The 115,343-nt window shown below is 44.7% G+C and carries 110 protein-coding genes, 12 tRNA genes and 1 pseudogene (2 of these 123 cut by a window edge); 58 read left to right on the top strand and 65 right to left on the bottom strand.

Annotation, left to right across the window (positions count from 1 at the left end):
• Window positions 1–758 carry the 5' portion of a TAXI family TRAP transporter solute-binding subunit gene (locus tag ABXT60_RS03560; protein WP_443631387.1) on the bottom strand. The gene continues 247 nt to the left of window position 1, outside the view, so 758 of the gene's 1,005 nt are visible here — the first part of the coding sequence; the start codon lies at window positions 756–758; the stop codon falls past the left edge of the window.
• 355 nt (window positions 759–1,113) lie between these two features.
• On the opposite strand from ABXT60_RS03560, the gene ABXT60_RS03555 reads away from it, so the two are divergent.
• The gene (locus ABXT60_RS03555) at window positions 1,114–1,251 is read left to right on the top strand and encodes a hypothetical protein (RefSeq protein WP_443631386.1); all 138 of its coding nucleotides are present in this window, start codon (window positions 1,114–1,116) and stop codon (window positions 1,249–1,251) included.
• Between the two features lie 500 nt (window positions 1,252–1,751).
• Here the strand turns inward: ABXT60_RS03555 and ABXT60_RS03550 are convergent, their stop codons facing one another.
• Entirely contained in the window at window positions 1,752–2,234 is a 483-nt protein-coding gene (locus ABXT60_RS03550; protein WP_443631385.1) for a hypothetical protein, read from the bottom strand.
• Between the two features lie 802 nt (window positions 2,235–3,036).
• Here ABXT60_RS03550 and ABXT60_RS03545 point away from each other — a divergent pair.
• The 9 genes from ABXT60_RS03545 (at window position 3,037) to ABXT60_RS03505 (ending at window position 12,800) form a co-directional block, all read left to right on the top strand.
• On the top strand, window positions 3,037–4,257 hold the full coding sequence (locus ABXT60_RS03545; RefSeq protein WP_443631384.1) for a tyrosine-type recombinase/integrase: 1,221 nt from the start codon (window positions 3,037–3,039) through the stop codon (window positions 4,255–4,257).
• Window positions 4,238–5,143: a hypothetical protein gene (locus ABXT60_RS03540; protein WP_443631383.1), complete on the top strand. Its 906-nt coding sequence runs from the start codon at window positions 4,238–4,240 to the stop codon at window positions 5,141–5,143. Before ABXT60_RS03545 ends, ABXT60_RS03540 begins: the two co-directional genes overlap by 20 nt.
• 126 nt (window positions 5,144–5,269) lie before the next feature.
• Window positions 5,270–5,479, top strand: a complete 210-nt coding sequence (locus ABXT60_RS03535; protein WP_443631382.1) for a helix-turn-helix transcriptional regulator — start codon at window positions 5,270–5,272, stop codon at window positions 5,477–5,479.
• 8 nt (window positions 5,480–5,487) lie between these two features.
• Window positions 5,488–6,042 carry a hypothetical protein gene (locus tag ABXT60_RS03530; RefSeq protein ID WP_443631381.1) on the top strand — a complete coding sequence of 185 codons (555 nt, stop codon included), beginning with the start codon at window positions 5,488–5,490 and terminating at the stop codon, window positions 6,040–6,042.
• 134 nt (window positions 6,043–6,176) lie between these two features.
• Window positions 6,177–8,006: a rolling circle replication-associated protein gene (locus ABXT60_RS03525; RefSeq protein ID WP_443631380.1), complete on the top strand. Its 1,830-nt coding sequence runs from the start codon at window positions 6,177–6,179 to the stop codon at window positions 8,004–8,006.
• Between the two features lie 496 nt (window positions 8,007–8,502).
• Window positions 8,503–9,741, top strand: coding sequence for an AAA family ATPase (locus ABXT60_RS03520; protein ID WP_443631379.1), 1,239 nt, complete (start codon window positions 8,503–8,505; stop codon window positions 9,739–9,741).
• Window positions 9,742–9,804: 63 nt separating this feature from the next.
• Window positions 9,805–10,614: a hypothetical protein gene (locus ABXT60_RS03515; RefSeq protein WP_443631378.1), complete on the top strand. Its 810-nt coding sequence runs from the start codon at window positions 9,805–9,807 to the stop codon at window positions 10,612–10,614.
• 75 nt (window positions 10,615–10,689) lie between these two features.
• The gene (locus tag ABXT60_RS03510) at window positions 10,690–11,622 is read left to right on the top strand and encodes an HNH endonuclease (protein WP_443631377.1); all 933 of its coding nucleotides are present in this window, start codon (window positions 10,690–10,692) and stop codon (window positions 11,620–11,622) included.
• Window positions 11,622–12,800, top strand: a complete 1,179-nt coding sequence (locus ABXT60_RS03505; RefSeq protein WP_443631376.1) for a hypothetical protein — start codon at window positions 11,622–11,624, stop codon at window positions 12,798–12,800. Before ABXT60_RS03510 ends, ABXT60_RS03505 begins: the two co-directional genes overlap by 1 nt.
• Before the next feature lie 112 nt (window positions 12,801–12,912).
• On the opposite strand, the gene ABXT60_RS03500 is transcribed toward ABXT60_RS03505, so the two are convergent.
• The 5 genes from ABXT60_RS03500 to ABXT60_RS03480 all read right to left on the bottom strand — a co-directional run bounded on the left by ABXT60_RS03500 (window position 12,913) and on the right by ABXT60_RS03480 (window position 17,939).
• Window positions 12,913–12,998 (bottom strand) — tRNA-Leu (locus ABXT60_RS03500).
• 301 nt (window positions 12,999–13,299) lie between these two features.
• Window positions 13,300–14,859, bottom strand: coding sequence for a class I adenylate-forming enzyme family protein (locus tag ABXT60_RS03495; RefSeq protein ID WP_443631375.1), 1,560 nt, complete (start codon window positions 14,857–14,859; stop codon window positions 13,300–13,302).
• Window positions 14,859–16,109, bottom strand: coding sequence for an acyl-CoA dehydrogenase family protein (locus ABXT60_RS03490; RefSeq protein ID WP_443631374.1), 1,251 nt, complete (start codon window positions 16,107–16,109; stop codon window positions 14,859–14,861). Before ABXT60_RS03490 ends, ABXT60_RS03495 begins: the two co-directional genes overlap by 1 nt.
• Before the next feature lies 1 nt (window position 16,110).
• Window positions 16,111–16,896 (bottom strand): alpha/beta fold hydrolase, encoded by a 786-nt coding sequence (locus tag ABXT60_RS03485; protein ID WP_443631373.1) that lies wholly within the window; start codon window positions 16,894–16,896, stop codon window positions 16,111–16,113.
• On the bottom strand, window positions 16,893–17,939 hold the full coding sequence (locus ABXT60_RS03480; protein ID WP_443631372.1) for a hypothetical protein: 1,047 nt from the start codon (window positions 17,937–17,939) through the stop codon (window positions 16,893–16,895). The genes ABXT60_RS03485 and ABXT60_RS03480 overlap by 4 nt, the downstream gene beginning before the upstream one ends.
• 114 nt (window positions 17,940–18,053) lie before the next feature.
• On the opposite strand from ABXT60_RS03480, the gene ABXT60_RS03475 reads away from it, so the two are divergent.
• Together ABXT60_RS03475 and ABXT60_RS03470 are read left to right on the top strand one after the other, a co-directional pair.
• Window positions 18,054–18,491 (top strand): MarR family winged helix-turn-helix transcriptional regulator, encoded by a 438-nt coding sequence (locus tag ABXT60_RS03475; RefSeq protein ID WP_443631371.1) that lies wholly within the window; start codon window positions 18,054–18,056, stop codon window positions 18,489–18,491.
• Between the two features lie 206 nt (window positions 18,492–18,697).
• Window positions 18,698–19,921 carry an aminotransferase class V-fold PLP-dependent enzyme gene (locus ABXT60_RS03470; protein WP_443631370.1) on the top strand — a complete coding sequence of 408 codons (1,224 nt, stop codon included), beginning with the start codon at window positions 18,698–18,700 and terminating at the stop codon, window positions 19,919–19,921.
• Window positions 19,922–20,257: 336 nt separating this feature from the next.
• Here the strand turns inward: ABXT60_RS03470 and ABXT60_RS03465 are convergent, their stop codons facing one another.
• The 5 genes from ABXT60_RS03465 to ABXT60_RS03445 all read right to left on the bottom strand — a co-directional run bounded on the left by ABXT60_RS03465 (window position 20,258) and on the right by ABXT60_RS03445 (window position 22,583).
• Complete coding sequence (locus ABXT60_RS03465; protein WP_443631369.1) at window positions 20,258–21,091, bottom strand: DUF2182 domain-containing protein; 834 nt, start codon at window positions 21,089–21,091, stop codon at window positions 20,258–20,260.
• Entirely contained in the window at window positions 21,092–21,721 is a 630-nt protein-coding gene (locus ABXT60_RS03460) for a DUF1326 domain-containing protein (protein WP_443631368.1), read from the bottom strand.
• A 104-nt stretch (window positions 21,722–21,825) separates the two neighbouring features.
• Entirely contained in the window at window positions 21,826–21,951 is a 126-nt protein-coding gene (locus tag ABXT60_RS03455; RefSeq protein WP_443631367.1) for a hypothetical protein, read from the bottom strand.
• Window positions 21,952–21,970: 19 nt separating this feature from the next.
• Window positions 21,971–22,162, bottom strand: coding sequence for a hypothetical protein (locus tag ABXT60_RS03450; RefSeq protein WP_443631366.1), 192 nt, complete (start codon window positions 22,160–22,162; stop codon window positions 21,971–21,973).
• A 118-nt stretch (window positions 22,163–22,280) separates the two neighbouring features.
• Window positions 22,281–22,583, bottom strand: a complete 303-nt coding sequence (locus tag ABXT60_RS03445) for a YdhR family protein (RefSeq protein WP_443631365.1) — start codon at window positions 22,581–22,583, stop codon at window positions 22,281–22,283.
• A gap of 203 nt (window positions 22,584–22,786) precedes the next feature.
• On the opposite strand from ABXT60_RS03445, the gene ABXT60_RS03440 reads away from it, so the two are divergent.
• Window positions 22,787–24,676 carry a winged helix-turn-helix domain-containing protein gene (locus ABXT60_RS03440; RefSeq protein WP_443631364.1) on the top strand — a complete coding sequence of 630 codons (1,890 nt, stop codon included), beginning with the start codon at window positions 22,787–22,789 and terminating at the stop codon, window positions 24,674–24,676.
• A 117-nt stretch (window positions 24,677–24,793) separates the two neighbouring features.
• Here ABXT60_RS03440 and ABXT60_RS03435 read toward each other — a convergent pair whose 3' ends face one another.
• Complete coding sequence (locus ABXT60_RS03435) at window positions 24,794–25,375, bottom strand: hypothetical protein (protein ID WP_443631363.1); 582 nt, start codon at window positions 25,373–25,375, stop codon at window positions 24,794–24,796.
• A 67-nt stretch (window positions 25,376–25,442) separates the two neighbouring features.
• Between ABXT60_RS03435 and ABXT60_RS03430 the strand changes: the two genes are divergently transcribed.
• The 4 genes and pseudogenes from ABXT60_RS03430 (at window position 25,443) to ABXT60_RS03415 (ending at window position 26,538) form a co-directional block, all read left to right on the top strand.
• A complete protein-coding gene (locus ABXT60_RS03430; RefSeq protein WP_443631362.1) occupies window positions 25,443–25,631 on the top strand; it encodes a hypothetical protein in 189 nt (62 codons plus the stop codon).
• Between the two features lies 1 nt (window position 25,632).
• Window positions 25,633–26,013 carry a hypothetical protein gene (locus tag ABXT60_RS03425; protein ID WP_443631361.1) on the top strand — a complete coding sequence of 127 codons (381 nt, stop codon included), beginning with the start codon at window positions 25,633–25,635 and terminating at the stop codon, window positions 26,011–26,013.
• Window positions 25,971–26,177, top strand: a pseudogene (locus tag ABXT60_RS03420) (phage integrase central domain-containing protein); the annotation flags it as partial. The gene ABXT60_RS03425 and the pseudogene ABXT60_RS03420, both read left to right, overlap by 43 nt.
• 133 nt (window positions 26,178–26,310) lie before the next feature.
• Window positions 26,311–26,538: a hypothetical protein gene (locus tag ABXT60_RS03415; protein WP_443631360.1), complete on the top strand. Its 228-nt coding sequence runs from the start codon at window positions 26,311–26,313 to the stop codon at window positions 26,536–26,538.
• A 97-nt stretch (window positions 26,539–26,635) separates the two neighbouring features.
• On the opposite strand, the gene ABXT60_RS03410 is transcribed toward ABXT60_RS03415, so the two are convergent.
• The 5 genes from ABXT60_RS03410 to ABXT60_RS03390 form a co-directional block, all read right to left on the bottom strand.
• Window positions 26,636–26,709 (bottom strand) — tRNA-Cys (locus ABXT60_RS03410).
• 5 nt (window positions 26,710–26,714) lie between these two features.
• Window positions 26,715–26,790 (bottom strand) — tRNA-Gly (locus ABXT60_RS03405).
• 77 nt (window positions 26,791–26,867) lie between these two features.
• Window positions 26,868–26,943 (bottom strand) — tRNA-Glu (locus tag ABXT60_RS03400).
• A 273-nt stretch (window positions 26,944–27,216) separates the two neighbouring features.
• A tRNA-Gly gene (locus ABXT60_RS03395) sits at window positions 27,217–27,292 on the bottom strand.
• A 111-nt stretch (window positions 27,293–27,403) separates the two neighbouring features.
• Window positions 27,404–27,479: transfer RNA gene (locus ABXT60_RS03390), tRNA-Glu, on the bottom strand.
• A gap of 213 nt (window positions 27,480–27,692) precedes the next feature.
• Between ABXT60_RS03390 and ABXT60_RS03385 the strand changes: the two genes are divergently transcribed.
• Both ABXT60_RS03385 and ABXT60_RS03380 read left to right on the top strand, forming a co-directional pair.
• Entirely contained in the window at window positions 27,693–28,367 is a 675-nt protein-coding gene (locus tag ABXT60_RS03385) for a glutathione S-transferase family protein (protein WP_443631359.1), read from the top strand.
• The gene (locus ABXT60_RS03380) at window positions 28,364–29,629 is read left to right on the top strand and encodes a hypothetical protein (protein WP_443631358.1); all 1,266 of its coding nucleotides are present in this window, start codon (window positions 28,364–28,366) and stop codon (window positions 29,627–29,629) included. The genes ABXT60_RS03385 and ABXT60_RS03380 overlap by 4 nt, the downstream gene beginning before the upstream one ends.
• 36 nt (window positions 29,630–29,665) lie before the next feature.
• On the opposite strand, the gene ABXT60_RS03375 is transcribed toward ABXT60_RS03380, so the two are convergent.
• The 7 genes from ABXT60_RS03375 to ABXT60_RS03345 all read right to left on the bottom strand — a co-directional run bounded on the left by ABXT60_RS03375 (window position 29,666) and on the right by ABXT60_RS03345 (window position 38,252).
• On the bottom strand, window positions 29,666–30,898 hold the full coding sequence (locus tag ABXT60_RS03375) for a phenylacetate--CoA ligase family protein (RefSeq protein ID WP_443631357.1): 1,233 nt from the start codon (window positions 30,896–30,898) through the stop codon (window positions 29,666–29,668).
• Between the two features lie 175 nt (window positions 30,899–31,073).
• Window positions 31,074–31,889: an ABC transporter ATP-binding protein gene (locus ABXT60_RS03370; RefSeq protein ID WP_443631356.1), complete on the bottom strand. Its 816-nt coding sequence runs from the start codon at window positions 31,887–31,889 to the stop codon at window positions 31,074–31,076.
• A 104-nt stretch (window positions 31,890–31,993) separates the two neighbouring features.
• The gene (locus tag ABXT60_RS03365) at window positions 31,994–33,277 is read right to left on the bottom strand and encodes an ABC transporter substrate-binding protein (protein WP_443631355.1); all 1,284 of its coding nucleotides are present in this window, start codon (window positions 33,275–33,277) and stop codon (window positions 31,994–31,996) included.
• A gap of 101 nt (window positions 33,278–33,378) precedes the next feature.
• Complete coding sequence (locus ABXT60_RS03360) at window positions 33,379–34,455, bottom strand: branched-chain amino acid ABC transporter permease (RefSeq protein ID WP_443631354.1); 1,077 nt, start codon at window positions 34,453–34,455, stop codon at window positions 33,379–33,381.
• A 3-nt stretch (window positions 34,456–34,458) separates the two neighbouring features.
• Complete coding sequence (locus tag ABXT60_RS03355) at window positions 34,459–35,460, bottom strand: branched-chain amino acid ABC transporter permease (protein ID WP_443631353.1); 1,002 nt, start codon at window positions 35,458–35,460, stop codon at window positions 34,459–34,461.
• Between the two features lie 11 nt (window positions 35,461–35,471).
• A complete protein-coding gene (locus ABXT60_RS03350; protein ID WP_046485778.1) occupies window positions 35,472–36,269 on the bottom strand; it encodes an ABC transporter ATP-binding protein in 798 nt (265 codons plus the stop codon).
• Between the two features lie 3 nt (window positions 36,270–36,272).
• Complete coding sequence (locus ABXT60_RS03345) at window positions 36,273–38,252, bottom strand: AMP-binding protein (RefSeq protein WP_443631352.1); 1,980 nt, start codon at window positions 38,250–38,252, stop codon at window positions 36,273–36,275.
• Window positions 38,253–38,463: 211 nt separating this feature from the next.
• Here ABXT60_RS03345 and ABXT60_RS03340 point away from each other — a divergent pair, with 211 nt between their 5' ends.
• Entirely contained in the window at window positions 38,464–42,009 is a 3,546-nt protein-coding gene (locus tag ABXT60_RS03340) for a hybrid sensor histidine kinase/response regulator (protein WP_443631351.1), read from the top strand.
• A gap of 50 nt (window positions 42,010–42,059) precedes the next feature.
• Here the strand turns inward: ABXT60_RS03340 and ABXT60_RS03335 are convergent, their stop codons facing one another.
• Window positions 42,060–42,707 (bottom strand): response regulator transcription factor, encoded by a 648-nt coding sequence (locus tag ABXT60_RS03335; protein ID WP_443631350.1) that lies wholly within the window; start codon window positions 42,705–42,707, stop codon window positions 42,060–42,062.
• A gap of 35 nt (window positions 42,708–42,742) precedes the next feature.
• On the bottom strand, window positions 42,743–43,099 hold the full coding sequence (locus ABXT60_RS03330; protein ID WP_443631349.1) for a hypothetical protein: 357 nt from the start codon (window positions 43,097–43,099) through the stop codon (window positions 42,743–42,745).
• A 175-nt stretch (window positions 43,100–43,274) separates the two neighbouring features.
• On the opposite strand from ABXT60_RS03330, the gene ABXT60_RS03325 reads away from it, so the two are divergent.
• Window positions 43,275–44,255, top strand: coding sequence for a threonine ammonia-lyase (locus ABXT60_RS03325; RefSeq protein WP_443631348.1), 981 nt, complete (start codon window positions 43,275–43,277; stop codon window positions 44,253–44,255).
• A 3-nt stretch (window positions 44,256–44,258) separates the two neighbouring features.
• On the opposite strand, the gene ABXT60_RS03320 is transcribed toward ABXT60_RS03325, so the two are convergent.
• The 15 genes from ABXT60_RS03320 to soxC form a co-directional block, all read right to left on the bottom strand.
• Window positions 44,259–44,825, bottom strand: a complete 567-nt coding sequence (locus ABXT60_RS03320; protein ID WP_443631347.1) for a hypothetical protein — start codon at window positions 44,823–44,825, stop codon at window positions 44,259–44,261.
• 95 nt (window positions 44,826–44,920) lie between these two features.
• Window positions 44,921–46,159: a glycolate oxidase subunit GlcF gene (gene glcF / locus ABXT60_RS03315; RefSeq protein WP_443631346.1), complete on the bottom strand. Its 1,239-nt coding sequence runs from the start codon at window positions 46,157–46,159 to the stop codon at window positions 44,921–44,923.
• Between the two features lie 3 nt (window positions 46,160–46,162).
• Window positions 46,163–47,203, bottom strand: a complete 1,041-nt coding sequence (gene glcE / locus ABXT60_RS03310) for a glycolate oxidase subunit GlcE (RefSeq protein ID WP_443631345.1) — start codon at window positions 47,201–47,203, stop codon at window positions 46,163–46,165.
• Entirely contained in the window at window positions 47,196–48,668 is a 1,473-nt protein-coding gene (locus ABXT60_RS03305; protein ID WP_443631344.1) for an FAD-linked oxidase C-terminal domain-containing protein, read from the bottom strand. The genes glcE and ABXT60_RS03305 overlap by 8 nt, the downstream gene beginning before the upstream one ends.
• A gap of 300 nt (window positions 48,669–48,968) precedes the next feature.
• Window positions 48,969–49,676, bottom strand: a complete 708-nt coding sequence (locus ABXT60_RS03300; protein WP_443631343.1) for a rhodanese-like domain-containing protein — start codon at window positions 49,674–49,676, stop codon at window positions 48,969–48,971.
• 12 nt (window positions 49,677–49,688) lie between these two features.
• Window positions 49,689–50,171 (bottom strand): hypothetical protein, encoded by a 483-nt coding sequence (locus ABXT60_RS03295; RefSeq protein ID WP_443631342.1) that lies wholly within the window; start codon window positions 50,169–50,171, stop codon window positions 49,689–49,691.
• Window positions 50,172–51,092 (bottom strand): alpha/beta hydrolase, encoded by a 921-nt coding sequence (locus ABXT60_RS03290; RefSeq protein WP_443631341.1) that lies wholly within the window; start codon window positions 51,090–51,092, stop codon window positions 50,172–50,174.
• 10 nt (window positions 51,093–51,102) lie between these two features.
• On the bottom strand, window positions 51,103–52,863 hold the full coding sequence (gene soxB / locus ABXT60_RS03285) for a thiosulfohydrolase SoxB (protein ID WP_443631340.1): 1,761 nt from the start codon (window positions 52,861–52,863) through the stop codon (window positions 51,103–51,105).
• A 97-nt stretch (window positions 52,864–52,960) separates the two neighbouring features.
• Complete coding sequence (locus tag ABXT60_RS03280; protein WP_443631339.1) at window positions 52,961–53,383, bottom strand: hypothetical protein; 423 nt, start codon at window positions 53,381–53,383, stop codon at window positions 52,961–52,963.
• Window positions 53,384–53,401: 18 nt separating this feature from the next.
• A complete protein-coding gene (gene soxA, locus ABXT60_RS03275) occupies window positions 53,402–54,262 on the bottom strand; it encodes a sulfur oxidation c-type cytochrome SoxA (RefSeq protein WP_443631338.1) in 861 nt (286 codons plus the stop codon).
• 36 nt (window positions 54,263–54,298) lie between these two features.
• Window positions 54,299–54,613 (bottom strand): thiosulfate oxidation carrier complex protein SoxZ, encoded by a 315-nt coding sequence (gene soxZ / locus ABXT60_RS03270; RefSeq protein ID WP_443631337.1) that lies wholly within the window; start codon window positions 54,611–54,613, stop codon window positions 54,299–54,301.
• A gap of 22 nt (window positions 54,614–54,635) precedes the next feature.
• The gene (soxY, locus tag ABXT60_RS03265) at window positions 54,636–55,091 is read right to left on the bottom strand and encodes a thiosulfate oxidation carrier protein SoxY (RefSeq protein ID WP_443631336.1); all 456 of its coding nucleotides are present in this window, start codon (window positions 55,089–55,091) and stop codon (window positions 54,636–54,638) included.
• 47 nt (window positions 55,092–55,138) lie between these two features.
• Window positions 55,139–55,495 (bottom strand): sulfur oxidation c-type cytochrome SoxX, encoded by a 357-nt coding sequence (soxX, locus tag ABXT60_RS03260; RefSeq protein ID WP_443631335.1) that lies wholly within the window; start codon window positions 55,493–55,495, stop codon window positions 55,139–55,141.
• Window positions 55,496–55,533: 38 nt separating this feature from the next.
• Window positions 55,534–56,556 (bottom strand): c-type cytochrome, encoded by a 1,023-nt coding sequence (locus ABXT60_RS03255; protein ID WP_443631334.1) that lies wholly within the window; start codon window positions 56,554–56,556, stop codon window positions 55,534–55,536.
• Entirely contained in the window at window positions 56,540–57,859 is a 1,320-nt protein-coding gene (gene soxC, locus ABXT60_RS03250; RefSeq protein ID WP_443631333.1) for a sulfite dehydrogenase, read from the bottom strand. The genes ABXT60_RS03255 and soxC overlap by 17 nt, the downstream gene beginning before the upstream one ends.
• Before the next feature lie 195 nt (window positions 57,860–58,054).
• On the opposite strand from soxC, the gene ABXT60_RS03245 reads away from it, so the two are divergent.
• The 4 genes from ABXT60_RS03245 (at window position 58,055) to ABXT60_RS03230 (ending at window position 61,374) form a co-directional block, all read left to right on the top strand.
• Window positions 58,055–58,489 (top strand): DsrE family protein, encoded by a 435-nt coding sequence (locus tag ABXT60_RS03245; RefSeq protein ID WP_443631332.1) that lies wholly within the window; start codon window positions 58,055–58,057, stop codon window positions 58,487–58,489.
• 84 nt (window positions 58,490–58,573) lie between these two features.
• Window positions 58,574–59,608: a YeeE/YedE family protein gene (locus tag ABXT60_RS03240; protein ID WP_443631331.1), complete on the top strand. Its 1,035-nt coding sequence runs from the start codon at window positions 58,574–58,576 to the stop codon at window positions 59,606–59,608.
• A 37-nt stretch (window positions 59,609–59,645) separates the two neighbouring features.
• The gene (locus tag ABXT60_RS03235; protein WP_443631330.1) at window positions 59,646–60,437 is read left to right on the top strand and encodes an ion transporter; all 792 of its coding nucleotides are present in this window, start codon (window positions 59,646–59,648) and stop codon (window positions 60,435–60,437) included.
• Window position 60,438: 1 nt separating this feature from the next.
• Window positions 60,439–61,374: an HAD-IIA family hydrolase gene (locus ABXT60_RS03230; RefSeq protein ID WP_443631329.1), complete on the top strand. Its 936-nt coding sequence runs from the start codon at window positions 60,439–60,441 to the stop codon at window positions 61,372–61,374.
• Between the two features lie 12 nt (window positions 61,375–61,386).
• Here the strand turns inward: ABXT60_RS03230 and ABXT60_RS03225 are convergent, their stop codons facing one another.
• Window positions 61,387–61,866: an Lrp/AsnC family transcriptional regulator gene (locus ABXT60_RS03225; protein WP_046482650.1), complete on the bottom strand. Its 480-nt coding sequence runs from the start codon at window positions 61,864–61,866 to the stop codon at window positions 61,387–61,389.
• A 157-nt stretch (window positions 61,867–62,023) separates the two neighbouring features.
• On the opposite strand from ABXT60_RS03225, the gene ABXT60_RS03220 reads away from it, so the two are divergent.
• From ABXT60_RS03220 to ABXT60_RS03195, 6 genes are all read left to right on the top strand, one after another.
• Window positions 62,024–65,494 carry an indolepyruvate ferredoxin oxidoreductase family protein gene (locus ABXT60_RS03220; protein WP_443631328.1) on the top strand — a complete coding sequence of 1,157 codons (3,471 nt, stop codon included), beginning with the start codon at window positions 62,024–62,026 and terminating at the stop codon, window positions 65,492–65,494.
• A 162-nt stretch (window positions 65,495–65,656) separates the two neighbouring features.
• Entirely contained in the window at window positions 65,657–66,775 is a 1,119-nt protein-coding gene (locus tag ABXT60_RS03215; protein WP_443631327.1) for a dimethylsulfoniopropionate demethylase, read from the top strand.
• A gap of 129 nt (window positions 66,776–66,904) precedes the next feature.
• Entirely contained in the window at window positions 66,905–68,062 is a 1,158-nt protein-coding gene (locus tag ABXT60_RS03210; RefSeq protein ID WP_443631326.1) for a dimethylsulfoniopropionate demethylase, read from the top strand.
• An 18-nt stretch (window positions 68,063–68,080) separates the two neighbouring features.
• Window positions 68,081–69,388, top strand: coding sequence for an O-acetylhomoserine aminocarboxypropyltransferase/cysteine synthase family protein (locus ABXT60_RS03205; RefSeq protein ID WP_443631325.1), 1,308 nt, complete (start codon window positions 68,081–68,083; stop codon window positions 69,386–69,388).
• 2 nt (window positions 69,389–69,390) lie between these two features.
• Complete coding sequence (locus ABXT60_RS03200) at window positions 69,391–70,191, top strand: alpha/beta fold hydrolase (RefSeq protein WP_443631324.1); 801 nt, start codon at window positions 69,391–69,393, stop codon at window positions 70,189–70,191.
• Between the two features lie 2 nt (window positions 70,192–70,193).
• Complete coding sequence (locus ABXT60_RS03195) at window positions 70,194–72,524, top strand: 3-hydroxyacyl-CoA dehydrogenase NAD-binding domain-containing protein (RefSeq protein WP_443631323.1); 2,331 nt, start codon at window positions 70,194–70,196, stop codon at window positions 72,522–72,524.
• Between the two features lie 75 nt (window positions 72,525–72,599).
• On the opposite strand, the gene ABXT60_RS03190 is transcribed toward ABXT60_RS03195, so the two are convergent.
• The 6 genes from ABXT60_RS03190 to ABXT60_RS03165 form a co-directional block, all read right to left on the bottom strand.
• On the bottom strand, window positions 72,600–73,478 hold the full coding sequence (locus tag ABXT60_RS03190; RefSeq protein ID WP_443631322.1) for a carbon-nitrogen hydrolase family protein: 879 nt from the start codon (window positions 73,476–73,478) through the stop codon (window positions 72,600–72,602).
• Window positions 73,459–77,463: a YhdP family phospholipid transporter gene (locus tag ABXT60_RS03185; protein ID WP_443631321.1), complete on the bottom strand. Its 4,005-nt coding sequence runs from the start codon at window positions 77,461–77,463 to the stop codon at window positions 73,459–73,461. Before ABXT60_RS03185 ends, ABXT60_RS03190 begins: the two co-directional genes overlap by 20 nt.
• Window positions 77,463–78,944, bottom strand: a complete 1,482-nt coding sequence (gene rng / locus ABXT60_RS03180; RefSeq protein WP_443631320.1) for a ribonuclease G — start codon at window positions 78,942–78,944, stop codon at window positions 77,463–77,465. Before rng ends, ABXT60_RS03185 begins: the two co-directional genes overlap by 1 nt.
• A gap of 20 nt (window positions 78,945–78,964) precedes the next feature.
• Window positions 78,965–79,453, bottom strand: coding sequence for a rod shape-determining protein MreD (mreD, locus tag ABXT60_RS03175; protein ID WP_046482633.1), 489 nt, complete (start codon window positions 79,451–79,453; stop codon window positions 78,965–78,967).
• Window positions 79,453–80,337 (bottom strand): rod shape-determining protein MreC, encoded by an 885-nt coding sequence (gene mreC / locus ABXT60_RS03170; protein ID WP_443631319.1) that lies wholly within the window; start codon window positions 80,335–80,337, stop codon window positions 79,453–79,455. The genes mreD and mreC overlap by 1 nt, the downstream gene beginning before the upstream one ends.
• A 66-nt stretch (window positions 80,338–80,403) precedes the next feature.
• Complete coding sequence (locus ABXT60_RS03165; RefSeq protein ID WP_046482631.1) at window positions 80,404–81,441, bottom strand: rod shape-determining protein; 1,038 nt, start codon at window positions 81,439–81,441, stop codon at window positions 80,404–80,406.
• Between the two features lie 288 nt (window positions 81,442–81,729).
• Here ABXT60_RS03165 and gatC point away from each other — a divergent pair, with 288 nt between their 5' ends.
• From gatC to gatB, 3 genes are read left to right on the top strand one after another with little or no spacing between them, the layout of a single operon-like run.
• The gene (gene gatC / locus ABXT60_RS03160; protein WP_443631318.1) at window positions 81,730–82,017 is read left to right on the top strand and encodes an Asp-tRNA(Asn)/Glu-tRNA(Gln) amidotransferase subunit GatC; all 288 of its coding nucleotides are present in this window, start codon (window positions 81,730–81,732) and stop codon (window positions 82,015–82,017) included.
• A gap of 31 nt (window positions 82,018–82,048) precedes the next feature.
• Window positions 82,049–83,533: an Asp-tRNA(Asn)/Glu-tRNA(Gln) amidotransferase subunit GatA gene (gene gatA / locus ABXT60_RS03155; protein ID WP_443631317.1), complete on the top strand. Its 1,485-nt coding sequence runs from the start codon at window positions 82,049–82,051 to the stop codon at window positions 83,531–83,533.
• Between the two features lie 2 nt (window positions 83,534–83,535).
• Window positions 83,536–84,987 carry an Asp-tRNA(Asn)/Glu-tRNA(Gln) amidotransferase subunit GatB gene (gene gatB, locus ABXT60_RS03150; RefSeq protein WP_443632063.1) on the top strand — a complete coding sequence of 484 codons (1,452 nt, stop codon included), beginning with the start codon at window positions 83,536–83,538 and terminating at the stop codon, window positions 84,985–84,987.
• 55 nt (window positions 84,988–85,042) lie between these two features.
• Here the strand turns inward: gatB and ABXT60_RS03145 are convergent, their stop codons facing one another.
• Window positions 85,043–85,567, bottom strand: coding sequence for a glycine cleavage system protein R (locus ABXT60_RS03145; protein WP_046482623.1), 525 nt, complete (start codon window positions 85,565–85,567; stop codon window positions 85,043–85,045).
• 20 nt (window positions 85,568–85,587) lie between these two features.
• Window positions 85,588–86,196 carry a uridine kinase gene (gene udk, locus ABXT60_RS03140; RefSeq protein WP_443631316.1) on the bottom strand — a complete coding sequence of 203 codons (609 nt, stop codon included), beginning with the start codon at window positions 86,194–86,196 and terminating at the stop codon, window positions 85,588–85,590.
• An 85-nt stretch (window positions 86,197–86,281) separates the two neighbouring features.
• Here udk and ABXT60_RS03135 point away from each other — a divergent pair, with 85 nt between their 5' ends.
• A complete protein-coding gene (locus ABXT60_RS03135) occupies window positions 86,282–86,959 on the top strand; it encodes a 16S rRNA (uracil(1498)-N(3))-methyltransferase (protein WP_443631315.1) in 678 nt (225 codons plus the stop codon).
• Window positions 86,956–87,486, top strand: a complete 531-nt coding sequence (gene greB, locus ABXT60_RS03130; RefSeq protein WP_443631314.1) for a transcription elongation factor GreB — start codon at window positions 86,956–86,958, stop codon at window positions 87,484–87,486. Before ABXT60_RS03135 ends, greB begins: the two co-directional genes overlap by 4 nt.
• Here the strand turns inward: greB and ABXT60_RS03125 are convergent.
• Window positions 87,483–88,892, bottom strand: a complete 1,410-nt coding sequence (locus ABXT60_RS03125) for an MFS transporter (RefSeq protein ID WP_443631313.1) — start codon at window positions 88,890–88,892, stop codon at window positions 87,483–87,485. The genes greB and ABXT60_RS03125 overlap by 4 nt on opposite strands.
• A gap of 38 nt (window positions 88,893–88,930) precedes the next feature.
• On the opposite strand from ABXT60_RS03125, the gene ABXT60_RS03120 reads away from it, so the two are divergent.
• On the top strand, window positions 88,931–89,848 hold the full coding sequence (locus tag ABXT60_RS03120) for a DUF1853 family protein (protein ID WP_443631312.1): 918 nt from the start codon (window positions 88,931–88,933) through the stop codon (window positions 89,846–89,848).
• Window positions 89,849–89,867: 19 nt separating this feature from the next.
• Here ABXT60_RS03120 and ABXT60_RS03115 read toward each other — a convergent pair.
• The 7 genes from ABXT60_RS03115 to hemA form a co-directional block, all read right to left on the bottom strand.
• A tRNA-Lys gene (locus ABXT60_RS03115) sits at window positions 89,868–89,943 on the bottom strand.
• A 123-nt stretch (window positions 89,944–90,066) separates the two neighbouring features.
• A tRNA-Lys gene (locus ABXT60_RS03110) sits at window positions 90,067–90,142 on the bottom strand.
• A gap of 107 nt (window positions 90,143–90,249) precedes the next feature.
• A tRNA-Ser gene (locus tag ABXT60_RS03105) sits at window positions 90,250–90,340 on the bottom strand.
• A gap of 101 nt (window positions 90,341–90,441) precedes the next feature.
• The gene (locus ABXT60_RS03100; protein ID WP_443631311.1) at window positions 90,442–91,188 is read right to left on the bottom strand and encodes a HesA/MoeB/ThiF family protein; all 747 of its coding nucleotides are present in this window, start codon (window positions 91,186–91,188) and stop codon (window positions 90,442–90,444) included.
• Window positions 91,189–91,203: 15 nt separating this feature from the next.
• Complete coding sequence (gene prmC / locus ABXT60_RS03095; RefSeq protein ID WP_443631310.1) at window positions 91,204–92,133, bottom strand: peptide chain release factor N(5)-glutamine methyltransferase; 930 nt, start codon at window positions 92,131–92,133, stop codon at window positions 91,204–91,206.
• Window positions 92,123–93,214, bottom strand: coding sequence for a peptide chain release factor 1 (gene prfA, locus ABXT60_RS03090; RefSeq protein ID WP_046482609.1), 1,092 nt, complete (start codon window positions 93,212–93,214; stop codon window positions 92,123–92,125). Before prfA ends, prmC begins: the two co-directional genes overlap by 11 nt.
• A complete protein-coding gene (gene hemA, locus ABXT60_RS03085; protein ID WP_443631308.1) occupies window positions 93,211–94,488 on the bottom strand; it encodes a glutamyl-tRNA reductase in 1,278 nt (425 codons plus the stop codon). Before hemA ends, prfA begins: the two co-directional genes overlap by 4 nt.
• Window positions 94,489–94,714: 226 nt before the next feature.
• Between hemA and ABXT60_RS03080 the strand changes: the two genes are divergently transcribed.
• The 10 genes from ABXT60_RS03080 to ABXT60_RS03035 all read left to right on the top strand — a co-directional run bounded on the left by ABXT60_RS03080 (window position 94,715) and on the right by ABXT60_RS03035 (window position 102,513).
• Window positions 94,715–96,454, top strand: a complete 1,740-nt coding sequence (locus tag ABXT60_RS03080; protein ID WP_443631307.1) for a tetratricopeptide repeat protein — start codon at window positions 94,715–94,717, stop codon at window positions 96,452–96,454.
• Window positions 96,435–97,121, top strand: a complete 687-nt coding sequence (lolB, locus tag ABXT60_RS03075; RefSeq protein ID WP_443631306.1) for a lipoprotein insertase outer membrane protein LolB — start codon at window positions 96,435–96,437, stop codon at window positions 97,119–97,121. The genes ABXT60_RS03080 and lolB overlap by 20 nt, the downstream gene beginning before the upstream one ends.
• 59 nt (window positions 97,122–97,180) lie before the next feature.
• Window positions 97,181–97,255 (top strand) — tRNA-Gln (locus tag ABXT60_RS03070).
• A gap of 63 nt (window positions 97,256–97,318) precedes the next feature.
• Window positions 97,319–98,263, top strand: coding sequence for a ribose-phosphate pyrophosphokinase (locus ABXT60_RS03065; RefSeq protein ID WP_443631305.1), 945 nt, complete (start codon window positions 97,319–97,321; stop codon window positions 98,261–98,263).
• A 108-nt stretch (window positions 98,264–98,371) separates the two neighbouring features.
• On the top strand, window positions 98,372–98,962 hold the full coding sequence (locus ABXT60_RS03060) for a 50S ribosomal protein L25/general stress protein Ctc (protein ID WP_443631304.1): 591 nt from the start codon (window positions 98,372–98,374) through the stop codon (window positions 98,960–98,962).
• Window positions 98,963–99,045: 83 nt separating this feature from the next.
• Complete coding sequence (gene pth / locus ABXT60_RS03055) at window positions 99,046–99,642, top strand: aminoacyl-tRNA hydrolase (RefSeq protein ID WP_443631303.1); 597 nt, start codon at window positions 99,046–99,048, stop codon at window positions 99,640–99,642.
• A 35-nt stretch (window positions 99,643–99,677) separates the two neighbouring features.
• Complete coding sequence (ychF, locus tag ABXT60_RS03050) at window positions 99,678–100,769, top strand: redox-regulated ATPase YchF (RefSeq protein ID WP_046482599.1); 1,092 nt, start codon at window positions 99,678–99,680, stop codon at window positions 100,767–100,769.
• A gap of 91 nt (window positions 100,770–100,860) precedes the next feature.
• Window positions 100,861–100,937 (top strand) — tRNA-Met (locus tag ABXT60_RS03045).
• A gap of 25 nt (window positions 100,938–100,962) precedes the next feature.
• Window positions 100,963–101,037: transfer RNA gene (locus ABXT60_RS03040), tRNA-Gln, on the top strand.
• A gap of 342 nt (window positions 101,038–101,379) precedes the next feature.
• Window positions 101,380–102,513, top strand: a complete 1,134-nt coding sequence (locus ABXT60_RS03035; protein WP_443631302.1) for a M14 family metallopeptidase — start codon at window positions 101,380–101,382, stop codon at window positions 102,511–102,513.
• A gap of 25 nt (window positions 102,514–102,538) precedes the next feature.
• Here ABXT60_RS03035 and ABXT60_RS03030 read toward each other — a convergent pair whose 3' ends face one another.
• The 5 genes from ABXT60_RS03030 to ABXT60_RS03010 all read right to left on the bottom strand — a co-directional run bounded on the left by ABXT60_RS03030 (window position 102,539) and on the right by ABXT60_RS03010 (window position 105,501).
• A complete protein-coding gene (locus ABXT60_RS03030) occupies window positions 102,539–102,946 on the bottom strand; it encodes a PaaI family thioesterase (protein WP_443631301.1) in 408 nt (135 codons plus the stop codon).
• A gap of 24 nt (window positions 102,947–102,970) precedes the next feature.
• Complete coding sequence (locus tag ABXT60_RS03025) at window positions 102,971–103,132, bottom strand: DUF2986 domain-containing protein (RefSeq protein ID WP_443631300.1); 162 nt, start codon at window positions 103,130–103,132, stop codon at window positions 102,971–102,973.
• Window positions 103,133–103,275: 143 nt separating this feature from the next.
• A complete protein-coding gene (locus ABXT60_RS03020; RefSeq protein ID WP_443631299.1) occupies window positions 103,276–103,647 on the bottom strand; it encodes a sirohydrochlorin chelatase in 372 nt (123 codons plus the stop codon).
• A 36-nt stretch (window positions 103,648–103,683) separates the two neighbouring features.
• Window positions 103,684–104,595, bottom strand: coding sequence for a TIGR01777 family oxidoreductase (locus ABXT60_RS03015; protein ID WP_443631298.1), 912 nt, complete (start codon window positions 104,593–104,595; stop codon window positions 103,684–103,686).
• 3 nt (window positions 104,596–104,598) lie between these two features.
• On the bottom strand, window positions 104,599–105,501 hold the full coding sequence (locus ABXT60_RS03010) for a MerR family transcriptional regulator (protein ID WP_443631297.1): 903 nt from the start codon (window positions 105,499–105,501) through the stop codon (window positions 104,599–104,601).
• Window positions 105,502–105,618: 117 nt separating this feature from the next.
• Here ABXT60_RS03010 and ABXT60_RS03005 point away from each other — a divergent pair, with 117 nt between their 5' ends.
• The 11 genes from ABXT60_RS03005 (at window position 105,619) to ABXT60_RS02955 (ending at window position 115,248) form a co-directional block, all read left to right on the top strand.
• On the top strand, window positions 105,619–106,647 hold the full coding sequence (locus ABXT60_RS03005; protein WP_443631296.1) for an NAD(P)/FAD-dependent oxidoreductase: 1,029 nt from the start codon (window positions 105,619–105,621) through the stop codon (window positions 106,645–106,647).
• Window positions 106,648–106,671: 24 nt separating this feature from the next.
• A complete protein-coding gene (locus tag ABXT60_RS03000) occupies window positions 106,672–107,670 on the top strand; it encodes a YbgA family protein (protein WP_443631295.1) in 999 nt (332 codons plus the stop codon).
• Between the two features lie 28 nt (window positions 107,671–107,698).
• Window positions 107,699–108,121 carry a nuclear transport factor 2 family protein gene (locus tag ABXT60_RS02995; RefSeq protein ID WP_443631294.1) on the top strand — a complete coding sequence of 141 codons (423 nt, stop codon included), beginning with the start codon at window positions 107,699–107,701 and terminating at the stop codon, window positions 108,119–108,121.
• On the top strand, window positions 108,118–108,852 hold the full coding sequence (locus ABXT60_RS02990) for an SDR family NAD(P)-dependent oxidoreductase (RefSeq protein ID WP_443631293.1): 735 nt from the start codon (window positions 108,118–108,120) through the stop codon (window positions 108,850–108,852). Before ABXT60_RS02995 ends, ABXT60_RS02990 begins: the two co-directional genes overlap by 4 nt.
• The gene (locus tag ABXT60_RS02985; RefSeq protein ID WP_443631292.1) at window positions 108,849–110,156 is read left to right on the top strand and encodes an NAD(P)/FAD-dependent oxidoreductase; all 1,308 of its coding nucleotides are present in this window, start codon (window positions 108,849–108,851) and stop codon (window positions 110,154–110,156) included. The genes ABXT60_RS02990 and ABXT60_RS02985 overlap by 4 nt, the downstream gene beginning before the upstream one ends.
• Window positions 110,149–111,012 (top strand): DUF1365 domain-containing protein, encoded by an 864-nt coding sequence (locus ABXT60_RS02980; protein ID WP_443631291.1) that lies wholly within the window; start codon window positions 110,149–110,151, stop codon window positions 111,010–111,012. Before ABXT60_RS02985 ends, ABXT60_RS02980 begins: the two co-directional genes overlap by 8 nt.
• Window positions 111,009–112,226, top strand: coding sequence for a class I SAM-dependent methyltransferase (locus tag ABXT60_RS02975; RefSeq protein WP_443631290.1), 1,218 nt, complete (start codon window positions 111,009–111,011; stop codon window positions 112,224–112,226). Before ABXT60_RS02980 ends, ABXT60_RS02975 begins: the two co-directional genes overlap by 4 nt.
• Before the next feature lie 10 nt (window positions 112,227–112,236).
• Window positions 112,237–112,728, top strand: a complete 492-nt coding sequence (locus ABXT60_RS02970) for a DUF2878 domain-containing protein (protein ID WP_443631289.1) — start codon at window positions 112,237–112,239, stop codon at window positions 112,726–112,728.
• 106 nt (window positions 112,729–112,834) lie between these two features.
• The gene (locus ABXT60_RS02965; protein WP_443631288.1) at window positions 112,835–113,275 is read left to right on the top strand and encodes a hypothetical protein; all 441 of its coding nucleotides are present in this window, start codon (window positions 112,835–112,837) and stop codon (window positions 113,273–113,275) included.
• A complete protein-coding gene (locus ABXT60_RS02960) occupies window positions 113,272–113,826 on the top strand; it encodes a DUF3833 domain-containing protein (protein ID WP_443631287.1) in 555 nt (184 codons plus the stop codon). Before ABXT60_RS02965 ends, ABXT60_RS02960 begins: the two co-directional genes overlap by 4 nt.
• Before the next feature lie 6 nt (window positions 113,827–113,832).
• Window positions 113,833–115,248: a cryptochrome/photolyase family protein gene (locus ABXT60_RS02955; protein WP_443631286.1), complete on the top strand. Its 1,416-nt coding sequence runs from the start codon at window positions 113,833–113,835 to the stop codon at window positions 115,246–115,248.
• Here ABXT60_RS02955 and ABXT60_RS02950 read toward each other — a convergent pair.
• A protein-coding gene (locus ABXT60_RS02950; RefSeq protein WP_443631285.1) for a Fis family transcriptional regulator crosses the window boundary here: on the bottom strand, window positions 115,245–115,343 show its end. The gene runs 261 nt beyond the window's last position; the window shows 99 of its 360 coding nt (coding positions 262–360); its start codon lies off the right edge, out of view; the stop codon is at window positions 115,245–115,247. The two genes, ABXT60_RS02955 and ABXT60_RS02950, sit on opposite strands and share 4 nt — an antisense overlap.

The raw sequence follows: 115,343 nt of genomic DNA, 5'->3' as shown, positions 1-115,343 counted from the left end.
GTGCCTTTAGGAATATCTGACGACGCGAAGAACCCGTATTTTTCAGTCAAAGCATTTGCACCTGCACCATCGATAGGTACCAGTTTGATGTCTGCAGCAGACGCAAGTTCAACCAGAGATCCAGTTGGGTAACCAGCAACCACAAAGAATGCGTCAATCTTGCCATTACGCAAGGCTTCAGCCGCCGCACCACCTTTAAGAGCCTCTGCAGTTACATCATCAGAAGACAAGCCGTTAGACTCTAGGATTAGATTAGCGTCAACATAGGTACCAGAACCTGGTTCGTCTAAAGACACACGCTTTCCAGCTAAATCAGCAACTGAGTTGATACCACTGTCAGCTAAAGCGACTAGGTGAATATGCTCTTCAAACAAGGCAGCAATGGTGCGCAGATCCTTAGCTGGCTCGCTACCTTCCATAGTGCCTGTGCCAGTATATGCCCAATAAGCAACATCAGACTGGGCAAATCCGGAACTACGTAAGCCAGAAATTATAGCGTTCACATTGTCGACCGAACCCCGCGACGACACTGCAGATGCAATTAGCCCGTCAACACCACAGGAGCCACCTTTGCCACACTCGCGTGAGCCTGGTGGCTTGGAGATTGCGTTGGCAATTACACCGCCAACTGGATAGTAGGTATAGGCTGTGCCACCTGTTCCAATGGTAAAAAAGTTTATCTCTTGGGCCGACGTATTGCCGGCAAGGCCAAGCGCTAACACGGCGCCTAAGGCCGCTGTTTTGAGTGTTTTGATCATCGTTTTTTCCTTTATTGGTCATTAGTATTTTAAATGCTTTACTATTCTTAGCGGCTTCAGCTTACGTGAGTAAAACAATGAAACAAAGGTTTTTTTGTGTTTTTGTTTAATTTTTGATACTTCATACACTATTTTAGTACCATTTTTTAATACTTGGAAAGATCTTCTGAAAAGGGTTCCTAAGTTGGATTGCTAAGCTAATGGCAAGCATTAACTCGTATTGATGACTAAAAAAATGAACACAACCAAGATAAAGCTTTGACGTTTTTACATGAACTATGCAAATCTGGGCTCAGTGGGCCGCCATGTTTAAAATTTAACTCCAGTTATAAGAACTTCATCGGGAGTAAATAGATTGCTCCTGTTGAAGGATAGCTACTTTACCTACATTGCCCACATTAGAGCAGAAGCTATTCGTGAAATTCCACGCTCAAGTACTGCCAACATTGAACTTGCTTTAAATGAAACTACAGCAATTACGTCAGGCGCCTAATAGGTGTTCTGTATCGGTGGATGTCAGTGATATAGATAGGATATTTTAGGGTGTTAGTATTTCTAGTAGCTTATTATTTGCCACAGAGTGACTCTGTTTTGGCAAAAAAGCTAAGGTTCTATAGGAATGCTATATGACCCTTAGCTTTTTCAAGAAGGGCCATTTAGGTAGACTTTTTATCTACTTTTAGAAAACAGAACTGCCAGTTTGGGATACGTCGAACTCAGTAGTCACATGGCTGCCACTAACACCTTTAACGGCATCTTTTAAAAAGTATCGGCCGAAAGTATTTTGAAGCAAAGTTTAGTTTGCAAAGCGAAAATTCTGTTCGGTTCAATGGGACCACTTTAACAACAGGTTGGAGAAAATATTAGTGCAACTTGATACCCAAAGTGCTTAGCCAATATCTAGTCAAAAATAGGCCTCTAGTGCTGATATCGTAGCCCACGCCAACTAAACTGAAAACGTCAGCCAGACTGACATTGATCAGGTCTGAGTTTTTATTCATTCCGAGTATCTAGATAATTGAGCAAGAGCAAAGCCCCTACCGATAATCTAATAAAAATCATAACAAGAGAACCGTAAGTTAACTTGCTAAATGATTCGAGCAAAATCAAGGCTTCAAAATCGCTCCAAATTAGCCCACTAAAAACAAATAGCGCAGCCACGTTAGCGGACCTAAAGTAGAGATTCTTATAAAAGGAGTATAAATAAACGCTGCTGCATACGAAAGTGATAGCTAATCTTAGTTGATTCAGCGTGTCTATCGACTCAGTGCCTGGCAAGCGTTGATCATAAATGGTGCACAGATGATATTGCGGGTAGTAAGTGATTACAAAAGCCCTGACCACAAATATGGCAGCCATGATAAGACATCGGATCAATAACTTTGAGCGAATTAACTCCAAATGAGAATCATCAACCGTCTCATTGGGCAACAACCAAGCCAGCTCTTCCTTGGTGACGCGGATGTTATGTTTCATATAACGCTTTTTCCTTTATTAGCATGCCCGCTAAATATTGACATGGGCTCCTAATACCCAGCGGATTCTTTCCTATCCAGAGAGTACATATTTACGATCAAAATCATAAATTCGTTAAAAATGAAGCTAAATAGAAAGTAAAATCAACTGGTTGTTGGCACTAATCTCAAAGATATCGGCTTTTTTCCCTAAACCTTTAGGCTAAATAGAAGATAAAATAGTTTTAACTGGTTATTGCGCTCATATAACAAAGTAATCAGATTTTGATGGGCAAGTTTCTGCATCCATCGAACTCGACATTTTGGGTGACGGAGTTTATCGCTCTGAAATTTATCATTTATACGGGCTGGTAGATGGAAAGATATGGGGTGATTCTGCTTGAGAGGGCTTCTTTAGGGTTTAAATGTTACTCCTAAAAAATAACATTACCTCAACCATCAAAGAGATTTTTGTTTACATAAGCCACTGATAACTGCGCTATCAATTAACAAAGTTTGGGTATGAGTTACCAATCAATTGGTGATTACTGCTGAGAATTACAACTGGAAGCACGAGATGAGATGACATTTCCTAGTGTGGTGCCTTGGGCGGGACTTGAACCCGCATAGCCATAAGCCGACAGATTTTAAGTTAAGTGATTCTTTCTTTGAATAAATTTGTTTTTCTTTTAAATTCATCTATTTAACAATGATTTAACCCACATACTGTTTTAAGCTACTTGCACTATATTGCCCTTATTTGACACAATGCGTCTACTATACGTCTACTTTTAGACACATGTAACTATTTCAGGACGCAATTAATGCCACGCATAAAAATTTCGAAACGAACGGTTGATGGCATCATTCCGCCACCTGCCGGAGCCAACGATAAGGCGACTCAAGAATTTTACCGCGACACTGAGCTAACCGGCTTTGGGCTAAAGGTAACCAATAAGGGCACCAAAACTTATATAGTTGAAGCCAGAGTTCAAGGTAAAGCTAAGCGTATTACCTTAGGTAAGCACGGGCCGCTCACTCCAGAGCAAGCTAGAAAGCAAGCACAAATTACTTTGGGGCAAATTGCCACCGGCAATGACCCAGTAGCAGACAAAAAAGATCAACAAATTAAGGGCGTTACACTTGCCGACGCATACCGCGACTACCTGCTAGCCAGGCACAACCTAAAGCCTAGCACATTGGGCGAATATCAACGATGCATTAAAGGTGCACTTAGCGATTGGCTTAACAAACCTATGACTGATATAACCAAAGATATGATTGAAACACGGCATCGTAAGCTGGGGGAAACTAGCGTTGCTGGAGCCAATGGAACCATGCGTGTGTTAAGAGCCATATTCAACTTTGCTATAGAACAATATGAAGATCAAAAGGGCCAGCCCATTATTCAGGTCAACCCAACAAAGCGACTGAGCAAAACTAGATCGTGGTACGAAGTGAAGCCAAGACAAACCCTATTAACGCCAACTCAATTGAAACCTTGGTTTGACGCAACGCTTAAGCTTAACCAAGAAACTACAAGAGACTACCTTCACTTTTTGCTATTCACTGGATTACGAAAATCCGAAGCCAGTAAAATGACTTGGGGCAATGTGAACTTTAACGAACGATCTTTCTTGATTCCCGACACCAAAAACAAAGATCCTCACCGCCTACCCATGTCCGACCATTTGGAAGCGTTGCTAAAGCAACGACACTTTCAATCTGAAAGCCCATGGGTGTTCCCCTCCCCTATTACGGACGGGCCATTAAAAGAGCCTAGAACCTCCATAAAGAGAGTTATAGAACTATCCGACATCAAGTTCACATTACACGATCTACGCCGCACGTTTGCCACTACAGCGGAAAATTTGGACATCCCTCACTACGCGCTAAAAAGATTACTTAACCATAGGGCTGCAAATGATGTAACAGGAGGTTATATTGTTCCAAATGCAGAGCGGTTACGCGAACCAATGCAAAAAATTACAAACTATATACTTGGTCAAATCGAAGGAACAGATAATGACGTCAGCAGCAAATAATATAGAAAAGATCATTCCGGCAAAAGACTACCTAAGCCTTTGGGACATTGCTCACCGACTTGCTAACCTCGAACAAAGCACATCCGATCCTGAAGCCCCTCCTTCGGCGGTTATAGATGTATTGCAAGCCATGTTATTTTCTCAACTACGTAGTGAACTTGCGGTTGTCACTAACCACGGCATTGAGCTAAAAGATGATCGATATCTTCCTTCTGTAGTTTATTTCAACTCTGATGATACAGAGACATGGTGTAATGGTTACCAGAACGCAGTAGATCTTTACTTAGATTTTATCAACCAAAAAACAGATCGATTGCATCAATACATTAGCCATCACAATAAAATATTAAAAGCGTCAGCCCCATATTCCAAAACCTATCTGAATAAAATATATACCACCAGCAGCGACCTAGCAGAATGGGCTATTAGAAAAGAGCTGCCTTTCCCTTATTTTTGGTTTGATGATGACGAAGTAGAAAACATTCAACTAACTTTAAAGATAAAAATTTTAGTTGATGAAAAATGCCAACAGTTTGAACGCTCTAAGGCCTGCCCCCTAAGGGACCTCATCGAAAAAGACATATTAGCTGAACATACAGTTGATGAGGCCACAGAGCCTCTGCCAAACACATATAAACGAGACGCAATAGATACATTTTGGGGCACTCTAACCCATAAACAACGATCTAGAATCCTATGCAGGGAGATAGCATCAACGCTCTGGAAATACAATCCCACCATGTCAATTGAAGATATAAGGCGCAATGAGGTTTTCCTAAAATATGGCGGGGCAGCCCATTTTTCAAGCAAGAACACCACCCGTGATTGGATCAAAGACTTAGACACAAGGCCCGCATCAGAAAGAGCTGGGAGGCCTCGCCTCTAAAACACGTTTCTAGCACAAACCTCCCAGCTAGTAACTAAAAACTCCCAGCTAGCTCTGCTGGGAGTTTTTCATACTCACATTAGCGTGCAACATTACCTCAATGTTTTTTACTTCGAGGGGCACCACATGCAATCAGCTTTACTAAATACCAAACAAGCCGCCACTTACCTAAACGTAAGCGCAGCATTTTTAGAACGTGACCGGTGGGCAGGCGCTCGCATCCCCTTTCGTCGCATTGGCACCCGTGCTGTACGGTATTTGCTGAGCGACCTAGAAGCTTACATTGATAAGCAAATCAGTTACTCCACCTCTGACCATTCAGCATCTTCGAAATAGTGGCTGCCATGATCAAGTACTTCATGCCCCTATGTATTGCTGGCTTAACCTTTACTTTAGCTCACATACTGTTGCCCACAACGGCCGACCCCAGACCTAAAGGTCAAATGGCCATAGTCGCTAGACCTTTAGGTCTAGATACCGATTTAGGCGGCTTAATTAACCTCTCAAAAACCCACTCCAATATGGTCTGTAAACCGCACGTCCTACGATCTATAGGGTTCGCTATAGCAAACCCAAGTTGCTATAGCAAAATATACCGCACACTCGCAGCGGAGAAACACTCCGCAGAGGAAACACAGGCGCGGTTAAAGGGTTTTATTTATGATGAGCCAGGCACAAATAAATTTGAAGCCAAACTGGGCAATACCCCCGTATTCGAGCTGGAAGCCGCACCCAAAAAGGCTTTAGCAGCGCCGCCTAATAAAGATAATACTCCCTTAAACCCCTGTATTAATACCACCCTTAAAACCCCTACTAAACCTCGCAAATGCTGGCTTTCAACGGGTCTTTTTTCGTTGGTTGACACATTTACCGCTATGGAACGAGGAAAATATGGGTGAACTGAAACAAGAAAAAAGAACCCAGAGGCGAGCCTTTCATGGTTGTACCCATTGTTAATACTATTAGTCACATGACCCCGAAAGGTAATTGATACCCACACAAGTGGCGACCACACCAACCAGAGGAACATACAATGAACGAAACAATAGATCAGCAAATTCAAAAAGGCTTAGCGGGCATGTTCCCTTTTAAGTATGAACACAACTTCGAACCAGACTCCCTTCTCCATCGTACGCAACGGGCTATAGATCAAGCCCGTTTTTTTGTGCCTGAAAAACAGGAATGTGCTTTTGTTAGTATTGGCGCGTATGCGCTTGTTAGTAATTCACAGCGCCAAGCTGTGGATGCTTTTAAAGCTCGCGTAAGCGGGCGCGGTTTGGCGATTAGCGGAGCTGAGCGCAATAGGCTAGTCAGGGCATCCAAATGTCCGACACGCGAAAAACAAGCAGCCGAAGCACGAAAAAACTTCGAGACCGGAGCAAAGACCAAAACAACACAGGGCCACGAACCAAAGGGTGAGTTCAGCCCAACTTTTAGCCAAATCGATCAGCTAACCGGGGAACTCTTAGAACCTGTATTCGTGAACGGATTTGACGACCAGCGAACGGCACCGGCGGCGCATCAAATCGAAATTGATGGTAGTAAGTATGATCTAGCGTCATATGTAGCAGATCGAGATAACCCTTGCCCCGTTATCCACACACCTGTTCATGGAGCAGGCCGATTTACCGTCGTTACTCACCGAGAATGGTCGGGTGATATCCGAATAAGAACCCAAGTTGATTTGCCAGCCTCACAACCCCCAGCACAGTCTGGGCCTAGAATCACAAGCGAACTGAGTTTGAGCGGCGCTGTAGCCATTTCGGACTCCTGCCAATACTTGGCCCTGAAGCATGGTGGCTATAAAACGTTCCTAACACTTACCTTAGATGATGACGCTAGAAACCGTATTGCCTCAGGCAGTTCAACCATCCAAAAGGAAACTAGTCGTTTCTTTGATGGCCTTCAAAAAATGTACCAGCGGGGTTGGATTGCTAACGGCCCTCTAGGGCAAGTAAAAGTGCCAGGTCACGACCATAAACTAAAATACTGTTGGGTTGCCGAAAACCCCAAAAACAACGCTGGAGAGGACAACCCACATCTCCATGTACTTATGTCATGGAAAGTGCCTTTTGCGTTATTTGAGTCATGGGCAGAGCGGATAGAAGGCATCTGGGGGCAAGGCTTCGCCCACTTAGAGAAAATTAAAGATCCAATAAACGCCGGTGCATATATGGCCAAAGCCGCTGGGTACATAACTAAATCAAGTGGTCAGTCAGATCAAGGGGAAATTAGAGGTAACCGCTATGGCATCAGCACCGACGCCAGAGCTCCTGCATGGGCATGTATAGGTAAGTATGAACTAGGAATCATGGGGAGCTTGATTGCAGACGTTCATGACTTTATGAGTTTTAAATATGGTCATATTTTTCATGAAAGAAAAGAGCTCAATGGCGCTTTAGACTCAATGAAGGCTCAACACAAAGCAGCCAAAGCCAGCGGTGTAAAAATAGCCCCTGACTCGTCCAAACGTCGAGCTCAAATAGGTCAAAAGCTCCAACAAATCAGAGCCAAAATAAATGATCTTCCAATAGTGGCCAGCAAGTATCAGTTATTAATCAAAGGCAAAGAGAACTTTGAAAAAATATGGGAGTGGGCAACCACTGGTAACCGCAGTGGCGCAGAACACTGGCTTCCAATCATCGACCAAACCGAAACTTGGAATCCAGACCACAAGCCTGATGGACTTTGGTATGGTGAGTTTTTACATCAGACACAGTACAGACGGAATAGACAGTGGGAAAAGACCCCTGGGTGGTGGGAAAGTCTGTGTAGCACATACGACCAACACTCGTTGCAAGAGCCCTGTGATCAAAGCAACGAATATGACGAATGGACTCAATACGCTTGCCACTCAGAGTGACAAAATTAATAATTCGAATCTACCCTAAACTTGCGAAATTATTAAGCCACTGCGTATGTACTCAACATTAGGTATTTTCGTTCTACAAATGATCTCCAACAAAGGTGTCATAATTACATATTTATGGGCTGAGTCAACCTAGAATATAGTTGCCCTATTGAGCGCTAGAAAAACTCCTAAAGTAACTGGAAAAAAGCGCTTTTTAGGTATTGAATTAGTGCCTCATGACTCACTTTAAGGCATGGTGTTTCAAAAGTTAATTGACGTCTTATACCTTTAGCCGGTTATCCATACAATATAGCCCTGTTTTAGAAATAAAGAGCCGAAACCGCTCTTTTTTGTAACTGGGCAAGCAATAGGAAAAAAAACGACTATACTTTCAATATGTTGTGAGCCAATATTTTTATAAAAAAAGTAATAGAGCGGCTCGTTAATAATTATTATGAGTGCTGGAAGCCTCATAAATGTAGTGTCATATCACCCAAAAGGAGATCGAGTGAGTAAAATTAATCCCTTCAAACCAACTAGCCCAGTTCCTACTGCAATGTTTGCTGGACGTCTCAATGAAATCGAAGCCATAGAGAACGGCTTGCATCAAACTAAAAGCGGCCAACAAAAGAATTTTCTTATTACAGGGGAAAGAGGGATCGGGAAATCGTCATTGATGATGCTTGCAAAACATATGGCCGCTGGTGACTTTGTAAGTAACAACTATGATCGATTTAACTTTGTGACAATAAATACAATAATATCTAACAGAATGTCACTAGCTACGTTTATCAAATTAATAGAAAGGAACATAAAAAGAGAGATCGGCAAGTGCGAATCAATACGGAGCTTTCTCGGAGAAGCCTGGTCTTTTGTGCAAAGAATAAAAATTATGGACTCTGGAATTGACCAAGAAGCCCAGAGCGAAGACGTTGATCTTATAATTGACGATCTGGCTTATTCCCTATCTCAAACATGTATTAGAATTTCTAACCCAGAAAAAGGCGAAGAAGCAAAAGATGGGATAGTTTTCTTTATAGACGAAGCGGATAACTCTTGTGAAAATCTGCATATCGGCTATTTTTTCAAGGTTTTAACAGAGCTATTACAGCAGCAAGGATGTAATAATATTATGTTTGTAGTTGCAGGGCTACCCGACGTAATAGAGAAACTGTCCTCTTCTCATGAATCTTCAATTAGAATATTTAACCAAATGGTTGTTAAAGAGCTGGCTAGAGACGATAGAATTTTTGTTGTCGAGCGCGGCCTCGAAGAGGGAAACAAACTAAATAAAGAACCAACTACCATATCTGAAAAAGCTAAAGTGAGTATATCCGCTCTATCAGAGGGGTATCCTCACTTTATACAACAGTTTGCTTATTCTGCATTTGAGTTCAATACGGATGGTGAAATATCTCACGACGATGTAATGGAAGGCGCGTTCAATGATGGTGGGGCAATAGATGCCATAGGCAGCCAGTATTATTCGAGTGATTTTAACTCAAAGATTAAATCGGACGAATACCGTGAGGTATTAACCATAATGGCCGAAAACTATAACTTATGGATAAAGAAAGGTGAGATTAGAAAAAAGTTTAGTGGTAATGACCAAACCCTCACTGATGCGCTAAGAACGCTTACTACTAAAAAAATAATTTTGAAAAATAAATCAAAAATGGGTGAATATAGGCTGCAGCAGAGAGGATTTGCAATCTGGATTAAGCTCTTTGGTTCGCGAAAAAAATGATATAACAAGGCACGCAACACGGACGGTTTCACCGCCGGTTCGTTTGGCGTTAGCTGACTAATTATGACTAGAATTCTCACTAGGGGCTCAAAAAATGGGACTTGCAACATTTGCGGCGAAGATGGAAAACTGACCGAGGATCACACCCCTCCAAAAGGCAGTGTTCGTATCACGCAAGTTGAAATGAACCATATAGTAGAAATACTTGCGGCAGAGCCCCCTGGTAATAGAGGAAGAGTTTCACAAAATGGGGTTAAGTATAGGACTCTCTGCCATCGCTGTAACAATGACCTTCTTGGTCTTAATTATGACCCCGAATTTAATAGCTTCGTTAATCAGTTGGCAACTTTAGTACAGTCTAGTATGTCCCTCCCTACAGTGATCAACATCACGGGGAAGCCCCAGAAAATTGCCAAATCTCTCATAGGGCACCTTATGGCGCAGAGAGTAAACGGATATAAAAAGGGGGCGCACACAGAACCGCTTAGAGACTGGTTTTTAGATATTAATGCACCTATGCCAGAATACATGCAAATTGTGTATTGGGCTTATCCATATAAAACTCAAGTTCTCGCTAGAGATGCTTTCATGCGAGAACTTACATCAGAAGACACAGCCTATTTTTGGATCATGAAGTTTTTCCCAATCGCCTTTATGGTATTGTGGGATAACCCGCTGGGCTATACCTTCTCTCAAAGAACCTTTGATCGTTACAGGGATATTGGTTCAGATGAAGAGGTTGAAATACCGATTAACATAACAAACCTTCCACACGAACGCTGGCCAGAGGCCCCTGATGATAATCGAATTTGTTTTTTTGGAAGTGGTGCAATAGGTGTTATGGAAAAGAAATCGCGGAGAAAACACAGCTAACAAGTTAAGCAATCGGGCCTGCCTAACCGGCAGCCCCTTCTTAAGGCGTTAAGATATCAAACAAATAAGGTTATTATGAAATACTGGTGGGTAAACCAAAATAAAACTTACAAAAGCGAAGTACCTGGCGGCTTTTTATGGTCACCGAAAACAAAATCAAACGGCCATAGAAACAAATTCTACGACTTTATGATGGAAGTTCAGGAGGGCGATTTAGTCTTCTCTTTTTGTAGTACCAGAATTAAAGCCGTCGGTATTGCAGTCGGATCAGCCCAGTCGGCTCCTAAACCAAACTTCGGATCAGTTGGTGATCAATGGGCCAACGAAGGCTGGCTTGTACCTGTAGAGTTTCAAGAGCTTGGTAATCCGGTCCGCCCTAAAGACCATATGTTTGTGCTCGCGCCTCACCTGCCTTCAAAGTACTCTCCTCTAACGAAATCTGGTGACGGTTTACAAAGCGTTTATCTTGCAAGTTTACCGGTGGAACTTGCTCATGGCCTTATTAATTTATTTGACCTCAAAGATCAGCTTTCAATTACACAAATAACAAGCCTATTTGAACCATCTTATGACGAAAGTGCAGAAGACAGCATTGTTTTTGAAAGAAAAGATATTGGGCCAACAACCAAAGAACAGCTTGTTAAATCTAGGCGCGGTCAGGGGGTATTTAAATCTAATCTAAGATTAGTTGAAAAATCCTGTCGCATAACAGGAACAAATAATATAAAGCACTTAATTGCTAGCCACATCAAACCATGGAAAGATAGCAATGATATAGAAAAGCTTGATGGTAATAATGGATTATTGCTAGCTCCACACATAGATCACTTGTTTGATAAAGGCTACATAACTTTTAAAGATAGTGGTGAGGTTCTTTATTCAGAACTAATCGATAGTAATTTGATACCTCAATGGGACCTAATGCAACCAACCAAGCCTAAGCCGCTCAACTCATCCCAGGCAACCTATATGAGCTTCCATAGATCACACATTTTCAAAAAGCCGTAATGTCGAAACGCGTAACAACAGCAGATTTCATTGCCAAGGCCAGGATGATCCACGGGAGTAAATATAACTATCCCGAAGTTATCTATATCGCTGCTAAAGAAAAGGTAACAATAACCTGCCCAATCCATGGTAATTTTCACCAAACTCCAGCAAATCATTGTTCCGGAAGAGGCTGTCGCGCATGCAGCGGAAACAAACCATTAGAATTAAAAAACTTCCTAAAGCGAGCTAGAAAAGCGCATAACAATAAGTATGACTACAGTGGTGTTAAATTTGCTAACGTTGAAAGTAAAATAGATATCATATGCCCAGAACACGGCCCATATAAACAGAGATTATTTTCCCATCTAAGAGGTTTCGGTTGCCCAAAATGCGGGTGGGCGCAAGCAACAGAGGCAAGAAGCCACGACAATGATCGTTTTGTCAACGACGCCACAAAAGCTCACGGCACTAAGTACGATTATTCCAGGGTCGAATATATCAACGCTCTGACTCCAGTCACTATAGTTTGTCCTAGCCATGGTCCTTTTAAGCAAAACCCTGCATCTCACATAAGAGAGGTTGGGTGCCCAAAATGCGGCACCGAAAGAACGGCAAGTAAAAAAACCAGATCTACTGAAGACTTTATTAACGAAGCCAAAGAAGTGCACGGAGACAAATATGACTACTCGAAGTCGGTGTACACTAGGTCACACGACAAACTAGAAATAACTTGCCCTACCCATGGACCCTTTTGGCAGTCTGCAGTTAACCATACCAGAGGCAATAAATCTGGATGTCCAGGTTGTGCTATTTCTGGATTCGATCAAACCAAACCCGGCATGATGTATTACCTTGCAGTAAAGGCTGATGATGAACAAATACTATACAAAATTGGGATCACTAATTATTCAGTAGAAAAAAGATTTCCAGCTCTCGATTTATCAAGAATACGAATTGTCAAAATCTGGGAGTATTCCGAGGGCAAGGAAGCTGCATATAGAGAAAATACGATTTTGCATCAATTTTCTCACTTCAAATATAACGGACCAGATGTACTTATAGGCTCTGGTAACACAGAGCTATTTACGCGAGACGTATTAAATCTAGATATTAAAGGCGAACCAAGCAAACATTCGATGATAGACGGTCAAGGTAATTTGTCTTTTTTACCTACTCAAATTGATTTGGACATTTAGAACAAAGCAGTCCCCTGTCTACTATACGTCTACTTTTTAAAAATAAAGACGGACGAAATGCAGGAAGTTAAAGGATTCTGATCCTAAGTAATTGTTTTATAAAAACAAAAAGTGGTGCCTTGGGCGGGACTTGAACCCGCATAGCCATAAGCCGACAGATTTTAAGTCTGTTGTGTATACCAATTCCACCACCAAGGCATTTAGGGTGAACGTCTCCCGAAGAAGAGGCGTGATTATACATTATGACTCTAAAACTGCAACAGCATGGCTAAGGTTTTTAGGAGTTAAATGTGCATACCTTAACGTCATTTCAGTTGGTTTGTGTCTCTTCCACTTTGCAACGGTTGCAAGGCTAATGCCGTGTTAGGCTAAACCTCTGCTAGAGTGGGCCTAAAGCTACGCAGAACCGAACCACCATGTCTGTAACCCTAAACCATCCTGCACAATGATTAGGGACGATTTAAGCCTTCACAGAGACTGGCTAGGCTTTAATTTAGATTCATTTTGTAACTTCGGTAAAGATCGTCTCACCTAGTAAAAATTTTTGTACCTTACCCATTACGTTTCGTGGCAGTTTGGCCATAAAAAAAACCTTGCTGGGGTGTTTATAGCGGGCTAATTGCCCATCGAAACTTTTTAGTATTGTGTCTTTATCAAGCATGCTGCCTGGCACTAGCACTACAATGGCTATGGGCGTTTCACCCCATTTTAGGTCTGCTTGGCCTACCACCGCAGCTTCAAGCACACCGTCTAAACGGTTTAGGTGCGCCTCTAATTCGGCTGGGTAAATATTTTCTCCACCAGACACAATCATATCTTTAGCGCGATCATCTACAATTAAATGCCCATCGTGGTCTAAATGGCCTAGATCACCGGTATCAAACCATCCGTTATCTAGTGCTTTAGCAGTGGCCTCAGGGTTACCCCAGTATTCAGATAAAACGTTAGGCCCCTTAATAAGGATATGCCCCACCTCTCCATCAGCAAGAGATACGCCACCTTGCCCTGTGATTCTCATTTGGCAATGTAAAGCTGGCAACCCTGTGCTATGAAACCGTGTTATTGCTTGTTCTGCTGTTTGGTACACAGCAATCGGTGATGTTTCTGTAAGGCCATACACTTGTTGCACTGGTATGCCACGGCTGGCCGCGGCTTCAATAAGGTGCTTAGGCACTAATGATGAACCACTAGTAATGCTGCGCAAGCTAGACAAGTTAGTGGTGTGCCACTGAGGTAGCGCCAGTAAGGCAGATAAAGTTGCCGGTACTAATACCGTTAGGCTAGGTTTTTGATGATGAATGTCGGTAAGTGTTTGCACTGGGTCAAAGCGCGCATGCAATATAATGGTGGCACCTACATAAAGCGCTGGCAGAGTTTGTATATTAAGCCCACCTACGTGAAACATAGGCAACACTGTTAGTATGGTGTCAGTTTTGCCCATGTCATGCATATGTTGGCTGTTAAGTGCGTTGTAAAACAACGCCTTTTGATCCAATACCGCGCCTTTTGGGTACCCTGTGGTGCCAGAGGTGTACACAATTAATACCGGAGCGTTTAAGTGTACATATGCATTATAGTCGCTGTTATTAATGTCGCAAGATTGCTTTAGGGCACTATAAGAGTGCCAGTTGGCATTTAATTTGGGTTTATCTAACCCGGTATATTGTGCATCTTGTAGCACAAACCAGCAGTCTGCATGGGCACCCTTCAGACCATCAACCTGGTGTTTAAAATCTGGGGTAACAATTAACGCTTTGGGGCTAGCATCCATTAAAATGTAGTTATATTCTGGCGTTTCTAAACGCCAATTAAGTGGTACAAAAATAGCACCCAAGCGCGCACAGGCAAACATTAAGCTAATAAATTCAACGCCATTAAAGCCCAAATATGCTACACGATCTCCTCGCCCAACACGTAATGTGTGTTTTAACATACGTGCATTAGTGCTTATGGCATCTGCTAAGTTGGCATAGGTGTACTGGTGCTGCTGGTCGATAACAGCAAGCTTATTAGGAGTGAAGCGCGCGTGTGCATCAATCCAATTAGATATATTAGACATTAACCGTCTGTCTCTCCAGGTTCATAGACACAGCCTTTACCAAGCATGTCTAGGCATAGTTCTGCAGTCCAAGGAAGCATCAGCGAACCGCAGCGGCTATCACGATACAGGCGTTCTAATGGTAAAGCCTTCAACATAGACTGACCACCACAGGTGCGAATGGCAAGCTGGGCAATTTCATTGGCGTTTTCCATAGTGGTGTACTGGGCCACCCAGGCGCGAAGCAGCTGATCTTTACTGGGGTTGGCGCACGCTTCACTCATCGCTTGGAACCACAGGGTTTTTGTTTGTTCTAACATAATGCGCATTTGCGCTACAGCAATTTGTTTAGTGGCAAACTGACGTCGTTTTACCGGGCCAGTACCATCAACTTCTCCCCTTAGGTATTTTACAGTAAAGTCATAGGCTGCCTGAGCAATACCCATATAACTTGGCGTGAGTGTCATAAACATGTGGGGCCAGCGCTTAGCCGCTTGGAAGTATATGCCTGCAGGCATTAGGGTGGCATTTTCTGGCACAAATACATCTTTAAAAATAAGTGTGCGCGATACAGTGCCCCGCATACCTACGGGGTCCCACTGGCCTTCTACAGTGACACCCTGAGATAGTGCTGGAATAGCCAAATAGATTGTATTACGGCGGCTTAGCTCAACAGTTTCATGACTGGTTTCTGTGCATAAAACGCCATAATAATTCGCATGACCAGCCAAAGAAGCAAAAATCTTTTTACCATTAATCCGCCAGCCTCCATCAACCTTATGGGCTACCGTTGCAAATGCCTTTGCCCCAGCCGCCGCCGCACCACCCTCTGAAAAAGGTTGGGAGTAGATCGCCCGTTCGGTGAGTATACGCTGGTAATGTACCCCACGATTTTTCTTGTGCAGTAGTCGTGTTGGTCTATCCATTTCCAAATCATCTGTCAGCAGGCCACTCCAAAGAGTGGAACACACGTGCATATTCCATGTCAGTGCCGTAGCGCCGCAATAGCGCCCAATTTCAGCTGCAGTTAAGGCGTATGTTAGGAAATCGGCACCTTCGCCACCGTCCTCTTTGGGAATGCAAATACCCATTAAATTGGCGTCAAACATATCTTCATAGTTTTCAGTAGGAAATGCTGCACGCACATCATAATCGGCAGCCCTTCCAGCAAATTTATACTGCCCAATATGCCTAGCCCTAGCCGTTAAGTTTTGTTGCTGGGTAGTAAGCTGCCATGCTTTGGCGTCAAACATAGGTTGGTCGAGTTGCATTTTAAGCTCCTTGCCTGTGGTCGTGTTGGGTCATGAAATCACTCACCCGTTGGTTAAACGGGGTGGCCTGCTCTAAGTTTGCTAGGTGGCCTGCATTGGCTAATACACCTAATTGAGCATTTTTAATTTTACTGGCTAACCTTTCCATCATTGGCACACTGGCCATGGTGTCTTCAGAGCCTGCTAGTAATAGTGTGGGAAGATTCAACAGGGGTAAATTGCTACGGCAGTCAAACTCACTAATGCACTTAATGGCCTGCCTGTAGGTTTTATTGGGCACTTGTGCCATGCAGTGAATAGCAGTATGCCTAACTGATGGTAGGCTGGGCTGCGCCAACAAAGGGTCTATCAAAACTGCGGCTAATTGAGCCATAGTTGCCCCTTCATTCAGCGGCTTTAGCCTTGATTCAATAAACTGTTGTTGAAATACACCGTCACTAGAACCAAATGCTGCACTTGTAGAATAGAGTATTAAACTTGCCAGGTAGTCTGGATATTGGACAGCAAATGCCTGTGCTAGCATGCCACCAAAGGAATGCCCTAAAAGATGTACTTTATGCAGGTGATGCTGGTCTAAGAATTGTTTTAAGCCTGCTACTAGGCAATCCCAGTCCATTACTGATAATGGCGCAGAATCACCGTACCCTGGCAAATCTAAGCTCCATACCTGCGCGTTATTGCTTAATCCACTGAGTTGGGGCGCAAACGCACTAGCATTACCACCCACCCCGTGCAAACACACCAACACCGGGCCTAAAGCACCGCAGCGGATATAGCTCCAACTCACGCAAGATCGCCTTGTAGTTGGCCGCCTTGAATAACACACTGTTCATCTAGGTAAATAGTACAGTTTCGCACGGGTAAGTCAAAATGACCGTCTGTATAGCGCCCAGCAAACTCATTTGCACCGGTGGAAAACAAAAAATTGCCAGCAAAAGCACGTAGTTCTGTGCCATTGGTATCTATTTTATCGTACATAGTGAGTGCTTCATATCTGGCTTTAGGGTTCATACCAAAACCTACATGAGAGACAGCATAGGCGTTTTTATCATTCCATGCGGCCCAATAGCGCTTCATTAGCTCAGCGTCAGTGCCTTGCCCATCTATTTTAGTAACAAAGTCGTTTTCTATGGTCAGGGTAACTGGTTGTTCTAAGTATCGTTTGAAAGTCAGGTTAATATCACCTGCATCTAGCACTAGAGTGCCGTTGACTGTGCCCTGCTTAGGGAAACACACCACCACACCTGCAGGCCAATGGGCTAAGGTGCCGGGGCGTTCGGTATAACCCCACACTCCAGCAGTTGGGGCATCTTCAATATCAATGGTAAGGTCGGTGCCAGCCGCCGAGGTCACTCGCATTTTACTGGCTTGTTTACACAGCTTTGCAGCAGCTTTTACCTTAGGGGTTAACGCTGGGTCGGGTGCTAAACGAGTCAGTATTTCAGGATGTTCGTTACTCACCATGAGCACCCTTGCACCACCTTTTAAGAGTTGTGGTAATTCGGCTGCATGTAATAAACCCTCCACAGTACAATCTAACACTAGGGTACTAGCTGCCAGCGCGCTCAAGGCCGGGCCTGCATGCTGTAGAATTTTAGAGGCCCCTGTGGATCTAACTGGCACAGGCGCGTGCGATGTGGGTGTTGGTATGCGAACGTGAAATGCATGGCAACCTATGCGCACGAGAGCTAGTTCTGCCAACTGCAGTAGTATGTCTCTTGATTGGGTCTCTGACAGTATGGCCACTGAATCACCGGCCACCAAACCACATAACCCAAGGGTTTGCTCAAACGCTGCAAGCCAGGGTGCTTCAATGCGATCATTTAACATGTTTTGCATACTCTATTAACATTATTATTTTTTCCAGCATAGCACACACATTTTTATATGAAAATGAATACAACTACTCTAATATGTAATAAAAAAGGAACTGTAATTATTAATATGAGCAAATCTTTTAGTTTTATAGACGACTACCTAGCTTATCTTTTGGCACGCTCAAGTCACCTGGTAAGTGAGCAGTTTCACCGCCAGATTCAAGATCAAGGCTGGTCTACTAATTATTGGCGCATACTGGCTAGCTTATCAGACGAAGACGGCCTGACCTTAACTCAGCTGAATCAAAGGGTGTTATTTAAACAACCGACGTTATCTAAGCTAGTGGTTAAAATGGAATCAGAAAAACTGTTAAAACGACACCAAGATGATGCTGATAAAAGAGCTGTAAAAATAACAATTTCGCCCAAGGGACGAACCCTAATTGCAGATCTATTAGCCCAAGCCAAGGCCCATGAAAAGAAGGTATTAGCCGATTATAGCGAAGAACAGCAACAACTGTTAAAAGCCATGTTACGGCGCTTAGTAGTGCATTTGCAGGACTAATTCAGGTCTGTTCCATTAGTAGATTGAAGGCCAAATACCAAATACTAATTGCCAATGACGACTAATAAAAATCAGCACTCTTCCTATATCAATAACCCATTTTTAAAAGTAATATTTAGTTTTCTTGTTGCAAGGCCGATCATATACCAACACACATTTAACAAAATGAAGTGAGGGCCTTAAGCATAGTATGGAGTTGACTAAGTATGAAACTTGATATCGATTATATTCGAAAGCAATTCCCTGCCTTTGAGCAGAGTTCTCTAAAAGGCCACGCATTTTTTGAAAATGCTGGTGGGTCCTATACCTGCAAACCTGTAATAGACCGTTTAACAAGGTACTACAATGAGCGCAAAGTTCAGCCTTATGCGCCTTATGAGGCATCCACCTTGGCTGGTGCAGAAATGGATGAAGCCCGTGAGCGTCTGGCAGAAATTTTAGGTGTTGATACCGATGAAGTGAGTTTTGGGCCCTCAACCACACAAAACACTTATGTATTAGCTCAAGCGTTTGGCCAACACTTAAGTACTGGCGATGCCATCGTTGTTACCAATCAAGACCATGAGGCAAATACGGGGCCTTGGAGACGATTGTCTGAATGTGGTTTAGAGATCCGAGAGTGGCAAATTGATAGCAGGACTGGGCATCTAAACCTCCAAGACTTAACGAACCTATTGGATGAAAAGGTAAAACTGGTTTGTTTCCCACATTGCTCCAATGTTGTTGGTGAGATCAACGATGTAAAGGCAATCTGTGAAGTGATTCATACCGCTGGCGCATACAGTTGTGTGGATGGCGTAAGCTATGCTCCGCACGGCATTCCAAATGTTGGAGCGTTGGGAGCGGACATTTACCTATTTTCAGCTTACAAAACGTTTGGCCCGCATCAAGGAATTATGACCATTAACCGCGAACTGGGTATGGAACTGCCTAATCAAGGGCATTATTTTAATGCCAATGAGCTCTACAAACGCTTTACTCCAGCAGGGCCAGACCATGCACAAATTGCTGCTAGTGCAGGCATAGCAGACTATATAGACAATGTTTATAGCCACCATACTTCACAAGTATCCAATGCTAATGGCCGCGGCATGTTTGTGCATGACTTATTTCGGGCTCATGAAACTGAGTTGCTGCAACCATTGTTGGATTATTTAAGTGCAAAAGACTCTGTGCGCCTTTTAGGGCCCTGTGATGCGGCTAAAAAAGCGGCAACTGTTGCCATTGCTTTAAAAGCAAACCCACTGGCTGTGGCCGCTGAATTAGCACAGCATGGCATCATGGCAGGCGGTGGAAACTTTTACGCGGTGAGGTGTTTGCAGGCTCAAGGAATTGATCCAAATCATGGGGTTTTGCGGCTAAGCTTTGTACACTACACCCACAAATTTGAGGTTGATAAATTAATAACTGCTTTGCAACAGGTTTTATAGTCCACATTTAAATCGTTGGCTTACATAGCTGTAAACGCTGTGTCACAAGGCTCAGCTGCTAAAGATTTATGTAACTACGCCACATTATATTAAGTGGCGTTGGGGAGGGGTAGTAGGCGCTAACGCTACTACCCTTGAGAATGTGGAGGCGAACCCGCACACACATAGTCGTCTAAAAGCTATAGATATATGGAAATTATAAATAGAAAAATAAGTTATACCCCCACTTATACCCCCAATAAGTAACTAAAAGTAGTTTAATTATCAACTAACTCTTTATACTAATACTCAATAAACACCCCGTCGGTCTGATAAAATCGTGGTTCAAACTTACCGTTAAGCCGAACCCATTAGATATACGCCTGCAACAATGAGCCCGCTACCAGCCAATCGTGCAATATATTTACCTTGCGGCAAGCCTTTTTCTAACAATACATACAAGGTTAAACCGGCAATCCAATATAGGTTCATCACGCCGCCCACAAACAATAGTGCCATTAAAGCCCAACAGCAACCGAGGCAATATGCACCATGATGCATTCCCAACCTGAGGGCGCCTTTGCTGCCGGGACTATGGTGTTGAGCAATGAACTGAGCGGGGGCACGACAGCGTGATAAGCAGGCATTTTTAATGGCAGTGAATTGATAGATGCCTACCAACACCATCAAAACGCCAGCCACCGTTTGCGACTTGATGACCATCATTGGCCCGCTAAACACACCCACCTCCTGCAGCCCCCTCTGCAAAATGGTTGCAACAGCACTAAACAAGGCCCACGCCAGAAGGTACCCCAATAACAGAAACCCCGTATAGCCTGCGGCTCGGTGCCCGTCTTGCCCTTGGCGCTTAACGACAGTGAAGAGCATGAGCAACGGCACTGCGCTCGGGGTCATCATAGCCACCATCATAATCCACCACATCAAGAACAGCAGAACCCAATTAGCGGGTTGCCCCTGGGCGGTCATCACCATAGGTTTAGCCATGGAATTTGCCATTGATGTCATGTCAATGGCGCTCATGTTCATACCTACGCCCAGCACTGTGTAGGCCCCGGCAACAGCAACCAGCAATGTAACGGCTACGGCCACAATCACTCGATCGTGGCGCAATAGCCGTTCTATAACACTGATTGGCTGTTGCTCGCCCTGCATTTGCGGGTGATTATCCATCTAGACTACGCCTTGGCCCGTTAAATTGAGCTTGGCAATGTGGGCATGGGTGGCCTCAAACGATAGATCGATAACGCCGCCCTTGGTATTGGAGGTACCAGATGCCATCTCGGCCTGCCTAAATTCAAAGCTATCGGTGAGTTGAATGGAGATTCGGTGTGGTTCTCCGCTCACAATGTTGGGGATAGGCGCTACAGCAATATCGAAAATACCCCCAACTTTGGCGCTTCCAACGCGACTATCAATGTCCCAATCTAGCTCAATAGGTGCACTAAGCGTAGGGTGCTGGGTTGGGCTTGTAGCATTAAATACGTACCACATGGTGGCCATTTCTTCCGTATCCTTGCCAGACATAATGGCTTCTAAAGCCGCCTTTTGCTCAATACTTGCAGAGTCACCAATAATCAACTGATATTGCCCGTTGCCTTCGTGGATAGCTCCAGGCCAGTAATACACCCCGGCCGCTCGCAGGCCATCTAACGATACATCACCGTAGTGACCTTTGGTGATGTTAAATACAGCTACCGCTTGGCAGCTTCCGCCCGTTGGTAATACGCCAAATTGGCAAGGGCAGCCAAAATTACAATTACAGTTGGCCATTTCTTGGCCGTCAATATTCCAATCAATCATTAGCTTCCTCTCCTTATAAACCCGTTGGCTCAGTCTTTCGACCACCAACATATAAGCCCAACTAGCCGTATGCTCCTCAGGCCTTCGTTAACAATATCCACCCACTAAGCATCAGTCATGCTGCTGTTACTTTGATGACGTACAAAAATGAAATCATCGTCATACAAATCATTCAACTTATCAGCGTCTTTGGCATCAGTAGCCGCCGCCATTGCATTATAAATCGACATATCTCTCCTTTGTAGCTGATTAATTAATATGATTTAGTGTAACTGTGCCGATAATAGACTCCAATGAGACAATGTCGGGGTTTGCAATGCGCTTATCTCTTGCCGCATCGGCTTTGTCCATAGCTTCTTGGCTTTCATAAATTGAGACTGCAATGGTTTTATTGCCGTCTGCTAGAATACCAAATAAGCTGTTCAGCAGACGGGAATTCATTAGGGGCTTTTGCTTCGTAGCTCAATACTGAAGCATCTGCCACTGCTTCAGAACATAAAGTAACTGTGGTTATTCGTACAATTGACATATGGCTGGCCTATAAAAACTTACGGGGTTGTTACATTCCTCGAGTAACTCGAGTCGGGCCTTCCAAAATACTAAATGGTTTGGCCGTGGCATTGACCAACGCTGGATTGCCACCAACACCTGCAAACAGCTCAGACGCCAGAAAACCATCTAGGGCTGCTTGGTCTTGAAATAAATAAATGCCGCCATAGGTGTTATTCGCTTCGTCGGCTAACCAATGTTTTGAGATTAATCCTGGTGCTGCGGCAAAGGCCGGTGCTAATTCGTTACATACACCCTCGTAGTCACTGCGGGTGATTCCATCAAGGTTAAAGTTGATTATAAGTGCTTGCATTGCTAACTCCTTGAACATAATTCCTATTTTTATAGCCCAGTCACAGTGACTAATCTCTTTAGAAATTAACAGAGCGCGGCATAGGTTTCTACGAATGTTGATGAGAATCTCATGAGAATTTAGTTGAGTCATGCTAGTCATCGTATAGAAATGGGTTAGTATGAGTTAAGCGTCATTAACCAAGCAAAGGCTGTTACTCCGTAATGCTTACTAGACGAATCACCCGCAAGGCAGAATTAGAACTACTTGAGCCATTGTTAGCCAGTGGCAGCACACGAGTGCTGTATATCCATGGCATTTCTGGCATTGGCAAAACCACCTTATTGCAACAGCTAGGGCAGATCGCTCCCATTTTGCATTTAGACTGTGCTCAAATAGAGCCTACTGATACGGGCCTTTTACAGGCTTTGGATGGCGCTATCGGCGCACCAGGAGAGCCCTTAGAATTAGATTCCTTAGCCCAACTAAGATTATCACCTACTCTTATTGCTCTTGATCATTACGAATCCCTAAAACTGTTAGACATGTGGATAAGACAATTTTTATCCCCGCAACTGCCTCCCCAAATCACCCTAGTTCTGTGCTCGCGGCAACCTCCCCACAATGATTGGCTTATTAATGATAATGGGTACGGCCAATTTAAAACCTTAGAATTAGGGCCGCTCGGTGCCGATCAATCACATCAACTATTACAGCACTATGGCGTAGAAGAAGGCCGAGTAGAACCTTTGTTAAAGATGGCTCAAGGCCATCCTTTAGCTCTATATTTGGCGGCTTGTAGCCAACACAGGTTGCAATTACCTGATACACCAAACACCAATTTTGAATGGGCACTTACGCATTTAACAGACGCCTTTTTAGCGCAGGTAGAAAACCCAAGATTACGCAAAGCCATAGAGGCCAGTAGCGTTACCCGTAGGTTAACCAAACCCTTATTGCGGGCACTGCTTAAACAAGACGATATAGATGCCGAATACCAAGGTATAGAAGAGCTCGACTTTGTGAGCAGCAATAGTGACGGCCTACACATTCATGACCTAGTGCGTAATTTGGTGGCTCGATGTTATAAAGCGAGTGATCCAGAAGCCTATCGCCAGCACCAGCAAAACTGCTGGTGGTGGCTACAACAAGACTTAGATAAAGCCGCCGGCCATGATTATTGGCGACATACTGCAGACCTGTTGTACCTGATAGAAAACCCTCACGTAAGGGAGGCCTTTTTTCCATGCGGTAGCCAAATCGTAGCCGTAGAACCAGCCCTTGCAACAGACTATGAGAACATCATGGCCATGGTTAACCAGCACGATGGCCCACAAGCCAAAGCCATCATGGCCGACTTATGGAACCTATGCCCTAGTGGCTTTGGTGTGGTACGTGAAGATCAACACACATTACAAGGTTTTGCCTGTGTATTTGAAGTCAGCCAAGTGGCTCACAGCAAAGACCCAGTGATCCAGTCTATACTCACACACCTAGAGGCCTACCCTGTCCCTCAAGGCCAAACGGTATTGATTACAAGGCGATGGCTAAGTCGAAAAGAAGGCGAGCTCCCCTCTGCGGCACAGGGTGCGTTTTGGTTAGATTGCAAACGTCTCTATATGGCTTTTAAACCCTCTATGCGCCGAATTTACCTAGTGATAAAACAGCCGCCTGCCTACCAAGAAGTCATGCAGGTGCTTGGCTTTAAGGAGGCCACCAACACCTACTTAGAAGTCGAGGGCACTGGCTACCATTGCATGGCCAACGACATGGGCCCGGGGTCTGTGGATGGCTGGCTTACGGGCTTAGCCGAACGTGAACTTGGTGTTATGCAACGGTTTCGTTTACAGGTAGAAGGACGACAATTATTGGTCGATGATCAACTACTAGATCTTACACCACTCGAGTTTGGCGTAGCTCAATGTTTATTAGCTCGGCCAGGGCGCACAGTAAGCCGTGAACACCTACTACAACAGGTGTGGCACACTGATTACCAAGGGGGGAGCAATGTTGTGGATGCCGTGGTGCGTACTCTGCGTAAGAAGCTAGCCGCCCATGCCAGTGCCATTGCCACAGTGACGGGTGTAGGTTATCGGCTTAATTTAGAAACCTGATATTACGTGACTAATTTCACTATCATTAATTAGCCAGTCTAGATAACACTCTACTAAAACCTCACTTTCACTAAATGTTATAGTGTTCGTCATATTTTATTATGATGTCTACTCAGACTAAGACTCTATAAAACTCCCATCGGCCTTATAGAACTTAGACTCAACCATACCATGAAGTCGGACGTTATCAGCCTTCTCATAAAACGTACCGCCACAACCTGGATGCTCAAAGTCAGTGTTGCGTTCCCCATGATACATAAAGCCACGAACGTCTAGATCTCCCCCTTCCTTGGCAGGCTTGTAGGGAACAACAACATAACTACTGCACTTCAAACATCGCTCTTGGCCAGCCCTTGCTTTAGCTAGCTCAATGTATTTCGCGTAACTATTAATGGTCTCAATAGTCGAATCTATCCACTCTCGGCGTGATTTGAATAACACATTGAGGATATTCGCAAAAACCGTACCCGTATCACGGCGAATAGAATATAAGTTAGACCTGATCTCACCAGCCGCCTTAGACGTATCGCTAAAATCTTCAATGGCAGTAATGCTTTGACAGCCATTGCACCAGCCTAGTTGCCTTTCAAGGTTAAACTGACCTTCGTCATCTTTGTAGTAATATTGGCCATTGGTGGCGTTACTCGACGATCTGTAATCACATTGGGTACACAGTATGGAATACGAAGGGACTGACATTAATCGATCCTTGATTGTATGAATTACATATATTGCAAATGTAACGCATTTGTATAATACTTGTCGAATGATAGCTAAAAAAACTACTACACTTAATTTGCGAGTCGACCCTTTAGTTAAGGACGCCGTTCGCTATGCCGCTAACCAAGAACACAGGAGCGTTGCCAATATGGTAGAGATGATGATTCGACAATACTGTCGCGACGCTGGGTATCCTGTACTAGAACAAACCCCTTTGTTTGACAATGAACAATAAGATGCTCAAAGGCCTCGTTGAGGCTGGTGCGGTTAAGGCGGTTAGCATTATAGCTAGTGGCTCTGTTGTACATGCTGAGATCTTAACCCTCAGTGGTGATAAGAAGGTCATCACTACCCAAGCTGGCGCCATTAAAACATGGCGTACCATTGACTCGGCGGCTAAGTGGCTGAAGAAGATTGGCCTAGGCACAATGAAACTTGAAGTTGGCAAGTGGATGCCTAATCAGAAGGGCTTGCTTAGCATGAAGAACCCACTGGGGCTTTTGCTGAACGGGTACGTGGCTATTTCGCTGGCACAAGCTACAAAGCCCTTCAAACGCGTACAAAGAAAGATTATGCCGCGTATGGTGAGAAAGTCTGCCTTGTGTTTGGTAAAGTAAATCGACACCGCATAAAGCCTCACCATATACGCAAATACATGGATGCCCGTAACAAGACTGCGTTAGTCCAGGCTAACAGAGAACATTCATTTATGAGTGCTGTCTTCTCTTGGGCGCATGAGAATGGGAGAGTGAATGTTAACCCCTGCGTTGGCGTTCGTTAGTTCAAACAAGAGCCTAGAGATCGCTACATCGAAGATTGGGAGTACGAGGCAGTTATGGCAGAGGCCCGTAAAAACGCCCCATTAATGGCGGCTGCTATGGAGCTTAGCTATTGTTGTGCAGCAAGGCAGGGTGATGTTTGGGGTTTACGCAGAGATCAATTGCGTGAAACTGGCATTTTCATTAGGCAAGGCAAAAGATAATCACAGCGGTGAATCGTTAGCGAATTTCACATTCCATGACATTAAAGCAAAATCAATTTCTGACTACGATGGAAACCTGCAAGATTTGTCAGGTCATAAAACCGAAGCTCAGGCTCAGAGTTATAGCCGCAAGGTAAAGGTCACTCCGACTCTAAAATAAAGCCCGAACTGGATGGATAACCACCACTGTATATTAGGCGAAATATTAGGCGGTGTTAGGCGAATAGTGGTTACTATCGCCACAACCCGCATGAATGTGGAGGCCGAACCCGGAATCGAACCGGGGTTAGCGGATTTGCAATCCGGTGCATAACCACTCTGCCATTCGGCCAAATTTGGAGCGGGAAACCGGATTCGAACCGGCGACCCCGACCTTGGCAAGGTCGTGCTCTACCAACTGAGCTATTCCCGCTACACATCACTGTTTTAAGGCAAGCAATAAACCGTCACTATTATGAGCCTAAACGCTCATTTTACAAAGTACTTTGTTGGCATCCCGTAGGGGGTTCGAACCCCTGTCGCCGCCGTGAAAGGGCAGTGTCCTAGGCCACTAGACGAACGGGACGCTATAGCTCTGTAAAGAGTGGAGCGCATATTATTGATTTTGCTGGATTATGTCAACTGAAAATTGAGATATGCGGGGTAATCTTTAGTATTTTATAATTATTGCACAGCCAATGCTGAAATATTGCCTATAAAAAGCTGACTACTAGCAGGCATAAGGGTTTTAGAATCAATACGTTAAATCGTTTTTTTTGCAGATAACACCGAATACAGCTAGGTGGCTCTGCTGTTTTAGCAATAAGCCACATAATAGGCGTGTTATTTTTAGAAAAAATGGAGCGGGAAACCGGATTCGAACCGGCGACCCCGACCTTGGCAAGGTCGTGCTCTACCAACTGAGCTATTCCCGCTACATATCACTTGTTGAAGGCGTGTGATTAGCCTTTACTATTTAGGCTTGCAGTTTTGCGCCAGCCATTTCAGTTGAACGACTTGCTACTAACCGCATTCCAAAAAAATAGTGGTATCCCGTAGGGGGTTCGAACCCCTGTTACCGCCGTGAAAGGGCAGTGTCCTAGACCACTAGACGAACGGGACACATTCGCGGTTGATACTGCTTCTTAGCTGTACCAAACTGGAGTGCGCATATTAGTGATTGAGCCGTTTTCTGTCAAGCACTAATGTGAAAAATATTGGGTTTATTTCAACCACTTAGTTATTTATTGCACCAGCCCTTTAAATTACTAAATTATTTGAGTTTGCGCCAACCCTCAGCGACAATAGACCCACTAATTTTTTTGGATTACTAACATGGCCTTTACCCTTCATGGCGCACCTCTTTCGCCTTTTGTTCGCAAAGTGATGTATCTTTTAAGCCTCTCTAAAACTAAATATGCTCTCAAAATAGTGGCGCCCGGATTTATGCCAGATAATTTCGTTAACATTAGCCCCTTGAAAAAGATTCCTGTGCTTCAAGAAAATGATTGGCACCAGGCTGATTCAAGCATCATTTGCAATTACCTTATTGAAACCTTAAATCATGAGGCCTTAACACCGCTTATCCCCACCGATGCCAAGTCACGGGCACAAGTGCGCTGGTTAGAAAAATTTGCTGATTACGAACTAGCACCATTACTCGCTTTTGCAGTATTTCAACAACGCATTATACGACCTTCTGGTAAACCACCCAATGAAGACCACATCCAAGTTGTGATAACACAACAGATCCCTCCATTACTAGACTACCTTGCTAGCCAACTAGGAACTCAGGACTATTTTGTCGATAACTGCTTTTCTTTAGCAGACATCGCCATTACCAGTCAGATGATTAGTTTTATGCACGGTGGTGAACGCCCAGATCATCAACGTTGGCCTACCCTGTCAGCCTACTTTGAACGTATGCTAGCCCAACCTATATGGCAAGCCTTAATAAAGCGGGAGCAGGTGACTCTCAGTAAAATTCATGGTTCTAGAGCTTCCCTTTGATTCACCAAATTCGAGGTTACAGCCTAGCAATAGGCGCGCTCTTAAGTGCGCTAGCACTGCCCTTTCCAATGCTTTATCCCATTGCTGGCATACTTTTGTGGGGCTTTGCAATCTCATCTTTTCGGTTACTTGCACACCGCTCTTTGATTCAATCAATGGCGCTAATCGGTGTTGGGCTAGCCAGCCTTGGCTTCAGCCTGCTTGAGGGCGCCGCTGTGCCGCTTTACCCGCTTATTAATAGCAATACTCAACTGCTGGCAATGCTGGCTGCAGTGAGCTTTTTAAGCCTTATTGCCACGCCTTCTAAGCGAAGTAAAAAAAGAGTCCTGCCGGTAGGTAAAAAAGGGCTCATAAGCACGTTAGCTTCGGGGCATTTTTTTAGTGCAATTATTAACGTATCGGCGTTATTAATTATTGCAGAAAAGCTCAACGAGAGCCGAAAGATAGATACTCGCGCAGCCAGCATGCTGACCATTAATTTTGCAATGTGCGCTCTTTGGTCACCCTTTTTTGCCGCAATGGCCTACACTTTAAGCCTGGTACCAAACATGCAAATGTTAGCAGTAATGAGTGTTGGCGCGCCTATGGGTTTGATCAGTTTAGCCATGCTGTATTGGCTACATCGAGCCCCTGAGTCAAAGCTTACCGGGTACCCATTAAAGGGGCGGAATTTAGTTCTTCCTGCGCTTTTAGCAGTTACAGTGATTATTGCCCACGAGGTGTGGCCAACTATTGCCATTACCCAAATTATTGCTATTTGCGCACCCTTGTTGGTCATTATAGTGTTGCTATACGAAGGACGTACAAACCAACTTCATTGCCACATTACTAACCGCTTGCCCAACATGCATAACGAGATTACGTTATTTTTAGCTGCAGGGGTGTTTGCTATTGGGTTAAGCGCGTTGTTTAAGGTAATGCCGCCGTGGCTACCTTTTACCCATTACGGCCCTTTAGAAGCGTGTTTAACGTTAGGTTGTTGCTTGGTGGCAGCTCGTTTAGGCGTGCATGTCATCATGATTATGGCAGTGACTGCACCATTACTGCTAACGCTAGAGCCTAACCCAAATCTGTTAGCGATGACTTTTTTAGCCGCTTGGGGCTTAGGCAGTGCTATCAACCCAGTTTCAGGTACCTTATTGGTTATGCAGGGTAATTATCACATTAATGGTAGCCAAATCGCCCGCGCAAACACCTTACCTATCACTGCACTGTATGCCATAAACTGTGTTGCTTTGTTTATTTATTCAGCGTTTGATTGAGTGTTAAATATGTCTTTAACCTCATTAACTAAAGCACTAATGCTCGCGTTGGTCATGAATAACAATACCATCGTTAGGCAGGCTTCCCACTTCTTGCAACACTACCTCTGCGCGCAGATGCAACACACTGCGTGCGCTATCACTTATTGCCGCCGTAAGTTCAGGGGAAATTACTGTGGCCTCACACAATACTTGCATGCTGTCTTGACCATTCACCTGAGTCACACGCAGGCGAGCCTTGACCAAAGATTCATTTTTGGCCACTAAGTCTGCCACTTGTTCTGGCCGAACAAACATACCTCTCACCTTGGTGGCTTGATCAGCACGCCCCATCCAGCCTTTAATGCGTTTGTTGGTGCGCCCACAGGGGCTTTGACCTGCCATAATGGCAGACATATCTCCCGTAGCAAAACGGATAAGTGGGTAGTGTGGGTTGAAGTTAGTCACTACCACCTCACCCACTTCACCATCTGCTACAAGGTCTCCTGTGCCTGGCCGTACAATTTCTACATACACATCTTCATCAATAACCATGCCTTCTTGGGCTGGTGTTTCATAAGCAATACTGCCTAAGTCCGCCGTAGCATAACCTTGCAATACGTTTAGCCCACGGGCTTTAAAGAAGGCTTGTTGGGCTGGAAAAAATGGCTCCCCACCCACCACTGCATGGGTTAAGGAGCTAATGTCTAGTGCTAAGGTATCAGCCTTTTCTAGCACTATTTTCAAAAATGAGGGGGTGCCTACATAGGCTTTAGGCTTTAAGGCTGCAATGCTTTGAGCCTGCATGTCACTATTACCAGTGCCTGCAGCTATTACCGGGCAGCCTAAAGCCTTTAATGCGCTATCAAACATCACCCCTGCTGGGGTAAAGTGATAGGAAAAGGTATTGTGCACCAAGTCGCCTTTGCGCAAACCACCCGCATATAGTGCTCTAGCAAAGTGCCAGTGATCTGGCACATCAAAGCCTGGTTCATTGATCGGCCCTGGGGATGTAAAAATATACGCCAGTGGCGCCGCCTCAGAACTAACAAAACCGCCAAAGGGCATGGTGTTTTTTTGTAATTCAATCAGGCTTGATTTACGAGTAACAGGCAAAGCAGCAAGCGCTTGGGCAGAAGTAATATCGGCAGCGCTGACTGCTTTCAGAATATTTGCCCAGGCAGGGCATGTGGCTTGAGCATGAGCAACTTGGTGCGCTATGGCTTTTATTTGTTCAGCTTGACGTTGATCAGGCTCACGGGTTTCTAGGTTGTCATAAAAATCAGTCATGGTGTGTCCTTTATCATGTGGCGTACTTTATGTTGATAAACCTAAAGTTTGTTTGGTGTGTGTGGTTAAATGGCGCCATTGAATAAGCACCATAGGCATGGCCAAAGGGTTGCAGCAATCCCTAGGCGATGTGGTTTTGGTGGGACGGGGATGGATTACGTTGCTAGCACAGTAATTAAGCCAACCAACGCTTACGGCGTCGATACTGCTTCACATCACGGAAGCTTTTCTTTTCCCCATCACTAACACCTAGGTAGAATTCTTTAACGTCTTCATTTTCACGTAGGTCGCTGGCTTTGCCATCCATTACTACTCGGCCATTTTCCATAATGTAACCATAGGTAGCGTAACGCAAGGCAACAGCAGTGTTTTGTTCTGCGAGTAAGAAAGTTACGCCTTGCTCTTCATTGAGCTTTTTAACAATTTCAAAAATCTCTTCCACCAGCTGCGGGGCTAATCCCATAGACGGTTCATCTAACAAAATCATGTGCGGGTTGGCCATTAAGGCACGACCGATTGCACACATTTGTTGTTCGCCACCCGATGTGTATCCTGCTTGGCTTTTACGCCTTTCCCTCAAGCGCGGAAAATAGTTATAAACCATTTCTAGGCTATCTTGTATGGCCCGACGGCCATCTGTGCGGGCATAAGCACCGACTAATAGGTTCTCTTCAATGGTTAAATGCTCAAAACAGTGCCGGCCTTCCATCACCTGCACTACACCCATTTTTACCAGCTCAGCTGGATTACTGGTGTTTATATTTTTACCTTCAAATTCGATGGTGCCTTTAGTGACTACTCCGCGCTCGGAGCCCAACAAATTAGAGATCGCTTTAATGGTGGTAGATTTACCGGCGCCATTAGCGCCGAGTAAGGCCACAATGCCTTTTTCATGCACTTCTAAAGATACGCCTTTTAATACCAATATCACATGATCATAAATGACCTCGATATTATTTATGGCCAGTATCGGTGCTTTTTCTGTGGTCATGATTTTATCCTATCACCAGCAAAACAATCTATTTTAGTAAAACGTAAAAGTAGAGGCACCCACATATTTGGGTGCCTCACTAAGTTAAAGCGTTAACTTAACTTTTAACAGTCACGTGGAGTGATGTTGTTTTCTGCAGCATAAGCTTCAGAGTCAGCTTTAATAAGCGCACTAATCACTTCCATATCTGGCGCTTCAAAATCACCCACTAGCTTCCATTCGCGAGAGTTGCCATCCCACTGCTGAATGCCAACATTACCCGGGCCACCATGGTTAGAACAGCTAACACTAAACTCTGGGCCAAACTTAGGCATACCAGCAGCAGCCATAAATTCATTGGTTACGTTCAATGCTTCTAGACCGTCGCGCATCATGCCAGAAGTAATGTCTTTAACACCGTGAATCTCTTGTGCGTTGGCAGCTCCAGCTGCTGCTAACATGGCAGAATACATACCACGGTTATACAGCACAGTACCCACGTTAGAACCATCACCTGCAGTTAAACCTGCATCAACTACAAACTTTTGGATATCCTTATAGACTGGATAATCACTACCTACGTTGTGAAAAGTAGCTGCTTTGTAGCCATGTGAACCCATACCTTCAAGGGCATCGTTTTCAGTACCAGACCACCAAATGCCAAACATTTGATCCATTGGGTAACGAATATTAGCGGCTTCTTTCAAAGCCACTTGATTCATTACACCCCAACCATAAAGGATTATATTGTCTGGGCGTTCACGACGAATTTGCAACCACTGAGACTTTTGCTCTTGGCCAGGATGATCTACTGGGATCAAGGTCAGGTTAAAGCCATGCTTTGTTGCCAATGCCTCTAGCGTAGGAATAGGCTCTTTGCCATAACCGGAGTTATGGTAAACCAAAGCAATATTCCGGTCGTTAATCGTGCCGCCATTCTCTTCCATAATACGGTTGATAATACGGCTCGCTCCAGACCAGTAGTTGGCTGGGAAGTTAAATACATGAGAGAACACTTTTCCGTTTGCACCAGACGTACGGCCATAGCCCTGCGTCATTAATGGAATGTCATCGGCCATAGTTTTAGGGATCAACTGATAAGTAATGCCCGTAGACAAAGGTTGATACGCTAGCGCACCATCACCCTTCGTTGCTTCATAGCATTCCACACCTTTAGCAGTGTTGTAACCAGTTTCACATTCAGGCACAGCGGTCAAAACTCCACCGATACCACCATCACGCTCGTTCAACAACGTAAAGTAATCTGCATAGCCATCAGCATAAGGTGCACCACCCGCGGCATATGGCCCCGTGCGGTAACTCAATGATGGGAATACTAGATCAGCTACAACAGGCGCTGAAACAGCCAGCGTAGTCAAAGCAACAGTTGCTAGTTTAGTAAATTTCATGTCGTCATCCTCCTAAGGTTTCGACTTATTTTTATTTTGCTCAAATGAGCATGAAACAACACTAAGTGGTTTACACCAAGCCAAAAAGGCTCTGTGTTAGCCTAGTGCGGGAACGGCCAAAGCCGTAATTTCTCTTTTAACACTCTGGCCATTTGTGCCAGCCCATGAGGTTCTATAATAAGGAATATTAAGATAAGACCACCAACAATAATGTACTCAAAGTGGGCTGCTAAATCTGTAGGCCATCCCATGGCACCTACCAACACATTTTTTAGTAACACAGGCATTAGTACCATAAATGCCGCACCAATAAAGCTACCAAAAATAGAGCCAAGGCCACCAATGATGATCATGAATAGCACAGAAAAAGAAACGCTAATACCAAACGCTTCGGTCACTTCGGCTGCACCCAAGTAAACTGAAAAGAATAAAGAGCCAGAAATGCCAACAAAGAACGAAGAAACGGCAAAGGCCGACAACTTAGCCGTTAATGGATTAACACCAATAATTTCTGCTGCAATGTCCATGTCTCTGATCGCCATCCAACTGCGGCCCAAGCGCCCGCGGGTGAGGTTACGTGCTATCCAAGCCAAACCTACGGCAAAGCCCAAACAAAATAAATACCCAGCAACTGGCGTAGCATGAGGGCCCGTAATAATCACTCCAAACATTTCCCTTTGTGGCGCACTAATTTGGCCGGATGCAGAATAGTTATAAAACCAGGGCACTTTATTTAGCAGCCAAACTAAGAAGAATTGGGCTGCCAATGTTGCTACTGCCAAGTAGAAGCCTTTAATACGTAAGCTAGGCAAGCCGAATAATGCTCCTACTGCGGCGGTTATTAACCCCGAAAGCAGGATAACGCTTACCATGTCCATACCTGGAAATGCGGTCATAAGCTTATAGGTGGCATAGGCACCTACCGCCATAAAACCACCAGTACCTAGAGATAACTGCCCTGTATAACCTACCAGAATGTTCAGCCCTAGTGCCGCTATAGCCCATACTAAAAAGGGAATCATTACAGCATTAGCAATGTAGTCTGTGAGGAACATGGGTACAACAACAAATGCGATCAACATCACAAAATAGTAGCGCCAACGGTCAAACTTAATAGGAAAAGTTTGGCTGTCTTTTTGGTAAGTCTTTTTAAAATCACCCGATTCGCGATAAAACATCTGTTACACCCTTTCTATAATTTTTTCGCCAAACAACCCTTGTGGTCTAAACACAAGAAACATAAGGGCCAATACATAAGCAAACCAATTTTCTGTGGCACCGCCAATTAACGGGCCAATGGCATACTCAAATAATTTCTCACCTACACCAATAATCAAACCCCCAATAATGGCCCCTGGGATGGAGGTAAAGCCACCCAACATTAATACTGGCAAAGCTTTTAAAGCTATTAGCGAGAGTGAGAACTGAACACCAGACTTGGCACCCCACATAATACCGGCCACCAAAGCCACAAAACCTGCAATAGACCACACAATTACCCAAATAGTGCGCAAGGAAATACCCACAGACAAGGCTGCTTGGTGATCATCTGCCACCGCCCGCAAGGCCCTGCCAGTAGTGGTGTACTGACTAAATATAGTTAATGAAACCACTAAAACTATGGCGACTAAACTGGCCACCATATCAAGTTTGTCTAGGTACATGCCGTAGTACTGCTCTCCTTCTGCTGCCCAGCCTAACGTGTACTCTTCCAACCAAAGTGAACCACCTGAGGGCAGTCCCACATCTAAGGTTTTAATGTCGCTACCCCACATAATGTCGCCAAAGCCTTCCATAAAGTAGGCTAAACCAATGGTGGCCATAAACAAAATAATAGGTTCTTGGTTAACCAAGTGATGCAATATGTAGCGCTCTACAAGAATCGCAAATACCACCATTACACCTATCGTTAAAGCAATCGCTAATAAGGTAGGCACCTGCCATCCAAAGTGATGAATATTGGTACCAAAGATGGCATTAATAAGGTGGGAAAAAGGTATTTGCCCAGTTTGTATACCCACTAAAGTGAGTGCAGCAAACAACGCCATTACACCTTGTGCGTAGTTGAAAATTCCAGAGGCCTTGAAAATTAGTACAAAGCCAAGGGCAACCAAAGAATACATTACACCAGCCATTAAGCCGTTGAGTATCACTTCGATGGTATATAAAAAATCAGCACTCATACATAGTCCCCTTAATGACTCACGCCAAGATAGGCATCGATTACAGTTTGATCATTACGCACCACGTCTGGAGTGCCGTCACCAATTTTTCGACCATAATCTAATACGACTACCCGGTCTGCTATGTCCATTACTACGCCCATGTCATGTTCGATGAGCACAATAGTGGTGCCAAACGTGTCGTTCACATCTAGAATAAAGCGACACATATCCTCTTTTTCTTCTACGTTCATGCCCGCCATGGGTTCATCAAGCAAAAGCATTTTTGGCTGCGCAGCTAAAGCACGCCCCAACTCAACACGCTTTTGCAAACCATAAGGCAAGCGCCCTACTGGGGTTTTACGAATCGCCTGAATCTCTAAGAAATCAATAATGTGTTCAACAAACTCACGATTTTCAATTTCTTCTTGTTCCGCTGGGCCTTTCCATAAAGCCTGCCACAGCATATTTTTATGCATGTGCGTAAAGCGCCCAGTCATAATATTATCCAGCACACTCATGCCTTTAAACAACGCAATGTTTTGGAAGGTACGAGAAATACCCTGATAAGCAATCTGATAAGGTTTCATGGAGTGACGCTGTTTGCCATCAAACCAAATCTCCCCTTGCTGGGGATGATAAAAGCCGTTAATTACATTGAGCAGGGAGCTTTTACCAGCTCCATTAGGGCCTATAATTGCACGAACCTCACCTTCCAAAACATCAAAGCTAATATTACTGATGGCTTTTACACCGCCAAAAGATAAGTCGATATGTTTCAGCTCTAACAGTTTTGAGGCCGCTTCCATTTTTTGCAATGGTTCACTCATGGATTAGCTCGCTTGGGCAACAGGGTTATAGGTTTTGGCATCATGGATACTGATGTCACCAGAAATTTTACCAACGCGACCATCTTCAAACGCAACTTCGGTTTCAATAAAGCATTGCGTTTTGCCTGCATACAATGCATCGATCAGCACTTTGTAACGTTCGTTTATGAGCTTACGTTTAACCTTTTTCGTGCGGGTTAATTCACCGTCATCAGCATCTAGCTCTTTGTGTAATATAAGAAAGCGGCTAACCTGAGAATGAGCTAACATTTCGTCACCTAATAACGATTCGTTCACCTCAGAAACACTTTCACCCACCATTTTGTTGACTTCAGGGTGCGCTGCTAGCTCTTGATAAGAGGCATAGGCAATGTTGTTTCTTTCGGCCCAATTACCCACCGCACCTAGGTCAATATTGATAAAGGCCATGCATTCATCACGACCGTCACCAAAGGTTACGGCCTCTTGGATATGAGGGAAAAACTTAAGCTTATTTTCAATGTATTTAGGTGCAAACATTTTGCCACTGTTAAATGCACCTACATCTTTAGCCCGGTCAATAATACGTAAGTGGCCACTTTGGGTCATAAAGCCAGCGTCACCGGTGTGAACCCAACCTTCAGACGTTTTAGTAGACGCTGTAGATTCTGGGTTTTTAAAATAACTGTGGAACGCACCTGGGCTGCGGTAGATCACCTCGCCATTATCAGCTATTTTCAGTTCAACACCCGGGCTTGGAGTACCTACTGTGTCTGGAAAAACTTCTCCATCTGGCTGTACCGTAATAAATACAGATGATTCTGTTTGGCCGTAAAGCTGCTTAATGTTGATGCCTAGGGAGCGATAGAAATCAAAAATCTCACCACCAATAGCCTCGCCTGCGGTGTAAGCTAAACGCACACGACCCATCCCCAAAGCATCCTTAAGGGGTGCGTATACCAGCACATTACCCAGAGCATACTTAAACCGGTCAAAAAGGCTAACTGACTTTTTTTCTAATAGTTTAATCCCTGTTGTCTTAGCCACTTGCATAAAATATTTAAACATTTTTCGCTTAAATGGCGCCGCGTCTTCCATGCGTATCTGCACGTTAGTCAATAAGCTTTCAAACACTCTAGGTGGGGCAAAATAATAGGTAGGTCCAATTTCACGCATGTCTGCAGCTATCGTCTCAGAGCTTTCTGCACAATTAACACAAAACCCCATAGCGTAAGATTGGGCGTAAGAAAAAATGTGATCGCCAATCCAAGCCACTGGCAAATACGCTAGTATTTCTTCGTTTTCAGTAAGGCCTTCAAGTAAACCCCCGTAGTATCCTGTTAGTAGGGTGTTATCGTAGGTCAACACCACACCTTTAGGTTGACCCGTAGTGCCGGACGTATAAAGGATAATAGAGACATCCTCTCCCTTTCCCATACTGACAAGCTGTTGATATTGTTTTGGGTTCTTTTTTCGAACTTCTTCACCTTGTGCTTGTATCGTCACAAAATCTTGAATTTTGACTAGTTCTGGGTCGTAACCTTTCATGCCGCGAGGATCATCATAAATAACTAGCTCTACTGCGGGGCACCGGTCTTTTACATCTAGAATTTTGTCCACTTGCTCTTGGTCTTCAGCCACAATGACTCGGGCTTCAGAATGCTCAATCACAAATTGCATTTCACCTGCTACGGAGTCATGGTAAGTCGGCACAGGCACCGCCCCTAAGGATTGCACAGCACACATAGTCCAATAAGTGCGTGGACGGTTACCACCGATAATAAGAACTGCGTCACCAGCTTTAACACCATTAGCCTGCAAGCCTAAGGCAAACCTCTCAACTTCATCTGCTACCTGGCTCCAAGTCCATGACTGCCATATGCCAAATTCTTTTTCACGCATGGCATCTTTATTGGTAAACATACGCGCATTGTGTTGCAAAAGTTTGGGGAAAGTATCTAGTCCCGGTGCCGGATAAGTCGGTTTTTTCGAGCTTTGGGTCATAATAGACTCTGCTTTAAAATATTCTTGTTTTGTCTAAGGTACCCTCAGACAAGATTCACTGGTATTAGATATATGTCGGTTCATAGACTTAGGTCTAAATGCGGGTTAGAGGTCTGCAGTGGGGGTTAGTGAGTTTTGACACCCCCCAATGACCAGCCACCATTGACCGTGGTACCCTACCCACACTTTTATTTAAACCATTTATTTCTCTATGTTCACCAGCGGCTCTGTACTACTTATTTCTCTGACTTACTTTGCCCTTCTGCTAGGTGTGGCGAAGCTTGGAGATAAGCTGCTGTCATATAGGGCCTACGCCAACCAACACCTTCAGGCCATTATTTACAGCCTATCCTTGGCGGTCTTTTTAACTTCTTGGACATTTTATGGCTCTGTAGGCCGTGCGGCTACGTCTGGGTGGGATTTTCTGGGTTCCTACCTTGGGCCAATACTTTTTTTCCTGCTCGGCCATCGCGTCATTTACAAAATCGTTCTTATTGCCAAGCGTGAAAATATTGGTTCTATTTCTGATTTTATCTCCTCACGTTATGGCAAAAGTAGGCGGCTTGCTGTAATTATTAGCCTCATAGCTACCTTGGGTTTACTGCCCTACATTGCCCTACAACTTAAAGCAATAGATCTGAGTTACGCTGTACTCACCGCCCAAGACGGTTTGCGTGACTCTCAGGCAGATATTTCGGTATTGATGATTGCCTTACTAATTGGTATTTTTAGTGTTTTATTTGGGGCCCGCCAAGTCGATACATCAGCCCATAACCCGGGCATGGTTTTAGCCATTGCAGTAGAGTCTTTGGTTAAGCTTGTTGCTTTTGTGACCATTGGACTGTTTGCAACTTATGTCGTTAATGATGGTTTTAGTGATATTTTTAACCAACTAGAAGAACAAAAAGGCAGCAGTAGTCTGGCTGCCTTCGATCCATTTCGCAGCAGCTTCATTATTGAAAGTTTTTTAGGTGTTATTGCTGTTGTTTGCCTGCCACGCCAGTTCCATATGTTAGCGGTAGAAAATACCAATCCACAACATATCAACACTGCAAGATGGTTGTTCCCCCTTTATATGACAAGCATGTGTGTATTTATGATCCCTATTGCTTGGGCCGGCAGCCAAGCTTTGGCTGGAACGTCTACCAATGCAGACCTGTACTCTTTAATGATGCCTATGGCTGAGGGACAAACTGGCCTTGCCATCTTAGCTTATATAGGGGGTATTTCTGCCGCTATGGGCATGGTTGCTGTATCCACCATAGCCATAAGCACCATGCTTACTAATGACATTATCATGCCATTTATATTGCATGTACGTGCAGTTGATGTATCACAAAACAAAAACCTAGGCCACTTGCTGCTTAACCTAAGGCGCTTGAGTATTTTTGCCGTTTTACTGCTGGCTTATGGTTACTATCTGCTCATCGATAGTGGCACTGCACTGGTCTCTATTGGTTTATCAGCATTTGTTGCGGTAGCACAATTTGGCCCATCTTTATTTGGTGGAATTTTTTGGCGAGGTGGCCATGTACGTGGTGCCACAATAGGTTTGTTAGCTGGTTTTTCCGCTTGGGTATATTGCTTATTGTTACCCAACCTTACGGGGTTATTCCTGCTGTCTGGGAACATAATTAGTTACGGCCCTTTTGGTATTGAGTGGCTTAGGCCCACAGCATTGTTTGGTTTGCAGTTGGACCCAATTTCACACGCAACTATTATTAGTTTAGGCCTTAACGTGTTCTTCTATATCATTGTTTCTAAAATGAGTAAGCCAAGACTAATTGATCGCATACAAGCCGACTTGTTCGTAGACACTTTGTCTCAGTCTGCACTTATTGAAAGCCGCCGCCACCATACTGGCCTTTCAGTGGATGACCTATTCACTTTACTGGAGCGATTTTTGGGCTACCGAGCCACCATGGAATCACTAAAACAGTTAGCCATTGAAGAACCCCAATTAGACTTACATAAAGATGCGCCTATTAATGCCCAGCTTATACGTCACTTTGAACGCACTTTAAGTGGCATTATTGGCACTTCCTCGGCACGGGCTGTAGTGGAATCTAGCCTAAACCAAAAAGACGTCCATTTAGGTGATGTGGTTTCTATCGTGGGTGAGGCAGCCAAAGCCGTAAGCTTTAACCGAGGCCTTTTGCAAGCCACGATAGACAATGTAAGCCAAGGCATCACTGTAATCGACAAAGACCTTCATCTAGTGATGTGGAATAAACGTTATTTAGCACTTTTTGACTTCCCAAAGGGTGTCGTGAAAGTAGGCACTCCCATAGAAGAAATTATTCGCCTAAGTGCTTTAAAAGGTGAATACGGTGCCATCGACCCTGCCCGTATTGTTAAACTACGTATGGCAATGATTATTCGTGGAGAACAGCATCGCAGCATTCGTTATCGTGAAGATGGTACTGTGATTGAAGTACGGGGTCACGCTATGCCCGACGGCGGTTATGTTAATACCTATGTAGACATTAGTGAACAACACCACGCCGAATCTGCCCTAAGAGAAAGTGAAAAAAATCTGATTGAAGCCAACGAAAGCCTAGAAAAACGAGTTAATGATCGCACTGAAACTCTGTCTCAGGTAAACCTAGAGTTACACCAAGCAAAAGCACAAGCCGATGCAAGCCATCAAAGCAAAACCCGTTTTTTAGCGGCTGCTAGCCACGATTTAATGCAACCTTTAAACGCGGCAAAACTATTTTCTACGGCCCTAGCCCAGCGTCAGCAAGACTTGCAAAAAGACCCTCAAAGCCAACAACTTGCAGAATATTTAGATGCCTCCTTGGCTAGTGCGGAACAATTGATTAGTGATTTAATAGAAATTTCTAAGCTAGATGGTGGTGGCACAGACCCACAGCTAGAGCATTTTTGCGCCTCCTCACTGATGCAACAGCTGGCTAATGAATTTACCGTACTGTGCCAACAAAAAGAGTTAACCTTTCACTTGCAATGCAGCACAGCAACCCTTTACAGCGACCCAAAGATGTTGCGCCGTGTGTTGCAGAACTTCCTAACCAATGCTGTGCGTTACACCGAAAAAGGCAAGGTGCTTTTAGGCTGCAGACGGTCAGAACATGGCCTAGAAATACAAGTATGGGATACCGGCTTTGGCATACCTAAGAACCACATAGAAGATATATTTATTGAGTTTAAACGCTTAGAGAGTGGCCCACATGCACAAAAAAATGGCATTGGTTTAGGCTTGGCTATTGCCCAACGCACCGCTGGGGCTCTGTGCCACCCATTGCAGGTTGTTTCTCATTATGGCCAAGGCTCTATGTTCTCTATTCGAGTTCCTTGGGGCGATTCTGCACTCACAAAAGCACAAGAGACAAGCACAGAATCACCAACAAACCACTATCAGCTTAATGGTTTTAAGGTATTAGTGCTGGACAATGAAGTGAGCATTCAGCAAGGCATGAAATCTATGTTAGCTTTGTGGGGATGCGATGTTTATTGCATAGCCAGTGCAGATCAGGGGCTAAAGCTCATTGCCTCCATGCCTGCTGAAACTTGGCCACAACTCATACTGGCAGACTATCATTTAGACCAAGGGCTTTTCGGTACTGATGCAGTCACACAAATGAGGTCGGCAATGGCTCAAGACACTCCTGCTATCATTATTACTGCAGACCGCAGCAATGAAATGAAACATATCATTAAAGAGTCAGGCTTTGGGTTAATTCATAAACCACTTAAACCTGCAGTACTGCGCAAACTTATTAACCGTTTGCTTTAATCCGTATCAAGGATACAAGTGAGCTAAAACCCCTCACAAGGTGGCTCGTTTTAGATCGTCTGGTGATGAGGGTCTTCTACTTTTAAGCGATTAAAAAAGATCACCGCTTGGGTGCGGTTGGTAACCCCCAGTTTACGGAAAATCTCAGTCACATGGGCCCTTACAGTGGCATCAGTCACTAGAAGTTCTGAGGCAATTTGCTTATTGTACAAGCCTTCACCAATCATTGTTAACACCCGCAATTGTTGTGGTGTTAACGAGCCTATGCGTTCAGCAGTGTTCTCGCCAACTGGCTCTATTGCAGGTGCTGGCAGATTATCAGGTATCCAAACCTGACCTTGAATAACTGCATCAATAGCTACAGCAATGTCTTCGTTTGAGGCTGACTTAGGTAGGAAACCACTCGCGCCTAAGGCCACAGCTTTATGTATAACACTTGGATTATCATTACCCGACACAATCATAACGGGCATCTCTGGAAAGTGTTCACTAACCTGCACTAATCCAGTAAATCCATGGGCGTCTGGAATATGTAAATCGAGTAAAAGAAGGTCTGCTTCTATGCCTGTTTTTAACAAATTCAATAGCTCAGGCAAGCTACCTACCTCCAAGATTTGCGCACCAGCAAAGCGCTGTTGCAATGTATGGGTCATGGCAGTACGAAATAAAGGATGGTCATCGGCAATAATAAACTGCATAAGTACTATTCCTTAATGAAATACTGACTAAACTATTAAGCCCACACCCAACGCAAAGGTTCGCCAAAATCGTCGTATATCCACTTCTTAGTGGGACGGCGGTTGGTTTTAATGGGCGTAGGAATAGGTTTAGGTAAACGTCTCTCTTCTTTGCGCTTTTCAATGGCATCAACCTGAGAGGACAAAAGCGTACGCGTTTGCACTTGGCTAGCAACTGCTGGGCGTTGCTGATTAAAGCAGCCATTCACTAAAGCCGTTTCACCTTGCTCTACCTGCTCTACACTTCCGCCACGCGCCAGAAAATGAGCTACATCTTGGGCTAACTCTTGTTTAACCTGATGTTTATTAGGGGGTAACCTAAGTCGTGATTTTGGGCGGCTGGTCAATGTCATAGGGTGACGGCAAATAGAAACGCAGTCGACTATGATAACACAGGTTTTATTTTCAGGTATGTTGTAAACTGATGCCAGCCTATAAAGACAGTTTTACGTGCATTGTGTGCCCTAGGTGCTATTATTTGTGGTCTAAAAAATTCTAACAATTCAAACACAAGGTATGGCTAATTTTATGACTACCCTCGCCATCAACTATAAGGACATCATTGTGGCCAGCCAACGTATCAAAGGCCACGCTGTAATAACGCCGTTGCTTGAATCGCCGATACTTAATCAAGAGTTAGGCGGGAGAATATTATTCAAAGCTGAAAATATACAACGCACTGGCTCGTTTAAGTTTCGTGGAGCCTTCAATAAACTCAGCATACTTTCCCAAGCCAACCAACTTTCTGGTGTGGTGGCTTATTCTTCTGGTAACCATGCTCAAGGCGTTGCTGCTGCCGCAGCTTACTTTGGGGTGCCTGCCACCATTATTATGCCAGCTGATGCGCCACAGATTAAAATTACCAATACCAAAACCCTTGGCGCTAGGGTGGTGTTATATGATCGAAATACAGAAGACCGTGAAGCCATCGGCCTTAAACTGGCTCATGAACATAATCTCACACTCGTTCCACCTTATGATGATGCAGACATTATTGCAGGCCAGGGCACTGTTGGCTTAGAAGCTGCCAATCAGTTTGAGGCGCTCGGTTTAGTGCCAGATCAAGCCATTGGGCCGATTGGCGGCGGAGGCTTAATGTCAGGTACTGCCACAGCACTCAAATATCACTTTCCAAACATTAATATTTGGGGCGCAGAACCTGAAGGTCATGACGATGCCGCACGATCAATAGGCGTTGGCCACCGCCTGGCCAACAAAAATGCGCCCTCTTCTATTTGTGATGCTATCGTCACGCCCATGGTTGGAAAGCTTACGTTTCCCATAATTCAGCGTTATTTGGATGGCGCTAAGGCAGTGGACGACCAACAAGTATTAGTCAGTATGGCCAGGTGTATGCAGCTATTAAAGCTTGTAGTGGAGCCTGGAGGCTGTGTTGGGTTAGCTGCTATTTTAAATAACAGCTTAGCGGTAAAAAATAAAACCACTTTAGTGATTTTATCTGGCGGTAATGCAGACCCAGCAATGCTGGGCCTGGCACTGCAGCAGTGAGAGCTATTCAGTAGGCGTTATGTCTACATTAACACTTAAAAATTCACCCGTAGTGTAGGGAATGGTGGTGGTCATTTGCCATATGTTGCCACCAAACTCGATGTAGGTTTTGTAACCCGTCACTTGGCTCACCGAGCGCTGTTGCATTACTACATCACAGACTTCTTGTTGCTTATGACCCACAATAACTTGTTTGCTTTTGCCTTTCTTATTAGCAATGTCTGCACCAGCAATAGCCCCGAGTATGGTTGCAGCATCTTTGCCAGCACCACCGCCAATCTGGTTGCCTAATAAACCACCAAAAATAGCACTCGCAACAACATCGGCAGTAGAGGCCTGTTGCCCTCCAGCTTGGGCGCCGTAGATTGGAATTTTCTCAAACCGACAGGATTTAACGGGTACTTCCTGATAAACCTGAGCAACGATCTCGTCAGAATTCTGTAGCACTTTAACCAGCATTGTTTGGGCCTGAGCACTGCTAGCTAGTACAAGGCTAGAAACGGCTAAAGTCACATTTAAAGCAAGCTGTGTCGTCATTTTCTGGATAGTTTGTGATGTTATTTGTTTCATTTCATTTTCCTTAACATTATCATTCCACTAAGTAGACTCACACAATGGCAATTAATTCCCCCAAATTGCGTCAAACTATGTAAATAGTCACCGTGTCATTGATCAGCTAACAGTTCTAACCAATGTTTAACAGGCACATCTTCCGCGCCCCCTAAATGCAGTTGGCAGCCAATATTGGCGGTGACAATAAGCTGTGGGTTATCTATGGTTAGGTCCTTTAGCTTTTGTGTACGAAGTTCATGGCTCAACTTGGGCTGCAACAGCGAGTAAGTTCCTGCTGAGCCACAACATAAGTGATCATTAGTGGTGAGTGCGGTTTCTATACCTAATCCGTCTAATAATGCCTTTACTTTGTATGGCAGTTTCATGGCATGTTGCTGGGTACACGGGCAGTGCACAGCAACCTTGCCTAAACTTGCAGCTTGACTCAACCGAGCGTTTGTTAAACTTTGTTTTACTGGTGCAAGGTCTTCTGCCCCTAAGATTTCCACAATGTCTTTGGCTGCCTTTGAAACTTGGGCGGCTTTGTTTGCATAAGTGGGGTCATCACGCAGCATATAGCCATACTCCTGAAGTGCAGCACCGCAGCCAGAAGCAGTGATTACTAGCGCCTCAGCCCCTGCCTGTAATTCTGGCCAGATCAAATCAATATTGTGTCTAGCTTGATTAAGGGCTTTTTCGTGAGCGTTTAAATGATGATTAACAGCCCCACAACAGCCACTTTTCTGAAGCACCTTTAAGGTAATATTAAGTTTATTTAACACCTGTGCTGCGGCAATGTCAGTATTAGGTGCAGCACTTGCTTGGGCACAACCTGGCAAACTCAGCATGATGCGTTTGTGGTTACTTTTTACGGCAAGCAGTTTGGGAACCGATAGAGGGATGTGCTGTTTCAGTACCTGAGGTAATACTGGCCGAAACAACTGCCCAAGCTTGAGCATTGGGCCAAATCTAGCGCGATAAGGCAGCACTTGTCTTAAACTCCAGCGAACCAGCTTTTGCGCTATTGGGCGGGGTGCCTTTTGCTCTGCTACCACACGGCCTAGATCTACCAAATGGCCATATTCTACCCCAGAGGGGCAGGTTGTTTCACAGCTTCTACAGGTAAGGCAACGGTCCAAATGATGGCGAGTTTCTTGGGTAACAGGTTCGCCCTCAAACATCGCTTTCATCATATAAATACGCCCACGAGGGCTATCACGCTCATCTCCTAAAAGGAGGTAAGTAGGGCAAGTAGCCGTGCAAAACCCACAGTGCACGCAGGCCTGCAAGATGCCTTTAACAGGTGCAAATTGAGGTTGGTCAGCAAATTCTTTGGCAATGATTGTTTTCATAGTTTACATCCAAGAATATAATCGGCCAGCATTTAAAATCCCATGGGGATCAAAGGCGTATTTTATGCGTTGCTGCAAAGCTTGCTGTGGAGGGCTCACTGCACCAAATACCTGCGCTAGTCGATCTCCCCCTTTGTGCTGTGTCAGGCCTTCTAAAGGTGGGTTTGAGCCCGTTTCAAGTATCCATCGTTCAGCACCAGCCCAGTTAATCAAGGACGTGTTTGACACGGCACTAATCGGGGAGTCACTCGCTCCACTCCAGCGCCATAGTATCTGGTTAGATGTTGGCTGCAATAAGCGGCCTTCTTTTAGCGCTTGCCAGAATTCTTTCGCAGCAACGAAGTTGAGCTGCTCACCACCTAAAAAATTACTTGCCGAGGTAACACCGCTATCGCCACCTTGCAACCGAACGTAAAGCAGGCCTTGAAAGTGGCTCATGCCAGTAATGGGTAGGCTAAGATTAGCCCATCGCAACATAGCCTCTAGAGCAACTTCTGCCGTCATTTCAAACGTTACTGTATGGCCCGCTTTAAATTCTGGCAATAGTTTGATTGAGACATCTGTAATAAGGCCTAAACTGCCCATGGCACCGCACTGCAATCGCGTCACATCAAAGCCTGCTACGTTTTTCATAACTTGGCCACCAAACTGCATTGCTTCACCGTAGCCGTTAATAAGCCCTAAACCTAATAAACTGTCTTTAACACCGCCAAACCATGGCCGTGAGGCACCCGTCTGATTTGCTGCCACAGTGCCACCAATGGTGGCTTCACCGTTGAAGCTCGGTGGGTCAAAGGGTAATCGCTGTTGCTGCTCAGCAAGTAAATCATTGAGTTGAGAAATTTTTGTACCCGCACGCACTCTAATGACCAACTCGGTAGCACTATAACTAACCACACCCGTATGATTAGCCATATCAACTACCTCTCCCGAGGTTTCCCGACCAAGGTGAGCTTTGGTATTGCCAGCCTGTATTTTAAGGGGCGTTTTAGTGACGTACGCATGTTGAACCTGGTCTTCCAACTGCTGGGTTAAATCAACCATGTTGCAAGCTCCGGTATTCTTGGCAATATTTGAGAGTAGGAATCCCCTTACCTGGGTTTAACAACTCTTCACTGTCAAAAGCAGCCTTCAAACGTCTAAACTGCGCCAGCTCTGCATCACCAAATTGGTATGGCATTTGTGGCATTTTTTCTAAACCAACACCATGCTCGCCAGTAATAGTGCCTCCAACGTCAACACACAAGGTAAGAATGTCTCCACCGAGTAACTCCGCACGTTCAAGCTCACCATCAACGCTGGCATCAAATAAAATAAGCGGGTGTAGATTACCATCACCAGCATGAAACACATTGGCTACGCGCAGGCCATAAGTGTTGGACAACTCGCTAATACGGGTCAATACATGGCCTACTTTGCTGCGAGGTATCGTACCGTCCATACAATAGTAATCTGGTGAAATACGCCCTACCGCAGGAAAAGCAGCTTTGCGACCTTGCCAAAGGGCATCGGCTTCTGCTGCATCTTTGGCAACACGGACATTCTTTGCTCCGTGGAGTTTAAAGCACTGGCTTACCACCGCTAGCTGTTCTTCAACTTCGGCATCTGTACCGTCTAGTTCGCAAATAAGGAGTGCTTGAGCATCCGTAGGGTAGCCAACTTTAACAAAATCTTCCGCTGCACTAATGGCTAAATGATCCATCATTTCTAAACCCGCTGGTATAATACCCTGAGCGATGAGAGCCGCCACAGAATCACCGGCTGCAGTAACACTGTCGTAGGCAGCCAAAAGAACTTGTACCCGTGGTGCTCGCGGTAGCAATTTAACCTTGGCCTCTACCACTACACCTAACAGTCCTTCAGAACCAACAAATAAACTCAATAAATCCATACCGGGTTCATCTAAACCGTCACCCCCTAGGGTAATCAATTTGCCCTCTATTGTGACTAGGGTAACTTGCAGCAGATTATTCACTGTGAGTCCGTACTTAAGGCAATGAACTCCACCCGAATTTTCTGCTATGTTGCCACCAATAGTGCAGGCAATCTGTGACGACGGGTCTGGTGCATAATAAAGACCCATAGGTTTGGCTGCGTCTGTTAACGCTAAGTTACGCACACCAGGCTGAACTCTTGCAGTGGCCGTGTGTTGATTAATGTGTAAAATTTTATTCAGCTTAGTCATCACCAATAAGACACCCTCTGCATGGGGCATTGCACCAGCACATAGGCCAGTTCCCGCCCCCCTTGGCACCAGAGGCACTCGATGGGAGTAGCACAAGCGCAGAATTCCTTGCACTTGATCTACTGTTTCTGGGATCACTGTGATTAAAGGCAGTTGCTGGTATACAGCCAAACCGTCACATTCAAAAGGCCTTTGACTTTCTGTTGACATAATAAGGCCAGACGCTGGCAACAATTGTTGCAGGTCACTGATGAGTGCAGCTACATTCCCAGCTTCACCGGCCTGCTTCACAAGGTCGTTAGATGTATTTAATAAGGTATTCATAGATAGGGCTTAAACCATAAGTTATTAAATTGGTAATATTTTATTACCAATGCGTAACCTAGGTTATCATAAGCTGAGTTATACCCCAACTTTTTAGCGTTATAAGTACAGACTTATGATTTAGACAGGCCGCAAAAAGACACTAAAGTGCTTAAAATCTAATTGAGCTTTAGTAACGATGATAAAAAAGGCTTGGCGTGTTGGCACAGGAGCCTATGCAAACTAATAGGTTGCATAGGCTAATTAAGGCCCCGCAGAACTCAAAAGTCTTGGCACCAAAACAGTGATGCCTAGTAATGGCTATTTAACAGTCGTTAAACCCAATACCTGCCATGTTTGCATGCCACCACGAAACCATTTTATTTTCTCGGCAGGATAACCGAAAGAGAGCAAGGTTTTCATCGATGCAGGCGATTGGCCACACCACATACCGTTACAGAACAGCACTAAAGTTTTTGCCTGAGCGTAATTAAATACATCTGCAACTGTGCCGTTAACAATCGCTTCATCAACTTCAAATTCGTCTACATCACCGATTAAAGTGACATCCATCTGATTAAGCATAATGTCCATTATGCCTTCAGTGGTAGCGCCTTTGGCAGGCGTTAAACTAACCCATGAAATGTTGATCGCACCAGGTATTGTGCCCTTTGCTACCCAGTTTGGCGTACGGGAATCTATGACTAGAATTTTTTCATCAGATTGCATGCGGACTAAGTGATCAATAACTTCCAGTTCACCCAAGGTTTCCACTCCAGGAGCAAAAACCATAGGCTGAATGCAAAATGGCGGACAAGGGCGCGACGTTAACGCAAAGTCTTGCGTAATCATATTGGCATTATCTTGCTCCCGCATCAGTTCCACCGCCATACCTTTATGCGTAATGGTCACTGCACTAAGCGCTTTAGTAATCGCCACTGGTTTATTTTCAGCCTGAACCACACTGGTCATTGATAAAGTTGACACCAACACAACAGTGGCTGCCATAAACTTGAGTAATATCATCATTTTCTCCAAGGGCTAAAGCTGCCCAGTTAGTAGTTCATGAGATTGAACTATTTGTTGTTGCAAGTAAAAACCATAAAAATCAGGTGTGACCAACCCAACAATATCTTCCCCAATGCGTTCTCCAGAGCGCGGATTTAGAAAAATTAGGGTTGGTGAAAAGTCAGCAAATAAAACCTGGGCAAGGTCTTGTTGAGAAATTCTTTGTGCTGAAAAATCGGTCAACAGTTGCTGTGAATTCAAGTCTATGCGCCTAACTTGAAACAAGGGTTCCAAGTTAGGGTCCATGGTTAACGGAAATAAGAAATCTTCTTTTACTCGTTTGCAAAAGCTACAATTCTCAACTTCAGCCAGCAATACCAACACCTTGTTTGGCTTTAGTAAACGGCTGTCTTGAAACATTGGAAAAGTATCATCTTGGTTTGCATGCCCATTAGGTACCCAAAGCATTAAAAACACCAGCCAGTGCAATGGCTTTGCACGCCAATCATTGTTCATTTAGCTTTCATCCCCTTTGGTTAAAGACTCGATGCTGTCTAATATCGCTTCCACTATGTCATCAGAATATAAATCTCGGAAGTAATGATCTGCTCCATCTACTAAAATAAATTCAACATTTGAGAATTCCTGAAGCTCTAACTGCTCTGGCAAGTCCTTAACTACCGTGTCTTCACTGCCAGCCAAAATCACAGTGTGAAGGCCACCTTCAACTAATAGATCTGGAGTATTAAGGGTTTGTGGCGGCTGATAATAGGATAAAAAGCTGGCTGCTTTTACTTTAGGTGCATTATTACAGTATATAAAGTCTGTAGGTTCGGGCATCCACCCATTGGTGGCTTGCTGATTCGCCACGTCAATGAGGGTAGGCAAGCGTTTTTGGTAACGATTGTAGTAGGCTGTTGCGACATATTCAGGGTTCCAAGTCCCAGGTGCTATTAGTACTTGACCTAGAATACTCGCATCTGGGTTTTGGCTATAGGCCGCAACCTGACTGCCACCCCTTGAGTGGCCAGCAAGTAGGATTTGATTTACGCCTTGCCCCTTAAGCCACTCAACCCAAGTGCCAATTTCAGTTAAAGCGTCTTCATGGCGGTGCTCATGAGGCGCAGTACAATCGAACGCACCATGACGATTATCGATGCCTAGGCTTAAATTAATAGCAAGGCTGTTCACAGCTTCATCAGCCAATAATGATTGCAAGCTGGCAATAATCTCCATGCCATTGTGAGCAAGAGTACCATGCACCAGCAAAATCAGTGGGCCATTATTAATGGATTCGGCCGCTACGTTTAACACAGCATTTAAACCCAACTCACCTGACTTAATGGTAATTTCTTCTGCACTCACTACAGTGCTTATTAGGCCGAAATGTAGGCTAAAAAAAGATGCAATAAGTACGCCTTGTATGTATTTTTTCATAACCACCTCACTAAGCTTTGTAGCCTGGGTTACCAGCCACATTAACCAAAACAGGCGTATTAAGCTTGCCAATTTTGACTTCTTGCTGGTCACGTAAATGTTGTGCCACTATATCCCAAATGTTATCCCCTTCAGAACGTGACCCTACGGTAGCCCAACCGGCGACACGATAGGTCTTACTGGCTTCAATTACAGTACCGTTGTCTAAGCGCATTTCGTCGATACGAGAGCCCATGGCTGCCAGTGGATCACAACGGTAGTCTAAACCTCCTAAGCGAACCATGTCACCACCAGACTGCAGGTAGGGTTCTGGGTTAAAAATGTTGTCAGCCACATCTTCTAAAATGAGTTTAATGTCTTCCCCCGTCATATCGCGGGCGTAGGTTTCGGGGTAAGTCGTGCAGGTTTGGTCTAATACACGTTCCATAGTAATCGTCTGACCTTGTAATACACTTGTTCCCCAACGGAAACCTGGAGATAAGGAAATTTGTGCGTCATAGTGACTGCGTAAAGCGTCACAAATAACCTGATCGAATGTGCCATTAAAGTTACCACGGCGGTATAACACTTCGTCTGCAACAGCCAGCTCTTCATCCATCCAGCTGCTATAAGGCGCGCGCTCTGCTGCAATAAGTGCTGTCATTTCTGGGTTTGCAGGCAACAATTCAGAGAACACAGGTAACAAACGATATCTGAAACCGTTAACTTTGCCCTTGCCAATATCTAGATCCAATACGCCTAAGAACTTACCATTGGATCCACCATTACACACGAGTGTAGTGTGAGCATTATTTTTCACTTGTGTCGGTGTAGGTACGCCATCATGGGTGTGCCCCCCCAAAATAGCATCAATGCCTGTAACCCTTTGAGCCATAGCTACGTCAACATCCATGCCGTTGTGGGACAACACAACTACCGCGTCAACACCTTGATTTTGGCGCAAGTCATCAACTAACTCTTGCATCATGTCGCCATTGATATCAAAGCTCCAATCTGGCACAAAACGCGCAGGGTTAGCAATTTTCACCCTTGGAAATGCTTGCCCAATAATAGCGACACGTGCACCACCCATCTCACGAATGCTATAAGGCTTAAAAACACGCATTGAATCTTCATCATAAATATACTCATCGGCACCATCAAATAAAGCGTCTTCAGTAATGAGAACATTTTGAGCTAAAAACTCACCATTAAATTGGCTGATGTTATGTAAAATTTCTTGTTGATGATAAGTGAACTCCCAGTGGCCCGTCATTATATCAACACCTAATAAGTTACATGCCCGCACCATGTCCATGCCACGAGATTTAAAGTTAATACCAGAGCCTTGCCAGGTATCGCCGCCATCTAAAAATAACGTATTCTCACTTCCATAGCTTGTGCGAAGCCTATCCACCAAGGTTTTAAGATGGGCAAAACCGCCAACTTTACCGTACTCTTGCGCTGCTTTTTCAAAGTTCAAATAGGTAAAAGCATAGGCTTCCATAGACCCCTGGGCTATATCAAAATGATCAAGAAATTTATTACCTACCATGTGGGGAGCTTTGCCATAGGCTGCACCAATGCCTAAATTGATGCTAGGTTCTCTAAAGTACACGGGGTTAAGCTGGCCATGACAATCAGTCATGTGCAGCAAACGAGCATTACCAAAGTTAGGCACTTCATAAAAGTCTGCAGGTTTTTTCTGTGCGGCATAGCCTTGGCTAGGCAACACCCCCGACACTGCGGCAATTCCCATTAAACGAGCAAAGTCGCGACGGCTAGTAGACATGACAGATTCCTATGATGACTTAATTAAGCTTAAAAATAAGCCCACCGAACTGCCATGACAGCAGAACGTGGGCTTGTGTGTTTTTCAACCATAAACCTTATTCAGGTACAGCCATAATCCATTCAGTTTGGGATTGGTGATACTGCGCAATGCCCATACGTGAATGATATTCAGCTTGGGCCGATATATTCATAGATTTACGGAAGTCACCAGCTTCAAGCGCCTTATTGGAAGACTTAAGTAAATTTTTGGTTAAGGTCCAACCAAAGTCAACTGCCATTACTTCTGCATACTTGGCTTTCGCCGATGCAAGCAACTTAGTTGCATTAGCAGCGTTCGCTTCTGCTGCTGCAGCCACTTCTTCAGGATGATCCGTAATGTAGGTTTGGCCATCCCACGTAAAGCTATGACCTTTGCCATACATGGCGCGTTGCTCATTAAAGGCTTCATTAAAAGGGTGTGCAGCGACAACGCCGGATATCATCATCAACGCCGCCACAAGGGAAATCGTCTTTTTCATGTTGTTCTCCTCGTCTGCTTATTTACGTGCGCCAGGGCCATTAACCACTAACCCATTCGACATATACGTTTGGAAAAACTCTAAGTTACGAAATTTTTCACCCTGAGTTTTCTGTGGCACACCACGTACGTTCTTTTGACAACCACCATAGCGGCGCTGCAATGTACCTAGCTCGCCCCACTTGGAACGGAACACTGGAAAGTGTGTGACGTGCCCTAAGGTAGGTCCTGGCAAGTCTGCACGAATAAGAATATTAGCACCTGCAATGTGGCAGTTAGCACAACTCATATTCAATTGACCACGGCGGGTGTAAAAGCTTTGCTTGCCATCTAAGTAAGCGGCTTTAGCTTCATCATTTGGAATTTGCACATCAAATACATTGTCTCGCGACGTGTAGGCCATATAGGCAGAAATCTGGGCAATTTTACCTTTTTTCCAGCCGAGCTTTTTCTCACCATTAGCTTCACGACACTGATTAATAGCTAACTCTAAGGTGACTATTTTACCTTGGGATTCATCCCAACGAGGAAAATTCTGGCGAATACCAATGCCAGCGTTAGCAAAACAGCCTGCATAAGACTTACCGTTGGCAAAGGCTGTATTGAATAGAATCTCACCTTCTTCAATATCAAATTCATAAGGAGGAAACTCTTCAATTTCTTCCCATTGTTCGCGTGAACCGGCGTCTAGGGAATAAATGCCATTGACATAGTCATCTAACGGCACTTGTGGAAAGCGCTTCTGGAAGAAACTTTGCATTGCTAAGCGGTCTGCTTCTGGATCAACTGATGCCAGAGTATTGCCGCTACTAGCGGCTTGGGTGATACTGGCTACAAGCGCTAAGGATGCGCCGACTAACAGTGATTTTATTATTTTCATATCTGCTGCCTCTTGCTATAGAGTCGCCGTTGCCGGCTACTTAATTTTGGCGGTTTCCGTAGCGCTAGCGCCCGTGTTTTCCGTCCATGTCATTTGCAATTCGTCACCTTTAGCGCCACCAACAAAGGTGAACGCTAAGTATGGGTTCTTAGAAATAGCGGTCCCCATGTTGGTTTCCATAACAGTTTTTCCGTTATAGGCAATACTTAGGGTTTGAATAAACTTAGCCGGAATCTTGTTACCACTCTTATCTTTTCGGTTACCCGTTTCCATAGCGTGCTTAGCCATAATTTTTACTACTGTATTGTCGCCTTTGACTTTTGCTTTGGCGCGTAAAATACCTTTTGCCATGATAATTTCTCCTAGTTCGCCGTTAGCCGCCGCAGCCGCCAATTGTTACTTTCACTTCTTTAGAAGCACTAAATACACCACTAGCTGTCGTAACGACTGCCGTTACGTCAGATGTTTTGCCCATTCGAATACGACAAGACACGTTGGCCAATGTCCCTTCGGGGATAGTGAACTGTGCCGCTAATGGTTGTGGATTATTGGCCACAAATAAAGCAATACTAGTGACGCCAGCTAAACTGCTTTTCACACTAACAGGAACAACAGCACCGTTTTCGGCAATATCTGGTGCTTTAAGTGTAACTTCTGCACTAGCACTGGGATCAGCGCCGTACAAGGCACCCATAGCGGCGTCTTGTGACTTAGCTTCAAATGCTATTTTAGACCATGCTGCCATGGCTACGCGTGGCATGAGTACACCCATACCGGCAACTAAGCCACCGGTAAACACCGCTTTTAAAACACTTCTTCGATTCATCATTGATTTAGTCCTTTGCCACGTTTAGTTAAATGGCACTGAAATATAGTTTAGTACTGATATAAGTAAGCCACGATGGCGTCTATATCGTCTTCAGATAAGATCCAATGCTTACCAAATGGAGGCATTATCGTTGTCGGGTTTTTCACAGTTGGATCCCAAATTTGGGCTCTAAGTACCTTTGGATCAGGAAAGCGTGCTTTCATGGCGACTAAAGGAGGGCCTTGATTTCCAGGCAACTTGGCATCTGGATCAGGAATCATGTGGCAAGCAATACAGTTGCCCGCTTTTTTATTCAGATAAAGTGCTTTACCTTTGGCTATTTGATCGGCAGAGGCCAACGTCATTGTTGACGCTCCGACCAACACCAAACCGAGTAACGCGTGCTTTATTATACTTTTGCGCATTGGGTTTTCCTCGTTTTTTTCTTCATGAAGTCTAAACATTATTGTTGAGATTCCACCATAAATAGGACCGCATTGGTCACTGCTTCGTCTGATAAATCAGCTCTTCCACCTTTGGCTGGCATATACCCTTCGGCACCAGCATACCCCTGTAATGCATGAATAATCAATAAATCAGTTCCTTGCTGAATTCTTTCAGACCACGCATCGGCGTCATCCACTTTAGGTGCACCTGCTAAACCGCTGGTGTGACAAACGCCGCAGGCGGCCTTATACGTCGCTTCGCCCGCCATAGCTTGATCACTCATCGCCGTAGCTTCCTGGGCAACTGGAGCAACTAATTCTTCACCTGTAATAGCTGCCTTACGTTCAGCTTCTTTACTGGCTTCTAATTCATCTTGACCCGAATGGCTTGCCGCAGGTGCATCAGCACCTTCAACAAAATGGCCAATGGGTGTCACCCCTGCTAAAGAACTTTGCATCATCATGCTATCTGGATCTGCACAATTTACCATACAGCGTGGGTTAGCCACGTCTGGGCGATTATCCACATAAAAACCACCTTGATTAGGCATTTCCACGTGTGCCAAATTATCTTGGGACAGTTCAAAGTCTTCTTCGATTATGTCGTTCATGTAAAGCACATAAGCGGTGGTGTCGTAAACCTGCTGATCATTCAAACTCATTGGTGCGTTGAACGGCATCGCACGGCGAATGTAATCAAACAGCGTGCTGGCGTAAGGCCAATAGCTACCTACAGTCTTAACGGGACGATCATCTGCTAACGTCCCTTCACCACCAGTCAAAACGGGCCACCGGCCTTCTCCTTCGCCGAATACACCATGGCATGAAGCACAAAAGGTTTCGTAGGTCTCTTCACCATTTACAGCATTACCGCTGCCCGCTGGCAAACCTTTGCCGTCGGGGCGAATATCAATGTCCCAGCCCGCGATTTCAACTGCAGTTGCCGCCGTGCCAATTTGGTAGCCTTGAGCATAACAGACACCCGGCGCAAGACAGGCAAACAAGACTAGAGCGAATGTAGACTTAGGTGATCTGAACATTTTTCACCTCGCCTGTTGGGCCAACTTGCCAAGTGTGGATAGAGTTTTTGTGATAAATAGAGTTCACACCGCGTTGGTCTCTTAGTTGAGCTAGGGTCGGTTGCACATAGCCCGTCTCGTCATAAGCTCGGCTCTGAATCAACCAAGGCTCACCTTGCCATTGACTGTGCAGGCTAAACCGAGTGAGCGCTTTATCTAACACCAAACCTTTAAGTTGCGCTGGACGCCACGAGATACCACCATCAAAGGATATATCCACCCCTTTGACTTTGCCTCGGCCTGTCCATGCTATACCTTCAATTTCTAGAAACCCTTTACTACGGATGGGATTCTCTGGGCATGGATTGGTAATCACTGAATTACACTCTTGCACAAAGGTAAAGCGGCGCGCCCGACCATCTGCCATTAGATCGGTGTATTTAGACGTTTCCTCACGATGGTGCCAAGGTTGGTCACCCACTTCAATACGGCGCAACCATTTAATGGAGGTGTTACCTTCCCAACCCGGATTAAGTAGACGCAAAGGATAGCCTTGCTCTGGACGCAACATTTCACCATTTTGAGCATAAACAACTAACGTATCATCAAGAATTTTTTCTATGGGAATAGATCGGCTCATATGAGCACCATCTGCACCCTCAGCCAGTATCCACTTGCCTTCAGTCTGAACGCCTGCGGCGTCTAGTAATACTTTCAGTGGCACTCCTGTCCACTCACAACAGCTCAACATACCATGGGTAAACTGTAGCGCTTCCATTTGTGGGCCACGCCATTCCATACCTCCATTAGCTGGGCATTCAATAAATTTAATTTCTGACACTGATGGAAACCGCATAAGGTCTTCCATGGTAAAGATTAATGGGTTGTCGACTAAACCATGAATCATTAAACGGTGTTCGTCTGGGTTAATGTCTGGCACACCGGCGTGGTAGCGCTCAAACACCAAACCATTAGGCGTTATAATGCCTTTGAGGTCTTGAATGGGGCTCATACTAATAGACGAAATGGACTCAGCCGTTAACCAAGGCACCGTTCGTCGAACAACTTGCGCTTCATGGCGGGACGGAAATCCGTAAGGATTTTCCACTACGCCAGTTCCAAGCTGTCTACCCCATTGAGGCTCATTGGGTGGTAAATTACTCGTTAAACCCGAAGCAGAAGTGACACTAACACCGCCTAAAGCGGCTGCTCCAGCAACATAGCTCACCCCACGGCGTAAAAAGTTACGCCGGTCATTGGTAGTAAGGTGTCCACTGGCATCCTGCATAGTTTGCAGCAGTTGTTGGGTGCTAGGTGTGTTCATATGTACAATGACTAGGCTATAAAAGTATAGTTATGATACGGAACATAGAGTATATATTACAAGTAACTAAAGTAGCATATTCCAAAATAACCTAAAGGCATAAGCTTATATAATAAATACACATAAGAAATGGAAAAATGGCCCACTAACTTATGTGTTATCTTAAACAGTAATTATATTAAGGTTGTTATGCCCATGTTTAGTCGTCAGATCTTGTTGTGGTTAGTTATCCCCTGCCTAGCTTCCTTGCCTTCTTGGGCACAAGACTATGAACCTCAAAAAGTAATCTACCATGTTAACTATGGTGAAATAAGCCGCATTAATGCCACCTTTAACAATATAACTAATCACATTGAAGCATTAGGTGAAGAGGCTATTAATCTGAAGGTGATGATACATGGGCCTGCATTAGAGTATTTTATTGCAGCCAGCAACGACCAAGATAAACAAATGGCATTAGACAGTTTACGCTTTCAAAATGTACAATTTTTAATCTGCAAAAACACCTTGCTCAGCTATCAACTCACACGAGAGGATTTGTATGAGGTTGAAAAAGAAGACCTCGTGCAAGCTGGACTACCTGCCATTGTCGCCTTACAACAAGCAGGATATATTTACCTGCGACCATAGCCACCCTTTTATGGCCTAAGTGACGTGATTTTTGGTCTAAGACTCACTATAATTGCTGGCATTCACCTACTAACTTAATCGTCTATGGATTACGAGCAACTGATCACTGAGGTTGGCATTCAGCCTTTACAACTATTTCTTGGCCTAGCGATGGGTTTAGCCTTTGGAATAGGCGCCTCTATTAGCCAATTTTGCCTGCGTAAGTTGGTGTTAGATTTGTCTGTGCTGAAATTAAGCAATGCAAGCTATACTTGGTTGTTTGGCTTGGGGGTAGCCATTATGGCTACTCAACTGCTTTTGCGAGGCGACACTGGGGACATTAGTGAAGCCCCAGTCCTTAATGGCGGAGCTAGCCTAAGTGGCCCCATAATTGGTGGGTTCATGTTTGGTTTTGGCATGATGTTAAGTCGTGGTTGTGCCTCACGGCAAATTATACAGCTTGCTAGTGGCAACCTAAGGTCACTCTTCACCCTTGCTACTTTCGCTGTTGCTGCACAACTCACTTATGGGGGCCAACTTGTGCCATTTAGGCAAACTGTGCAGGATCTATGGCGGCTAAACCAACCTGCCAATCAGCTGCACGAATGGCTGCCTTTGGCTCAATCACATTATTTAATTATTGGCGTAGTTATGACCATTGTATCTGCGCTAATACTTATTAAAGGCCGTGCTTGGCCACAATTAGTGGGGGCAGCCATCGTTGGGTTCGCTATTGCGCTAGGCTGGTACGTAACCAGCTTTATTGCTTATCACAGCTTTAACGCCATATTGCCACAAAGCATCACCTTTAGTGCACCAGCAGCGCAAAGCTTGATCAGCGTTATTTCCCTAGATGCTCCATTTATACGACTGGGTGCCGGCCTACTCATAGGCTGTTTAGTAGGCTCTATCATAGTGACCCTAGGCAGACGAGACTTTAACCTGCAAAGCTTTACCCCACGGCTGCCTATGGGACAATATTTATTAGCAGGAACGCTAATGGGTGTGGGCTCAGTGCTTGCTAGTGGTTGCTCGATCGGTGCTGGATTGTCGGGTACAGCCGTCATGGCAACCAGCTCAGTAGTGACGCTTATTTTCATCTTGTTTGGTGGCCTAATTAGCGCACGCTATAATTCATAACAACCCACTAGCTACCCTAAACACTGAGCCTTAACTCATGCTTGCATCTCGCTTACAAACTCGTTTATTTACCTTACGATCCAACAAACTATTTGAGTTGTTTGTGGTGAGTATCATATTGCTTTCTGCACTAGTAATTGGTGTTAAAACCTACTCTATGCCCCCTGGATTGATTAGTTTTATTGGTTTTTTAGACATTGGCATTACCGTATTTTTCCTCATAGAAATAAGCATTAGGTTTGCTGGTGATCCGTCTAAGAGTAGGTTTTTCTTAAACGGCTGGAACATATTTGACACTATTGTTGTCGTCGTTAGCCTTATTCCTATAGAAGATAGTGAGTTAGCATTAGTTGGCCGACTAATTCGTATTTTTCGGGTTTTGCGAATGGTTTCTGTCGTACCAGAGCTACGCATATTACTTAACTCCCTCATTAAAGCCTTACCTCAACTGGGGTATGTGCTCATGCTAATGTTTATCATTTTTTATATCTACGCTGCGGTTGGAACTACCTTTTTTAGTGACATCAATTCGGTGTTATGGGGCGACATTTCTATTTCGATGCTTACCCTCTTTAGGGTGATGACTTTTGAAGACTGGACTGACGTTATGTACGAAGTAATGGCTGTTTATGGCTATGCCTGGGTGTTCTTCTTAAGCTTTATTTTTCTCACCACATTTGCATTTTTAAACATGGTCATTGGTATTGTTGTCAATGTCATGGAGCATGAGAACGCAGCAGAACGCTTAGCTGACGGAGAGCCGTCCATGACTGACTTGCGCAATGAATTAGCTGAAATAAAAGCGCTCCTGAAACATCAAAACAATTGATATGATTGAAACTTACCCAAACATAGATGAAGTGACGGCAAAATGGGCGTTTGAACGTTACCAAGCCATTAGGCATACGCTGCCCGCCGCAAGTTTTCCTGCGACGAGCACACAGGTTGGCGGATTGACCGATTTAGCCAACCACTTTGATGTTTTCTTATTAGATGCATTTGGCGTACTCAACGTTGGCCAAAGTGCCGTAAAAAATGCCCCTGAAGTAGTGCATGCACTGCAATTGTCTGGCAAAAAGGTAATGGTGTTAACCAATGGTGCCAGCTTACCCGTTAAAGAGGCTCAAATAAAATTCAAAAATCTGGGTTTTAACTTCACTTTAGAGGATATCGTCGCTAGCCGAGATGCCCTTTGCCATGGGCTTACCCATCGTTTTACCCAGAAACAATGCCCTACTCTGTGGGGGGTTATGGCTAGGCCCGACTCACAGATACACACCTTGCCACTAGATGGAGTGGTGTTAGGCGAAGATGCCTCATTGTTTGACAAGGTTAATGGTTTTATATTGCTTGGTGCGTCCTTTTGGACAAAGCATCAACAAAGATTATTAATACAAAGCCTACGTCAGAATCCTCGTCCAGTATGGGTTGGAAACCCAGATCTAGTGGCTCCTAACGAAGATCACTTTAGTTTAGAACCAGGTTATTTTGCCCACCAACTAAGCCACATTGGTGGCGTAACTTTGCACTTTTTTGGTAAGCCCTTTCCAGCTATTTACGAATTAGCCTGTGCACGCTTAAAACATCCCCCTAAGCAGCGTATTTTAATGGTGGGTGACACGTTGCACACAGACATTTTAGGGGGTGCTGCGTATGGTGTAAAAACAGCCCTAGTCACAGGACACGGTTTATTCGCCAACCTGGATGTCACACCCTACATTGCTCAATCTGGTATTATTCCCGACTACATAATGGCTTCACCTTAAGGCTTAGTTTAGCTACTTACCTAAGGTGACTAGCTGCCAAGGCAACAGGTGCTCATTCTTTAGTTCCCGCAAAGCAAAGCTAGAGTTAAGTACCGCAACACCTGGCAATTTAACTAATTTACGTTTAAGAGTTTGCTCATACTGCTCTATAGACTGCACCACCACTCGCAATAAGTAATCCACATCGCCAGACATAATGTAGCACTGCATTACTTCATCCATGGCCACGGCAGCACTTTCAAATTGGGCTAACAGCTGTTCATCATGGTTATTAAGCTTTACCGTTACAAATACCACTACCCCTAGGCCCACTTTTTTAGCATTAACCAAAGCGACATTAGCACTTATCACACCACTTTCTTGCAAGCGCTTAATGCGCCGCCAGCAGGGCGTATGAGACAAACCAACATGGTCAGCAATGGCATGTACGGACTGACTCGCATCTTTTTGTAACTGCTGAAGTATCTTAATATCAAAAGCGTCTAACTTCATAACTCACCAAATTAGGACATACATCCTAAATAATTAACATATACCATAATAATATTTCATATTCTTACGTTTTTCTATAATAAGAAGCAATATTTTTCCAGCCTATTAAAGGCATACTGGGTATCTTATTAATCCCCTATGTATGAGACAGCGCGTCATGAATAAACCACTTGCCCACCAACCCACAGATTTATACGAATGTTACCGCCAACAGTCTGGCCAAGTGTATATGAGTGGTGTGCAGGCCTTAGCACGTATCCCCATGGCTCAAGTGCGCCGCGACCAGGCTGCAGGATTAAATACCGGTGGCTTTATTAGCGGTTATCGTGGCTCTCCCCTTGGGTTATTAGACAAAACCCTGCAACTGGCAAAGCCCTATTTGGATCAACATAACATTCGATTCCAACCCGGGGTTAACGAAGAGTTGGCAGCGACAATGGTATGGGGTTCACAGCAACTTCACCTATCTAAAGAATCCCAATACGATGGCCTTGTAGGGATGTGGTATGGCAAAGGCCCCGGTGTAGATCGTTGCGGAGATGTCTTTAAACATGCCAATGCTGCGGGTTCTGCGCCTTATGGTGGAGTGCTATGTGTGGCTGGAGATGATCATGGTGCGAAATCTTCCACCGTTCCTCATCAATCAGATCACGCGTTTATGTCTTCCACCATGCCCGTACTTTACCCCTCCTCCATTCACGAATACATATGGATGGGTTTGGCAGGCCTGGCTATGTCGCGCTACAGTGGCTGCTGGGTTGGCTTTAAGGTTATTTCTGAAACAGTAGAAACCACTGCAGCTGTAAATTTAACGGATGAAGATGTTGAGTTCATCATCCCTGAAGATTTTGACATGCCACAAGGCGGCCTCAACTTGCGCTGGCCAGACGATCGAATGGTGCAAGATTCTAGATTACAAAACCACAAAGCCTATGCTGCACTGGCCTTTGCTCGCGCCAACAACTTTAACCGCATCACCCTTGCTTCACCAAAGGCCCGTTTTGGTATTGTAGCGTCTGGTAAATCTTATGAAGAATCTCGTCAAGCCATAGCGGAGTTGGGTCTTACTGACGAGCAAGCAGCTCAAATGGGTGTCACTATTTATAAAGTGGGTATGCCATGGCCCCTTGAGCCTCAGGGTATTCGTGAATTTTCCCAAGGCTTAGAAGAAATTCTTATTGTTGAAGAACGCCGTGAAATGATCGAAAATCAAATTAAACAACAATTGTTTAACTCAGCCACGCATAAGCGGCCTCGTATTATAGGCAAATTTGACGAGCAGGACCAAAGCCTATTGCCACTGGATAAAGAACTTGATGTGCCTATGGTTGCCAAGGTAATAGCCCAGCGCTTAATAAAACTTGATATAGGTTCGGATACCAAAGTTCATTTGTTAGCGCAAATAGCACGTATAGACCAGCAGCATGCACTCAGCTCTGAAATTTTCGCACCTGTCACTCGAACCCCATTTTACTGTGCAGGTTGCCCCCATAACAGTTCCACTAAAGTACCCAAGGGTAGCCGCGCCGCAGCAGGCATTGGCTGTCACTTTATGGTGCAGTGGATGGACCGCAACACTGAAACCTTTAGCCAAATGGGTGGTGAGGGTGCAATGTGGGCGGGTTGTGCTCACTTTACTGCTGAAGCCCATCAATTTGTCAATTTAGGTGACGGCACTTATTTTCATTCTGGGTCTTTAGCTATTCGTCAGTCCCTTGCTGCTGGGGCCAACATCACCTACAAAATACTATTTAATGATGCAGTTGCTATGACCGGTGGCCAAAGTGTGGACGGCATTTTAACCATGCCTCAGCTAACCCACCAGCTGTTTCATGAAGGGGTACTTGAAATTGTGGTGCTGGCAGACGACCCTAAACAAATTAAACAATCTGAGCTTGCCAAGGGTGTGTATTTAGGCCATCGCGACGAGCTAGAAACAGTAATGCTGCGTTTACGTGAAAAGCAGGGATTGAGTGTCATTGTGTTCCAACAAACCTGTGCTACAGAAAAGCGCCGACTGCGCAAACAAGGTAAATCTGAAGCCATTAAGACTCGGGCTTGGATTCACCCTGAGATTTGTGAAGGCTGCGGTGATTGTTCAGTGCAGTCTAATTGTGTAGCCATAGAACCCATAGAGACAGATCTGGGCCGTAAACGTAAAATCAACCAATCTAGCTGCAACGCAGACTTGTCTTGTGTGAAAGGTTTTTGCCCCTCATTTATTACCGTTGAAGGGGCTCAGGTACGCAAACCAAAAGCTCAAAAACAAGTATTACTAGACTTGCCAGAACCCCAGCCGAAGATGAATCTAGACCAACCCTTTAATATTGCTGTAACTGGGGTGGGTGGCACTGGCGTTCTTACTATTGGTGCGTTATTAGGCATGGCTGCGCACCTAGATGGAAACGCGTTTATGACCTTAGATTTTTCTGGTTTAGCACAAAAAGGTGGCGCTGTGTTAAGCCACGTCCGTCTGGCTAGTTCTCCAGAACAGGTCACTACCCCCCGCATTGTTAACGGGCGTGCAAACCTTTTGCTTGCTGCTGATGCAGTGGTCACAGTTGCGCCCAGTGTTCTGGGTTTATGTAGCCAAGCCACGCAAGCAGTGCTAAGTAGCCATCTTATTCCTGTATCTAATTTCGTCAAAGATGCAGACTTTGATTTCAAACAAGACGAATGTCTGGATCTAATCGCTAACCACGTACACAAAGACATACACCAACTAGATTTTCATAAATTAGCATTAACACAAATGGGCGACACTATATTTGCCAACATTATGTTGTTAGGGTTTGCCGTACAAAAAGGCCTTGTGCCAGTGTCTATTAATGCCCTTAAACAAGCAGTGGAACTGAACGCAGTGGCTATAAAAGCTAACCTACAGGCGTTGCATTTAGGTCGTCAATTAGCAGTGGTCGGGCTAGAAAAAACAAATATTTTGCACATCCAACCCTCAGCGCCCAGCTACAAAGAGCTAATAATAGATCGTCAACAGCGCCTAACAGCCTATCAAAACCAGGCCTTAGCAGCCCAATACACCCAACAACTCAAACAATGGCAAAAAACACTATCAGTACGATTACCTGCTGATCAAACCCTACCTTTATTACGCTCATTAGCTACCAGCTACTTTAAATTATTGGCGGTGAAGGATGAATATGAAGTCGCTCGATTGTTCAGTCAGCCAAGCTTTAGAGCAAGGTTGGATGCCGAGTTTATTGGTAATTTCAGTGTCTACTTAAACCTTTCCCCTCTAGGCTTCGCAGGCTGGAATAAACACCTTAACCAGCCAAAAAAATACCGTGTTGGAAGTTGGATTCTGCACGCAATGAAGCCTTTATCAATGCTAAAAGGTATTCGCAGCAGTGTATTAGACCCCTACAGCTATAGTTCAGAACGCAAAGCAGAACGTGCATTTTTAAGTTATTTTGTGAGCCAAGTTGATGCATTGATTGACTTGCTTAGCACACACAACAAAGCTGATATTTTGATTGCTATAAACCTGTTTGAAAACGTTCGTGGCTATGGCCACGTTCGTGCCGCCTCCATGACCAAGGCCAAGCTTCAGATGGAGTCCTCCTTAAGGAGACTGAGCATCGATGAACAGACTTATGCTGCACATATATAAGCATTGGCGCACGTCACTGAGTGATTAAGACCAGGAAAGTGCGTATTTGCGTCTTCGCATGGAGCATAACGACTTGGCTATGCATACAACAACAAGAACGCTTGATGCCTAGGTCAATTGAAGGCAAAATGAATTTCATTTATATGCAATGGAGCCGTTTGCATGCGCCCACATTTGTCCATGTCTCGCCGTACTCGCCGTACCCCTTTTAGTAGCCGTGTGGAGGCTGCCGGTGCTAGTGGTTACACTGTTTACAACCATACGTTATTAGCCACTTCGTTTCGTGGCATTGAAGTGGATTATTGGCACTTATGTGAAAATGTACAGGTGTGGGATGTTAGCTGTGAAAAGCAGGTTACCCTCATGGGCCCTGGGGCTAATCAACTGGCTCAATACATGACCCCAAGAGACCTAACCCATGCCAAAGTAGGCCGTTGCTATTACCTGCCAATGTGTGATGAAAACGGTAAAATGATGAACGATGCCGTAGGCATTAAAGTCAATGACCGCCATTGGCGCTTGTCTGTTGCAGACTCTGACGTATTGCTTTGGGCTAAAGGCCTAGCCGTTGGGTTTGGTTTGGATGTTGAAGTAAGAGAACCCGATATTTTTCCAGTGGCAGTTCAAGGCCCTAAAGCTGAGCAACTGATGTGTCGGGTGTTTGGTGACGAAATTAAAGCACTTGGTTTTTTTGCGATTGCGCCATTTATTTATAAGGGTAAGCGCATGAAGGTGGCTCGCTCAGGCTGGAGCAAACAGACAGGTTATGAAGTGTTTGTGAATGATGCTGAAATTGGCATTCAATTGTGGGATGAGTTGTTTGCTAAGGGCCAAGATTTAGATGTTCGCGCAGGCTGCCCTAACTTAATCGAGCGGATTGAGAGTGGGCTGCTATCATTTGGCTGTGATATGGACCACGAGACGTCTCCCTTTGAAATTGGTTTAGAAAAGTATGTCAATCTAGATGCTGATATTGACAGCCTGAGCTTACCAGCGCTGAGGGCGCATACGCCTACCAAAAAACTCATGGGCTTAGTGCTAGAGTATCACCGTAGTTTAAGCGATTTAGATGTGTTTGTAGGTGACCAAAAAGTAGGCATTATTAGTAGCCAAGCCTACTCACCAAAATACATGCGCCGGTTAGCCTTTGTCATGTGTGATTTGGCCGAATTAAATAGCGCCACCACGGTAGAAATTAATACTGATCAAGGTAAGGCTACGGGCACTCTGACTAGCCTACCTTTCAACTTTGAAGCATTAGGTCTAACGGCCTGCCGTTAGTCCATTTTAGAACAATTAAACCTAGCGAGTCTTAAAAGTGACTGGCTGGGTTTATCTATTTCCCCATGTGAATTGCAAGCGTATATTGCGCCGACATATTTACCGCATAATTTAGTTTGGTCGTACCCTATGAACACAGAACTTGCTATCACTCGCTTATCTACTTCCAACCTGTCTATTACTCGGCGCACACGTGCTACGCCATTTACTAGCCGAGTAGAAGCTGCAGGGGTGCATGCCTACACTATTTATAACCACACATTATTAGCCGCTAACTTTCGCGGTATGGAAGCAGACTATTGGCACTTGTGTGACCATGTGCAGGTGTGGGATGTCGCGGCTGAAAAGCAAGTGGCTATTAGTGGACCAGATGCATACCATTTGATCCAACTGATGACACCAAGAGACCTATCCAAAGCCCGCATTGGACGTTGCTTTTATGTGCCACTTTGTAACCCTGAAGGTGGCATAGTTAATGACCCTATCGCCATCAAATTAACAGAAAATGATTGGTGGTTATCCATCGCTGATACTGATGTTATGTTATGGGCTCAGGGCCTAGCAATCGGCTTTAACCTAGACGTCACTGTTACGGAACCAGATATTTGGCCTCTTGCCGTACAAGGCCCAAAAGCTGAAGATCTGATGGCTAGGGTATTTGGCGAAAGTGTACGCGACATTAAATTCTTTGGTATTAAGCCCATGTCCTACCAAGGAGTAGACATGCAGGTAGCACGCTCTGGCTGGAGCAAACAAGGTGGTTTTGAAATTTATGTGAATGACGCAAGCCTGGCTCTGCCTTTATGGGATGAGTTTTTTGAGAAAGGGCAAGATCTTAATGTGGGCCCTGGTTGCCCTAACGGAATTGAGCGTGTTGAAAGTGGCTTATTATCGCTAGGCAACGATATGGATTATGCCACTACACCTTTCGAATGTGGTTTAGGCCAGTACGTTGATTTAGATGCAGATATTAATAGTTTATCCTTAGCAGCGCTGCGCAAGCATGTGCCTCAGAAGAAACTAATGGGCTTAGTCATTAATCAGGAGTGTACAATTTCTAATACAGACGTCTATATTGGTGACTTATGGGTCGGTGAAATTACTAGCCAAGCCTATTCACCTAAATATGGGGTACACTTAGCGTTTGTCTTGGCTTCTTTGCCCGCTTTAGGCAATAGCTTAACACTTGACGCTCAAACCAACTTGGGTACATTGCAGGGCCAGCTGACTAGCCTACCGTTTAACTTTGAGGCTCTAGGCTTGACTCCAAAATTATCCTCTGAATAGACCCCATAAGGCAACGCTATGAGTAAATCCTCGTTTTTAGGCGCCGATACAATTGCGCTACACAGTGGCTATCAGCCAGAATCAGACCATGGCTCCAGAGCTGTACCTATTTATCAAACTACCTCCTATGTGTTTGACAGTGTAGACGAGGCATCTGCGCTCTTTAATGTGGAGCAGGGTGGCCATATATATAGCCGCATCACCAACCCCACCGTAGCTGTACTAGAGCAGCGTTTAGCAGCCTTAGAAGGTGGTGCAGGTGCTATTTGTACAGCATCTGGAATGAGCGCTCTGTTTGTGAGCTTTTTTAGCTTATGTTCGGCAGGTGATCATATTGTCAGTGCGTCACAAATATATGGCTCTACCGCGACGCTACTTAAACATTCTCTTAAGCGATTTAACATAGACTGCACCTTTGTTGATATTAACGATCAAAAAGCAGTATCTGGGGCGATACAAGACAATACCAAATTAGTGTTTTGTGAATCTATTGGTAACCCAGGCCTTGATGTCTCTAACTTGCCGGCCATTGCCGAAACTGCTCATGCTGAGGGCATACCTTTAGTTGTGGATGCGACTTTTGCAACACCTTTTCTGAACAACCCTATTGAGCATGGCGCCGATGTGGTGGTGCATTCAGTGACTAAGTGGATTGGTGGCCATGGTGCTGCTGTGGGTGGTGTGGTTATAGATGGGGGGAATTTTGATTGGCTTAAAAGTGGCCGATTCCCTACGCTTACCGAGCCCTATGAGCCTTTTCATGGCATGAATTTTTGGGAAGAGTTTGGCCCAGCGGCGTTAGCGATGCGTATTCGTTGTGAATCTATGCGCGACATCGGTGCTGCTATGACACCTCATAACGCATTTTTATTATTACAGGGATTAGAAACCTTAAGCCTGCGGATGCAGCAGCATGTATCTAACGCCCAAGCCATGGTTACTTGGCTGCAACAGCATGACGCTGTTAAGTGGGTAAACCACCCCGATATCGATGCCAACTCCCATACCAAACTGTTATTCCCAAAGGGTGCAGGCTCTATGCTCACCTTTGGTGTAAAGGGTGGCCGAGACGCTGGTGCTGCTTTTATCGACGCGTTACAACTGTCGTCAAACTTAGCCAACGTGGGGGACTCACGCACTTTGGTGCTTCATCCAGGCAGTACTACCCATTCGCGCTTAAGTGAAGCAGACTTAGTGAGCGCAGGTATCAGCGCTGACCTTATTAGGGTGTCTGTCGGTATAGAAACCCTCAAAGACATACAGGCCGATTTTAATTTGGGCTTACGCGCGGCTGCCAAGGTTTCTGCTAATAAGGCGGAGGGGTAACTGTGTATATTGAAGTTGATAACGCCAACACGTTTATTGCCACCGGTGGTAAACCTTTTGATCCAAATTTACCTACAGTGGTGCTGTTGCACGGCTCGGGAACCGACCATCGCGGATGGGCTTTGCAGGCGCGCTGGTTTGCCTTTCATGGATATAGTGTATTCGCACCAGACTTTCCTGCCCACAGCTTATCAGGTGGTGAAGCACTCACTAGCATTGAATCTATGGGGGCTTGGCTTATTAGGGCTTTGGATACAGCTAAGGTCACCAAGGTGCACCTCATCGGTCACTCCCAAGGTTTCCTTGTTGCATTAGAGGCTGCCTCGTTGCTAGGAGATCGTCTTAAATCTGTAATGGCACTTGCCACAGCAAGCGCAATACCTGTAAACCCTGCGTTAGTAGAAATGGCACAAACAAATCCTACGGCGGCTGCAGAGATGATGCTGCAGTGGGGCTTCGGTAATCAAAGCCAATATGGCGCTAGCGCTGTACCCGGAATGCAGCCTATAGGCATTGGTGCTCGCATTATGGCCAACAACCCCTTAGCTACAGACCTGTCAGCGTGCAATGCCTATACTCAAGGGGAACAAAGAGCCCAAAAACTAGCCAGCGCAGGTTGCCCTAGTTGTGTGATTCTGGCGGAAAAAGACCGTATGACCCCTACAAAAGAGGGTTTAAAGCTAGCACAAGATCTAAATACACAGGCGCAAGTGGTTAAGGAAATGGGGCATATGTTGCCTATGGAAGCACCAAAAGAAAGCCTTTATTTTATGAAAAAATTTATCCAATCGGTAGAGAAATAGTCATGGCCAAGCTCATTAATAATTCATTATCTGCAAAATCACCCATTAAAAAGGTGGCCGTTATTGGTGCCGGCACTATGGGTGCGGGCATTGCTGGCCAAGTGGCTAACGCAGGTGTCGAGGTTTGGCTATTAGATTTGCCCAGTTCTGGCGACAGCGTTAACGCACTAGCAGAGCGTGGTTTTAAACGTCTAAAAAACTTAAACTCTCCAGGCTTAATGAGTAACGAAGCAGGCCAACTCATTCACTGTGGCAACACAGAAGACGACTTTGCACAGCTTGCTAATTGTGACTGGATTGCAGAAGCGGTAGTTGAGCGTTTGGACGTAAAGCAGGCCCTATACCAGCGCATTGATGCGATTACAGGGCCAGACACCATCGTCACTTCCAACACATCAACCATTCCAATTAGTCTACTCACTAAAGGGATGCCACAGGCGTTTTGTGAGCGCTTTGCCATTACCCACTTTTTTAACCCGGTGCGTTTTATGCGCTTGTTAGAACTGGTGCGGGGCGAACACACCCGTGACGATGTCATCGATACTTTAGATGAGTTTTGTGAAAGTAACTTGGGTAAAGGCGTTGTGGTATGTGAAGACACTCCAGGATTTCTGGGCAACCGTGTAGGCGTATTTGCCATACAATGTGCCTTACATACCGCCTTTAACATGAACTTATCTCCCGCTGAAGCTGATGCTTTATTTGGCCGTCCAATGGGCATCCCTAAAACGGGCGTGTTTGGTTTATACGATTTAATAGGTATCGACCTCATGGCAGACGTTGCCAAGAGTCTACAAAGTATCTTGCCAGCAGGTGATGAGTTCCATCAATACGCACAACCTATTGCCCTAATGACCCAAATGGTTGTTAACGGACAAACAGGCAATAAAGGTGGTCAAGGTTTTTACCGAGACACCGAATCGGGTAAAGAAGTGTTGAACTTGGCTAATGGGGTATACCAACCAACAAGCCGTTTACAATTGCCCTTGGCACAAAAAGCCGAAGCCCATGGCGTAGCTGAACTGTTAGACGATGACAGTGCATATGGGCGCTTTGCATGGCAGGTGTTGTCTAGCACGCTAAACTACGCAGCGTCACTTATTCCAGAAATTGGCAGTAACATATTACCCATTGATGACGCTATGAAGCTAGGCTACAACTGGATTTATGGCCCGTTTGAACTGTTAGACCAAATTGGCGCTCAACGGGTTGTTGAGCGCATGCAACAAGAAGATCGTGAAGTAGCACCTATGCTATTACTGGCTGCTAAGACACAGGGTTTTTACCAGGTCATAGATGAGCAATTATGTAGTTTAGATCAATGTGGCGACTATGTTGCTATTAAGCGACCATCTGGGGTGCTGCGCTTTTCTGAACTACGCCAAACTTTAACACCTGAATACAGCAATACTAAAGCCAGCTGGTTTGTGCACAATAATGCCGCTATTGTAGAGTTTCACTCAAAGGCTAACGCACTAGACAAAGACTCTATGGATGTTATTCGCCACGCTCTAGAGCAAGCCGAAAAACGCCAGTTACGAGGTGTTGTGCTACATAATGACGCACAACACTTTTCATGTGGGGTTAATTTAACAGCCTTTCGTGGGTTCTTTGAAACAGAAAATTACACCGGCATAGACCATTTTCTTAATTATTTCCAACAAACTATGCATGCAATAAACACCTGTCCATTACCGGTTATTGCAGCGCCTGCTGGCATGTCTATTGGCGGTGGTTTTGAAGTGGTGTTAGCTGCTGATCACGTTATTGGACATGCCAACTCAGTTATGGGCCTAGTAGAAGCCAGTGTAGGCGTAGTTCCAGGGGGTGGTGGCTGTAAAGAATACCTCTACCGCTGGTATGAAGTTCTGGGCGACATAAAAGCAGCAGCATGGAAAGCGTTTATGCTTGTCGGTTATGGCTGGACAGCAAAATCACCTATAGAGGCCACAGAACAGGCAATGCTTTACCCCGAAGATCAATACATGATGAATCGAGATCGTTTGTTAAGTGAAGCCTTATCGCAGCTTGATAAGGTAAAAAAAGCAAAGCCACGCAAACCACTGCCTATGGCCGGTGAGGACACCTATCGCGAAATGATGGACTGGTTATTTGAGGCTGAAGATCAGCAGAAGATCACCTCCCATGATGTGGCCGTTGGGTCTGAGCTTGCGCGCATCTTTACTGGGGGTAAAATAAAGCCCAATACAATGATGAGTGAGCAGGACTTGTTTGACTTAGAACGAGAGTCTTTTTTGCGCTTGGCGAAATCTAGTGCTACTCAGGCACGCATTGTAAGCATGTTAGATCAAGGTAGCCCAATCAGAAACTAATTCACTAATAGAGTGTTTCAGGTTTCACTTGAACTAGCGTGTATGGCATAAAAGAGCTGGCTAATAAGCTGGCTTTTATATCAGTCTACGTTGCGACTTTAATGGGAAAGCAGTTCTTATTGCCTGTAAATGATCAAGGTTAATACGTGCCATAGCTACACCAGGCCCCTCCCCCAGCTCTACTAAAATTTCGCCCCAAGGGTCAATAATCATTGAATGCCCATAGGTTTGCCGATGATCATGCTGACCACCGTGAGATGCTGCCAGAATATAACATTGGGTCTCAATGGCTCGGGCACGTAAAAGAATGTGCCAGTGTGCTTGGCCTGTAGTTTTGGTAAAGGCTGCACCATTAACGATTATTTGGGCGCCTAAATCTACCAGCTTTGCATGAATTTCAGCAAAGCGTAAATCATAACAAATGGTCAACCCAACCTTACCTACAGGCGTGTCGATTACGACCAGCTCATCACCAGCCTCAAAGGTATCAGATTCACGGTAACTACCATGGCTGTCGGCAATGTCCACATCAAACATATGAATTTTATCGTAGCGAGCGACCTCAGCTCCCTCGTGGTCGTAAACAAAACAGGCCGAACGTACCTTTTTGAAATCGCTTATACCCCCCTGGCAGGGTATAGTGCCGCCAATGAGCCAAACTTTGTTAGCCTGGGCTTGCTGTGATAACCACAAACGCAGACCGCTCTTCGGTATAGACGCTTCCGCGCCATAAGACACCATTTGAGGGTCACCAAACACTGCAAAGCTCTCGGGCAACATAATAAGCTTTGCTCCTTGCAGCGCAGCACGTTGAATCTGTAATGCAGCTTCACTTAGATTGTCTTTTACACTAAGCTTACTAACCAGTTGCACCACCGCTACAGCTGGGCCTGGGCCAGTTAAATTAACAACTTGATTAACCCCTGGTCCAGACTCACTCAATGGAGATGACATTGTCAATGCGCTCCTGCACAGATTGTTTTTGGTAGTCTTTGTCAAACATCTTCACCAGCTTCACATCTGGGTTATCAAGAGAGCCCGCCACACGGTAGCGGGCACTAGTAAAGGTAGATAGTTCATCACCAATGAGTTTATTAACCACATAAATCATACTCCCCAGCTGCGGCAGACCAGCAATTAAGGCTGCTAAAGGCAGTTTATCTGCCACTGGTAAGGTCACTATTAGATTGTTGTCCACTTGTCGCTGGTTAAAATCAATCCAGCCGTCCATCGATAGATTTAAGGTTGCAGACTTTATGGTTGAAGGTGACACTGTGGCTGCAAAACCGTGATCAAAGCGATAGTGTGCGGCCAAACTGTCAAAGCTAAAACCAGGTTGGATAATGTCAGAAAAGTCGAGTTTAACTCGCTTCACCAACCGACTCATATCAAACAGAGCTAAAACCCTTAGACTCTTAGCTGCATTGGGTGAAGAGGAAAAACTGCCTTTCTTAAGTCGTAGTCCTAAATCACCACTGACTTCTTTTAACGCAAAGGCTAAAGGCGAGCGGGGCCAATCTAACTGCACTTCAATTGCAGAAGTCTCAGCAACAACTGCTGGATCATAACCCCAGTCTGTTAGCAGACTCCTCATATCCTTAGATTCAGCGCGGCCAGTAAACTGGGTGCGATGAACCCCATCTACTTTATCCCAAATTAAATTACCTTGCAGGTGACTGTGGCGAATGTCAGCATCTAGATCATGCACGTTAACCTGATCACCTTGGCGCCGAGCTTTAAACTGCCATTGGCCAAACGAATCACCATTTTTGACTAGTTTATCGATCGATACGTCAGCGTCTATAAGTTGGTTTGGATCAATGTTTTCTAGTAGGTCAACATTGTCAGTTGTTTCCGATGCGGGCTCTGGAAAGTTTAAATAAGCGTAATCAATATGAACCAATAGTGGGAGGCCTGCGCCCATATAATCTACTTTGCCTGCTATTTGTTCCGACACCAGCTGCGCACGCCAGGGCTGAAGAGGCAACAAGCCATCGTCTTCTGCAAGAGGCAACAAGCTCAGCGTGGCTTGATCAATCTCTAAGCCCAACCCAGTCGCACGTGTTATGTCCACATTTATTTGTGGCAATGCTGAAGCTACTGACAGATTGTTTAGGTTCGCCCACCAGGGTTTAATACGCGTTTGATAAACTGCCCACCAAGAGTCAATGTCAACATCATCGAGTTGCCCATCAACTACCCATTGCCCGTCTTGTGCCCAATCAACAGTGTTTTGAAAAGCCACATTTGCACCCAATAAGGTCAAACCGTTTGAGTTCACGTTTGGACCCAGCTTAACGGCAACCTGATGCTGATCTATACTGGCATACCAGTTTTGGTAATCGTCTTGCCAGTGACCCAATAACTGGAGCTGTTGTAGTTGATTCAAAGGTTCAGGTAGGTCTAAATCTGCTTTAGTTAGATCTAGCTCTGCACTGAGCAAACTGCAGCTTGTGGTGGCTTGAGTGCAGGTGGACAATCTCGCCACAAAGGGCAGTGCTCCCTGAATTTCGTGCACCCAAGGCTGGTTAAGTTTTGTTGCTAAGTAATGTGGTGGTAGTCGCCCTTCAAATTCCATTGTTAAATGATCTTGTTTTACCCTTGCGTTAACGTTAGCTTGGTGCAAAATTGGTTGAGGAATCTTCGACAACCAAGGGCTCTCAAGATCAATTTCAGATAGCCGCTTAAAAGTGATTAATTGGCCATCTATAAGTCCGTTACCAGCGATAGGGCCCATACCTGCATCAGCAGAAGCTAACCCAACTTCAACCTCAACATGGCGTAAATCAGCTTGCAAAGGTGCCCAATACCCACTGAGATTCTTACTAGACAAGCTAAGGTCGTAGCTTGGGTCTGATTGATGACCAAAAGGGATTGCAAAACTGCCAGCTAAAGACACTTTGCCTAGGGGTTTTAGCGCCCGCAGCCATGGTGGTAAGTTAACATTCAGCGGCAGGTCTTCAGCTAAAGCCATCATCTTCTCAGCTTCACCTGCTATCTGCCCATTCACTCTTATATAACGGTTTTTTATCTCTGTGGCTTGGTAGACAGGCACTTCAACTTGCCAACCTTTCAGCGATTGGGTCATGAGACCTTGATCCAAAGACCCCGCCACAGCATCTACCAATACGCGCTTATGGTTCACTGTAAGCGTGGCTTTTAGCCCTGTTACTTGGGGCCACTGGGCATGGTAACTAAAGCTTGGGGCCTCCACCTGTGCCGCAATAGGCATTGTTCTTGCCCTATCACCAGATGCACCATTTAACTTTCCTGGCCGACCATTGTAAATGAGCGCAGCCTCAGTCACTGTGCCAACCGGTGACGCCCTTGTTATCCAAGCGCCTAGTTTTTTACCCAGCACAATATCTGGCAACATACCGGGCAATTGACCTAGATCTATATTTTGCATCCCCAAGGCTAACTGTATAAAGGGCTCTGAGGTTGAGCCTTTGCGAGGGAAAGAACCTGCCATAGATAGATTAATATGGCCTTGGTTAAGCTTAGCAACTATATTAGACGAGCTAAAACGATTGGCTGAGGCACCATAGTGCCAATTAAACTCACCTTGAATGTCACCAAATTTCCAGGGTGCAGAAGTGAGCTTGGCGAGGCGTAAATGAACACCATCCGTATCATCAATGATCACCTTGCCACCATAACGATTAAGCCAAATATGGCCGTCAACCTGCTTTATTTCTGGCACACCCAACCATGCCCCTACACTCACTTGCTGCAGCTTACCGTTGACTAGGAATTCCTTAGGCTGGCTGCTATCTAACTTTAACTGAGCTTGATTTAACCAACCTTTTGGAGCGAGTGACTGGATCGGTAAATTGATCTTTGCTGGCATGCCTTTAATGGTGTTGAGCAGCTTTTGCGTATTGGCTAAATGGAGCTTAGGGCTAGCCAACCAGAGTTGTTGATCAGTTTTTTGTGCTTTCAACTCAGTCAACGGCAAAGCTACACCATTAACTTGTCCACTTAACGCTTGTGCTGAAATTTTCCAATCAGCTAATTGCCACTTTGAAGTGGCCAAGTTGCCAAGCTGGCCAAGCTGGCCAACTGCCCTAGTGTCACCTATTAGGGCCACATGATTAGTGGGTGTAACAAGCAAAATTTGGGCATTTTCAGTCACTAACTGAACCTTTTTGTTAGCTTGGTAGTCCAACCAATACTTGCCATCCAAACGTAAGCGGTCTGCATAAAAAGTGGGTTTAAACGGCCCAAATAGGGGTAACCAAGACGCAACTTCAAGATGATTAGCACTTAAATAAACTTGCGCCCGCTGGATAGTTTCTTGGGGGGTAAGGTCTAGTGTTACTTTGGTTTCTAGGTTGTAGCCTGGTGCTTTGGTATCACCATGCACAGAGACATTAATTCGAGTTAACTCTTGGCCAATATCTTTTGCAACATGAACCTGAGCATTTAACTGCGGGGTAGTGATAGGCTCCCCTTCGAACGCCATTAAAGTGAAGGTCACATCGTTCAACAAAAACTGAGGTACCCTAGAGGCTATTGCCAACATAAGTTGGGGAACAGTTTGAGACCCACTTTTGTTAGCAGTTTGAGGACCCCAAGTGCCATCTTCTTGCTGCCCAAGGTGAATGTCTAAGCCTGTGGCTTGAACGTGGGATAAGCGAAACCTATTTTGTTGCAAGGACCGTTTTAAATCAACACCCAAGTCTAGCCGCGAAAGAGTTAAACCGTTTTTAGTGTCTATACCATCTAGGTTTAACTGGAGGCTAGTGCCCACTAACTTTACCTGAAAAGCCGTTAACTTTAGCTCTTGCCCTATCGCCTTACTCACTTCGTGTTCAACCCATTGATGGTATAGCGGGTGCTGATCTACACCCACACGCAACCAAGACAAGCTCGCTGCCAAAATAATTAACACTAGGCACAGAAAAGCGATGCACCACTGACTAATTTTAGCAATCATTAACGCAATACCACATCGTATTGTTCGCTGCCGTACATGGGCTCTAACCGCAATGAAATAGACTTGCCTATGAACTGCTCCAGCTCTGCTAAACGGTGTGCTTCTTCATCTAAAAGCTGATCAATAACAGCCTGTGATGCAAGGACTAAATAGGTATTTGTATCATAAGCTCTGTGGGCTCGCAGAATCTCTCTAAACAGCTCGTAACAGATCGTCTCTGGCGTTTTATTGGTCCCCGTGCCCTCACACGAAGAACAGGGTTCACATAACAGCTGCTCTAAACTCTCCCGTGTGCGTTTGCGTGTCATTTGTATTAAACCCAGTTCCGAAACCGCTAACACTTTTGTTTTAACATGATCTTTAGCTAACGCACGCTCTAGGGTTCGAGCGACTTGCCGCTGATGCTCTGGGTCATGCATATCAATAAAATCTAAAATAACAATACCACCAAGATTGCGCAGTCTAAGCTGCCTACCGATGGCCGTTGCCGCCTCAAGGTTGGTCTTAAATATGGTCTCTTCTAAGTTACGGTGCCCTACATATGCCCCAGTATTAACATCAACAGTGGTCATTGCTTCAGTTTGATCGATAATAATATAACCACCAGATTTCAACGGTACTTTACAGCCCAGTGCTTTTTGAATTTCATCTTCTACGTTGTAGAGATCAAAAATAGGCCGCTCCCCTGGATAATGCTCCAATTTGGCGGCCATATCTGGCACCAGTTGGTTAACAAATTCAATCGCTTTTTGATAGGTTTCTTTAGAATCGATCCGAATCTTTTCAATTTGTGGATGAGCAATGTCCCTCAAGGCGCGCAGCGCTAGGGGAAGGTCTTGATAGATTATTTGAGGGGCTTTACCGGTGGCAATTTTTTGGCTTACCTGGCGCCATAGACGACGCAGAAAGTCGACATCCTGCTGAAGACTTTGCTCATTAACCCCTTCAGCGACCGTGCGAACAATGACGCCCTCATTGGTAAATTCAGAGGTCTCCTTTAACAACCCGTTGGGGTGGGCTAAATAGTGTTCTAAACAATCTTTAAGGCGCTGTTTTTCTGTTTCGTCTTCGATGCGTTGAGATATGCCCACATGGTTACTGTCAGGCAAGTACACTAGGTATCTTGAAGGAATAGATATTTGAGTGGTAAGACGCGCACCTTTGGTACTAATAGGATCTTTTAGCACCTGCACTAGCAGGGTTTGGCCTTCTCTTACTAGTTGTGCAACATCATCTGAATCTGGCTGGCCATTTTTTGGTTCAATATCTGCCACATGAATAAAGCCCGCACGCTCTAGACCAATTTCTATAAACGCAGCCTGCATACCCGGTAACACACGAACAACTTTACCCAGATAGATATTTCCCACAATGCCACGATGGTCATTACGCTCTATATGAACTTCTTGCAACATACCATTTTCAATCACCGCCACTCGGGTTTCCATGGGGCTGAAATTGATGAGAATTTCTTCGTTCATTTTGAGGATATATCCTTATCTTAAGCCACTTTAAATGCTCGACGAACACCACGCAGTACAACAAACAACCACAGCCAAAGCACACCACTTACTGGTGCAGGCAATAAAAACCATAGCCCACTGCTAGCGTTGCTGCCAATACCTTGAAACCAATAACTAATACATTGATTAATAGCCACCAAGACGAATATTACAAAGGCTTGTTGCCACGCTCGGTACATGCGTAAACGGCGATACATTAGCATAGCAAAAAAAGTCACTACGACCATGGCTAACGCATTCACCCCTAGATGGTTACCCTGCAAGAGATCAAGCAACAACCCTAATATAAACGCCCAACCTAACCCAAAGCGATGTGGCAAGGCGATCACCCAGTAAATAAACACAATCAAAACCCATTCTGGCCATCCCCACTGCACCCACTCAAGCATAGGAAGAGCGCTCAACATGAAGGCAATAAGCAGGGTCACAATAGGTACCCACAAATTATGGGCTGCTTGAACAACCATTAGTTGTCCCCCTGCAAAGCTATATTTTGCTGCTGCGGTGTTTCGATCAGCAACAGGTGGCGAGAGCGATCCAGTTGCGCTGTTGGTTTAGCCAGCACCTTAGCAAAGTCTTGCCCTGCAGAATGTTTCACCTCAATCACCTTTGCTACCGGGTAGCCTTTAGGAAAGCGCAAGCCTAAACCCGAACTCACTAAAATATCACCTACCTCAATATCAGCTGTGTCTGAAAGGTCTTGTAATTCTAAGTAATCATATTGCCCAAGGCCGTAGGCCACAGAGCGCAGACCATTGCGGTTAACTTGCACAGGGATGGCGTGGTCTGCATCAGTAATTAATAATACTCGACTGGTGAAGGCTGAAGTAGACGTGATTTGTCCCATAACCCCAGTGGCATCAAGTACAGGTTGGCCAACAAATGCGCCACTATTAAAACCATTATTAATAATGACTTGATGGGTAAATGGATCTGAATTAATACCAATAAGTTCACTAACAATCACTTTTTCATCTAGTTGCTCACTACTATTGAGTAAATCACGCAACCGAAAGTTTTCCACTGTGAGGGCAGCTAACTTTTGCACCCGTCGTTCAGCGAGCAAGGTTTGCGCCCGTAATTGTTTGTTTTCAGCAATGAGTTCATCTCGAACTTGTAACCTTTCATCTAACCAAGTCCATGAGCGTTGAGGCACATCAACCAACCACTGCACAGGCGTAACGGCTAATGACAGCCAACCACGAATCCGCTGCATTTGATCAAACTGGTAGTCAGCAACAATTAAACTAATACTGATCAAGCCGTAAATGATGAATTTTTTAACGGTAGATCGGCCTTTAAACAAAGGATCAATAACAAGTCTCCTAGCGATCCAATCGCCCTTAAACAAAAACGGCAGGGTAGCTTAAATATTGCTTAAGCGACCCCGCCGTTGTTTTATTCGAAATTGACCAGTTTAGTCTCTGGCTAGCAAATCAAAGGTGCTATCGTCAAGCATTTGCAGAACCCTGCCGCCCCCTCGGGCTACACAGGTCAGGGGGTCTTCAGCAACGATCACAGGCAACCCTGTTTCTTCACTAATCAAACGGTCTAAATCACGCAGCAGCGCACCACCACCCGTAAGTACAATACCACTTTCAGCAATGTCAGAAGCTAGCTCAGGTGGTGAATGCTCTAAAGCACTTTTAACAGACTGAACAATGGTAGATAGTGGCTCTTGTAAAGCCTCCATTATCTCGTTGCAGTTAAGAGTGAAGCTACGGGGAATACCTTCGGCTAGGTTGCGGCCTCTTACGTCAATCTCTAGAACCTCAGAGCTTGGGTAGGCTGTACCGATTTCTTGTTTAATGCGCTCTGCAGTGGCTTCACCAATAAGAGAACCATAGTTGCGACGCACATAAGCGATGATTGATTCGTCAAAGCGGTCACCACCTACGCGCACTGATTCTGAATAAACCACACCGTTAAGAGAAATAATAGCGATTTCAGTGGTGCCACCACCGATGTCCACCACCATAGAGCCACTTGCTTGCTCAACCGGCAACCCCGCACCAATAGCTGCTGCCATGGGTTCTTCTATTAAATAAACTTCTCTGGCACCCGCTCCCATCGCAGATTCTTTAATGGCACGGCGCTCAACTTGAGTAGATTTACACGGCACACATACCAAAACCCTAGGGCTAGGAGTCATCCAACTGTTTTCATGTACTTTATGGATAAAGTGCTGCAACATTTTTTCTGTCACGTGGAAATCGGCAATTACACCATCTTTTAACGGACGAATAGCAGTAATGTTCCCAGGTGTGCGACCCAACATGCGTTTAGCATCAGCACCTACTGCAGCGACACTTTTTTGATTGCCATGAGTACGAATCGCAACAACAGAGGGTTCGTTAAGAACGATGTCTTTATCGCGTACATAAATGAGGGTATTAGCGGTGCCTAGATCGATTGATAGGTCGCTTGAAAATAGGCCGCGGATTTTTTTAAACATGCTGATTTATTGGCTCTAATCGGAGAATAATGGCGATCTATATAAACCGCTGCTACTAAGAGTTAAATATTAACAATCAAGGGGCGTTTGAGCAAGTTTAATCCGTTTTCCAACGGCTCAATTTATGCTAAATTAGATCCCTTTTTTGCTGCTTATGTATTTGTTGCAAATTAATCTAAAATTCTGCTTTAGTTTAGCAGGCTAAATTCAATACCAGTTTGAGTGTCTTTGAACTAAAAAGTTCAACTTCTACTCAGCTGATTAAATACAGCCTAGATCGAGAATATTATGGCCCTAGAAAATGCTGACATCGAAAAAATTGCCGTGCTTGCCCGTTTGCAAGTGACCCCTAGTGAAACAAATGATTACGCCAACAGCATTTCCAGTATCTTGTCCCTTATGGACCAGATGCAACTGGTTAATACTGACGGTGTGGAGCCACTATCCAACCCTCACGATGCGACCCAACGCCTGCGTAAAGATGAAGTTACTTGTGATAACCAACGTGAAGCCTTTATTGCGATCGCACCAGCAACAGAAGATGGCTTATATTTAGTGCCTAAAGTAATTGATTAACGTATTAAATTAACAAAGTGACAGCATAACTATGACCCACAAAACCCTCGTTCAAATAGCCAAGGATTTGGCCGCTGGAAAATACTCTAGCCGTGAAATCACTCAAGACATTATTGCTGACATTAAGGCCCGTGATGCCGTCTACAACAGTTTTATTAGCTTGTCAGAAGACCTTGCCTTAGGCCAAGCAGATGCTGCTGATGCGCGCATTAAAGTGGGTAACGCAGATATCCTCACTGGGGTTCCTTTTGCTCATAAAGATCTATTCTGCACCCAAGGCCACACCACCACAGCCGCCTCTAAAATGTTGGCGAACTTTGTACCACCCTACGAATCTACTGTTGGCCAACGTTTATTATCTGCTGGGGCTGTCTGCGTTGGCAAAACCAATATGGATGAGTTTGCCATGGGCTCTTCAAACGAGAGTAGCTTTTTTGGTGCTGTTAAAAACCCATGGGACTTAAACGCTGTACCAGGAGGGTCTTCAGGCGGTTCTGCTGCCGCTGTGGCAGCAGGCTTAGTGCCCGCAGCTACTGGCACCGATACTGGCGGCTCTATTCGTCAACCTGCCTCTTTTTGTAACTTAACGGGTATCAAACCAACCTATGGACGGGTCTCCCGCTTTGGTATTATTGCTTACGCATCCAGCCTAGATCAGGCTGGCCCCATGTGCCAAACAGCCGAAGATGCAGCCATAATGCTAAACGCTATGGCTGGTTTTGACGAGCAAGACTCCACAAGTGTGCAGCAAGAGACTCCAGATTTTACTGCTGAGCTAAACTTACCTCTGCATGGGCTAAAGGTAGGCCTGCCCAAAGAATTTTTTGGCCCAGGCCTTAATCCCCAAGTGGCTGAATGTATTATGGCTGCAGTAAAAGAGATTGAGAAACTTGGTGCGCAAATTATTGACATAAGCCTGCCCAACCTAGAGCTTTCTATTCCTGCCTATTACGTTATCGCGCCATCGGAAGCCTCTTCCAACCTAAGTCGCTTTGATGGTGTTCGTTATGGATACCGGTGCGATAAGCCAGAGAATTTGATGGATCTTTATTGCCGCACCCGTGCTGAGGGGTTTGGTACCGAAGTAAAACGTCGCATTATGGTAGGCACCTATGCATTGTCTGAAGGTTATTACGATGCATATTACGTAAAAGCTCAGCGTATTCGTCGTTTAATTAAAGACGACTTTGCTCGTGCACTGTCTCAAGTAGACGTGATTATGGGCCCCGTAGCACCAACGCCTGCTTTCGATTTGGGCAGCAATACTAAAGACCCTGTGGCAATGTACTTGGAAGACATCTACACCTTGTCTGCCAACATGGCTGGCATTCCAGCAATGTCTGCCCCCGCAGGTTTTGTTAATGGCCGCCCCGTAGGGCTTCATATCATGGGCAACTACTTTGCCGAAGCTAAACTTTTGAACATTGCTCACCAATATCAGCAAGTCACTGATTGGCACCTACAAACACCAACATCTAACAATGTGCCAGTATCTAACCAAGAAAAGGGAGCTTAATGATGTCTTGGGAAATTGTAATTGGTCTAGAAATTCATGTTCAATTAGCCACAAAATCTAAATTATTTTCCGGTGCTAAAGCGGGTTTTGGAGCAGCACCTAACACTCAAACCACCCTAGTTGACTTGGGTATGCCTGGCGCATTACCAGTATTTAACCAAGAAGCCTTGCGCATGGCAGTGGCCTTTGGCACTGCAATTGATGCCGAGGTTTGTAAACACTCAGTATTTGCCCGCAAGAACTACTTCTACCCAGACTCACCCAAAGGGTACCAAACTAGCCAAATGGACCACCCTATTGTGGGATTAGGCCACTTGGACATACAACTGGAAGACCGCAGTATAAAGCGTATAGGAGTCACTCGGGCTCACCTTGAAGAAGATGCGGGCAAATCATTGCACGAAGACTATGACGGTATGACCGGTATTGACCTGAACCGCTCTAGCACGCCGTTGTTAGAAATCGTATCCGAGCCAGACATGCGCAATGCCAAAGAAGCTGTGGCCTACATGCGTAAGATGCACGCCATTGTAACAACCATTGGCATTTCAGACGGCAACATGGCAGAAGGCTCTATGCGCTGTGACGCAAACGTATCTATTCGTCCCAAAGGCCAAGAAAAATTAGGCACCCGTGCAGAATTAAAAAATATCAACTCGTTTAAATTTATAGAACGTGCCATTAACGTAGAAGTAGAGCGGCAGATAGATATTTTGGAAGACGGTGGCAAGATTGTGCAAGAAACCCGCCTTTATGACTCAGACAAGAACGAAACTCGCCCCATGCGTAGTAAGGAAGAAGCCAACGATTATCGTTACTTCCCCTGCCCAGATTTATTACCAGTAGAGATTGACGACGCCTATATTGATGCTATTCGTCAAAGCCTACCCGAACTGCCAGACCAACGCAGCGCTCGCTTTGTGAGTCAACTTGGCTTAAGTGAATACGATGCCAGTGTGCTTTCTGCCAGCCGAACGTTAGCTGATTATTTTGAAGCCGTTGTCTTGGTGTGCAACGACGCTAAGCTCAGTGCCAACTGGGTAACAGGTGAACTTTCGAAATACATGAATCAACACAACGTTGAAATCGATCAAGTTCCAGTGACTGCAGTTCACCTGGGCCAACTTATTAAGCGCATCATGGATGAGACTATTAATAGCAAAGGTGCCAAAGCTGTATTTGATGAACTGTGGAATCAAGCTGGCGAAGTGGATGCCATTATTGAAGCCAACGGCCTTAAGCAGGTAAGTGATATCGGCGCTATCGAAGCTATGGTAGATGATGTTATTGCCTCAAGCCCTAAGCAAGTGCAGCAATATGCTGACGCAGAAGTAGAAAAAAGAGGCAAAATGCTAGGCTTCTTTATGGGCCAAGTTATGAAAGCCTCCAAAGGCTCAGCTAACCCAGGCCAAGTAAATGGCCTGCTAAAGAAAAAGTTAGACTTGCTCTGCTAATCTGCCCAATGTGGCGAGGAGGCGAGTCTAACCCTGTTTTTTCTTGGGCGGCTATCTACTCCTCGTCAGCTAGTGCCAAATCTACCATCAAGTCATCAGACAAACCTTCAAGCGCTTGTTGCAAGCTCTCCATGTCAAAATCCTTTGAAACTAACAACTGGGCCCCCGCAACAAACATATCCCCACCAGACATTGATGCACTAACGACCTCTGTATCTAGGCTTTGCACACTTACGCCTTGGGCAACGAATACGTTAGACACTTCACGCATAATGCCTGGCTTATCATGGCAGGTTAGGTCTAACCAGATTGTTTTTTGAGCGTCAGCATCACCAGCGTCGACACTCTCGTTTAAAGTGACTGCCATACCATGATCACTCAACCCACGTAAGTCTTTCTCGAGTGCTGGAATCACACTCTGCTCAACGTTAACTGTAAGAATGCCGGCAAACTGGCCAGACAAATGGGCCATGCTAGACTCCTCCCAGCTGGCATCATGGCTATAAATGACTTCGGAAAGCATTTGAATAAGGCCTGGGCGATCTGCACAGATTGCAGTAAGTACTAATGTTTTATTCATCGTCTGTCTCCAAGTGTTGCTTATGTCAGCATTTGTGCGACACGAGCTTTCAATAATTCTATGGCGGCAGGGTTTTCACCACCTTCTGGCACAATCAAATCTGCATGCGCACGAGAGGGTGATACATGGTTAAAAAACCCTGGTCTCACAGTAGATTGATACTGTGTTAAGACCGATTTCAAATCCCGGCCTCGCTCATTCACATCGCGTTCTAAGCGTCTAATTAAACAAATATCTAACGGCACATCCATAAAAATTCGCAGGTTAAACAAAGACCGCAAGCGCACTTCAGTAAATAACAAAATCCCTTCTATAATAAGAACTTTGCAAGGTTTCATCAACATTGTTTCTGATTCTCGCAAATGGTCATAAAAGCTATATATCGGCCGTTTAATAGGCTGGCCAGCAGATAAAGCTTCTATATGTTGAGCCATCAACTCATGGTCCATTGCGTCTGGGTGATCATAGTTAGTGAGGTTGCGCTGAGCTTTAGACATGTTCCGTTGATCTTTGTAGTAGCTGTCCTCTGACATCATCACCACCTGATCTGAATCGAAGCCTTCTATTACATTTTTAGCCAACAAACTTTTACCTGAAGCCGATGCTCCAGCAATACCAATAATAACCACACAAACTCCAACACATTATTGTAATCCCCTATTATACTATGCAGCTATGAATATACTACTTTATAAGGTTAATGAACTGTCCTCCATGGGACAAATTCAAATTACCGACCCTCACCGTCAAACTCACCTTGTTAATGTGATTAAACCCAACATTGGTGACAGTCTTAGGGTGGGGCAGATTAATGGCGCTATTGGTTTAGGCAAAGTCATCGCTCACAGCGAGCTGGAAACACGGCTTGAAATAACACTCAGCCAAAATAGCCCCGCACCCTTGGGGTTAAAATTATTACTAGCCCTGCCTAGGCCTAAAATGATGCGCCGGATATTACAAACCTGCGCCACCTTAGGAGTGAGCGAAATAACCCTACTAAACAGTGCAAAAGTGGAAAAAAGCTATTGGCAAACGCCACTGTTACAACCCATGAGCATTTATAACAATTTACTTTTAGGCCTAGAGCAAGCAGGCACCACACAGTTACCTTTGTTACACAAGGCCGAACTATTTAAACCTTTCGTTGAAGATAAGCTTAGTCATTGGGCTGGCCATAGTCGAAGGCTTGTAGCTCACCCACGTAACGCTAATGCATGCCCTGATGCAACTCAACAGGCCACAACCTTAGCCATTGGCCCTGAAGGAGGTTTCACAGACTATGAAGTGGGTAAATTAGAAGAACAAGGTTTTATACCCTTCTCCCTTGGCCCTCGAATTATGCGAGTAGAAACTGCAATCCCGGTGGCTATTTCGAGGCTCTGTGCCCTATGAAATCAGCAAAGCAACGGTTTGCAGGGCGCTACCGCCCACCCGGCCCAAAGCGCTCACCTCTAATCACACCAGAAGGTGCAGCAGCACTTAAAAATGAGCTAGATGATCTATGGCGTAACAAGCGCCCAGTTATTACTCAAGCGGTGCAGGAAGCAGCGGCTTTGGGAGATCGATCAGAAAATGCAGAATACATCTACGGCAAAAAAATGCTCAGGGAAATGGACAGCCGTATTCTTTACCTGCAGAGACGCCTTGACCATATCAAGGTAGTAGAAGGAGTACCTGCGGATCTAAAAAAAGTATATTTTGGTGCCTGGGTCACCTTAGTTGACGACGATGACAATGAACGGCGCTATCGAATTGTGGGTGCCGACGAACTTGACCCTAGCTCAGGTTATATCAGCATAGACTCCCCACTTGCGTTGGCCCTAATAGGCAAAAGGCTGGATGATAGGGTAGAGCTAAGCAACCTTAAAAAAGGCTATGACATTATTGCTATCAATTACGCAGATGCTGAACCTACCTAATGAATAGTGCCCCGCCGGTAGGAAAATGTAGCCGCAATCAAGGCATAACACACAGACAATACCATGGTGATTTTTATGACTAACAAGAGCTGAGGGTATAGCTCTGGGGTGATTGCCGCACCTCCCATCGTGACACTAAACAAGGTCATTACAATAGCAGAACTCACCATATTGCCCATAGTACGTGCTAAGTTGAGTAACACCGCAGCAATGCTTAGCTTATCCGCTGGCACCGAACCAATAGCCGCATTATTATTGGGTGATGAAAAGAACCCAAAACCCAGCCCCAAAAATACTAGTGCGAGCATCACGTACTGCAAAGACGTGTTCATATCTAGCCTAAACAACATGGCATAGCCAATGACAAATAATAGGCAACCAAATGTCGAAAGCACTCTAGGCTCAAAACGATCTGATAAGCGACCCGTTATGGGTGCCAATACCATCATAATCAGTGTTTGAATCAACACAATTTGGCCTGCTTCACTGGGGCTAAGCTGGTGAATATACTGTAGATACAAGCTCAGCAAAAAAACCATAGAGAAACTAGAGCCGTAGATAAAGAAAGCGGATAACAAAGAACGGTTGAAAATGCGATTAGCCCTTAACGCAGATAGTCGAATTAAAGGTGATTCAATTTTCGACTGGTGCCATACAAAGACAGCCAAAAGCACTAACCCAAAAATGGCTAAAAGTGCAAACCGCCAATCTGTTAGGCGTGACAACCCCATCATAAACGCGCTGACCCAAGCTGCAAAAATTAAACTACCTTGCCAATCGAATTTAGCTCTTAAATCTGATTTCCAATCGCCTTTTACATAGGCAGACAGCACTACTAGGCATAAGATTAAGATCGGAATAGGGGCCCAAAATACACTTTTCCAACCCCAGTGCTCAGTTAACCATCCCCCAATTAAAGGGCCAAGAGTTAGCCCTAAATAAACTGACGAAGCGGCAATACCGAGGGCTTGGCCACGGTTTGAATTGGCATAAACCACACCAATAATTGCCATACTGGTGCCATATACCATAGAGCTAGAAATACCTTGAGCAACACGAATAAACAGCAAGGTACCAATAGATTGTGGTAACAAAACACACACTGAAGAGACGATAAACAACACTATTCCAGTAACAAATACACGTTTGCGTCCAACGATGTCGGCTATGCGGCCTATGGGCAATAAAAACACCACATTACCCCATAACATTGCCACTGGAATCCAGCTTACTCCAGACGCGCTAGCTTGCAGGTCCTCAGCAATTCGCGGTATGGCAATATTCACTGCAGAAAGCGCTAGAGAGCAAACCATCATCACCAAACCCACACTCACAAGCGCCATGCGCCTGGCGTTAGGTGTTTGATCGTAATAGGATTGTAGTTGTGTCGCGTTCATTTTTGCCATTATACTCACTTATTAAATTAGAACCTAGGACGATTATTGTGGGCCAACAAGATCAACAAAATCATCAATCTGGATGCCCTATTACAGTGGATATTCAGCAAGACTTGTATTGGTTACTGCAAAGCCAAACCTTAATGCTAGAAACGCCAGAAGTGGGTGTGTTTAATCCTCAAGATCTAACTTATAAGGCCAGTAAAGCCACCACCTGCGTAAAAACCTACCCTGCTCAGCCAGCTTATCGTTTGGGAAAACATTTTGAAGATTGTGTAGAGCATTGGTTTGAGTCATCGTTGACTAACAAAATTTTAGCCCGGAACCTAGTGATCCAAAGCGCTGAACGAACACTTGGGGAACTAGACCTTATATACCAAAATAATGCGTTAGAAATAGTTCATCTAGAGCTTGCCATAAAATTTTATTTACTCAATAAGGGTGGCACACAATTAACCGACTTTGTTGGCCCCGCTGGACACGATCGATTAGACCTTAAGTGGGATCGGTTACGGCAACACCAGCTCCCATTGAGCCATACTGGGCAAGTATTAAATTTCTTCAAGCAACACAGTTTACCCCTGCCTACACGTCAACAATTACTGTTAACAGGCATGCTGTTTTACGCCTATGAAAACTGGCAATCAACCTTTGTTGAGGGTATAGGACTTAATCCACAGCATCAGCGGGGTTGGTGGTTAGAGCACCATGAACTTGCACAACTGAAGACGACCCATGGGCCAGAACGAGGTTTCATTATTTTACCCAAATGGCATTGGATCGGCGGGCCAAGGCATTATAGCGAACCCAAGCCTATCGATTATAAACAACTTATGGTGGGCACTTCGGCAGACCCTTGGCCCAACATGGTGTTGATGTATGAACGCGTGAATAGCCATCAGCCTTGGGTATGCAAAAATCGTGGCTTAATCTTGTCCACAAAAAAGCCCCCGCTAGTTTCCTAACGAGGGCTGTTTCTTATAATGGTGGGTCGTGGGCGGCTCGAACGCCCGACCAATTGGTTAAAAGCCAACTGCTCTACCAACTGAGCTAACGACCCAAATTCTCTGCAGGGCTTGGTAGATTGTGCCCCTTAATACGTAGCATTAACTGCTTACTACGGTGAAATTTAACAGCCAATTACGCTGTAAAATTAACATTAACCGGTTAACACGGTTTAATATGGTGGGTCGTGGGCGGCTCGAACGCCCGACCAATTGGTTAAAAGCCAACTGCTCTACCAACTGAGCTAACGACCCAAATTCTCTGCAGGGCTTGGTAGATTGTGCCCCTTAATCCGTAGTAATAACTGTTTACTCGGCTACTGCTCACATGCGGCTATAAAACCACACCTGCAAAAATAAAATGGCGGAGGAGGAGAGATTCGAACTCTCGGTGGGCTATTAACCCACGACGGTTTTCAAGACCGTTGCATTCGACCACTCTGCCACCCCTCCGCAGAGAGCGCGTATAGTAAACCATTGAGATTCAGAGTCAAGCACCTATGCCCACACTAGCTTAAAAAATACCAAAAAAAGGCAAAAAACGTGAAAAAAAATTAAATTGTGCCACAGCTTGGACAGTGTACGTCTTTAGGTAAGGTAAAAGTTTGCCAGTGCATGGTTTTTGCGTCCAATAACAACAGCTTACCCACTAATGGCTCACCAAGGTTAGAAAGCACTTTAATGGCTTCCATCGCTTGAATCGCACCCACAATACCAACCAGTGGTGCCATCACCCCATTGGTTGAACAGGTTAGTTCTTGCTCTCCTGTGAACTGCATTAAACAATGGTAGCAAGGTGCGTTGGCTTGTCGAGGGTCTACTACAGTAATCTGGCCCTCCATACGAATAGCTGCGCCAGAAACCAAGGGTGTTTGATACTGCAGACACGCTTTATTCACTGCTAAACGGGTGACTAAATTATCACAACAATCTAATACAATATCAGCTTTTTTTACCTCTTCAGCTAAATCTTCATCCTTAAGCCGCTGCTGAACAGCTTTCACCAGCACACCACTATTAATTGCTGCAATACTCTGTTGGGCAGACACCACCTTACTTACGCCTACGTCAGCTTCGCTATGAATGATCTGACGCTGCAAGTTAGAATAATCCACGAGGTCGTCGTCTACCAACACCAATGTGCCTAAGCCAGCCGACGCCAAATACAAAGCCACGGGGCTGCCCAAGCCGCCTAAACCAATAATGAGCACTCTAGAACTCAATAAACGTTGCTGACCTTGATAATCAAATTCTGGCAACATTATTTGCCGACTGTAACGCTGTAACTGCTCATCATTCATACATTAGTCCTAAGGCTATCTGCCTAGTTCTATAGCTGGCACTCTGCCAGACCACTGACCGTAAGTTACCCTGTCGTGGTCATTATAATCCTTTCGTGTGGCAACCAACTCAAACCCTAAGCAAGCTAACAGTTTTGCCACTTTCAAGCCTTGATCATAACCGTGCTCAATCACTAACCAGCCACCTTCTGCCAACAACTGCGATGCTTGCCTTACAATAATGTTTATATCTGCCATTCCATGATCATTAGCTACAAGCGCTGATAGTGGTTCAAAACGCACATCACCTTGGCTTAAATGTGGGTCTTGTGCGTCGATATAAGGGGGATTACTAACCACACAGTGCAGCGGCTTGTTAACATCTTTAACTAAACCCTGCGCCCAGTTACCCCGGTAGAAATTCACTCGCTCTAAGTCGCATCTGTGGGCGTTAATTTTAGCCAGATTGACAGCCTCAGGTGATTGATCTACACCTGTAACGCTCCAGTGGGGGTATTCACTGGCTAAAGCCAGAGCAATTGCGCCACTACCGGTGCCCAGATCTATTACTCTAGCCTGCGTTGGCAAGTTTAGATCAAGCACAACTTCTACTATTAATTCTGTTTCTGGACGCGGAATTAGGGTAGAGGCATCTATTTGTAAATCTAACGTCCAAAAACCCTGTTGCCCAAGCAAATGAGCAACAGGTCTGCCCAAACAGCGCTCCAACACCAGGTATTCAAAGCGCTGCCACTGTGGTTTCATCACAGGTTTGTCTGGCCAAGCGTAGAGGCTGGCCTGGGTAATAGATAGCACATAGCACAGCAGTAACTCAGCATCTAACCGAGCACTATCGGTTGCCTCTGAAGACTTCTTCAGGGTTTCCTTAGCCCAAACAATGGCCTGCTGCCAAGTATAGTTTGAGCAGAGGTTAGGTTGAGGGCTTGAGGAGTAATTAACCTTCATTTTCTGCTAACGAGGCCAATAAATTAGCCTGATGCTCATTACTTAACGGTTCGATAATACAATTCACATCACCTTCCATAATATCGGCCAGCTTATAAAGCGTCAGATTGATACGATGATCTGTTACTCGGCCCTGAGGATAATTATAGGTACGAATACGCTCAGATCGGTCACCACTGCCTACTAAACTCTTGCGAGCATCTGCTTGCTCTGCAGCAACGACTTCTTGGGCGCTGGACAAAAGCCTGGATGCTAACAGAGACATTGCCCGAGCTTTGTTCTTGTGTTGTGAGCGCTCATCTTGACACTCTACTACCGTGCCCGTTGGCAAGTGAGTGATGCGAATAGCCGAGTCCGTTTTATTAACGTGCTGGCCACCAGCACCAGACGCTCGAAACGTATCGATGCGCAAATCACCTTTATTAATATCGACATCATCCACCGAATCAACTTCTGGCATCACAGCTACAGTGCAGGCGGACGTATGTATACGGCCTTGAGATTCCGTTTCTGGAACTCGCTGCACTCGGTGAGCACCCGACTCAAATTTTAGCCTTGAGTAAACATCATTGCCTACCATTCGGGTAATTATTTCACGATAGCCACCATGCTCGCCTTCATTCTGACTGACAATCTCTACCTTCCAACCCATGTTTTCGGCATAGCGCGTGTACATACGATAGAGGTCTCCAGCAAAAATAGCAGCTTCATCACCGCCAGTACCGGCACGAATTTCTACAAAAGTATTGTGGCCATCGTTTGGATCTTTTGGCAGTAGAAGCTTTTGCAAGTCTAATTCTAATTCTGCTTGACGTTTCTTGCCATCAAGAATTTCTTCTTCCGCCATGGCTTTCATTTCAGCGTCATCTTCAGCCAGCATTAACTGAGCTTCCTCCATGTCAGCTTGCAGCTGAACGTATTGTCCATAATTTTTTACGACATCTTCAAGCTCTGCATATTCTTTTGAATAAGCCCGAAATTTATCTTGATCCATGATCACTTCAGCGACGCCCAATAGGGCTTCTAGCTCTTCGTAGCGATCCTGTAAGCGTTCTAATTTACTAAGTATTGAGGCTTTCATAAGGTTTTGTTCAAATCAAACATGGTTTGCAATAACGCTAGGCTTTGGTCATCGCCTAACGCACTGGCTTTCTTTAATTGCACCGTGGGCGCATGCATCATTTTATTGGTAAGATCTCGGGCAAGTCGCTGCATTACAACCTGAGCGTCCTCACCCTTGGCTAGCTTAGCCATAGCACGGTCTAGTTCGTCATCTCGCAACGCTTCCATACTTTGCCGGTAACCTCGGATACTGCCAACAGCATCTAAGGAACGTTCAGATTCCAAGTAGGTGACAAGGCCTTCTTCAATCATCACTTCGGCAGTTTTTGCTGCTTCTTGTCGAGAACGCATGCCTTCATCTATGACATCTTTTAAATCATCAACAGTAAATAAATAGACGTCATCTAGCTCATCAACTTCGGCTTCAATATCGCGAGGCACTGCAATATCTACCATAAACATCAGTTTGTGTTTACGCTGCCTGAGGGCCCGCTCAACTGCACCTTTACCTAGTATGGGTAATTGACTTGCAGTGGAGGAAATAACAATATCAGCAGCCGCTAGGTGATCTGGAATATCAGACAGCAAAATGGCTTGAGCGTTAAATTCAAGTGCCAAATCTTCAGCGCGTGCCAAGGTCCGATTGGCGACAATAATTTTTTTGACACCGGCATCATGTAAATGCCGAGCGACTAGCTCAATGGTCTCACCTGCTCCAATGAGCAAAGCTGACTGATCTTCCAGACGAGCAAAAATTTGTTTTGCCATTGTCACAGCAGCGAAGGCGACAGATACTGGGTTTTCACCAATAGCTGTATGGGTCCGGACATACTTGGCCATATTAAAGGCGCTTTGAAACATGCGTATCAAATGGCTTGTGGCAGTTTTTTCCTGCCGGGCAACAGAGAAGCTAGATTTCAACTGGCCCAATATTTGCGGCTCACCCAGCACCATAGAATCTAATCCACTGGCCACTCGCATCATGTGTTTCACAGCTTGGTCAGCCTGCTGAAAATAACTATGATGTTGCACTTGATCTAGCGCCACTTGGTGAAAATTAGCCAGCCATTGGGCTACTACTAAATTACACTCTTCTGATTGTTTAGGGTCTGCGGGCAATCTGCCATAAACTTCAGTGCGGTTACATGTAGATAAAATGGCCGCTTCTGAAATTGCAGTTTGGCTTACTAACTGCTGGAGAGCAGACGCCGTTATTTCTGGCGCAAAGGCTAGCTTTTCGCGCACGTCGATAGGGGCTGTGGTGTGATTAATGCCAAATACAAACAAGGTCATGGAGGTGGTCTGCAGGTACCAAACAATTAAGAAGCGCTATTAAAGTGATCATTATACCCGAAACTTAACCGCCCCCATAGCCAACTGTGATGCTAACTCGACAGCTATTTGTCGATAAGTCACCGTTAAGCCATAAATTTTAACTATTTTAACGTGGCGTTGGTATTGTGCAAAGGCCTCTATTTGTTACACTTCATAATTATCGCATTATTAAAGACCCTTGACCTTGTCACCAAAATTATCGCTTCATACCGGCCTCAATAACCACTGGTTTCGCCTTCGTTATCTTAGTGTAGTCATTGCTTGCACCTTAATTTTGAGCTGCAGCACTGATGGAAAAAAAAGTGACCAACCCCAACCTGATCGTATTGAAAACCTAACCAGTACAAATTTATCTCACCTCTTAATCGGCGAATTTTCACTACAACGAGGTGACAACAAAGAAGCGACCCTGCGGCTTCTTGCCGCAGCCAAATCTACTCAAGATATCGGCACAGCAAAGCGCGCCACCTACTCAGCTCAATTTTCCCAAAGCCCAGAATTACTGGAAAAATCAAGCCTTCTTTGGAGCCAACTGGCCCCCGAAGACCCATTACCTTGGCAGTATATGGCTCAGGCAGCAAGCCTTACCCACCAATTTGATCAAGCGACATTCGCCTTAGAAGAAGAACTTAAGCGTGGCGGTGGTGCTGGCCTGCCTTATGTTGCCAGCTTAAGTGTTAATAAAGCGCCAGCTCTCCAAAAAAAGTTAAGAGGAACGTTTGAGTCATGGCTAGACACCTACCCAAACCAAAAACAACTGCTGTACGCCATCGCCTTGCTAGAGAGAAATGCCGGCCAGACCGATAAAGCCATTGTTTATATAACCAAAGCGCTGGCGCAGGATGCACACTTTCTACAAGCTCAAGTTGCGTATGGAGAACTATTACTCGCAAATCAACAAACTCAGGCTGCAGACACCTACTTGTCCCAATATACCCAACCATTGCAAGAGGCACCCCGGCACCTGGTCACCCTGCACGCTCAAGTGCTGACACTATTGGCGGAGTATGCGCTCGCATACGACTATTTTAATGAGCTAACTCGCCGCAATCCTGAAAACCTTCGCTACAGGTATTCTGCTGGCCTTTTAGCCTATGAGGATCATCAATATTCACAAGCATATAGACACCTAAAAAAGGTCGTCAAACTAAATCCAGACAGCCATAGTGCTTATTACTATATGGGCCTCAGCGCCTTGCATCAGGATTTACCAGAACAAGCATTAGGTTATTTACAGCAAGTTAGAAAAGGTGAAGACCGGTTAAACGCTTTCGCGTTACTGCTGGACCTAGAAAAACCTGATAAGGATCAAAGAAAGGCCTATTTTCATCAGTTGCGCCATCAAAATGAGGATTTAACCGCAGAGATTTTCTCCCTAGAGGTTCAATATTTACAAGACATCGGCGAAATTGAATATGCTATATCGTCATATCAGGAAGCTTTAATACAACACCCTAATAATATTCCCCTGCTCTACGGCTACGCCCTGTTAGCGCAATCCCTTCACCAATTTAATACCACCGAGGCAATGTTGCAGCGCATTATTGATATAGAACCCAATCACATTAATGCACTCAACGCCCTAGGCTATTCTTATGCCGAACAGGGCATAAATTTACAACGCGCTGAATTATTAATTCGCAAGGCCCTCGCATTAGACCCAGAAAATGCCGCCATTATTGATAGCCTTGGCTGGGTTAGCTACCGCTTAGGACACCTGCGGCAATCTCTAATCTTGCTAACCAAGGCCTATGATATAATGCCAGCAGCCGAAATAGCTGCACACCTAGGCGCAGTAAAATGGGCTCTTGGGGACACAGAAAGTGCTTTTGAAACATGGAATCTTGCCTTGAGCCTAGACCCAGATAACGCCCTTATTAAACAAGCAATCTTGGACGCACAAAATGAATTTCAAAGCGATTAGCCGTTTTAAAAATTTTACAAAATTTACTTTTTTAGGGTTTCTTTTATTGGCTATCTCCGCCTGCAGTAACGTACCAAAAAACAACATCTCACCTTTAGCATCGCATGCTTACGCACCTTTTTCATACAAAAAAGCAGAACTAGAAAAGCTTGTGCAATGGGATGTAGAAGGAAAAATGGCAGTATATACGGATGATAAAAACAACTCTGGGTTACTCACCTGGCGCCAAAGATCAGCCTATTTTAGCTTGCTAATTAATGGCCCTTTGGGGAGTGGCCAGTTACACATAGAAGGCGCTCCAGGCCTGGTCATTGCCACTAGCAGTAAAGGCCAAGTGGAGGCGGAATCAATTGAGGCTTTGTTTGAACAAGAATTTGGCTGGCAATTCCCAATGCAAGAGCTAAGGTACTGGGTCAGGGGCATCCCACAACCTAATACCCTAGCAAAAATAACGTATAACTTAGAAGGTGAGGCAGCCACGATTGAACAGGCTGGCTGGTTGGTGACATATCATTCTTATAATAAGGTAACTGGCTTACCTATGCCTAAAAAAATTGAGCTCAAACGTGCTGACATACGCTTAGTTTTAGTGCTCAAAAGCTGGTTTAATTTATTTCCATTTCCACAACTTAACCCCACATTTACACCCACTGTGAAGCCACAGTAAAGGCGCGAATTATGTTGACACTAGATGCTATTTCCGCGAAAATATGCGCCTGAATTTTATGGGATATCGCCAAGCGGTAAGGCAACGGGTTTTGATCTCGTCATGCGCAGGTTCGAATCCTGCTATCCCAGCCACATTCTCTGGCACAAACATAGTTTTGTGCCTTACTATAACTGCAAAAGCATAGGTGTCCCAAGGTGTCAAAACTTAAAGTTTTTTCCGGTAGTGCTCATCCCGCGTTAGCTCAGATGGTTGGAGATCGCTTAGGAGTGCCCCTAGGCAAGGCTAAAGTGTCTACCTTTAGCGATGGGGAATGTGCAATTGAACTGCTGGAAGACGTGCGCGGTAAGGATGTATTTATCATCCAACCCACTTGCGCACCCACCAACACCAATTTAATGGAACTTATCTTGATGGCCGACGCTATGCGTCGAGCCTCTGCCGCACGTGTAACTGCTGTAGTGCCTTACTTTGGCTATGCCCGCCAAGATCGCCGCCCTCGCTCTGCACGCGTACCCATAAGCGCCCGGGTTGTGGCTAATATGATGGCTCGCTCTGGCATTGACCGTGTGCTAACCGTAGATTTGCACGCTGAACAGATTCAGGGCTTTTTTGATATCCCAGTTGACAACGTATTTGGTTCTCCAGTCTTGTTAGATGAAATAACAAACCAGGATTATGATAACCCACTGGTTGTTTCACCCGATGTGGGTGGTGTAGTCCGGGCCCGCGCATTAGCCAAGCAGTTAAATACAGATTTAGCAATTATAGACAAGCGTCGCGAAAAGGCTAACGAATCGCAAATAATGCATATTATCGGTGATGTTACAGACCGCACCTGTATCTTGGTTGATGACATGTGCGACACAGCAGGCACCTTATGCAAAGCAGCAGACGCCCTCAAGGCCAACGGCGCCAAACGTGTTGTAGCCTATGCTACCCACCCAGTGCTATCTGGCCCTGCAGTAGAAAATATTACTAATTCATCGCTGGACGAGCTGGTAGTGACTGACACTATTCCGTTATCTGCAGCCAGTAAAGCATGCAAAAGCATTCGCCAACTAACGATGGCCGATTTACTGGCCGAGTCTGTGCGCCGTGTGTGTAACGAAGAATCCATTAGCGCGATGTTTCGCACCTAAACTTAGGTAGAAAACTGCGCTAGTATTATCGGCCTTTAATTAGGCCATTTTAACCGTCCTACCGTGCACCGGTCGCAAGTGCCTAGGACAATAAATAAGGAAAGACAAATGTCTATCTCTCTAAATGCTGAAGCCCGTGATGACTTGGGGAAAGGTGCGAGCCGCCGCCTACGTCGTCTATCTGGTGGTACACCTGCTATCGTTTTCGGTGGTGCAAAAAACAAGAAGCCTCAATCTATCACTTTGGTTCACAAAGACCTTTGGAAAGCTTCTGAAGTAGAAGGCTTTTATAGCTCTGTAATTACCCTAAACATTGGCGGCAAAGAAGAGCCCGTCATTGTTAAAGACATTCAGCGCCACCCAGCCAAACAAGAAATCCAGCACGTTGACTTCTTGCGCGTTACCAAGTCAAACCTAATTCACATCTTAGTTCCTTTGAAGTTTGTAAATGAAGCAACTGCCCCATCGATTAAGATCCAAGGCGGCACAGTGTCTCATGCTAAGAGTGAAGTTGAGATCACATGTTTGGCCGCTAACTTGCCAGAATGCTTAACTGTAGACATGCAAGATGTGCCTATTGGTGGCATTGTTCATCTTTCAGACATTGAACTGCCAAAGGGCGTTACTATTCACGCTCTTCGCCTAGGAGATGACCATAACCAAGCCATTGCTACCATTACTGGCACCAAAGGCAGTTAAAACTAGCACAGCTTAATTGTTGATGTCATAAACGCCTTTGTTATTCACTTAACAAAGGCGTTTTTATTTGGAGCTCCGCAGCCATGTCCGATTCTATACCCACTATACCCATCAAACTTATTGTTGGTCTAGGCAACCCTGGCGCCAAATATGATCAAACCAGACACAATGCAGGCCAAGACTGGCTTGTGCAATTGGCTAAGGAAGAAGGCATTAACCTAGCGATGGAAAAGCGGTTTTTTGGTGATTATGGTCAAGGTTTTATAGCTGGGCACAAAGTACACTTGCTTATCCCTAATACTTTTATGAATTTAAGTGGCCAAGCTGTGCAGGCCTTATGTAACTTCTATAAAATTGACACAGAAAACATTCTTGTAGCCCATGACGAACTAGACCTGCCTCCAGGCACAGCACGCCTGAAACAAGGTGGTGGCCATGGTGGCCACAATGGCTTAAGAGACATTATTAGCAAACGTAGTGGTGACAAGAACTTTCATCGTTTACGCTTAGGAATAGGTCACCCTGGCAATGCCAAATTAGTGACTAATTACGTTTTAAAAAAAGCGCCTCTTGAAGAGCGCATTAGCACCCAGCACTCAATGGACAAGGCTAAAAAAGCTATGCCTGAGGCGATATCTGGGCAATGGCAAAAAGCCATGAACGACCTGCATACGAACTAAAAAAGCGGTCTAATTAAAATTACTAGAGGTATCCCATGGGATTCAATTGCGGCATTGTAGGCCTACCTAACGTTGGTAAATCAACTCTTTTTAACGCCCTTACCAAAGCAGGTATTGGCGCTGAAAATTTTCCATTTTGCACTATTGAGCCTAACGCTGGTGTTGTAGCAATGCCAGACCCACGTTTAGACGCCTTAGCAGCCATCGTTACACCAGAACGCATACTACCTACCACCATGGAGTTTGTTGACATAGCCGGGTTGGTAGAAGGCGCCTCTAAAGGTGAAGGCTTAGGCAACAAGTTTTTAGCTAATATCCGTGAAACAGATGCCATTGCGCATGTTGTTCGGTGCTTTGACGACGATAACGTGATTCACGTTTCTAACCGAATTGACCCGATTGATGACATTGGCATTATTAATATGGAATTAGCCTTAGCCGATTTAGATTCTGTAGAAAAGCAAAAAGCCCGTGTACACCGTGTTGCCCGCACGGGTGACAAAGAAGCACAAGCCACAATGGCATTTTTAGAAAAACTAGCCGGCCCTCTAAGTGAAGGTATCGCTGTGCGAACCCTAGATTTAAATGACGATGAGCTAGCCATGGTTAAGAGCTTTCACCTACTCACCAGCAAACCCACCATGTACATTGCTAACGTGGCTGACGATGGTTTTGAAGATAATCCTCATTTAGACGCAGTGAATGCATTTGCTGCTGTCGAAGGCTCTAAAGTAGTGGCTATTTGTAACCAAATTGAAGCAGAAATTAGCGAACTAGATGATGAAGACAAACGTGAATTTTTGTCTGATATTGGCATGACCGAGCCTGGTTTGGATCGTGTAATTCGAGCAGGCTATGAACTACTCAGCTTACAAACTTACTTTACTGCAGGTGTTAAAGAAGTTCGCGCATGGACTGTAAAACAAAATGCCACAGCGCCTCAAGCCGCTGGCGTAATCCATACAGACTTTGAAAAAGGTTTTATTCGTGCTGAAGTTGTTGGTTATGATGACTTTATTGCTGGTAACGGCGAGCAAGGCGCCAAAGAAGCTGGCAAATGGCGCTTAGAAGGCAAAGAATACCGGGTAAAAGACGGTGATGTGGTTCACTTCCGATTTAATGTGTAAAACCTTTGTTTGTGGGTGTTGACAGCACCCCCAAAACAAGGAATAATTCGCGTCCTCAAGTACAGCCACTGTGCTTGAAAATGATCAAAATGGCTATGTAGCTCAGCTGGTTAGAGCACATCACTCATAATGATGGGGTCACTAGTTCGAATCTAGTCATAGCCACCATTTTGATCAGTCCTTCGGACATTTCTGGGATATCGCCAAGCGGTAAGGCAACGGGTTTTGATCTCGTCATGCGCAGGTTCGAATCCTGCTATCCCAGCCATTCGTCCTTTTTACCCGTCACTGAATCATCTCTAAACAAACAAAAAATAGTTAGTTTGTTGATACTTTTCACTCGCTTTATCACTCTGTTTTTTTTCGATTGCGATGAGGCCCAAATATGCCTAAAGTAACACGTTAATAAATTAAAGCCTAAGCGGCACTGAGCACACCTCTCATTGAGTGCCCTGAGCCCCTGCGCAGCACACTTAGGCATGCACGCGACCTCGTACAGAAGCGTAGCTGCAAAAACCTAATGCAAGGCTCTTGGGAGCCTGTGGCCACCGCAAGCTAACACCAACGCCCATAGCCCCGCTTTAATGGTGTTATAAAAAAGGAGATTACCATGCCAATTCATATTAACAGTCAATTTGACAGTGGCAACATTGAGGTCATCAATGTGCACAGCAACCCTATTGAGTTAGCTATACGTCATGATAACCAATCTGACTTCTATCAATGGTTTCACTTTAGTGTTGCCGGGGCTAAGGATCACCATGGGCTAAAACTAAACATTACTAATGCTGGAGCAGCAGCTTTTCCGGATGGCTGGCAGCATTTTCAAGTAGTCGCCTCCTATGACAGAGAAGAGTGGTTTAGAGTGCCTACTAAATACGAAGACGGTGGCCTAATTTTTAGCCACGCGCCAGAGCATGACTTAGTTTGGTATAGCTACTTTACGCCTTACTCATGGGAACGGCATCAGGACCTTATAGGTTGGGCGCAGACGAGTGATGTGTGTACCCTTACAACCCTAGGCAACACTCTAGATGGCAGGCCTTTAAGCCTACTCACTATTGGTGATGATTCACCAACAAAACGTAAAATTTGGCTCACTGCTCGCCAGCATCCAGGTGAAACTATGGCCGAATTTGCCATAGAAGGTTTATTACAAAAGTTACTTGACCCAAGTAATGCATGCGGCCGAAGTCTGCTAAAAGATGCAGTGTTTTATATTATTCCAAACATGAATCCAGATGGCAGTGTGCGCGGCCACCTAAGAACCAATGCAGCCGGCGTTAACCTTAACCGTGAGTGGCTAAATGCCACCATGGAGCGCAGCCCAGAAGTGTTTTTAACACAACAAAAAATGCGTGAAACAGGTGTAGACCTTTATATTGATTGTCACGGCGATGAGGAAATACCCTATGTGTTCTTAGTGGACAACCAAGGTATTCCAGCATATAGCCCGAGGCTGGCTAAGTTAGAAGCCAATTTTAAACACCAGTTACTTATTAGCAACCCAGATTACCAAACAGAGTACGGCTATGACACCGACCTTCCAGGCCAAGCAAACCTAACTTTAGCAAGCGCATCCGTTGGCGAAACCTATGGCTGCCTATCACTCACATTAGAGATGCCTTTTATCGACAACTTCAATCTACCAGACGCTAGCTATGGCTGGTCTGCACAGCGCAGCAGTGACATGGGTGCAGCTTTATTACCGGCTATGCTAGCGGTAATAGACCAACTCAGATAACGTTATAAAGCGCTAAAACTGAGAATTAAGTTTTAGCAGGCAATGCATAAGTACCCATCACTTGGGCTACCGGCCTATCATCGCCCCGAGAGTATAACATCACCTCTCCCATCACTAGAGTGCGGCCTACTTTAACCAACTTACAGTGGCCTACAATGTCTTTAGTTGCAGCAGGTTTTCTTAAAAAGTTAATCGACAAGTTGGACGTCACTGCTAAAGCAACCAAACCTAGTTCCCCCAGCACGGCAGCGTATAACGCCACGTCTGCAACAGTCATTAGTACCGGCCCTGAAACTGTGCCACCAGGGCGCAGCTCATCAAAGCCTATGGGGTGACTTATAATAGAACTGCATTCTCCAATGCTCTCTACCACACACTTAGACTGAGGGAATTCCTTCACTAAAAACTCTGCAATGATCTGTTTGGTTGCCACAGTAATCCCTTTAAGTTTGCACAATTATTCTTCAGGCGCTAGAGTTGCGTTATCAAACGCCAGCGCTACTGAGAGCGCGCGGTCTGCTTTGCTAATGTATTTAGGCTTGCTTTGAGTACTCAATTTTGCGTTAGATTTTTTGGCACGAGCCTTTAAAATCTGAATACCTTTTTTACGACGGTTCATGGGGTCTACTCATTTGTTAACGCGAACATGATATCAGCTTCGAACATGCAACCAAACGGTATAAAACACTATTTACTATGTAAATGTATACAAGGTATTGACTGGCTATTCGAGTAGATCAGCTTATAACGCGATGTTAACAGTTAATTAGTCTCATTTTTACACGCTAGAGCGATAAAATTAGCCATTTCATCCAGAGCACCAAAGTGAGGCAGTACTTTAATATTTTTGTCTGGCCATTGATCCACAGCCTTGTTAATTTCTCGTGGAATATCTACCACAACATGGTTGCCCGCTGATAAAAAATAGGGCAGCACCACTACTTCTGTCGCACCACTGTTAAAAAAATCAACCAGTGCAGTCTCTACAGAGGGGGAGGCAAACTCCAAAAAAGCCACTTTCACACCATCAAAAGCCACACCTACCCTGGCGGACACCTTGTCTCCTAATAACCTTAATTCATCATTTGATGATTCTCTTCGACTGCCATGCACGGCAATTAACAATTGTTTCATGTGTCTTTTCCAGGGGTTAACTATTATATTGTCTATTTACTCAGCAGGACGCTTCAGCAAATCATCCAAGGCAGACTTTAAACTGTAAAATTTAAAGGCAAACCCACTTTCTAAAAGTTTTTGTGGCATTACTCTTTGGCTATCCAGCAGCAAAGAAGAGGACTCTCCGAGCAAAAGCTGCAGTACTTTTTTGGGTATGGGGAGAATAGCGAACCGACTGAGTGACTTAGCCAAGGTTTGGGTAAAGGTGCTATTTTTTTGCGCTTCTGGCGCAACTAAGTTAATTGCTCCCGACATACTTTCCTCAAGCAACAGGTACTGCATTGCATTAATGTGGTCTTGGTAATGAATCCAAGACATGTACTGCTCACCATTGCCAATACGTCCACCTAAGAAGCACTTAAAGGGCAATAACATCTTGGCCAGAGCACCACCATGGGCTGCTAAAACAATACCTGTCCTTAGTAAAACAACACGAGTAAAAGCCTTCGCCTCCATAGCAATATCTTCCCAACCCAAACATAATTGGCTGGAGAAATCACTCACTTCAACACAGGACTCTTCGGTAAGTGTTTGATCTGGCCGATTACCATATGCACCAATAGCTGATCCATTTAAAAACACCAAAGGTGGGTTTAAACTATGCGTAAATAAGGCCACTAGTTGTTGAGTAATGCCCCACCGGCTTTGGCAGATAATGTGTTTTTGCTTTACGCTCCATCGTTTGTCAATAATGGGCTCTCCAGCAAGGTTGATCACTGCATCAAACTCATCTAGATTGTGGAAATGGTCTAGCGAATCTATAAAATTTAATGCCTTAGGCCATGCAGCTTTGTTACTCATTACTGCAGGTATGGATCGAGTGAGCACTGTAAATTGGTGATCGCCAAACTGTTGTATAAAGGCCTGACCAATTAGACCAGTACCGCCTGTCATCAATATTTTCATAGACTACCTAAGGGCCTTATAAGGCATTGTTTGACGCTTAATTAACCCATCAATACAGCTATTTGAATTTTTAAACACTCGGTCTTCTGCATATAAATTAGCCAACACTGGTGCCGTACCACAGAGAAAGAGCCGATCGTTTTTAAGCAACACGTTGGCCATCAGGTCTTTTTCTAGATCTTTCCAAATGCCATCTTGATAAAATACTGTGTAGGCGGATTCAAATTTTCCAGCTAGTTCAATTGCAGCTGCAACAGTAAAAGAGTGGGTTAACAAATGCACCGAAAACTTAGCATCAGTTAATTCTAACGCCATTAGCGCCAAGCGCCAAATTGGCGTTTGGTGACCTGCAATCAGAACTACTGTAGCGGCAGAATTTTTCTTGGAAACTTTAGCACTTGAACGCAGTGATGCGTAACGTACCAGTTCACTGTCGGCAAACCCTAGGGCCGCGCCATGATCATCAATTAAGATTAATTCGGAAAATAATGGCTTCAGCAAACGCTCACTACAAATAGGAGCAGGATAGTTAGCAAATGACTTGTGTATTAGATGTTCAACTTTACTCACTGAAAAGGTCTCAACGGCTAACAACAGTTCAGCAACCGCATGTTGCCAATCTCCAGTTTGGCTAACCTGTGTATCCTCGACAATATTTTGTTCTAGCAATACCTTCACTTTACCAATGGGCACACCCCTTGCAACTAAGGTGAGAATTCGCTCAATGGTATCCACATCTTTTTCAGAGTAGAGCCGGTGGCCTTTAGGGGTTCTTTGAGGCTTGAGTAGGCCATAGCGCCGCTCCCAAGCTCGCAAAGTGACCGTATTGATTTTTGTACGAGCACTTAACTCCCGTATAGGAAATTGGCTTTGCGGACGTACGTTTTTTTCAGCAGCAATGGTCATCTGAAGCTATTTACCTAACTCTATTTTTATTCTTAATAACTATACAAAAAATAATACTGTACAAGTATTTAAGTGTACAGTATTATTTTCTCATTGTTCTTTTTAATCATAATTCATATGCCTCCAATCACCGCTGAAGTTGCCATAATAGGTGCTGGAACAGCTGGTTGCTTTATAGCTAGCTTGCTGGATAATGCCGGCATTGGCTGCGTTGTTATAGAAAAAAGCAGAGGCTTAGGTGGAAGGTGTAGTCGCAGGCGTATTAATAACGAAAATAACACTAACTATGGCATAGACTTGGGCGCCCCTGAATTCTCTTCAGGCAAAGTCACCCATCCTCAGCTTAATGACATGATCGATGCTTGGGAGACTGCAGGCCATGTATCAAAGTGGGCCAAGACTGTTGGCCGTTTTGATAATGTCCCCAGTGCCACAGAAACAGTCACAACGCTATGTGGTGTGCCCTCGATGAATGCGTGGCATAGCAACATTGCCGGCCACTTAAACATACTGACCCAAAACAGAGTCTGCAGTTTGGCGAGAGCTGACCATCGCTGGCATCTTTTTGATGAACACAATAAACCAATTGCTGTAACCAACAAACTAGTGATCACAGCGCCCCCAGAGCAAACCCGTGATTTATTAAATACAGCTGAAGGTGTGGCCAACTTTAGTTTGCCTGACACCTTGCCACAAGAAAGCCTGCCGCAGTATGTCTGTGCAATTGGTTTTCCCTCTTCACTGGGTTTGGCTGCTGATGTTTACGAAAATGGCCATCTATCGTTACACAGAGCTATTCGAGAAAACAGCAAGCCTGGGCGAATATGCCCAGCACCACATGAAGAAGTATGGGTTCTGCACAGCAGCTTTGAATGGGCACAAGCGCAAAACCATGCCCCAAGTGACAAAGTGGCCCTTGCGCTAGCAAATACCTTTTGTCACCACTTTGGCATTAAAGCCCAACCAAAGGTTTTAACATCGCATTACTGGCGCATGGCTAAATATAAATCAACGTCGCATAAAAATACCGCTTTTATTTGGCACAGCGATTTTAATGTGGGCTGCTGTGGTGACTGGTTAGGCCGTGGAGGAACAATTGGCGCACTTAATAGCGCTTTTGCATTACATGAGGCAATACTCAGATGATTTTGGTCCATCAAGGCGTTGCTAATGAATAATCTAAGCATTATTGGCTCAGATAAAGCGGCAATTGGGCTGAACAGGCAGCCAATAACTGTTGGCATAAGCGCCTGTTTAATAGGCAATAAAGTACGCTACAATGCAGGTCACACGCAGTCACGGCTGTGCCTTGATCTGCTAAGCAAATGTTTCACATTTACTAGCTTTTGCCCAGAAGTGGCTGCAGACTTGGGCATTTTGCGGCCAACAATGAGGCTTACTGTTGACTCAACCTCACCAAGACTAGTGTTTAGCAGTGACGAGTCCTTTGACTTAACCTCTGAGCTGGTTAACGGCTTGCAAAAAAACTCAGAGATAGGCCACCTTGATGGTTATATACTGATGAAAACCTCGCCCAGTTATGGGCTTGATAGAATGAAAGTATACCAAACTAACGGTCATCCGCACCCACTACGCACAGCTGGAGTATTTGCTAGAGCGTTAAAGAAACACTACCCACTGATGCCAATCGAAGAGGAAGGTCGCCTGCAAGATGACACGTTATTTGATAATTTTTTGCTTCGTGTTTATGCGTATAGCAATTTTAAAAAGGAAGTTCTAGAGCGCCCAAGCTTGCACCATCTCATGGTATTTCACAGTAGCTATAAATACCTATTAATGGCACACAACCAAGATAAGGCTCGCGCACTGGGGCGTCTTTTAGGAACCTATGATGGGGGTTCATTGGAAACGCTTATAGATGATTACTTTAGGGCCTTTATCGAAGCAATTTCTAAACCTGCAAGCAGAAAAAACCATACTAACGCTCTGTTTCATATTTTGGGCTATTTAAAGCACAATCTGTCACCCATCGCGCGGGAACACATCGTTACTAAAATTCACAACTATAATAAAGGCCTAACACCACTGACTACGCCCTTAACCTTGCTAAAACACTATTTAATGCAGCACGGCACTAATTATATTAAAGAACAGCGCTACTTGGAGCCCTACCCTGAAAAAATTAACCCTATGGCGCAATACCTTTAAATAGGCTACCCATTACAGAAGAGATACTATGAATACACTTGTTGAAAAATTTTGCAATTACTACAAAGAGTTCAGCCAAGAAAGCATCCCTGGACTTGATGAAATTTACCACCAGAGTGTTATTTTACAAGATCCCTTTAGCCAAATTGAAGGGCTTTATAATGTGAAGGCTCACTTTAGCAACATGATGGAAAATGTTAGTTATTGCAGCTTCGACATTATTGATATAGTTAGTAACGATGGCCAAGCATTAATTACTTGGACAATGAGGTTTGCTCACCCCAAGTTAAATAATCATAAAGAAATTGTAGTGGATGGCGTAAGTGACATTAAATTTAATGAGCGCATCACTCACCACAGAGATTACTTTGACGTGGGAAGTATGTTTTACGAACATGTACCTGTGCTTAAAAGCGTCATCAAAATGCTTAAAAAAAGGCTTTCTGTATGAAACGGATCTTAATTACCGGGGCAAGTTCGGGTATTGGTATGTACCTTGCCAATGGTTACTTAGCTGCGGGGTGGCATGTGATTGCTTGTGGTAGATCCTTGAGTAAATTGGAAGGAGCCATTTCATCTGCGCATCCTGAACTAACGCTATGCACGTTTGATATCAATAGCCAAAGCGACGTACTGGAGGCCCTTAAACCATTTACATCACTTGATAGTGTCATTTTAAATGCAGGAACATGCGAATATATGGATGACCCCCTGTTATTTGATAGTTCACTATTTAAGCGAGTTATCGAAACTAACGTGATAGGCACTGGGTATTGCCTAGAAGGTTTAATAGGCAATATAAACCAAGGGGGACAGTTAGCTATCGTTAGCTCTTCTGTTACGCTGCTGCCACTTACTCGCTCAGAGGCCTACGGTGCTTCAAAAGCTGCCCTAGATTATTTAACCCGCACACTAGCCATAGACCTCAGCCCAAAGGGTATTGCTGTTTCACTTATTCGCCCAGGATTTGTTGATACTGCTTTAACCCAAAAGAACACATTCTCTATGCCTGGTATCATCACGGGTGAACAAGCCTGTAAATACATCATGCAAGGGCTTGAAAAACGTAAGTTAGAGATCAATTTCCCCAAAGTATTCTTTTTTATCATGAATCTATTATCGCTTTTACCCAATGCACTTTGGCGCAGACTCGCCATTAAAATGATCAGAGCACCAGAATGAATAGTTTAGACACCAAGCAAAAACGCATTGCCATTATTGGTAGTGGCATTTCCGGCCAAACCTGTGGCTACTTGCTGAGCAAGCAACACCATGTGACGTTATTTGAAGCAAACGCTCACTTAGGTGGGCACACAGCAACAATAGACCTTGATATAGACGATAAAACTTTGGCAGTGGATACGGGTTTTATCGTTTTTAACGATCGTACCTACCCTAACTTTATCAAGATGATGGATCAAATTGGCATTGCCAGCAAACCGACTGAAATGAGCTTTAGTGTGCAAAATAAAGCCACTGGGCTTGAGTACAACGGGCATAATTTAGATACCCTGTTTGCACAACGACGTAATTTATTAAGGCCTCGTTTTTATTACTTTATCATGGAGATTTTGCGCTTTAATCGCTTATCTAAAAAAGCCCATCAGTCAAGCCAAAGCAATGAGGGTAGCTTGGGAGACTTTCTTGATAAACATGGCTTTAGTGATTATTTTGCGACCCATTATGTACTTGCAATGACTGCGGCTATTTGGTCCTCGTCGATCAGCAGCTGTAGGGAATTTCCATTGCAGTTTTTTCTCAACTTTTTGAGCAATCACGGCCTACTAGATATTGCTAACCGGCCTCAGTGGTATGTTATTGAAGGGGGTTCTCGTAGCTATATAGAGGGGCTGACAAAATCGATTCAAAGCGTTCGCCTCAACTGCCCAGTGCAGTGGGTAAGCCGCCATCATGATCATGTTGAAATTACGAGCAATGACAGCACTGAAGTATTTGATGAAGTTATTTTTGCTTGCCACTCAGACCAAGCATTAGCACTGTTAAACGACCCAAGCCTAGAGGAGTCTCAAGTGCTTGGTGCTATGAAGTATCGGTCTAACGATGTGGTTCTGCATACGGATAGTACTTTGCTGCCTAAACGAAAAAAAGCCTACGCGAGTTGGAACTACTGCATAGACCCCCTAGTTGATGAGTTACCCACACTTACTTACAATATGAATATTTTACAGGGTTTAGAAACTAAGCAAGACCTTTGCGTCACACTAAACCAAACAAAGCGTATTGACCCTAAGCATATTTTGCGCCAATTCACCTACTCACACCCTGTTTTCTCACTAGAGTCGATTGCTGCACAAAACCAACGTGACACAATTTGTGGTAGCCGCCTAACTCATTTTTGCGGTGCCTATTGGTATAACGGTTTTCATGAAGATGGGGTAAAGAGTGCATTAGATGTATGCCTGCGTTTTGGCCTTACCTTAGACAATTTAGACGCAGCGGCCCTGCCTGGCAGTTCTGATGCTTAGTCCTCATTCAACTGGCCCGTCAGCCAGTAATGAAGCCATTAAAAACACATTTAAGAGTGCGTTTTATATTGGGCATGTATTTCATAAGCGCTTTGTCCCTAAAGTACATGAATTTACCTATCCGCTATATATGAACTTTATCGACCTTGATGAAGTTGAGTTGCTTAATAAAAAATTCTGGTGGTTTTCATCTTTACGATGGGCGCCTTTGCAGCTTAAGGCGACAGATTACCTAAAGAACATGGCCTCACCTCAGAGTGACCATCACAGCGATACAGGCACGCGCTTAAAGGCAGTGACCCTTGCTACCGCACAAGCACTAGGCGCAGATGTGAGTCGTGTAGACCGTGTGTGTGTGTTGGCACAACTGCGCTGTTTTGGTATTTATTTTAGCCCAGTAAATTTTTTCTTTTTATATGAAAATAACACTGCAAAATACCTTATTGCAGAGGTTAGTAACACGCCATGGAATAATACCCACAGCTACCTAATTGATTTACTAGACCCTGTGGCAACTGAAAAAGTTTTTCATGTCTCTCCATTTATGGATTTTGACATGGCGTATAAGTGGCAGGTAAAAGCACCCACATCGAACACCAAAATAACCATTGAAAACTGGCGTGAGCAGAGATTATTTATGGCTGTTTTTGAGGCTCAACGCTATGATATTAATACTAAGAAACTAACCGCTATATTTTTGCGCTGGCCCATCGTGACCCTAGGTATAGTTAGAGCCATTTATTGGCAAGCACTAAAACTGTACATTAAAGGCATTCGTTACGTTCCTTACCAAACAAAAAAAACCGAATTACCCAAAGCAGCTCCTGGGGAATCCAATTCAAAGAGTAAACCATGACCAACACTAAAAGCACTGAGACAATGAAGAAACCCTCATTAAGTAAACGGATTGTATTTTCATTACTCAACAAGCTAAAAGACGGACATATTTGTTTGATTGAAAATGGTAACGAAGTGATGTTTGGCAATAAAGATGCCACCATTGCGGCAACGATTACTATTCATGATTCGAAAGCCTACTCCCGTATTTTATGGGGCGGCAGCATAGGTGCCGGTGAAGCTTATATTGAGGGTTTATGGAGTGCCGATGACCTAGTGGCGGTAATCCAACTTTTCTCCCGAAATTTAGCCACCTTAGAGCAGTATGAACAACGTTTTGGCTTCTTATTAAACATCATCAACGGATTTAAGCATCGTCTTAATCGCAATAGTAAAAAGGGTAGCCGCACTAATATTGCAGCCCATTACGACCTAAGCAATGACATGTATCGAGTCTTTTTAGACGATGCTATGCAGTACTCATCGGCTATATTCCCCCATGAGAAGGCAACTTTAGAAGAGGCCCAACAGCACAAACTTAAAACCATTTGTGAAGCGCTCAACTTAACTGAAGATGATCAACTACTAGAAATAGGCACCGGCTGGGGTGGGTTAGCCTGCTACGCTGCCAAAAACTATGGTTGTCATGTCACCACAACCACCATCTCTGATGCACAGTTTGAACTGGCCAAACAGCGTGTGGAAGATGAGAACCTTAGCCACAAAATAACGTTACTCAAAAAAGATTACCGCGACTTAACAGGGCAATATTCCAAAATTGTCTCTATAGAAATGATTGAAGCGGTAGGCCATAAATTTATGCCTACTTATTTTTCTATGATAGACAAGCTATTAAAGCCCGGTGGTAAGACTCTGATTCAAGCGATCACCATGAATGATCAACGCTACGATAGCTACGTTAAGAATGTAGACTTTATTCAGCGCCATATATTTCCAGGGGGGCACTTACCTTCTGTTAGCGTAATTTGTGACTTGCTTAAAAACAACACCAACATGTACATGAAACAATTATCAGACTATCGCATTGATTATGCGCAAACGTTAAGTGCTTGGCGGGACAGTTTTTTAGAAAACCGTGAGGCCATCCAACAGTTAGGTTTTAATGACGATTTCATTCGCCTGTGGGAGTATTACTTTTGTTACTGCGAAGGCGGATTCCGTGAGTCTGCCATTGGTTTAGCCCATATTGAGCTGATTAAGAACAAGTATTAAGGTAACAACGATGAAAATGTGGACATGGTTTCAACCTGTTAGCTTTCAATTGATGTGGCTAAGCCTTATCTGGGGTGGCAACGCCTGGCTGGCTATAAGTATGGCTATTTTAGCCTTACACTTTGCCTTAACTCCCAGCCGCTTAGATGACTTTAAGGTGCTACCGCTTGCCTTGGTTGGCTTTGCTATAGATTTATTAATCACACAGTTCGGATTTTTTAGTTTTACTGGATGGCCTTTGTGGCTGTTAGTTTTATGGATGGCATTTATCCTTAACCTGGGTCACAGCATGCGCTTTTTGCGTAAGTTTAAGCTCGTCTTCCTTGTTTGCTTCAGTGCTGTAGGAGGCACCTATGCCTATTGGGTTAGTTGGAAACTGGGTGCTGTTGAGTTGCCTTATGGAGCACTGGCAAGTTTAGCTATTGTGGCCCTTAACTGGGCTATATTTCTGCCAATATGTGTCAAGTTAGATCGTTTAATACGGCAACCTGCCCATGGGTAAGTTAAACAAACAGGCCATTATACTGGCGTTGATATGCTTGCTAGGGGTGCCTAATAGCTATGCTATTAGTGTTCAGCCCTTATTTAACTCAGCTACCACAGTTGAAATGACTGATATACCTAGGTTTAAGGTTGTTGGTACAGCCAAAATGAAGTGGCTTTGGTTTGAAGTTTACGACGCGATTTTGCGCACTCCCACAGGTGCCTATCAGGTGGATCAATGGCCCCTATCACTGGATTTAACATATAAGCAAAACATAAGTGCTGAGCAGCTAATACAATCCACTATAGAAGATTGGCAACGTCAGAAAATTAGCTATAGTGCTGATTGGACAGCAAAACTAAAGTTAATTTGGCCAGATATTGCATCACAAGATCAACTTATACTATACGTAGACGAAGCACGTATTAGCCATTTTTTCTTTAATAAAAAATTTATTGGATCCATAAATGATCCTTTGTTTTCAACTGCGTTTACAGCGATTTGGCTATCCAAAAACACTATAAAACCAGCACAACGTAATCAATTAATAGGAATAAACCCATGACGAGTTATAACCCTTTCATACGCCTTTTTTCGCGTTTATCTGTGAGCATTTGTTTAGGCTTATTTTTAGTCGGATGCAGCGCCACCATTTCTGATTATAAATCTACCACCCCAGAATTTGACATGAAGACGTTTTTTGATGGAAAACTGGCTGCCTATGGAATGGTCCAAAACCGGAATGGCGAAGTAATCAGGCGCTTTCGCGCTGATTTAATCGGTTCATGGGAGGGTAATAAAGGCCTTCTTGAAGAAGACTTTTTTTATGACGATGGTGAAACCCAGCGCAGAGTGTGGAACCTTGTAAAGCACGGTAACAATCAATACAGCGGTGTGGCATCAGACTCGGTGGGAGAAGCTACAGGTGAAAGCCAAGGCTTTGCCTTTAATTGGCGCTATACGTTAGCGATAGAAGTAGATGGAACGACGTGGGACATTGACTTGAATGATTGGATTTATCAACTTGATGATTCACGTTTAATTAACCAAACTGAAATGACGAAATGGGGGTTCAATGTTGGTCAGATAACCCTAATCATAGAAAAAATTGAGTAGTTAGCTATGAATCAACCACTTTCAGTCGTCTGGTTTCGCCAAGATTTACGCACCCTCGATAATCCAGCGCTAACAGCGGCATGTAAAGCAGACAATGTGCTGCCTATTTACATACTAGACGATGCAAATGCAGGGCAGTATAAAATGGGAGGGGCTAGCCGATGGTGGCTGCATCATTCATTAAAGGCCTTAAATGCATCATTAAGCAACGCCCTCAATATATACCATGGCGATGCCGCCACAGTAATCGGTGACTTGTGCCAGCGTTTTGCTGTGGAAACAGTGTATTGGAACCGATGTTACGAGCCCTACCATATAACCCAAAGCCAAAACATTAAAGTACAATTATCATCCCAAGGCATTAAAGCCTGCAGCATCAATGGTTCTTTGCTAAACGAGCCCTGGGCAGTATTTAAGAAAGACGGCAGCCCGTACAAAGTATTCACTCCGTATCACCGTGAGGCGAGCAAAATAGACCGCTCTATCGATATATTGCCTGCACCTACACTCCCAAAAGGGTTAACCAGAGACCCTAAAGCCACTCCACTAGATACCCTAGCCTTATTACCTTTAACTCATTGGGATGCGAACTTTTATAAGCATTGGACACCCGGTGAAGCAGGCGCATCGTCGCTACTTAAGCGCTTTTTGTCTGACGGCATAAACGATTATAAAGATGGTAGAGATAGGCCTGCCTTAAAGGCAATTTCTAGGTTGTCTCCTCACCTTCATTTTGGAGATATATCACCACAGCAGATTATCAATGCATTGTTGACCATAGCTGATGATCAGAACAGTGAGCACTTTAAGAGAGAAATACGTTGGCGAGAATTTTCTTATTATTTGCTATTCCATTTTCCGGGCCTGCCTAACCAGAACTTAAAGACCAACTTTGACCATTTCCCATGGGAAAATAATCCAGCGTGGCTAAAGCGCTGGCAACAGGGTTTAACAGGTTACCCTTTGGTTGATGCAGGTATGCGAGAACTCCGGCAAACAGGGTATATGCACAACCGCGTGCGAATGGTTGTGGCATCATTTCTTATCAAAAACTTATTAGTTGATTGGCGCTTAGGGGCCAGTTGGTTTTGGGATTGCCTCGTGGATGCAGACTTAGCCAGCAACAGTGCAAGCTGGCAGTGGGTGGCAGGGTGTGGCACAGATGCATCGCCCTATTTCAGGGTATTCAACCCCATAATCCAAGGCGAAAAATTTGACCCCCAAGGGGAATACACCAAGCTATATTTGCCTGAGCTCAAAGAGCTACCAGATAAATATCTATACCGCCCCTGGGAAGCACCTACAGACGTGTTAAGCCAAGCCAATATCACCCTAGGTGAAACCTACCCTCACCCTATTGTTCAAATCAAGGAGTCTCGTGAAAGAGCCCTGGCGGCCTATGGCACTACTAAGAATCTTTAGCTGCCATAGCTTTTTTGCACCAGCCTGTTTACCCATTTTCCTTGGTGTTCTTCGTCACAGTTTTGTTCTGTGTCATAAAAAACATGGTCGGTAGC

This window comes from Candidatus Njordibacter sp. Uisw_056 (assembly GCF_047730085.1).
In the GTDB taxonomy this organism is placed as follows: domain Bacteria; phylum Pseudomonadota; class Gammaproteobacteria; order Pseudomonadales; family Balneatricaceae; genus Njordibacter.
This window is presented reverse-complemented; position numbering and strand designations above follow the sequence as displayed.

Bases quoted from the DNA above. Each gene is read 5' to 3' on its own strand.
- ABXT60_RS03550 (WP_443631385.1), bottom strand. From the start codon at position 2,234: ATGAAACATAACATCCGCGTCACCAAGGAAGAGCTGGCTTGGTTGTTG.
- ABXT60_RS03545 (WP_443631384.1), top strand. From the start codon at position 3,037: ATGCCACGCATAAAAATTTCGAAACGAACGGTTGATGGCATCATTCCG.
- ABXT60_RS03540 (WP_443631383.1), top strand. From the start codon at position 4,238: ATGACGTCAGCAGCAAATAATATAGAAAAGATCATTCCGGCAAAAGAC.
- ABXT60_RS03535 (WP_443631382.1), top strand. From the start codon at position 5,270: ATGCAATCAGCTTTACTAAATACCAAACAAGCCGCCACTTACCTAAAC.
- ABXT60_RS03530 (WP_443631381.1), top strand. From the start codon at position 5,488: ATGATCAAGTACTTCATGCCCCTATGTATTGCTGGCTTAACCTTTACT.
- ABXT60_RS03525 (WP_443631380.1), top strand. From the start codon at position 6,177: ATGAACGAAACAATAGATCAGCAAATTCAAAAAGGCTTAGCGGGCATG.
- ABXT60_RS03515 (WP_443631378.1), top strand. From the start codon at position 9,805: ATGACTAGAATTCTCACTAGGGGCTCAAAAAATGGGACTTGCAACATT.
- ABXT60_RS03510 (WP_443631377.1), top strand. From the start codon at position 10,690: ATGAAATACTGGTGGGTAAACCAAAATAAAACTTACAAAAGCGAAGTA.
- ABXT60_RS03505 (WP_443631376.1), top strand. From the start codon at position 11,622: ATGTCGAAACGCGTAACAACAGCAGATTTCATTGCCAAGGCCAGGATG.
- ABXT60_RS03495 (WP_443631375.1), bottom strand. From the start codon at position 14,859: ATGTCTAATATATCTAATTGGATTGATGCACACGCGCGCTTCACTCCT.
- ABXT60_RS03490 (WP_443631374.1), bottom strand. From the start codon at position 16,109: ATGCAACTCGACCAACCTATGTTTGACGCCAAAGCATGGCAGCTTACT.
- ABXT60_RS03480 (WP_443631372.1), bottom strand. From the start codon at position 17,939: ATGTTAAATGATCGCATTGAAGCACCCTGGCTTGCAGCGTTTGAGCAA.
- ABXT60_RS03475 (WP_443631371.1), top strand. From the start codon at position 18,054: ATGAGCAAATCTTTTAGTTTTATAGACGACTACCTAGCTTATCTTTTG.
- ABXT60_RS03470 (WP_443631370.1), top strand. From the start codon at position 18,698: ATGAAACTTGATATCGATTATATTCGAAAGCAATTCCCTGCCTTTGAG.
- ABXT60_RS03465 (WP_443631369.1), bottom strand. From the start codon at position 21,091: ATGGATAATCACCCGCAAATGCAGGGCGAGCAACAGCCAATCAGTGTT.
- ABXT60_RS03460 (WP_443631368.1), bottom strand. From the start codon at position 21,721: ATGATTGATTGGAATATTGACGGCCAAGAAATGGCCAACTGTAATTGT.
- ABXT60_RS03455 (WP_443631367.1), bottom strand. From the start codon at position 21,951: ATGTCGATTTATAATGCAATGGCGGCGGCTACTGATGCCAAAGACGCT.
- ABXT60_RS03450 (WP_443631366.1), bottom strand. From the start codon at position 22,162: ATGAATTCCCGTCTGCTGAACAGCTTATTTGGTATTCTAGCAGACGGC.
- ABXT60_RS03445 (WP_443631365.1), bottom strand. From the start codon at position 22,583: ATGCAAGCACTTATAATCAACTTTAACCTTGATGGAATCACCCGCAGT.
- ABXT60_RS03440 (WP_443631364.1), top strand. From the start codon at position 22,787: ATGCTTACTAGACGAATCACCCGCAAGGCAGAATTAGAACTACTTGAG.
- ABXT60_RS03435 (WP_443631363.1), bottom strand. From the start codon at position 25,375: ATGTCAGTCCCTTCGTATTCCATACTGTGTACCCAATGTGATTACAGA.
- ABXT60_RS03430 (WP_443631362.1), top strand. From the start codon at position 25,443: ATGATAGCTAAAAAAACTACTACACTTAATTTGCGAGTCGACCCTTTA.
- ABXT60_RS03425 (WP_443631361.1), top strand. From the start codon at position 25,633: ATGCTCAAAGGCCTCGTTGAGGCTGGTGCGGTTAAGGCGGTTAGCATT.
- ABXT60_RS03415 (WP_443631360.1), top strand. From the start codon at position 26,311: ATGTTTGGGGTTTACGCAGAGATCAATTGCGTGAAACTGGCATTTTCA.
- ABXT60_RS03385 (WP_443631359.1), top strand. From the start codon at position 27,693: ATGGCCTTTACCCTTCATGGCGCACCTCTTTCGCCTTTTGTTCGCAAA.
- ABXT60_RS03375 (WP_443631357.1), bottom strand. From the start codon at position 30,898: ATGACTGATTTTTATGACAACCTAGAAACCCGTGAGCCTGATCAACGT.
- ABXT60_RS03370 (WP_443631356.1), bottom strand. From the start codon at position 31,889: ATGACCACAGAAAAAGCACCGATACTGGCCATAAATAATATCGAGGTC.
- ABXT60_RS03365 (WP_443631355.1), bottom strand. From the start codon at position 33,277: ATGAAATTTACTAAACTAGCAACTGTTGCTTTGACTACGCTGGCTGTT.
- ABXT60_RS03360 (WP_443631354.1), bottom strand. From the start codon at position 34,455: ATGTTTTATCGCGAATCGGGTGATTTTAAAAAGACTTACCAAAAAGAC.
- ABXT60_RS03355 (WP_443631353.1), bottom strand. From the start codon at position 35,460: ATGAGTGCTGATTTTTTATATACCATCGAAGTGATACTCAACGGCTTA.
- ABXT60_RS03350 (WP_046485778.1), bottom strand. From the start codon at position 36,269: ATGAGTGAACCATTGCAAAAAATGGAAGCGGCCTCAAAACTGTTAGAG.
- ABXT60_RS03345 (WP_443631352.1), bottom strand. From the start codon at position 38,252: ATGACCCAAAGCTCGAAAAAACCGACTTATCCGGCACCGGGACTAGAT.
- ABXT60_RS03340 (WP_443631351.1), top strand. From the start codon at position 38,464: ATGTTCACCAGCGGCTCTGTACTACTTATTTCTCTGACTTACTTTGCC.
- ABXT60_RS03335 (WP_443631350.1), bottom strand. From the start codon at position 42,707: ATGCAGTTTATTATTGCCGATGACCATCCTTTATTTCGTACTGCCATG.
- ABXT60_RS03330 (WP_443631349.1), bottom strand. From the start codon at position 43,099: ATGACATTGACCAGCCGCCCAAAATCACGACTTAGGTTACCCCCTAAT.
- ABXT60_RS03325 (WP_443631348.1), top strand. From the start codon at position 43,275: ATGACTACCCTCGCCATCAACTATAAGGACATCATTGTGGCCAGCCAA.
- ABXT60_RS03320 (WP_443631347.1), bottom strand. From the start codon at position 44,825: ATGAAACAAATAACATCACAAACTATCCAGAAAATGACGACACAGCTT.
- glcF (WP_443631346.1), bottom strand. From the start codon at position 46,159: ATGAAAACAATCATTGCCAAAGAATTTGCTGACCAACCTCAATTTGCA.
- glcE (WP_443631345.1), bottom strand. From the start codon at position 47,203: ATGGTTGATTTAACCCAGCAGTTGGAAGACCAGGTTCAACATGCGTAC.
- ABXT60_RS03305 (WP_443631344.1), bottom strand. From the start codon at position 48,668: ATGAATACCTTATTAAATACATCTAACGACCTTGTGAAGCAGGCCGGT.
- ABXT60_RS03300 (WP_443631343.1), bottom strand. From the start codon at position 49,676: ATGATGATATTACTCAAGTTTATGGCAGCCACTGTTGTGTTGGTGTCA.
- ABXT60_RS03295 (WP_443631342.1), bottom strand. From the start codon at position 50,171: ATGAACAATGATTGGCGTGCAAAGCCATTGCACTGGCTGGTGTTTTTA.
- ABXT60_RS03290 (WP_443631341.1), bottom strand. From the start codon at position 51,092: ATGAAAAAATACATACAAGGCGTACTTATTGCATCTTTTTTTAGCCTA.
- soxB (WP_443631340.1), bottom strand. From the start codon at position 52,863: ATGTCTACTAGCCGTCGCGACTTTGCTCGTTTAATGGGAATTGCCGCA.
- ABXT60_RS03280 (WP_443631339.1), bottom strand. From the start codon at position 53,383: ATGAAAAAGACGATTTCCCTTGTGGCGGCGTTGATGATGATATCCGGC.
- soxA (WP_443631338.1), bottom strand. From the start codon at position 54,262: ATGAAAATAATAAAATCACTGTTAGTCGGCGCATCCTTAGCGCTTGTA.
- soxZ (WP_443631337.1), bottom strand. From the start codon at position 54,613: ATGGCAAAAGGTATTTTACGCGCCAAAGCAAAAGTCAAAGGCGACAAT.
- soxY (WP_443631336.1), bottom strand. From the start codon at position 55,091: ATGATGAATCGAAGAAGTGTTTTAAAAGCGGTGTTTACCGGTGGCTTA.
- soxX (WP_443631335.1), bottom strand. From the start codon at position 55,495: ATGCGCAAAAGTATAATAAAGCACGCGTTACTCGGTTTGGTGTTGGTC.
- ABXT60_RS03255 (WP_443631334.1), bottom strand. From the start codon at position 56,556: ATGTTCAGATCACCTAAGTCTACATTCGCTCTAGTCTTGTTTGCCTGT.
- soxC (WP_443631333.1), bottom strand. From the start codon at position 57,859: ATGAACACACCTAGCACCCAACAACTGCTGCAAACTATGCAGGATGCC.
- ABXT60_RS03245 (WP_443631332.1), top strand. From the start codon at position 58,055: ATGTTTAGTCGTCAGATCTTGTTGTGGTTAGTTATCCCCTGCCTAGCT.
- ABXT60_RS03240 (WP_443631331.1), top strand. From the start codon at position 58,574: ATGGATTACGAGCAACTGATCACTGAGGTTGGCATTCAGCCTTTACAA.
- ABXT60_RS03235 (WP_443631330.1), top strand. From the start codon at position 59,646: ATGCTTGCATCTCGCTTACAAACTCGTTTATTTACCTTACGATCCAAC.
- ABXT60_RS03230 (WP_443631329.1), top strand. From the start codon at position 60,439: ATGATTGAAACTTACCCAAACATAGATGAAGTGACGGCAAAATGGGCG.
- ABXT60_RS03225 (WP_046482650.1), bottom strand. From the start codon at position 61,866: ATGAAGTTAGACGCTTTTGATATTAAGATACTTCAGCAGTTACAAAAA.
- ABXT60_RS03220 (WP_443631328.1), top strand. From the start codon at position 62,024: ATGAATAAACCACTTGCCCACCAACCCACAGATTTATACGAATGTTAC.
- ABXT60_RS03215 (WP_443631327.1), top strand. From the start codon at position 65,657: ATGCGCCCACATTTGTCCATGTCTCGCCGTACTCGCCGTACCCCTTTT.
- ABXT60_RS03210 (WP_443631326.1), top strand. From the start codon at position 66,905: ATGAACACAGAACTTGCTATCACTCGCTTATCTACTTCCAACCTGTCT.
- ABXT60_RS03205 (WP_443631325.1), top strand. From the start codon at position 68,081: ATGAGTAAATCCTCGTTTTTAGGCGCCGATACAATTGCGCTACACAGT.
- ABXT60_RS03195 (WP_443631323.1), top strand. From the start codon at position 70,194: ATGGCCAAGCTCATTAATAATTCATTATCTGCAAAATCACCCATTAAA.
- ABXT60_RS03190 (WP_443631322.1), bottom strand. From the start codon at position 73,478: ATGTCATCTCCATTGAGTGAGTCTGGACCAGGGGTTAATCAAGTTGTT.
- ABXT60_RS03185 (WP_443631321.1), bottom strand. From the start codon at position 77,463: ATGATTGCTAAAATTAGTCAGTGGTGCATCGCTTTTCTGTGCCTAGTG.
- rng (WP_443631320.1), bottom strand. From the start codon at position 78,944: ATGAACGAAGAAATTCTCATCAATTTCAGCCCCATGGAAACCCGAGTG.
- mreD (WP_046482633.1), bottom strand. From the start codon at position 79,453: ATGGTTGTTCAAGCAGCCCATAATTTGTGGGTACCTATTGTGACCCTG.
- ABXT60_RS03165 (WP_046482631.1), bottom strand. From the start codon at position 81,441: ATGTTTAAAAAAATCCGCGGCCTATTTTCAAGCGACCTATCAATCGAT.
- gatC (WP_443631318.1), top strand. From the start codon at position 81,730: ATGGCCCTAGAAAATGCTGACATCGAAAAAATTGCCGTGCTTGCCCGT.
- gatA (WP_443631317.1), top strand. From the start codon at position 82,049: ATGACCCACAAAACCCTCGTTCAAATAGCCAAGGATTTGGCCGCTGGA.
- gatB (WP_443632063.1), top strand. From the start codon at position 83,536: ATGTCTTGGGAAATTGTAATTGGTCTAGAAATTCATGTTCAATTAGCC.
- ABXT60_RS03145 (WP_046482623.1), bottom strand. From the start codon at position 85,567: ATGAATAAAACATTAGTACTTACTGCAATCTGTGCAGATCGCCCAGGC.
- ABXT60_RS03135 (WP_443631315.1), top strand. From the start codon at position 86,282: ATGGGACAAATTCAAATTACCGACCCTCACCGTCAAACTCACCTTGTT.
- greB (WP_443631314.1), top strand. From the start codon at position 86,956: ATGAAATCAGCAAAGCAACGGTTTGCAGGGCGCTACCGCCCACCCGGC.
- ABXT60_RS03125 (WP_443631313.1), bottom strand. From the start codon at position 88,892: ATGGCAAAAATGAACGCGACACAACTACAATCCTATTACGATCAAACA.
- ABXT60_RS03100 (WP_443631311.1), bottom strand. From the start codon at position 91,188: ATGAATGATGAGCAGTTACAGCGTTACAGTCGGCAAATAATGTTGCCA.
- prmC (WP_443631310.1), bottom strand. From the start codon at position 92,133: ATGAAGGTTAATTACTCCTCAAGCCCTCAACCTAACCTCTGCTCAAAC.
- prfA (WP_046482609.1), bottom strand. From the start codon at position 93,214: ATGAAAGCCTCAATACTTAGTAAATTAGAACGCTTACAGGATCGCTAC.
- hemA (WP_443631308.1), bottom strand. From the start codon at position 94,488: ATGACCTTGTTTGTATTTGGCATTAATCACACCACAGCCCCTATCGAC.
- lolB (WP_443631306.1), top strand. From the start codon at position 96,435: ATGAATTTCAAAGCGATTAGCCGTTTTAAAAATTTTACAAAATTTACT.
- ABXT60_RS03060 (WP_443631304.1), top strand. From the start codon at position 98,372: ATGTCTATCTCTCTAAATGCTGAAGCCCGTGATGACTTGGGGAAAGGT.
- pth (WP_443631303.1), top strand. From the start codon at position 99,046: ATGTCCGATTCTATACCCACTATACCCATCAAACTTATTGTTGGTCTA.
- ychF (WP_046482599.1), top strand. From the start codon at position 99,678: ATGGGATTCAATTGCGGCATTGTAGGCCTACCTAACGTTGGTAAATCA.
- ABXT60_RS03035 (WP_443631302.1), top strand. From the start codon at position 101,380: ATGCCAATTCATATTAACAGTCAATTTGACAGTGGCAACATTGAGGTC.
- ABXT60_RS03025 (WP_443631300.1), bottom strand. From the start codon at position 103,132: ATGAACCGTCGTAAAAAAGGTATTCAGATTTTAAAGGCTCGTGCCAAA.
- ABXT60_RS03020 (WP_443631299.1), bottom strand. From the start codon at position 103,647: ATGAAACAATTGTTAATTGCCGTGCATGGCAGTCGAAGAGAATCATCA.
- ABXT60_RS03015 (WP_443631298.1), bottom strand. From the start codon at position 104,595: ATGAAAATATTGATGACAGGCGGTACTGGTCTAATTGGTCAGGCCTTT.
- ABXT60_RS03010 (WP_443631297.1), bottom strand. From the start codon at position 105,501: ATGACCATTGCTGCTGAAAAAAACGTACGTCCGCAAAGCCAATTTCCT.
- ABXT60_RS03005 (WP_443631296.1), top strand. From the start codon at position 105,619: ATGCCTCCAATCACCGCTGAAGTTGCCATAATAGGTGCTGGAACAGCT.
- ABXT60_RS03000 (WP_443631295.1), top strand. From the start codon at position 106,672: ATGAATAATCTAAGCATTATTGGCTCAGATAAAGCGGCAATTGGGCTG.
- ABXT60_RS02995 (WP_443631294.1), top strand. From the start codon at position 107,699: ATGAATACACTTGTTGAAAAATTTTGCAATTACTACAAAGAGTTCAGC.
- ABXT60_RS02990 (WP_443631293.1), top strand. From the start codon at position 108,118: ATGAAACGGATCTTAATTACCGGGGCAAGTTCGGGTATTGGTATGTAC.
- ABXT60_RS02985 (WP_443631292.1), top strand. From the start codon at position 108,849: ATGAATAGTTTAGACACCAAGCAAAAACGCATTGCCATTATTGGTAGT.
- ABXT60_RS02980 (WP_443631291.1), top strand. From the start codon at position 110,149: ATGCTTAGTCCTCATTCAACTGGCCCGTCAGCCAGTAATGAAGCCATT.
- ABXT60_RS02975 (WP_443631290.1), top strand. From the start codon at position 111,009: ATGACCAACACTAAAAGCACTGAGACAATGAAGAAACCCTCATTAAGT.
- ABXT60_RS02970 (WP_443631289.1), top strand. From the start codon at position 112,237: ATGAAAATGTGGACATGGTTTCAACCTGTTAGCTTTCAATTGATGTGG.
- ABXT60_RS02965 (WP_443631288.1), top strand. From the start codon at position 112,835: ATGACTGATATACCTAGGTTTAAGGTTGTTGGTACAGCCAAAATGAAG.
- ABXT60_RS02960 (WP_443631287.1), top strand. From the start codon at position 113,272: ATGACGAGTTATAACCCTTTCATACGCCTTTTTTCGCGTTTATCTGTG.
- ABXT60_RS02955 (WP_443631286.1), top strand. From the start codon at position 113,833: ATGAATCAACCACTTTCAGTCGTCTGGTTTCGCCAAGATTTACGCACC.